The organism is Chromobacterium fluminis, from assembly GCF_011602385.1.
Classification (GTDB): Bacteria; Pseudomonadota; Gammaproteobacteria; order Burkholderiales; family Chromobacteriaceae; genus Chromobacterium; species Chromobacterium fluminis.
This window is the reverse complement of the sequence record NZ_JAAOMA010000018.1, coordinates 1-105,401: the sequence shown is the minus strand read 5'-3', so window position 1 is coordinate 105,401 and position 105,401 is coordinate 1. Positions and strand designations below refer to the sequence as shown.

95 protein-coding genes, 3 tRNA genes, 1 rRNA gene and 1 riboswitch are annotated in these 105,401 nt (G+C 62.1%); of the genes, 61 read left to right on the top strand and 38 right to left on the bottom strand.

Annotated elements, in window-relative coordinates:
* Positions 1-224: 224 nt before the first annotated feature.
* A complete protein-coding gene (locus HA052_RS14195) occupies positions 225-653 on the top strand; it encodes a DUF2147 domain-containing protein (protein WP_081545427.1) in 429 nt (142 codons plus the stop codon).
* A 92-nt stretch (positions 654-745) separates the two neighbouring features.
* Positions 746-2,794: an ATP-dependent DNA helicase RecG gene (gene recG / locus HA052_RS14190; RefSeq protein ID WP_166452379.1), complete on the top strand. Its 2,049-nt coding sequence runs from the start codon at positions 746-748 to the stop codon at positions 2,792-2,794.
* A 273-nt stretch (positions 2,795-3,067) separates the two neighbouring features.
* On the opposite strand, the gene HA052_RS14185 is transcribed toward recG, so the two are convergent.
* From HA052_RS14185 to pstS, 5 genes are all read right to left on the bottom strand, one after another.
* The gene (locus HA052_RS14185) at positions 3,068-4,522 is read right to left on the bottom strand and encodes an inorganic phosphate transporter (RefSeq protein WP_081545425.1); all 1,455 of its coding nucleotides are present in this window, start codon (positions 4,520-4,522) and stop codon (positions 3,068-3,070) included.
* Positions 4,523-4,777: 255 nt separating this feature from the next.
* Positions 4,778-5,542, bottom strand: coding sequence for a phosphate ABC transporter ATP-binding protein PstB (gene pstB / locus HA052_RS14180; protein WP_043590752.1), 765 nt, complete (start codon positions 5,540-5,542; stop codon positions 4,778-4,780).
* A 12-nt stretch (positions 5,543-5,554) separates the two neighbouring features.
* Positions 5,555-6,448 carry a phosphate ABC transporter permease PstA gene (gene pstA, locus HA052_RS14175; RefSeq protein WP_240937369.1) on the bottom strand — a complete coding sequence of 298 codons (894 nt, stop codon included), beginning with the start codon at positions 6,446-6,448 and terminating at the stop codon, positions 5,555-5,557.
* A gap of 35 nt (positions 6,449-6,483) precedes the next feature.
* Entirely contained in the window at positions 6,484-7,446 is a 963-nt protein-coding gene (gene pstC / locus HA052_RS14170; RefSeq protein WP_081545423.1) for a phosphate ABC transporter permease subunit PstC, read from the bottom strand.
* A 67-nt stretch (positions 7,447-7,513) separates the two neighbouring features.
* Positions 7,514-8,557 (bottom strand): phosphate ABC transporter substrate-binding protein PstS, encoded by a 1,044-nt coding sequence (gene pstS / locus HA052_RS14165; RefSeq protein ID WP_166452378.1) that lies wholly within the window; start codon positions 8,555-8,557, stop codon positions 7,514-7,516.
* Positions 8,558-8,745: 188 nt separating this feature from the next.
* Here pstS and tpiA point away from each other — a divergent pair, with 188 nt between their 5' ends.
* The 19 genes from tpiA to HA052_RS14070 all read left to right on the top strand — a co-directional run bounded on the left by tpiA (position 8,746) and on the right by HA052_RS14070 (position 25,215).
* Entirely contained in the window at positions 8,746-9,492 is a 747-nt protein-coding gene (gene tpiA / locus HA052_RS14160; RefSeq protein ID WP_166452377.1) for a triose-phosphate isomerase, read from the top strand.
* A 1-nt stretch (position 9,493) separates the two neighbouring features.
* Positions 9,494-9,844 (top strand): preprotein translocase subunit SecG, encoded by a 351-nt coding sequence (gene secG, locus HA052_RS14155; protein ID WP_081545420.1) that lies wholly within the window; start codon positions 9,494-9,496, stop codon positions 9,842-9,844.
* Between the two features lie 17 nt (positions 9,845-9,861).
* Positions 9,862-9,946, top strand: a tRNA-Leu gene (locus HA052_RS14150).
* Between the two features lie 94 nt (positions 9,947-10,040).
* Complete coding sequence (locus HA052_RS14145) at positions 10,041-10,397, top strand: NADH-quinone oxidoreductase subunit A (RefSeq protein WP_019103472.1); 357 nt, start codon at positions 10,041-10,043, stop codon at positions 10,395-10,397.
* Entirely contained in the window at positions 10,388-10,864 is a 477-nt protein-coding gene (locus HA052_RS14140; protein ID WP_019103471.1) for a NuoB/complex I 20 kDa subunit family protein, read from the top strand. The genes HA052_RS14145 and HA052_RS14140 overlap by 10 nt, the downstream gene beginning before the upstream one ends.
* An 11-nt stretch (positions 10,865-10,875) precedes the next feature.
* Entirely contained in the window at positions 10,876-11,472 is a 597-nt protein-coding gene (locus tag HA052_RS14135) for an NADH-quinone oxidoreductase subunit C (RefSeq protein ID WP_081545419.1), read from the top strand.
* Positions 11,465-12,718 carry an NADH-quinone oxidoreductase subunit D gene (locus HA052_RS14130; protein WP_081545418.1) on the top strand — a complete coding sequence of 418 codons (1,254 nt, stop codon included), beginning with the start codon at positions 11,465-11,467 and terminating at the stop codon, positions 12,716-12,718. Before HA052_RS14135 ends, HA052_RS14130 begins: the two co-directional genes overlap by 8 nt.
* Complete coding sequence (nuoE, locus tag HA052_RS14125; protein ID WP_019103468.1) at positions 12,718-13,218, top strand: NADH-quinone oxidoreductase subunit NuoE; 501 nt, start codon at positions 12,718-12,720, stop codon at positions 13,216-13,218. The genes HA052_RS14130 and nuoE overlap by 1 nt, the downstream gene beginning before the upstream one ends.
* Positions 13,218-14,513 carry an NADH-quinone oxidoreductase subunit NuoF gene (nuoF, locus tag HA052_RS14120; RefSeq protein ID WP_166452376.1) on the top strand — a complete coding sequence of 432 codons (1,296 nt, stop codon included), beginning with the start codon at positions 13,218-13,220 and terminating at the stop codon, positions 14,511-14,513. Before nuoE ends, nuoF begins: the two co-directional genes overlap by 1 nt.
* 3 nt (positions 14,514-14,516) lie before the next feature.
* Positions 14,517-16,847, top strand: coding sequence for an NADH-quinone oxidoreductase subunit NuoG (gene nuoG / locus HA052_RS14115; protein WP_166452375.1), 2,331 nt, complete (start codon positions 14,517-14,519; stop codon positions 16,845-16,847).
* 3 nt (positions 16,848-16,850) lie between these two features.
* Complete coding sequence (gene nuoH / locus HA052_RS14110; RefSeq protein WP_048413406.1) at positions 16,851-17,897, top strand: NADH-quinone oxidoreductase subunit NuoH; 1,047 nt, start codon at positions 16,851-16,853, stop codon at positions 17,895-17,897.
* Between the two features lie 28 nt (positions 17,898-17,925).
* Positions 17,926-18,405, top strand: coding sequence for an NADH-quinone oxidoreductase subunit NuoI (gene nuoI / locus HA052_RS14105; RefSeq protein ID WP_217806208.1), 480 nt, complete (start codon positions 17,926-17,928; stop codon positions 18,403-18,405).
* A gap of 9 nt (positions 18,406-18,414) precedes the next feature.
* Entirely contained in the window at positions 18,415-19,074 is a 660-nt protein-coding gene (locus HA052_RS14100) for an NADH-quinone oxidoreductase subunit J (RefSeq protein WP_081545414.1), read from the top strand.
* A 26-nt stretch (positions 19,075-19,100) separates the two neighbouring features.
* Positions 19,101-19,406, top strand: a complete 306-nt coding sequence (gene nuoK / locus HA052_RS14095; RefSeq protein WP_019102195.1) for an NADH-quinone oxidoreductase subunit NuoK — start codon at positions 19,101-19,103, stop codon at positions 19,404-19,406.
* A gap of 32 nt (positions 19,407-19,438) precedes the next feature.
* Positions 19,439-21,490, top strand: a complete 2,052-nt coding sequence (nuoL, locus tag HA052_RS14090; RefSeq protein ID WP_166452374.1) for an NADH-quinone oxidoreductase subunit L — start codon at positions 19,439-19,441, stop codon at positions 21,488-21,490.
* 40 nt (positions 21,491-21,530) lie between these two features.
* Positions 21,531-23,027, top strand: coding sequence for an NADH-quinone oxidoreductase subunit M (locus HA052_RS14085; protein ID WP_166452373.1), 1,497 nt, complete (start codon positions 21,531-21,533; stop codon positions 23,025-23,027).
* 20 nt (positions 23,028-23,047) lie between these two features.
* Positions 23,048-24,502: an NADH-quinone oxidoreductase subunit NuoN gene (gene nuoN, locus HA052_RS14080; RefSeq protein ID WP_081545411.1), complete on the top strand. Its 1,455-nt coding sequence runs from the start codon at positions 23,048-23,050 to the stop codon at positions 24,500-24,502.
* Positions 24,503-24,514: 12 nt separating this feature from the next.
* The gene (locus HA052_RS14075) at positions 24,515-24,808 is read left to right on the top strand and encodes a DUF2818 family protein (RefSeq protein WP_081545410.1); all 294 of its coding nucleotides are present in this window, start codon (positions 24,515-24,517) and stop codon (positions 24,806-24,808) included.
* A gap of 113 nt (positions 24,809-24,921) precedes the next feature.
* Positions 24,922-25,215 carry a putative quinol monooxygenase gene (locus tag HA052_RS14070; protein ID WP_166452372.1) on the top strand — a complete coding sequence of 98 codons (294 nt, stop codon included), beginning with the start codon at positions 24,922-24,924 and terminating at the stop codon, positions 25,213-25,215.
* Positions 25,216-25,271: 56 nt separating this feature from the next.
* Here the strand turns inward: HA052_RS14070 and HA052_RS14065 are convergent, their stop codons facing one another.
* A complete protein-coding gene (locus HA052_RS14065) occupies positions 25,272-26,138 on the bottom strand; it encodes a lipid A biosynthesis lauroyl acyltransferase (protein ID WP_081545408.1) in 867 nt (288 codons plus the stop codon).
* 64 nt (positions 26,139-26,202) lie between these two features.
* Positions 26,203-27,084 carry a lysophospholipid acyltransferase family protein gene (locus tag HA052_RS14060; protein WP_081545407.1) on the bottom strand — a complete coding sequence of 294 codons (882 nt, stop codon included), beginning with the start codon at positions 27,082-27,084 and terminating at the stop codon, positions 26,203-26,205.
* A 76-nt stretch (positions 27,085-27,160) separates the two neighbouring features.
* On the opposite strand from HA052_RS14060, the gene metK reads away from it, so the two are divergent.
* Positions 27,161-28,330, top strand: coding sequence for a methionine adenosyltransferase (metK, locus tag HA052_RS14055; protein WP_019101982.1), 1,170 nt, complete (start codon positions 27,161-27,163; stop codon positions 28,328-28,330).
* A 62-nt stretch (positions 28,331-28,392) separates the two neighbouring features.
* Here the strand turns inward: metK and HA052_RS14050 are convergent, their stop codons facing one another.
* On the bottom strand, positions 28,393-30,030 hold the full coding sequence (locus HA052_RS14050) for a histidine kinase N-terminal 7TM domain-containing diguanylate cyclase (protein ID WP_166452371.1): 1,638 nt from the start codon (positions 30,028-30,030) through the stop codon (positions 28,393-28,395).
* 79 nt (positions 30,031-30,109) lie between these two features.
* Positions 30,110-30,183: riboswitch (S-adenosyl-L-homocysteine riboswitch) on the top strand.
* A gap of 62 nt (positions 30,184-30,245) precedes the next feature.
* Between HA052_RS14050 and ahcY the strand changes: the two genes are divergently transcribed.
* Positions 30,246-31,655: an adenosylhomocysteinase gene (gene ahcY, locus HA052_RS14045; RefSeq protein WP_176219500.1), complete on the top strand. Its 1,410-nt coding sequence runs from the start codon at positions 30,246-30,248 to the stop codon at positions 31,653-31,655.
* 131 nt (positions 31,656-31,786) lie between these two features.
* The gene (metF, locus tag HA052_RS14040) at positions 31,787-32,623 is read left to right on the top strand and encodes a methylenetetrahydrofolate reductase [NAD(P)H] (protein ID WP_081545404.1); all 837 of its coding nucleotides are present in this window, start codon (positions 31,787-31,789) and stop codon (positions 32,621-32,623) included.
* Between the two features lie 84 nt (positions 32,624-32,707).
* Here metF and HA052_RS14035 read toward each other — a convergent pair whose 3' ends face one another.
* On the bottom strand, positions 32,708-33,193 hold the full coding sequence (locus HA052_RS14035) for an Lrp/AsnC family transcriptional regulator (protein WP_039756263.1): 486 nt from the start codon (positions 33,191-33,193) through the stop codon (positions 32,708-32,710).
* Between the two features lie 483 nt (positions 33,194-33,676).
* On the opposite strand from HA052_RS14035, the gene hppD reads away from it, so the two are divergent.
* From hppD to HA052_RS13975, 12 genes are all read left to right on the top strand, one after another.
* The gene (hppD, locus tag HA052_RS14030) at positions 33,677-34,750 is read left to right on the top strand and encodes a 4-hydroxyphenylpyruvate dioxygenase (protein WP_166452370.1); all 1,074 of its coding nucleotides are present in this window, start codon (positions 33,677-33,679) and stop codon (positions 34,748-34,750) included.
* A 58-nt stretch (positions 34,751-34,808) separates the two neighbouring features.
* The gene (locus tag HA052_RS14025; RefSeq protein WP_081545402.1) at positions 34,809-35,939 is read left to right on the top strand and encodes a homogentisate 1,2-dioxygenase; all 1,131 of its coding nucleotides are present in this window, start codon (positions 34,809-34,811) and stop codon (positions 35,937-35,939) included.
* 185 nt (positions 35,940-36,124) lie between these two features.
* The gene (locus HA052_RS14020; protein ID WP_166452369.1) at positions 36,125-37,108 is read left to right on the top strand and encodes a fumarylacetoacetate hydrolase family protein; all 984 of its coding nucleotides are present in this window, start codon (positions 36,125-36,127) and stop codon (positions 37,106-37,108) included.
* Positions 37,101-37,745, top strand: a complete 645-nt coding sequence (gene maiA, locus HA052_RS14015) for a maleylacetoacetate isomerase (protein ID WP_166452368.1) — start codon at positions 37,101-37,103, stop codon at positions 37,743-37,745. The genes HA052_RS14020 and maiA overlap by 8 nt, the downstream gene beginning before the upstream one ends.
* A gap of 152 nt (positions 37,746-37,897) precedes the next feature.
* Positions 37,898-37,973 (top strand) — tRNA-Phe (locus HA052_RS14010).
* Between the two features lie 26 nt (positions 37,974-37,999).
* Positions 38,000-38,075: transfer RNA gene (locus HA052_RS14005), tRNA-Phe, on the top strand.
* Between the two features lie 99 nt (positions 38,076-38,174).
* Positions 38,175-39,068: a LysR substrate-binding domain-containing protein gene (locus tag HA052_RS14000; protein WP_166452367.1), complete on the top strand. Its 894-nt coding sequence runs from the start codon at positions 38,175-38,177 to the stop codon at positions 39,066-39,068.
* A gap of 222 nt (positions 39,069-39,290) precedes the next feature.
* Entirely contained in the window at positions 39,291-40,856 is a 1,566-nt protein-coding gene (locus HA052_RS13995) for a BCCT family transporter (RefSeq protein WP_166452366.1), read from the top strand.
* The gene (locus HA052_RS13990) at positions 40,856-42,868 is read left to right on the top strand and encodes a CocE/NonD family hydrolase (protein ID WP_166452365.1); all 2,013 of its coding nucleotides are present in this window, start codon (positions 40,856-40,858) and stop codon (positions 42,866-42,868) included. The genes HA052_RS13995 and HA052_RS13990 overlap by 1 nt, the downstream gene beginning before the upstream one ends.
* Positions 42,869-42,894: 26 nt before the next feature.
* Positions 42,895-43,164 carry a CBU_0592 family membrane protein gene (locus tag HA052_RS13985; RefSeq protein ID WP_166452364.1) on the top strand — a complete coding sequence of 90 codons (270 nt, stop codon included), beginning with the start codon at positions 42,895-42,897 and terminating at the stop codon, positions 43,162-43,164.
* A gap of 162 nt (positions 43,165-43,326) precedes the next feature.
* Positions 43,327-43,683 carry a carboxymuconolactone decarboxylase family protein gene (locus HA052_RS13980; protein ID WP_166452363.1) on the top strand — a complete coding sequence of 119 codons (357 nt, stop codon included), beginning with the start codon at positions 43,327-43,329 and terminating at the stop codon, positions 43,681-43,683.
* A 92-nt stretch (positions 43,684-43,775) separates the two neighbouring features.
* Complete coding sequence (locus tag HA052_RS13975) at positions 43,776-44,573, top strand: Cof-type HAD-IIB family hydrolase (protein ID WP_206118904.1); 798 nt, start codon at positions 43,776-43,778, stop codon at positions 44,571-44,573.
* Positions 44,574-44,643: 70 nt separating this feature from the next.
* On the opposite strand, the gene ptsG is transcribed toward HA052_RS13975, so the two are convergent.
* From ptsG to HA052_RS13960, 3 genes are all read right to left on the bottom strand, one after another.
* Positions 44,644-46,407: a PTS glucose transporter subunit IIBC gene (ptsG, locus tag HA052_RS13970; RefSeq protein ID WP_166452362.1), complete on the bottom strand. Its 1,764-nt coding sequence runs from the start codon at positions 46,405-46,407 to the stop codon at positions 44,644-44,646.
* Between the two features lie 86 nt (positions 46,408-46,493).
* Positions 46,494-49,013 (bottom strand): phosphoenolpyruvate--protein phosphotransferase, encoded by a 2,520-nt coding sequence (gene ptsP, locus HA052_RS13965; protein ID WP_166452361.1) that lies wholly within the window; start codon positions 49,011-49,013, stop codon positions 46,494-46,496.
* A 469-nt stretch (positions 49,014-49,482) separates the two neighbouring features.
* The gene (locus HA052_RS13960; protein WP_019103721.1) at positions 49,483-49,869 is read right to left on the bottom strand and encodes a DoxX family protein; all 387 of its coding nucleotides are present in this window, start codon (positions 49,867-49,869) and stop codon (positions 49,483-49,485) included.
* A 103-nt stretch (positions 49,870-49,972) separates the two neighbouring features.
* On the opposite strand from HA052_RS13960, the gene HA052_RS13955 reads away from it, so the two are divergent.
* Entirely contained in the window at positions 49,973-50,857 is an 885-nt protein-coding gene (locus tag HA052_RS13955; protein WP_166452360.1) for a LysR family transcriptional regulator, read from the top strand.
* 29 nt (positions 50,858-50,886) lie between these two features.
* Here the strand turns inward: HA052_RS13955 and HA052_RS13950 are convergent, their stop codons facing one another.
* From HA052_RS13950 to flhB, 7 genes are all read right to left on the bottom strand, one after another.
* Entirely contained in the window at positions 50,887-52,101 is a 1,215-nt protein-coding gene (locus HA052_RS13950) for a cytotoxic necrotizing factor Rho-activating domain-containing protein (RefSeq protein ID WP_166452359.1), read from the bottom strand.
* A gap of 373 nt (positions 52,102-52,474) precedes the next feature.
* Positions 52,475-53,224 (bottom strand): flagellar motor protein, encoded by a 750-nt coding sequence (locus tag HA052_RS13945; RefSeq protein ID WP_081545394.1) that lies wholly within the window; start codon positions 53,222-53,224, stop codon positions 52,475-52,477.
* A 46-nt stretch (positions 53,225-53,270) separates the two neighbouring features.
* Positions 53,271-54,017: an RNA polymerase sigma factor FliA gene (locus HA052_RS13940; RefSeq protein WP_081545393.1), complete on the bottom strand. Its 747-nt coding sequence runs from the start codon at positions 54,015-54,017 to the stop codon at positions 53,271-53,273.
* Positions 54,014-54,898 (bottom strand): MinD/ParA family ATP-binding protein, encoded by an 885-nt coding sequence (locus HA052_RS13935; protein ID WP_240937367.1) that lies wholly within the window; start codon positions 54,896-54,898, stop codon positions 54,014-54,016. Before HA052_RS13935 ends, HA052_RS13940 begins: the two co-directional genes overlap by 4 nt.
* Positions 54,889-56,370 (bottom strand): flagellar biosynthesis GTPase FlhF, encoded by a 1,482-nt coding sequence (gene flhF, locus HA052_RS13930; protein WP_166452358.1) that lies wholly within the window; start codon positions 56,368-56,370, stop codon positions 54,889-54,891. The genes HA052_RS13935 and flhF overlap by 10 nt, the downstream gene beginning before the upstream one ends.
* A 6-nt stretch (positions 56,371-56,376) precedes the next feature.
* Positions 56,377-58,458, bottom strand: a complete 2,082-nt coding sequence (gene flhA, locus HA052_RS13925; protein ID WP_081545390.1) for a flagellar biosynthesis protein FlhA — start codon at positions 58,456-58,458, stop codon at positions 56,377-56,379.
* A 48-nt stretch (positions 58,459-58,506) separates the two neighbouring features.
* The gene (gene flhB / locus HA052_RS13920) at positions 58,507-59,664 is read right to left on the bottom strand and encodes a flagellar biosynthesis protein FlhB (protein ID WP_081545389.1); all 1,158 of its coding nucleotides are present in this window, start codon (positions 59,662-59,664) and stop codon (positions 58,507-58,509) included.
* Between the two features lie 128 nt (positions 59,665-59,792).
* Between flhB and HA052_RS13915 the strand changes: the two genes are divergently transcribed.
* Positions 59,793-60,587: a thymidylate synthase gene (locus tag HA052_RS13915; RefSeq protein ID WP_081545388.1), complete on the top strand. Its 795-nt coding sequence runs from the start codon at positions 59,793-59,795 to the stop codon at positions 60,585-60,587.
* A complete protein-coding gene (locus HA052_RS13910) occupies positions 60,584-61,081 on the top strand; it encodes a dihydrofolate reductase (RefSeq protein ID WP_166452357.1) in 498 nt (165 codons plus the stop codon). Before HA052_RS13915 ends, HA052_RS13910 begins: the two co-directional genes overlap by 4 nt.
* A gap of 63 nt (positions 61,082-61,144) precedes the next feature.
* Here the strand turns inward: HA052_RS13910 and icd are convergent, their stop codons facing one another.
* Positions 61,145-62,389 carry an NADP-dependent isocitrate dehydrogenase gene (icd, locus tag HA052_RS13905; RefSeq protein ID WP_166452356.1) on the bottom strand — a complete coding sequence of 415 codons (1,245 nt, stop codon included), beginning with the start codon at positions 62,387-62,389 and terminating at the stop codon, positions 61,145-61,147.
* Between the two features lie 183 nt (positions 62,390-62,572).
* Positions 62,573-64,810, bottom strand: coding sequence for an NADP-dependent isocitrate dehydrogenase (locus HA052_RS13900; RefSeq protein ID WP_081545385.1), 2,238 nt, complete (start codon positions 64,808-64,810; stop codon positions 62,573-62,575).
* Between the two features lie 330 nt (positions 64,811-65,140).
* Here HA052_RS13900 and HA052_RS13895 point away from each other — a divergent pair, with 330 nt between their 5' ends.
* Together HA052_RS13895 and aceK are read left to right on the top strand one after the other, a co-directional pair.
* Positions 65,141-65,785 carry a pseudouridine synthase gene (locus HA052_RS13895; RefSeq protein WP_166452355.1) on the top strand — a complete coding sequence of 215 codons (645 nt, stop codon included), beginning with the start codon at positions 65,141-65,143 and terminating at the stop codon, positions 65,783-65,785.
* Positions 65,786-65,823: 38 nt separating this feature from the next.
* Positions 65,824-67,614, top strand: a complete 1,791-nt coding sequence (gene aceK / locus HA052_RS13890) for a bifunctional isocitrate dehydrogenase kinase/phosphatase (RefSeq protein ID WP_166452354.1) — start codon at positions 65,824-65,826, stop codon at positions 67,612-67,614.
* Between the two features lie 73 nt (positions 67,615-67,687).
* On the opposite strand, the gene HA052_RS13885 is transcribed toward aceK, so the two are convergent.
* Both HA052_RS13885 and mutS read right to left on the bottom strand, forming a co-directional pair.
* Positions 67,688-68,113 (bottom strand): hypothetical protein, encoded by a 426-nt coding sequence (locus HA052_RS13885; protein ID WP_081545382.1) that lies wholly within the window; start codon positions 68,111-68,113, stop codon positions 67,688-67,690.
* A gap of 66 nt (positions 68,114-68,179) precedes the next feature.
* Complete coding sequence (gene mutS / locus HA052_RS13880; RefSeq protein WP_166452353.1) at positions 68,180-70,726, bottom strand: DNA mismatch repair protein MutS; 2,547 nt, start codon at positions 70,724-70,726, stop codon at positions 68,180-68,182.
* Positions 70,727-71,043: 317 nt separating this feature from the next.
* On the opposite strand from mutS, the gene HA052_RS13875 reads away from it, so the two are divergent.
* The 4 genes from HA052_RS13875 (at position 71,044) to ugpQ (ending at position 74,861) form a co-directional block, all read left to right on the top strand.
* Complete coding sequence (locus HA052_RS13875; protein WP_043590797.1) at positions 71,044-71,610, top strand: GbsR/MarR family transcriptional regulator; 567 nt, start codon at positions 71,044-71,046, stop codon at positions 71,608-71,610.
* Positions 71,611-71,612: 2 nt separating this feature from the next.
* The gene (locus HA052_RS13870) at positions 71,613-72,953 is read left to right on the top strand and encodes a cytochrome ubiquinol oxidase subunit I (protein ID WP_166452352.1); all 1,341 of its coding nucleotides are present in this window, start codon (positions 71,613-71,615) and stop codon (positions 72,951-72,953) included.
* Positions 72,950-73,963 carry a cytochrome d ubiquinol oxidase subunit II gene (locus tag HA052_RS13865; protein WP_166452351.1) on the top strand — a complete coding sequence of 338 codons (1,014 nt, stop codon included), beginning with the start codon at positions 72,950-72,952 and terminating at the stop codon, positions 73,961-73,963. Before HA052_RS13870 ends, HA052_RS13865 begins: the two co-directional genes overlap by 4 nt.
* A 139-nt stretch (positions 73,964-74,102) precedes the next feature.
* The gene (ugpQ, locus tag HA052_RS13860) at positions 74,103-74,861 is read left to right on the top strand and encodes a glycerophosphodiester phosphodiesterase (RefSeq protein ID WP_166452350.1); all 759 of its coding nucleotides are present in this window, start codon (positions 74,103-74,105) and stop codon (positions 74,859-74,861) included.
* Here ugpQ and HA052_RS13855 read toward each other — a convergent pair.
* Complete coding sequence (locus HA052_RS13855) at positions 74,848-75,552, bottom strand: substrate-binding periplasmic protein (RefSeq protein WP_166452349.1); 705 nt, start codon at positions 75,550-75,552, stop codon at positions 74,848-74,850. The two genes, ugpQ and HA052_RS13855, sit on opposite strands and share 14 nt — an antisense overlap.
* A gap of 6 nt (positions 75,553-75,558) precedes the next feature.
* A complete protein-coding gene (locus tag HA052_RS13850) occupies positions 75,559-77,571 on the bottom strand; it encodes a methyl-accepting chemotaxis protein (RefSeq protein ID WP_166452348.1) in 2,013 nt (670 codons plus the stop codon).
* Positions 77,572-78,135: 564 nt separating this feature from the next.
* On the opposite strand from HA052_RS13850, the gene HA052_RS13845 reads away from it, so the two are divergent.
* The gene (locus HA052_RS13845; RefSeq protein ID WP_166452347.1) at positions 78,136-79,551 is read left to right on the top strand and encodes an alanine/glycine:cation symporter family protein; all 1,416 of its coding nucleotides are present in this window, start codon (positions 78,136-78,138) and stop codon (positions 79,549-79,551) included.
* Between the two features lie 67 nt (positions 79,552-79,618).
* Here the strand turns inward: HA052_RS13845 and hemN are convergent, their stop codons facing one another.
* Entirely contained in the window at positions 79,619-81,025 is a 1,407-nt protein-coding gene (hemN, locus tag HA052_RS13840; protein WP_166452346.1) for an oxygen-independent coproporphyrinogen III oxidase, read from the bottom strand.
* 109 nt (positions 81,026-81,134) lie between these two features.
* Between hemN and fnr the strand changes: the two genes are divergently transcribed.
* Positions 81,135-81,881: a fumarate/nitrate reduction transcriptional regulator Fnr gene (fnr, locus tag HA052_RS13835; protein ID WP_043590811.1), complete on the top strand. Its 747-nt coding sequence runs from the start codon at positions 81,135-81,137 to the stop codon at positions 81,879-81,881.
* A 202-nt stretch (positions 81,882-82,083) separates the two neighbouring features.
* On the opposite strand, the gene HA052_RS13830 is transcribed toward fnr, so the two are convergent.
* A complete protein-coding gene (locus tag HA052_RS13830; RefSeq protein ID WP_166452345.1) occupies positions 82,084-83,007 on the bottom strand; it encodes a DUF1853 family protein in 924 nt (307 codons plus the stop codon).
* The gene (locus tag HA052_RS13825) at positions 82,997-83,776 is read right to left on the bottom strand and encodes an RNA methyltransferase (RefSeq protein WP_166452344.1); all 780 of its coding nucleotides are present in this window, start codon (positions 83,774-83,776) and stop codon (positions 82,997-82,999) included. The genes HA052_RS13830 and HA052_RS13825 overlap by 11 nt, the downstream gene beginning before the upstream one ends.
* Before the next feature lie 203 nt (positions 83,777-83,979).
* On the opposite strand from HA052_RS13825, the gene HA052_RS13820 reads away from it, so the two are divergent.
* Together HA052_RS13820 and HA052_RS13815 are read left to right on the top strand one after the other, a co-directional pair.
* Positions 83,980-84,771, top strand: coding sequence for an inositol monophosphatase family protein (locus tag HA052_RS13820; protein ID WP_081545371.1), 792 nt, complete (start codon positions 83,980-83,982; stop codon positions 84,769-84,771).
* A gap of 75 nt (positions 84,772-84,846) precedes the next feature.
* On the top strand, positions 84,847-85,245 hold the full coding sequence (locus HA052_RS13815) for a VOC family protein (RefSeq protein WP_166452343.1): 399 nt from the start codon (positions 84,847-84,849) through the stop codon (positions 85,243-85,245).
* A gap of 343 nt (positions 85,246-85,588) precedes the next feature.
* On the opposite strand, the gene udk is transcribed toward HA052_RS13815, so the two are convergent.
* The 10 genes from udk to iscR all read right to left on the bottom strand — a co-directional run bounded on the left by udk (position 85,589) and on the right by iscR (position 92,886).
* Positions 85,589-86,209: a uridine kinase gene (gene udk / locus HA052_RS13810; protein WP_166452342.1), complete on the bottom strand. Its 621-nt coding sequence runs from the start codon at positions 86,207-86,209 to the stop codon at positions 85,589-85,591.
* A 95-nt stretch (positions 86,210-86,304) separates the two neighbouring features.
* Positions 86,305-86,937 carry a glutathione S-transferase family protein gene (locus HA052_RS13805; RefSeq protein WP_081545367.1) on the bottom strand — a complete coding sequence of 211 codons (633 nt, stop codon included), beginning with the start codon at positions 86,935-86,937 and terminating at the stop codon, positions 86,305-86,307.
* Between the two features lie 173 nt (positions 86,938-87,110).
* A complete protein-coding gene (gene iscX, locus HA052_RS13800) occupies positions 87,111-87,305 on the bottom strand; it encodes a Fe-S cluster assembly protein IscX (protein ID WP_081545366.1) in 195 nt (64 codons plus the stop codon).
* Between the two features lie 132 nt (positions 87,306-87,437).
* The gene (fdx, locus tag HA052_RS13795) at positions 87,438-87,779 is read right to left on the bottom strand and encodes an ISC system 2Fe-2S type ferredoxin (protein ID WP_048413457.1); all 342 of its coding nucleotides are present in this window, start codon (positions 87,777-87,779) and stop codon (positions 87,438-87,440) included.
* A 9-nt stretch (positions 87,780-87,788) separates the two neighbouring features.
* Positions 87,789-89,651 carry a Fe-S protein assembly chaperone HscA gene (hscA, locus tag HA052_RS13790; protein WP_166452341.1) on the bottom strand — a complete coding sequence of 621 codons (1,863 nt, stop codon included), beginning with the start codon at positions 89,649-89,651 and terminating at the stop codon, positions 87,789-87,791.
* Between the two features lie 108 nt (positions 89,652-89,759).
* Positions 89,760-90,293: a Fe-S protein assembly co-chaperone HscB gene (hscB, locus tag HA052_RS13785; RefSeq protein ID WP_166452340.1), complete on the bottom strand. Its 534-nt coding sequence runs from the start codon at positions 90,291-90,293 to the stop codon at positions 89,760-89,762.
* A gap of 75 nt (positions 90,294-90,368) precedes the next feature.
* Positions 90,369-90,692, bottom strand: a complete 324-nt coding sequence (iscA, locus tag HA052_RS13780) for an iron-sulfur cluster assembly protein IscA (RefSeq protein WP_081545363.1) — start codon at positions 90,690-90,692, stop codon at positions 90,369-90,371.
* Between the two features lie 17 nt (positions 90,693-90,709).
* Positions 90,710-91,093, bottom strand: coding sequence for a Fe-S cluster assembly scaffold IscU (iscU, locus tag HA052_RS13775; protein ID WP_019102783.1), 384 nt, complete (start codon positions 91,091-91,093; stop codon positions 90,710-90,712).
* Between the two features lie 61 nt (positions 91,094-91,154).
* Complete coding sequence (locus tag HA052_RS13770) at positions 91,155-92,372, bottom strand: IscS subfamily cysteine desulfurase (protein WP_081545362.1); 1,218 nt, start codon at positions 92,370-92,372, stop codon at positions 91,155-91,157.
* Positions 92,373-92,406: 34 nt separating this feature from the next.
* Positions 92,407-92,886, bottom strand: a complete 480-nt coding sequence (iscR, locus tag HA052_RS13765) for a Fe-S cluster assembly transcriptional regulator IscR (protein WP_081545361.1) — start codon at positions 92,884-92,886, stop codon at positions 92,407-92,409.
* Between the two features lie 453 nt (positions 92,887-93,339).
* Here iscR and HA052_RS13760 point away from each other — a divergent pair, with 453 nt between their 5' ends.
* The 12 genes from HA052_RS13760 to HA052_RS13705 all read left to right on the top strand — a co-directional run.
* Positions 93,340-94,461, top strand: a complete 1,122-nt coding sequence (locus HA052_RS13760; protein WP_166452339.1) for a beta-ketoacyl-ACP synthase III — start codon at positions 93,340-93,342, stop codon at positions 94,459-94,461.
* 161 nt (positions 94,462-94,622) lie between these two features.
* A complete protein-coding gene (locus HA052_RS13755; protein WP_043641141.1) occupies positions 94,623-96,221 on the top strand; it encodes an ABC transporter substrate-binding protein in 1,599 nt (532 codons plus the stop codon).
* Between the two features lie 556 nt (positions 96,222-96,777).
* Positions 96,778-97,806 (top strand): ABC transporter permease subunit, encoded by a 1,029-nt coding sequence (locus tag HA052_RS13750; protein ID WP_166452338.1) that lies wholly within the window; start codon positions 96,778-96,780, stop codon positions 97,804-97,806.
* An 18-nt stretch (positions 97,807-97,824) separates the two neighbouring features.
* A complete protein-coding gene (locus HA052_RS13745) occupies positions 97,825-98,739 on the top strand; it encodes an ABC transporter permease subunit (RefSeq protein WP_081545357.1) in 915 nt (304 codons plus the stop codon).
* Between the two features lie 10 nt (positions 98,740-98,749).
* Complete coding sequence (locus HA052_RS13740; protein WP_081545488.1) at positions 98,750-99,724, top strand: ABC transporter ATP-binding protein; 975 nt, start codon at positions 98,750-98,752, stop codon at positions 99,722-99,724.
* Positions 99,721-100,692 (top strand): peptide ABC transporter ATP-binding protein, encoded by a 972-nt coding sequence (locus tag HA052_RS13735; protein ID WP_081545356.1) that lies wholly within the window; start codon positions 99,721-99,723, stop codon positions 100,690-100,692. Before HA052_RS13740 ends, HA052_RS13735 begins: the two co-directional genes overlap by 4 nt.
* A gap of 181 nt (positions 100,693-100,873) precedes the next feature.
* Positions 100,874-101,401 carry a pantetheine-phosphate adenylyltransferase gene (coaD, locus tag HA052_RS13730; RefSeq protein ID WP_081545355.1) on the top strand — a complete coding sequence of 176 codons (528 nt, stop codon included), beginning with the start codon at positions 100,874-100,876 and terminating at the stop codon, positions 101,399-101,401.
* Positions 101,402-101,497: 96 nt separating this feature from the next.
* Positions 101,498-102,442, top strand: coding sequence for a class I SAM-dependent methyltransferase (locus tag HA052_RS13725; protein WP_166452337.1), 945 nt, complete (start codon positions 101,498-101,500; stop codon positions 102,440-102,442).
* Between the two features lie 149 nt (positions 102,443-102,591).
* The gene (gltS, locus tag HA052_RS13720) at positions 102,592-103,794 is read left to right on the top strand and encodes a sodium/glutamate symporter (RefSeq protein WP_166452336.1); all 1,203 of its coding nucleotides are present in this window, start codon (positions 102,592-102,594) and stop codon (positions 103,792-103,794) included.
* Positions 103,795-103,931: 137 nt separating this feature from the next.
* On the top strand, positions 103,932-104,294 hold the full coding sequence (gene trxA, locus HA052_RS13715; RefSeq protein WP_081545352.1) for a thioredoxin: 363 nt from the start codon (positions 103,932-103,934) through the stop codon (positions 104,292-104,294).
* A 107-nt stretch (positions 104,295-104,401) separates the two neighbouring features.
* Positions 104,402-104,947: a glutathione peroxidase gene (locus HA052_RS13710; RefSeq protein ID WP_166452335.1), complete on the top strand. Its 546-nt coding sequence runs from the start codon at positions 104,402-104,404 to the stop codon at positions 104,945-104,947.
* A 377-nt stretch (positions 104,948-105,324) separates the two neighbouring features.
* Positions 105,325-105,401, top strand: a 16S ribosomal RNA gene (locus tag HA052_RS13705); the annotation flags it as partial.

Sequence of the window (105,401 nt, the reverse complement as noted above, 5' to 3'; positions counted from 1 at the left end):
GGTGCAGAGGGTAGGGCGCGGCGAGATATCTTTGTGAGTTTCATCGCTGTCCGTTTCCATTCTTGACGGCGGCATTGGCTGTTGGCATCCTAGAGCCGCTGCTCCAAACCAACGTTTCTTTTCGGCGTGCCGGCTGTTCCGGGGCGGCGTTCTGATAATTAAAAGGCCGCTGCGGCCGCCCGTTCGCGGCGCGGCCTCTCGGTTCGACTCGCGAGGAAATCAAGATGAGCAAATTCGCCAAAGCCGCCTGCCTGGCGTCCGTGTTGGGCCTGTTCAGCCATATGGCGCTGGCCGACAGCGCCGCCGGCGTCTGGAAGACGATAGACGACGAAACCAAGCAGGCCAAGGCCCTGGTGCAGATCACGGAAAGCGCCGGCGGGGAACTGAACGGCAAGATCATCAAGCTGTTCGCCAACCCGGAGGCGGTGTGCGACAAATGCGAAGGCGACCGCAAGGGCAAGCCGGTCAACGGCATGCAAATCCTGTGGGGTCTGAAGAAAGACGGCGCCGAGTGGGGCAGCGGCAAAATCCTGGATCCCAAGTCCGGCAAGATCTACACCTCCGGCGCCAAACTGATCGAAGACGGCAAGAAGCTGCGCGTGCGCGGCTACATCGGCCCCTTCTTCCGTTCCCAGGTGTGGGAGCGTCAGTAAGCGCAAGCGCCGCGGCGCGGCGCGGCGAGAATGAGCCAGGCGGGAGCGCGAACAGCTTCCGCCTTTTTCTTTATTGGGTACAATCGCTGCTGATGAGCTCCCTAATCGACCCCGCCAATCAGCCGCCGGCCGTAGCGCCGGCACTGGCCAAGAAGCTGGAAAAGCTGGGCATACGTCGCCGTTTCGATCTAGTCCTGCATCTGCCGCTGCGCTATGAGGACGAGACCCATCTGTACGCCATCGCCGACGCGCCGTACGGCCAGGCGGTGCTGGTGGAGGGCGAGGTGATCGCCCATGAAATCCAGTTCCGGCCGCGCCGCCAGCTAGTGGCGCGCATCGAGGACGCCAGCGGCAGCCTGGTGCTGCGCTTCATTCATTTCTACCCCAATCAGGTCAAGCAATTCACCACCGGCAACCGGGTGCGCGCGCTGGGCGAGATCCGTCGCGGCTTCGCCGGCGACGAGATGGTGCATCCCAAGATCCGCGAAGTGGGCAACGGCGCGCCGCTGGCGGACAGCCTGACTCCGATCTATCCCACGGTCAGCGGCCTGACCCAACCGGCGCTGCGCAAGCTGATTCACGCCGAGCTGGACAGCCAGCCCTTGGGCGAGACGCTGCCGGAGGAACTGGCCGCGCCGTTGCGGCTGACGCCGTTCGCCGAGGCGATCCGCCTGCTGCACCTGCCTACGCCGGACTATAGCGCCGGCCAATTGGCCGATCCGGGCCTGCCGGCCTGGCAGCGGCTCAAGTTCGACGAATTGCTGGCGCAGCAGCTGTCGATGCGGCTGGCCTATCGCGCGCGACGGCTGGGCCGCGCGCCGCCGCTGCGCGGCGACGGCACGTTGAGCCGAGCGCTGGTCGAGCGCTTGCCGTTCTCGTTGACCGGCGCGCAGCAACGCGCCTTGGCGGAAGTCCGCGCCGACCTGACTCAGCCGCACCCGATGCACCGGCTGTTGCAAGGCGACGTGGGCAGCGGCAAGACCATCGTTGCGGCCCTGGCGGCCTTGACCGCGATCGAATCCGGCTACCAGGTGGCGCTGATGGCGCCGACCGAGATTCTGGCCGAGCAGCACTTCCTCAAACTGTCCGCCTGGCTGGAGCCCTTGGGCATTCCCGTGCGCTGGCTGGCCGGCAGCCTGCGCAAGAAGCAGAAACAGGAGGCGATGGCGGCCATCGCCAGCGGCGAAACGAGGCTGGCGGTGGGTACTCACGCGCTGTTCCAGGACGAGGTGGCCTTTGAGCGCCTGGGCCTGGTCATCGTCGATGAACAGCATCGCTTCGGCGTGGGCCAGCGGCTGGCGCTGAAAGAGAAGGGCGGCGAGCCGCATCAGCTGATGATGTCGGCGACGCCGATTCCGCGCACGCTGGCGATGAGCTTCTACGCCGACCTCGACGTGTCGGTGATAGACGAACTGCCGCCGGGGCGCACGCCCATCGTCACCAAGCTGATCAATAGCGCGCGCCGCGAGGAAATCATCGCCCACGTGGCCAAGACCTGCGCCGACGGGCAACAGGCCTATTGGGTGTGTCCGCTGATCGAAGAGTCGGAAACCCTGCAATTGCAGACCGCGGTGGACACCCACCAGCAACTGACCGCCGATCTGCCGCATTTGGGCGTGGGCCTGGTGCACGGCCGGATGAAGGCGGACGAAAAGGCGGCGGTGATGGCGGCCTTCGCCCGCAACGAGCTGCAAGTGCTGGTGGCCACCACGGTGATCGAGGTGGGCGTGGATGTGCCCAACGCCAGCCTGATGGTGATAGAGCACGCCGAGCGCATGGGCCTGGCCCAGCTGCACCAGCTGCGCGGCCGGGTGGGGCGCGGCAGCGCGCGTAGCGTCTGCGTGTTGATGTTTGACAATCCGCTATCCGACTTGGCCAAGGCGCGCTTGAAAGTGATTTACGAGAATGTTGATGGTTTCGAGATCGCGCGGCAGGATTTGCTGATTCGCGGCCCCGGCGAACTGCTGGGCGCGCGCCAGAGCGGCCTGCCCATGCTGCGCTTCGCCAATCTGGAGGAAGATCTGGAGTTGCTGGAGGCGGCGCGCGAGCTGGCGCCCTTGCTGCTGGAGCGCCACCCGCAGGCGGTGGATGCGCATTTGGACCGTTGGCTGGCGGGACGGGAGCAGTTTCTCAAGGCTTGAACGCTTCATGGAGAGGGCAAAAAAAAGCGCCTCGGCTGGGGGGCTGAGGCGCAAAGGGATTGCTGCAAACAACAAAGGAGAAACCATGATGAAGCGAGCAAATATTAGCAATTTATAAAATATTGGCACAAGCAGTCCCGGCTTAAAGCTTGACCCAGGTCAATCGAAAACTTTTCGGGAGGAAATGCCAAAAGAAAAAGCCACCGTGATGCGGTGGCTTTGTTTTTTTCCGGCAGCCTTAAACAGAGGCTGAAAGACCGTGACCGGACTTGATTACAGCCAGAGCGAGGCCACGTAGTACAGCCCGCCCGCCAGCAACATCGACACCGGCAGCGTGAACAACCAGGCCAGCGCGATCGAGCGGATCGTGGACATCTGCAAGCCGGCCTTGTCCGCCACCATGGTGCCGGCCACGGCGCTGGACAGCACCTGGGTAGTGGACACCGGGAAGCCGAACTGGCTGGCGAGGCCGATGGAGATGGCGGCGGTCATTTGCGCGGATACGCCCTGAGCGTAAGTCATGTCCTTCTTGCCTATGCCTTCGCCCACGGTTTTCACCACGCGGCGCCAGCCGACCATGGTGCCGACGCCGAGGGACAGCGCCACGGCGACGATCACCCAGGTGGGAGCGTATTCGGTGGTGGTGGTCAGATCCTTGCGCAGGTTCTGCAGCATCTGCTTGTCGTCGGCGGACAGCTTGGGCAGCGCGGACGCTTTCTTGGCGGCGTCGTCCAGACACAGCAGTTCGGTGCGCACGTTCCAGCGCTGTTCGGAGCTCAGCGCATGGTAGTCGCCGCCGTCGCCCATGGTGCTCAGCAGGCGCTTGACGGTGTCGCTGGTTTCCAGCGGGTGGCATTCGTACTGGCTGGTGCCCTTGGACGGGACGATGATCTTGTTCAGCTCGATTTGATGACGCTCGTAGAACTTCTGCAAGTGAATGGCGGCGTCGCGGGTGCGGTCCAGCTGGTAAGGCGTGCTGTCCAGATCCAGAACGAACTTGGCCGGCACGATGCCGATCAGCACCAGCATGATCAGGCCCACGCCTTTCTGGCCGTCGTTGGAGCCGTGGGCGAAGCTGACGCCCATGGACGACACGATCAGCATGAAGCGGGTCCAGAACGGCGGATGTTTGCGGCCTTCCACCTGTTGGCGTTGGTAGGGGGTCTTGTGCACATTGCTGTGAGGCCGGTAGCGCCGCAGCAGGATGACAATCAGCGCGGCGAGCAGGGCGCCCACCACGGGCGAGGCCAGCAGAGAGGCGCCGACGTCGATGGCCTTGCTCCAGTTGATGCCGTGGGACAGCGAAGTACCGTGGATCAGACTGTTGGCCACGCCCACGCCCAGAATGGCGCCGATCAGCGTGTGGCTGCTGGAGGCGGGCAGACCGAAGTACCAAGTGCCCAGGTTCCAGGTGATGGCGGCGGTCAGCAGCGCGAACACCATGGCCATGCCGCGGGTGGTGTTGATCGAGATCAGCAGGTCCACAGGCAACAGGTGCACGATGGCGTAGGCGACAGCGAGGCCGCCGGTGATTACGCCGAGGAAGTTGAATATACCGGAGTAGAACACCGCGAGACGCGGTTTCATCGACTGGGTATAGATAACGGTAGCCACCGCGTTGGCAGTGTCATGGAAGCCGTTGATGAACTCAAAGGCGAGCACGAAGCCCAGGGAAAGCACCAGGGTGATGGCGACGTGGGTTTCAAGCCCGGAAAACAGGTCCAACATGGTGAAATGTGCACACAGTATCGTAAAGGCGGGATTGTTGTGTCCAAGGCCAATGCCGTCAAGTACTTATAAAAAAAAAATAAATGGTGTCGCATTTGCCGGCAAAGCGCGTGGAATCGCCTTGACAGACCGATCTGGGAGGCCGGCTGATTTAGGCGGTTTTTTGCCGCCGTCATGGCGGTTTACGTCCGAGCGAACGCCAAAAGCCGCCATGCCCGGAACGGTCATGACGGCGGTCTGCTAACCGAGGCGGAATCAGCCGAACTTGCCGGTGATGTAGTCTTCGGTGGCCTTCTTCTGCGGGGTGGTGAAGATGGAGTCGGTGTCGCCGAACTCGATCAACTCGCCCAGATACATATAGGCGGTGTAGTCCGACACCCGCGCCGCCTGCTGCATATTGTGGGTGACGATGGCGATGGTGTAGTCCTCTTTGAGCTCATGGATCAGCTCTTCGATGTGGGCGGTGGAAATCGGGTCCAGCGCCGAAGTGGGCTCGTCCAGCAGCAGCACTTCCGGCTTGGACGCCACCGCGCGCGCGATGCACAGCCGCTGCTGCTGGCCGCCGGACAGCGAGTTGCCGGACTGCTTGAGCTTGTCCTTGACCTCGTCCCACAGCGCGGCCTTGCGCAGCGCCCATTCCACCCGGTCCTCCATCTCGCCCTTGGACAGTTTTTCGTAGAGCTTCACGCCGAAGGTGATGTTGTCGTAGATGGACATCGGGAACGGGGTGGGCTTCTGGAACACCATGCCCACCTTGGCGCGCAGCAGGTTGACGTCCACGTCGCGGCCCAGGACGTTGTGGCCGTCCAGCAGGATGTCGCCCTCGGCACGCAGGCCGGGGTAGAGCTCGTACATGCGGTTGAAGGTGCGCAGCAGCGTGGACTTGCCGCAGCCGGACGGGCCGATGAAGGCGGTGACCTTGCGCGAGGCGATTTCCAGCTGGATGTTCTTCAGCGCGTGGAAATTACCGTAAAAGAAGTTCAGATTCTTGACCTGAAGCTTGGAGTGGATTTCAGCCATGGTCTGCAAGCCTTAATGCGATTGGTTTTTCTGGCTGCCCATCCAGCGGGCAACGATGTTCAGCGTCAGCACGCTGAAGGTGATCAAGAGGGAGCCGGCCCAGGCCAGTTTGTGCCAGTCTTCGTACGGGCTCATCGCGAACTGGAAGATCACGATGGGCAGGTTGGCCATCGGCTGGTTCATATTGCTGTTGAAGAACTGGTTGTTCAGCGCGGTGAACAGCAGCGGCGCGGTTTCGCCGGAAATGCGCGCCACCGCCAGCAGGATGCCGGTCAGCACGCCGGCCTTGGCCGAGCGCAGGGTGACGTGAAGCGTCACCTTCCACTGCGGCGCGCCCAGCGCCGACGCGGCTTCGCGCAGGCTGCCCGGCACCAGGCGCAGCATGTTCTCGGTGGTGCGCACCACCACCGGAATCACCAGGATGGCCAGCGCGAAGGAGCCGGCCCAGCCGGAGAAATGGCCGACCGACACCACGTAGACCTCGTAGATGAACAGGCCGATGACGATGGACGGCGCGGACAGCAGGATGTCGTTGATGAAGCGGGTGGCCGGCGCCAGCCAGCCGCGCTGGCCGAACTCGGCCAGGTAGATGCCGGCCAGGATGCCGATGGGCGTGCCGAACAAGGTGCCGAAGCCGGTCATCATCAGGCTGCCGTAAATGGCGTTGGCCAGGCCGCCGGTGCTGCCTGGCGGCGGGGTGCTGGACGTGAACACCTCCCAGTTGAGCCCGGACAGGCCATGCTGCAAGAGGGTGCTCAGAATCCAGAACAGCCAGAACAGACCGAAGGCCATGGTGAACATGGAGGCGCCCATATTGAAGCGGTTCACCAGCCGGCGGCGGCGATAGACGCTGCTGTCGGCTTTTGCGGCGATGGCGGACTGGGGCGGGCGCAGGGCGGAAGTCATAACGGTTTGGCTCATGCGGTTAGCGTCTCTCATGCTCAGGAAGGGCGGCCTTCCTGTTTCTTCAGGCGCAGCAACAGCAGTTTAGAACACGCCAGCACCACGAAGGTGATGAAGAACAGAATCAGGCCCAGTTGAATCAGGGAGGAGAGATACAGCTCGCCGTTGGCTTCGGCGAATTCATTGGCCAGCGAGGAGGCGATGGAGTTGCCCGGTTCGAACAGACCGGCGGCGAAGCGGGTGGAGTTGCCAATGACGAAGGTCACCGCCATGGTCTCGCCCAGCGCGCGGCCCAGGCCCAGCATGATGCCGCCGACCACGCCGGTCTTGGTGTAGGGCAGCACCACGTAGCGCACCACTTCCCAAGTAGTGGAGCCCAGGCCGTAGGCGGACTCCTTCAGCATCACCGGCACCACTTCGAACACATCTCGCATCACCGAGGCGATGAAGGGAATGATCATGATGGCCAGGATCAGGCCGGCGGTGAAAATGCCTATGCCCATCGGCGCGCCCTGGAACAAGGCGCCCAGCAGCGGGATGTTGCCCAGGGTATCGGTCAATAGCGGCTGCACGTGGTCGGCGAAGATCGGCGCGAACACGAACAGGCCCCACATGCCGTAGATGATGGACGGAATGCCGGCCAGCAGTTCCACCGCGATGCCCAGCGGCCGCTTCAGCCAGGTGGGACACAGCTCGGTCAGGAACAAGGCGATGCCGAAGCTGACCGGCACGCCGATCAGCAGGGCGATGAAAGAGGTGGCCAGGGTGCCGAAAATGGGCACCAGCGCGCCAAACTGCTCATTGACCGGGTCCCAGTCGCTGGTGACCAGAAACTTGAAGCCGAAGGCGTGAATGCTGGGCAGCGCGCCGATCAATAGCGAAATCAGGATGCCCACCAGCAAGGCCAGTACCAGAAAGGCGAAAAACCGGGTGACCCAGCGGAACAGATTGTCCAGCAGCAGCTGGGTTTTGATTTGCTGCGAGTGACTCAACTTTTGCATATGCATGCTCATTTATCAGACAAAAAGCCGGGGAAGCCTTCCCCGGCCTGCGTGCATTATATGCGGCTCAGTTCCACACCGATTTGCCGCCGTTGTCGGCAATCTGCTTCCAACTGGCGCGAATCACGCCCTTGATCGCGTCCGGCATCGGGATGTAGTCCAGATCCAGCGCGGTCTTGTCGCCGTGCTTGTAAGCCCAGTCGAAGAACTTCAACACCTCGCCGCCTTGCGCCGGCTTGTCCTGTTTCTTGTGCATCAGGATGAAGGTGGCGCCGGCGATAGGCCAGCTGTCCTTGCCCGGCTGGTTGGTCAGCAGCAGGTAGAAGCCCGGCGCTTTTTTCCAGTCGGCGTTGGCGGCGGCGGCCTTGAAGCTGGACTCGTCCGGCTTGACGAAGCTGCCTGCCTGGTTTTGCATCAGGCCAAAGGCCAGCTTGTTCTGTTTGGCGTAGGCGTATTCCACGTAGCCGATCGCGCCCTTGATGCGGGTCACGTAGTTGGCCACGCCCTCATTGCCCTTGCCGCCCACCGGGTTGCCTTTCCAGCTGACCGCGGTGTTGGAACCCACTTCCTTGGCCCAGTCCGGAGAGACCTTGGACAGGTAGTTGGTGAAGATGAAGGTGGTGCCGGAGCCGTCGGAGCGACGCACCACGGAGATGCGCAGGTCCGGCAGTTTGACGCCGGGGTTCAGTTTGGCGATGGCCGGGTCGTTCCACTTGGCGACTTTGCCCAAGTAGATGTCCGCCAGCAGCGGGCCGGTGAACTTCACCTGTCCCGGAGTGATGCCGGGCACGTTCAACACCGGCACCACGCCGCCGATCACGGTGGGAAATTGGGTCAGGCCGGATTTTTCCAGCTCTTCCGGCTTCAGCGGCATGTCGGACGCGCCGAAATCCACGGTCTTGGACTGGATTTGCTTGATGCCGCCGCCGGAGCCGATGGACTGGTAGTTCAGATTGTTGTTGGTGCCGGCTTTGTAGGCGGCGGCCCATTTGGCGTACAGCGGGTACGGGAAGGTGGCGCCCGCGCCGGTGATGTCGGCGGCCACGGCCGCGCCGGACAGGCAGACGGAACCGAGAACAAACGATGCGGCCAGACGAACAGACTGTTTCATGCCTACTCCTGAGAATGGATGAGGTGCGTGGTAATGGGCGCATGCTAAGACGGAAATTTTTCAGGAATATTACAAGTCGTGGAAACGGCTTCGTTTGCGGACAATCAATGTCAGCCGGATGTCGGTTTGAGCCAACAAGGCGGCTGCGGATATAATCGGCGGATATTCAAGAATCGCGGGAGGCGGACATGGCCGGCAAGCTGGTGATTGGCAACTGGAAGATGAATACCCGCGCCGATAGCGCGCAGACGCTGCTGCAGGCGCTGTTGGCGGATGAGACGAGCAACCGCGATTGGGTGGGCGTGGCCGCGCCGGCGGTCTACCTGGCCGGCCTGGCCGAGCGGCTGCGCGGCCAGCCGCTTCGTTTGTGCGCGCAGGACGTCAGCGCCTTCGATCAAGACGGCGCCTTCACCGGCGAAACCAGCGCCGCTATGCTGGCCGACATCGGCTGCGGCTACACTCTGGTGGGCCATTCAGAGCGCCGCCAGTATTTCGGCGAGAGCAACGCCGCTTTGTTGCGAAAGATGCGGAACGCCATCGCCGCCGGCCTGGTGCCGGTGCTGTGCGTGGGCGAAACGCTGGAAGAGCGGGAGGCCGGCCGTCAGCTGGAGGTGATTAGAGATCAGCTTGCGCTTCTGTCCGAGATAGACCATGGTGAATACGTTGTGGCTTATGAACCGGTCTGGGCGATCGGCACCGGCAAGGTGGCGACGCTGGCGCAAATCGCCGAAATCCACGGCGCGATCAAAAATTGGTGCTTGCAAAACGTCAAGGCCTCCGATAATATTCGCGTCCTCTACGGCGGCAGTGTCAAGGCAGAGAATGCCGAAGCGATTCTGGCGACTGAAAATGTCGACGGAGCCCTTGTTGGAGGGGCATCTCTGGACGCCGGTTCATTCAGGGCAATTTGCCAAGCCGCAGGAAAATTGATATAGTATGGAACTTATTAAGACGCTTATTTGGATCGTAAATCTCCTGTCTGCAGGGACTATTATCGTGCTGGTTTTGATGCAGCACGGCAAAGGCGCGGACATGGGGGCGGCTTTCGGCGGAGGCTCTTCCGGTAGCTTGTTCGGCGCGTCTGGTTCTGCGAATTTCTTGAGTAGAACAACCGCTGTTGCAGCGGCCGTGTTCTTCTCGACTTCCCTTGCTCTGGTTTTTCTGTCTGGGGGCGGAAAAAGCGATTTGGGCGTAATGGGGGCCAAGGTTGAACAGGTTGCACCGCAAATCCCGGCCGGTGTGCCTAGCGATAAAGCTTCGGGTACGGCATCGAAAATACCGGAGTAACAATTAAAGCTTGCTGTGCCGACATGGTGAAATTGGTAGACACGCTATCTTGAGGGGGTAGTGGCGAAAGCTGTGTGAGTTCGAGTCTCACTGTCGGCACCACCATTCAAAAACAGGCCACCGGGACTCCGGTGGCCTGTTTTATTTGGAGCCAAAAGGGGGGTAACCCCCTTTATTTCGTGGGGGTGTACGGGAAATGCTGCAAAATTACTTTCCCATTCTGCTGTTTGTCATGGTCGGACTGTTGGTCGGCGTAGGCCCTATTTTATTGGGCAAACTGCTGGCTCCCAATCGTCCCGATCCTGAGAAACTGTCTCCGTATGAGTGCGGCTTCGAGGCTTTCGAAGACGCTCGCATGAAGTTTGACGTCCGCTATTATCTGATAGCCATCCTCTTCATCCTGTTCGACCTTGAGGTCGCCTTCCTGCTGCCGTGGGCGGTGGTGTTGAAGGAGTTGGGGACCTATGGTCTGGGCGTCATGGTGGAGTTCCTGGGCGTGTTGACCCTGGGCTTCGTCTACATGTGGAAAAAAGGAGCTCTGGAATGGGAGTAGAAGGTATTCTGGAGAAGGGGTTTGTCACCACAACGGCTGACAAGCTCATCAATTACACCCGAACCGGTTCGCTGTGGCCGATGACCTTTGGTCTGGCCTGTTGCGCGGTGGAGATGATGCACGCCGGCGCGGCGCGTTACGACCTCGACCGTTTCGGCATCGTGTTCCGTCCCAGTCCGCGCCAGTCCGATCTGATGATCGTGGCCGGCACGCTGTGCAACAAGATGGCTCCGGCCTTGCGCAAGGTTTACGACCAGATGGCCGAACCGCGCTGGGTGATCTCGATGGGGTCCTGTGCCAACGGCGGCGGCTATTATCATTATTCCTATTCAGTCGTGCGAGGCTGCGACCGCATTGTGCCGGTCGACGTCTACGTGCCCGGCTGTCCGCCAACTGCAGAGGCCTTGCTGTACGGCATTATTCAGCTGCAGAACAAGATCAAACGCACCAACACCATCGCCCGCTAAGGTAGAAACTTATGGCCTCCAAGAAAATGGAAGCGTTAGGGTCGGCTGTGCAGCAGGCGCTGGGCGACAAGCTCGTGCAAAGCACGCTGGCTCTGGAAGAGCTGACCATTGTATGCAAGGCGGCGGATCTGATCGCCGTGGCGACAACGCTGCGCGATCACGCCGACCTGTCTTTTGAGCAATGCATCGATTTGTGCGGCGTGGACTACAGCGCCTACCGCGACGAGGTATGGGACGGTCCGCGCTTCGCCGTTGTCTACCATCTTCTGTCGATCAAGCACAATCAGCGCATCCGCCTGCGCGTGTTCGCCGAAGACGACGCCTTCCCGGTGGTCGCCTCGGTCGTCGGCGTCTGGAGCGGCGTCAACTGGTTCGAGCGCGAGGCGTTCGACCTGTTCGGCATCGTTTTCGACGGCCACCCGGACCTGCGCCGCATCCTGACCGACTACGGCTTCGTCGGCCATCCATTCCGCAAGGACTTCCCGCTGTCCGGTCACGTGGAAATGCGTTACGACCCGACACAACAGCGCGTGATCTATCAGCCGGTGACCATTGAGCCGCGCGAAATCACGCCGCGCATCATTCGCGAGGAGAACTACGGTGGCTGAAATCCGTAACTACACCCTCAACTTCGGCCCGCAACACCCGGCCGCTCACGGCGTGTTGCGTCTGGTGCTGGAGCTGGACGGCGAAGTGGTCCAGCGGGCGGACCCGCACATCGGCCTGCTGCATCGCGGCACCGAGAAGCTGGCCGAGAGCAAGACCTTCATTCAGTCGCTGCCTTACATGGATCGTCTCGACTACGTGTCCATGATGTGCAACGAGCACGCTTACTGCTTGTCCATCGAGAAGCTGCTGGGCATCGAAGTGCCTGAGCGCGCGCAATACATCCGCGTGATGTTCGCCGAGATCACCCGCCTGCTGAACCACTTGCTGTGGATTGGCGCGCACGGCCTCGACATCGGCGCGATGACCGTATTCCTGTACGCCTTCCGCGAACGCGAAGACCTGATGGATTGCTACGAAGCGGTGTCGGGCGCGCGTCTGCACGCGGCCTACTTCCGTCCCGGCGGCGTATATCGCGATCTGCCGGACAGCATGCCGCAGTACACCGTCTCCAAGATCAAGAACGCCCGCGAACTGGCCCGCCTGAACGAAGGCCGCCAGGGTTCGCTGCTGGACTTCATCGACGATTTCACCAAGCGTTTTCCGACCTATGTCGACGAATACGAAACCCTGCTGACCGACAACCGCATCTGGAAACAGCGCACCGTCGGCATCGGCGTGGTGTCGCCCGAGCGCGCGCTGAACCTGGGCCTGACCGGTCCGATGCTGCGCGGCTCCGGCATTGCCTGGGATTTGCGCAAGAAGCAGCCCTACGATGTGTATGCCAAGCTGGACTTCGATATTCCGGTGGGCGTCAACGGCGATTGCTACGACCGCTACCTGGTGCGCATCGAAGAGATGCGCCAGTCCAACCGCATCATCCGCCAGTGCGTGGAATGGCTGCGCAAGAATCCGGGCCCGGTGATCACCGACAACCATAAAGTGGCGCCGCCTTCGCGCGAAGGCATGAAGGCCAATATGGAAGACCTGATCCACCACTTCAAACTGTTTACCGAAGGCATGCACGTGCCGGAGGGCGAGGCCTATGTGGGCACCGAGCACCCGAAAGGCGAGTTCGGCGTCTATCTGGTGTCCGACGGCGCCAACAAGCCGTACCGCATGAAGATTCGCGCGCCCGGCTACGCCCACCTGGCGGCGCTGGACGAGATGGCCAAGGGCCATATGATCGCCGACGTGGTGGCCATCATCGGTACGCAGGATATCGTGTTTGGGGAGATTGACCGCTGATGCTGTCCGCTGAATCGCTAGCCAAAATCGATCGCGAAGTCGCCAAATATCCTGCCGACCAGAAACGGTCCGCGGTGATGGGCGCCTTGCGCATCGCGCTGACTGAACGTCGCGAAGCGGGCTCCGCTCCGGAGGAGCGTTGCCTGAATACCGAGGTGATCGAATTCGTCGCCAACTACCTGCAGATTCCGCCGGTAGCCGCGTACGAAGTCGCTACCTTCTACAATATGTACGACATGAAGCCGGTTGGGCAGTACAAGATCACGGTCTGCACCAACCTGCCCTGTGCCTTGTCTGGCGGCGTCAACGCTGCTGAGTACATCTCCAAAAAGTTGGGCATCGCCATCGGCGAGACCAGCGCGGACGGCAAGTACACCTTGCTGGAGGGGGAGTGCATGGGGGCCTGTGGCGACGCGCCGGTCTTGCTGGTCAACAACCACAAGATGTGCAGCTTCATGACGCCCGAAGCAATCGATAAGAAACTGGCGGAGCTGAAATAATGGCAATCTTCGTCAATGGCGTGATTTTCGATGGCGTCGACACTTCCGATCCCCATTGCTGGCAACTGAGCGCCTACGAGGCGCGCGGTGGCTACCAGGCGCTGCGCCGCATCCTGGACAGCAAGATGGCCCAGGAAGACGTGATCGCCGAAGTGAAGAACTCCGGCCTGCGCGGCCGCGGCGGCGCGGGTTTCCCCACCGGCCTGAAATGGAGCTTCATGCCGCGTTCGTTCCCGGGCGACAAATACGTCGTCTGCAATACCGACGAGGGCGAGCCGGGCACTTTCAAGGACCGCGACATCCTGCGCTTCAATCCGCATTCGCTGATTGAAGGCATGATCATCGCCGGTTACGCGATGGGCACCAAGGCCGGCTACAACTACATCCACGGTGAAATCTTCGCTGAATACGAGCGCTTCGAAGAAGCGCTGGATGAAGCGCGCAAGGCGGGTTTGCTGGGGCAGAATATTCTGGGCTCCGGTTTCAACTTCGACCTGTTCGCCCATCATGGCTACGGCGCCTACATCTGCGGCGAGGAAACCGCGTTGCTGGAATCGTTGGAAGGCAAGAAGGGCCAACCGCGCTTCAAGCCGCCGTTCCCGGCCAGCTTCGGCTTGTACGGCAAGCCGACCACCATTAACAACACCGAATCGTTCGCCTCGGTGCCCTTCATCATCCGCGACGGCGCGCAGCCGTTCCTGGAGAAGGGCAAGCCGAACAACGGCGGCACCAAATTGTTCTCGGTTTCCGGCCATGTGAATCGTCCGGGCAACTACGAGATCCCGCTGGGCACGCCGTTCTCCGAACTGCTGGAAATGGCCGGCGGCATGCGCGACGGCAAGAAGCTTAAAGCGGTGATCCCGGGCGGTTCGTCCGCGCCCATCTTGCCCGCCGACGTCATGATGCAATGCACGATGGACTACGACAGCATTGCCAAAGCCGGCTCGATGCTGGGTTCCGGCGCTGTCATCGTGATGAATGAAGAGGTGTGCATGATCAAGGCGCTGGAGCGTCTGGCCTACTTCTACCACGAAGAATCCTGCGGCCAGTGCACGCCGTGCCGAGAAGGCACCGGTTGGCTGTACCGCGTGATCCACCGCATCGCCAACGGTCAGGGCCGTCCGGGCGATCTGGAGCTTCTGGATTCCGTGGGCAATAACATGGCGGGCCGCACTATCTGTGCGCTGGCCGACGCCGCCGTGTTCCCGGTTCGCAGTTTCACCAAGCATTTCCGTCACGAGTTCGAGTACGCGATCGAACACGGAAAGACCTTGGTGGACCACAAATGGTGTTGAGCGATGCTTGAAATCGAAATCGACGGAAAAAAACTGACGGTCCCGCAAGGCAGCACCGTCATGGAAGCGGCCCACTCGGTGGGCACGTACATTCCGCACTTCTGCTACCACAAGAAGCTGTCCATCGCGGCCAACTGCCGCATGTGCCTGGTGGAAGTGGAAAAGGCGCCCAAGCCGCTGCCGGCTTGCGCTACCCCGGTGACCGACGGCATGAAGGTCCATACCCACTCCGACATGGCCAAGAAGGCTCAGGCCGGCGTGATGGAATTCCTGCTGATCAACCACCCGCTGGATTGCCCGATCTGCGACCAAGGCGGCGAATGCCAGCTGCAGGATCTGGCCGTGGGCTACGGCAACTCCTCCTCGCGCTACCAGGAAGAAAAGCGCGTGGTGGTGGGCAAGGACATGGGGCCGCTGGTCTCGGCGGAAGAAATGTCGCGTTGCATTCACTGCACACGCTGCGTGCGCTTTACCGAGGAAGTCGGCGGCTTCCAGGAAATCGGCATGGCCCATCGCGGCGAGTTTTCCGAGATTCTGCCCTTCCTCGGCAAGACCGTGGATTCGGAAATCTCCGGCAACGTCATTGATCTGTGCCCGGTGGGCGCGCTGACCTCCAAGCCATTCCGCTACAGCACCCGCGCTTGGGAGCTGTCGCGCCGCAAATCGGTCAGCCCGCACGACGGCCTGGGCTCCAACCTGATCGTTCAGGTCAAGAGCAATGAAGTGATGCGCGTGCTGCCGCTGGAAAACGAAGCCATCAACGAGTGCTGGATCGCCGACCGCGACCGCTTCTCCTACGAGGGCTTGAACTCGGCCGAGCGTCTGAAGCAGCCGATGATCAAGTTCGACGGCAAGTGGCACGAAACGGATTGGGAAACCGCGCTCAACTACGTGGTCAAGGGCCTGAACGGCGTGTCCGCCGATCACGGCAAGGACGCCATCGGTTTCCTGAGCAGCCCGCACTCCACCACTGAAGAATTGCATCTGGCGCAGAAGCTGGCGCGCGCCTTCGGCGTGGAAAGCATTGATTACCGCCTGCGCCGCAGCGACTTCGCTGCCGACGCGGCCAAACAGGGCGCGGAATGGCTGGGCTCCAGCATTTCCGATCTGGCCGCTGCCAAATCGGTGTTGGTGGTGGGCTCCACGCTGCGCAAGGAACAGCCGCTGCTGACCTCGCGTCTGCGCTCCGCGGCCAAGAAAGGCAGCGAGCTTAACATTATCCACGTCGCCGACGACGACCTGCTGATCAAGATCAACGCCAAGCTGATCGTGTCGCCGCTGGCGCTGGTCAACGGCTTCGCCCAGGTGCTGAAGGCCGTGGCGGAGATCAAGGGCGGCGAAACCGCCATTGATCTGTCCTCGGTGGAAGTCTCCGCCGAGGCGCGCCGCATCGCCGAAAGCCTGAGCGGCGCGGAAACCGCCGCCGTGGCGCTGGGCAATGTGGCTCAGCATCATCCGGCGTTCAGCCAACTGCTGTCCGTGGCGCAGGAGATTGCGCGCCTGAGCGGCGCCAGCTTCGGCGTGCTGTCCGAGGCCGCCAACAGCGTGGGCGCGGAACTGGTGGGCGCGCTGCCGCAAGGCGCGGGCGCCAACGCCGCCGCGATGATCGCGCAGCCGAAGAAGGCTTACGTGCTGCTGAACACCGAAGTCGAGTTCGACAGCTACAACCCGCAGGCCGCCGTCGCCGCGATGAAGCAGGCCTCCACCGTGATCGCGTTGACCGCGTTCAAGGGCCAGGGCTTGCTGGATTACGCCGATGTGCTGCTGCCGATCGCGCCGTTCTCCGAAACCGCTGGCTCCTTCGTCAATATGGAAGGCAAGCTGCAGCCGTTCAACGGCGTGGTGCGTCCGCTGGGCGAAGCCCGCCCGGCCTGGAAAGTGCTGCGCGTACTGGGCAATATGCTGAATCTGCCCGGCTTCGACTTCAACAGCGCCGAGGAAGTGCGCGCCGAGCTGCTGGCCAAGGGCGACATCGCCGCGCGTCTGAACAACGCGCTGAGCCAGCTGAACGTCGCGGCCGCCGCGGCCGCCGGTCTGAGCCGCATCGGCGAAGTGCCGTTGTATCAGGCCGACGCGGTCTGCCGTCGCGCCGAGTCGCTGCAACAGACCCGCGACGCGGCGGAGCCGGTGGCTTCCGCCCACAGCGGCCTGCTGCAGAAGCTGGGCATCGCCGTCGACAGCACCGCATTGCTGAGCCAGGGTTCCGGCCAGGCGCGCGTGCGCATCGTCGCCGACGACAGCCTGCCGCAGGATACGGTCCGCATCGCCACCGCTCACGCGGCCACGCTGGCGCTGGGCGGCATGTTCGACGCTATCGAGATCACCCAGGGGTAAAGCATGGAGTTCTTGCAAGGTATTCTTGGCACTGACGCGGGGCTCGTGGTTTGGACCCTGTTGAAGATCATCGCCATCGTATTGCCGATGCTGCTGTGCGTCGCCTACCTGACCTATGCCGAGCGCAAGGTCATCGGCTTCATGCAGATCCGCATCGGCCCCAACCGGGTAGGCCCGCTGGGCCTGCTGCAGCCGATCGCCGACGCGGTCAAGCTGCTGATGAAGGAAATCATCCTGCCCACCAACTCCAGCAAGGGCCTGTTCTTGCTGGCGCCGGTGCTGTCCATCGCTCCGGCGCTGGCGGCCTGGGCGGTGATTCCGTTCACCGACAAGCTGGTGCTGGCCAACGTCAACGCCTCGCTGCTCTACATCCTGGCGCTGACCTCGATGGGCGTGTACGGCGTGATCATCGCCGGCTGGGCGGGCAACTCCAAGTACTCCTTCCTCGGCGCCATGCGTTCCGCCGCCCAGATCGTGTCCTACGAACTGGCGATGGGCTTCGCGCTGATCGGCGTGCTGATGGTGTCCAGCAGCCTGAACCTGGTGGAGATCGTCCAGCAGCAAGGGCAGGGCATGGCCGGCGGTTCCGTGTTGTCGTGGAACTGGCTGCCGCTGTTCCCGCTGTTCGTGGTCTACCTGATTTCCGGCGTGGCCGAAACCAACCGCGCGCCGTTCGACGTGGCAGAGGGCGAATCCGAGATCGTGGCTGGTTTCCACGTGGAGTACTCGGGCATGGCCTTCGCCATCTTCTTCCTGGCCGAATACGCCAACATGATCCTGGTCGCCGCGCTGACCGCGCTGCTGTTCCTAGGCGGCTGGCTGTCGCCGTTCCCGGCGTCCTGGGGCATTCTGGGCGCGGGCGGTTTCTTCTGGCTGGCGCTTAAAGTGGCCATGGTGCTGTTCTGCTTCCTGTGGTTCCGCGCCACCTTCCCGCGTTATCGCTATGACCAGATCATGCGTCTGGGCTGGAAGGTGTTCATCCCGGTGACCCTGGTGTGGATCCTGGTGGTGGGCGTCTGGATGATGACCCCGCTGTCCTTGTGGCACTGAGACGGGGATAGGTGAAAAGATGAATTCGATCCGAAACTTTTTCAAGACCTTCCTGCTGGTGGAGCTGGTCAAGGGCCTGATGGTCACTGGCCGCTATTTCTTCGCCCGCAAGATCACGGTTCAGTTCCCCGAAGAGAAGACGCCGATTTCGCCGCGCTTCCGCGGCCTGCACGCTCAGCGCCGCTACGCCAACGGCGAAGAGCGCTGCATCGCCTGCAAACTGTGCGAGGCGGTGTGCCCGGCGATGGCGATCAGCATCGAGTCCGAACAGCGCGACGACGGCACCCGCCGCACCTCGCGCTACGACATTGATCTGACCAAGTGCATCTTCTGCGGCTTCTGCGAGGAAGCCTGTCCGGTGGACGCCATCGTGGAAACCCACATCTTCGAATACCACGGCGAAAAACGTGGCGATCTGTACTACACCAAGCCGATGCTGCTGGCGATCGGCGACAAGTACGAAGCCGAGATCGCCGCCAGCAAGGCGGCCGATGCCAAGTATCGCTAAGGGGGGGTCATGAACTTCACAATGTTTGTCTTCTATGTTCTGTCCGCCATCCTGGTGTTCGCGGGCATCCGCGTGGTGACGGCCAAGAACCCGATTCACGCCGCTCTGTTCCTGGTGCTGGCCTTCTTCAACAGCGCCGGTCTCTGGCTGCTGATGGAGGCCGAGTTCCTGGCCATCACCCTGGTGGTGGTGTATGTGGGCGCGGTGATGGTGCTGTTCCTGTTTGTGGTGATGATGCTGGACATCAACATCGAGAAACTGCGCGAGGGTTTCTGGAAGAATCTTCCAGTCGCCGCCGCCGTCGGCATCATCATGGTGTTTGAAATGGCGATGATTCTGGCCAGCCCCAGCGCCAGGCTTGACGCCTACCAGGCCGCCGCGCCGCTGGCAGCCGACTTCAGCAACGTCAAAGTGCTGGGTCGCCAGCTGTACACCACGTATCTGCTGCCCTTCGAAGTGGCGGCGGTGGTGCTGCTGCTGGCCATGGTGGCCGCCATCGGCCTGACCATGCGCAGCCGCAAGGACACCAAGGCGATCGATCCGGCCCTGCAGGTCAAGGTCAAACGCAAGGACCGCGTGCGACTGGTGAAAATGCAGGCTGAACAGCCTGCTGAAGAATCCACGGTGGAGGAGGCCTCCGAGGCCGAATCCGGTAAGCAACAGGCCTGACGGCCAATCAACATAAGGGAGGAAATGTGCTGACACTGACTCACTTCCTGGTGCTGGCCGCAATCCTGTTTGCCATCGGCGTGCTAGGCGTTTTCCTGAACCGGAAAAATCTGATCGTGCTGCTGATGGCCATCGAGCTGATGCTGCTCGCGGTGAACTTCAATTTCATCGCGTTCTCGCATTACCTGTCGGATACGGCAGGCCAGATCTTCGTATTCTTCATCCTGACGGTGGCTGCGGCCGAAGCCGCGATCGGTCTCGCCATTCTGGTGGTGCTGTTCCGCAATCTGCGCACCATCAACGTTGAAGACTTGGGCAGCCTCAAAGGCTAAGGCAAACCGGAACCTACACAAAGCACACAAGCATGGATATGAAGAGCTTATACCTGCTGATTGCACTCGCCCCGTTGGCGGGTTCCATCATTGCAGGCCTATTTGGATGGGCCATCGGCCGACGCGCTTCGCACGTCGTGACGATAGCCGGCGTGGCGTTGTCCGCCGCGCTGTCGCTCAAGGTGCTTCACGCCTTCCTGACCGGGCAGGCTGAAGTGTTCAACGGTCCGGTTTACACCTGGCTGACGGTGGGAGGCTACGAGTTCTCGGTGGGCTTCCTGGTGGACTCGCTGACCGCGATGATGCTGGTGGTGGTCACCTGCGTGTCGCTGATGGTGCACATTTACACCATCGGCTACATGCAGGAAGATCCGGGCTATCAGCGTTTCTTCAGCTATATCTCGCTGTTTACCTTCTCGATGCTGATGCTGGTGATGAGCAACAACTTCATCCAGCTGTTCTTCGGTTGGGAAGCGGTGGGCTTGGTGTCCTACCTGCTGATCGGCTTCTGGTTCAAGCGTCCGACCGCGATCTACGCCAACCTGAAAGCCTTTCTGGTCAACCGCGTCGGCGACTTCGGCTTTTTGCTGGGCATCGGCCTGGTGCTGGCCTACTTCGGCGGTTCGCTGAACTACAGCGATGTGTTCGCCGCCGCTCCGGCGCTGGCTAACAAGACCATCAGCCTGATTCCGGGCACAGAATGGTCGCTGCTGAGCGTGACCTGCATCCTGCTGTTCATCGGCGCGATGGGCAAATCGGCGCAGTTCCCGCTGCACGTCTGGCTGCCGGACTCGATGGAAGGTCCGACCCCGATTTCGGCGCTGATCCACGCGGCCACGATGGTGACCGCCGGCATCTTCATGGTGTCGCGCATGAGCCCGCTGTTTGAACTGTCCGACACCGCGTTGAACGTGATCATGGTCGCCGGTTCCATCACCGCGCTGTTCATGGGTTTCCTCGGCATCGTCCAGAACGACATCAAGCGCGTGGTGGCTTACTCCACGCTGTCGCAACTGGGTTACATGACCGTGGCGCTGGGCGCCTCGGCTTACTCGGTGGCGATGTTCCATGTGATGACCCACGCCTTCTTCAAGGCGCTGCTGTTCCTGGCGGCGGGCTCGGTGATCATCGGCATGCACCATGATCAGGACATGCGCAATATGGGCGGCCTGCGCAAGTACATGCCCATCACCTGGCTGACTTCGCTCTTGGGGTCGCTGGCCTTGATCGGCACGCCGTTCTTCTCCGGCTTCTACTCCAAGGACTCCATCATCGAGGCGGTGCACGCGTCCAATCTGTCCGCGTCCGGTTTCGCCTACTTCGCGGTGATCGCCGGCGTGTTCGTGACCGCTTTCTACTCCTTCCGCATGTATTTCCTGGTCTTCCACGGCAAGGAGCGCTGGATGCAGAACCATGGTTCGCATCACGAGCACCACGGCGACAGCGATGAGGAAGAAGTGTCCCACGACCATCATCACGGCCTGGGTCCGAACGACAAGCCGCACGAGTCCCCGTGGGTGGTGACTCTGCCGCTGGTGCTGCTGGCGATTCCATCTGTGCTGGTGGGTTACTTCGCGATCGAGCCGCTGCTGTACGGCGACTTCTTCAAGGGCGTGATCACCGTCAACCACGAACTGCATCCGGCGATGGAAGAGATCGCTCGCGAGTTCCACGGCGCCGCCGCCATGGGCGTGCATTCGCTGAGCACGCTGCCGTTCTGGCTGGCGCTGGCCGGCGTGGCCACCGCCTGGTTCTTCTACATGAAGGCGCCGCAGATTCCGGCCGCCATCAAGCAGAAGTTCAGCCTGGTGAACAAGGTCCTGGAAAACAAGTACTACCTGGACGAGATCTATTTCGCCGTGTTCGCCAAGGGCTCTCGCGCTCTGGGCACCTTCTTCTGGAAGGTGGGCGACATGTTGCTGATCGATGGTCTGTTAGTGAACGGCACCGCCAAGCTGGTGGCGACGTTCTCCGGCTTCATCCGCCGCGCGCAAACCGGCTTCATCTACAGCTACGCCACCGCGATGATTATCGGGGTGCTGGCGCTGATGACGATGTGGTTCTGGCCGCTGATCTGGCGTTGAGCCCGGACTCCGGGATTGGAATAACAACTTGGGTTTGACTATGTTCACAAATCTATTGACTCTGGTGATCTGGGCCCCGATAGCGGCCGGGTTGCTGGTGCTGGCAACCGGGGGCGATCAGCGGGCCACGCTGGCGCGCTGGCTGGCCGCGGCGGGAGCCCTGGCGGGCTTCCTGCTGTCGCTGCCGCTGTTCACTGAATTCAACAATCTCAGCGGCGGCATGCAGTTCGTCGAGATGAAGCCGTGGATTGAGTCCCTCGGCATCAACTACCACCTGGGCGTGGACGGCATCTCGATGCTGTTCATCGTGCTCAACAGCTTCACCACCTTGCTGGTGGTGGTGGCCGGCTGGCAGGTGATCCAGAAGCGCGTGTCGCAGTACATGGCCGCCTTCCTGATCATGTCCGGTCTGATCAACGGCGCTTTCGCCGCGCTGGACGCCATCTTGTTCTATGTCTTCTTCGAAGGCATGCTGATTCCGATGTATCTGATCATCGGCGTTTGGGGCGGCCCGCGTCGCGTGTACGCGTCGATCAAGTTCTTCCTTTACACCCTGCTGGGCTCGCTGCTGATGCTGGTGGCCTTGATCTACCTGTACTTCCAGGCTGGCAAGTCCTTCGACATTCAGGCTTTCCACGATATCGCCAAGATCCCGCTGACGGTGCAGATCCTGCTGTTCGTCGCCTTCTTCCTGTCCTTCGCGGTGAAGGTGCCGATGTGGCCGGTGCACACCTGGCTGCCGGACGCCCACGTGGAAGCGCCGACCGGCGGCTCCATGGTGCTGGCCGCGATCACGCTGAAGATCGGCGCCTACGGCTTCCTGCGGTTCGTGCTGCCCATCCTGCCCGACGCCGCGCGCGAGCTGTCCGGCGTGATGGTGGCGCTGTCGCTGGTGGCGGTGGTCTACATCGGCCTGGTGGCGCTGGTGCAGTCCGACATGAAGAAGCTGGTGGCGTATTCCTCCATCTCGCACATGGGTTTCGTCACCCTGGGTCTGTTTCTGTTCACCGGTTCCGAACTGAATCAGTGGGCGGTTGAAGGCGCGCTGGTGCAGATGGTGTCCCACGGCTTCGTATCCGCCGCGATGTTCTTCTGCATCGGCGTGATGTACGACCGCGTGCACAGCCGCAACATCGCCGATTACGGCGGCGTGGCCAACAAGATGCCGATTTTCGCCGCCTTCATGATGTTGTTCGCGATGGCCAACTCCGGCCTGCCGGCCACTTCCGGCTTCGTCGGTGAGTTCATGGTGATCATGGGCGCGGTGCAGGTGAACTTCTGGTACGCGGCGCTGGCCGCCACCACGCTGATCTTCGGCGCGGCCTATACCTTGTGGATGTACAAGCGCGTGATCTTCGGCGATGTGGGCAACAGCCATGTGGCCGAGCTGTCCGACGTCAACAAGCGCGAGTTCCTGGTACTGGCCATCCTGGCCATCGCGGTGCTGGGCATGGGCCTGTACCCGCAAGCCTTTGTCGAGAAAATGCACCTGTCGGTCAATGACCTGATTCTGCATGTCTCGCAGAGCAAGCTGTAAGCGCGGAAGGAATGGAAACAATGAATTGGGCTGATCTCAACCTGATACCCGCGATTCCCGAGATGTTCCTCGCCGGCGCGATCCTGTTCGTGCTGATGGCGGACCTGTTCGTTTCGGACGAAAAGCGCGGCATCACCCTGGGCCTGACCCTGCTGACCCTGTTGGGCGCGGCGGTGGCGCAGGTGATGACTTTCACCTCGCAGCCGGTAGTGACCTTCTCCGGCATGTTCGTCGCGGACCCGATGGGCGGCGTGGTCAAGCTGGCCATGTACGCGGTCACCGCCATCGTGCTGATCTACAGCCGGCAGTACACCGCTGATCGTCAGTTGTTCAAGGGCGAGTATTTCTCGCTGGCGCTGTTTGCCTTGCTGGGCATGAACCTGATGGTGTCGGCTTCGCACTTCCTGACCCTGTACATGGGCCTGGAACTGCTGTCGCTGGCGCTGTACTCGCTGATCGCCCTGCAGCGCGACTCCGTGCAGGCCACCGAAGCGGCGATGAAGTACTTCGTGCTGGGCGCGCTGGCCTCCGGCCTGCTGCTCTACGGCATTTCCATGATTTACGGCGCCACTGGTTCGCTGGAACTGGCGACGGTCGCCAAATCCATCGCCGCGCATAAGGCTAACGACGTGCTGTTGGTCTTCGGCCTGGTGTTCATCGTGGCCGGCCTGTCCTTCAAGCTGGGCGCGGTGCCGTTCCACATGTGGGTGCCGGACGTTTACCACGGCGCGCCGACTTCGGTGACGCTGATGGTGGGCGCGGCCCCCAAGCTGGCCGCCTTCGTCTTCACGCTGCGCATCCTGGCCCAGGGCCTGGACGCGTTGGTGGCGGACTGGCAACTGATGCTGGTGATCGTGTCCGCTCTCTCCATGGCGATCGGCAACATCACCGCCATCGTGCAGACCAACATCAAACGGATGCTGGCTTACTCGACGATCTCGCACATGGGCTTCCTGCTCTTGGGCGTGCTGGCGGGCACCAAGGTGGGCTACTCGGCCGCGCTGTTCTACGCGCTGAGCTATGTGCTGATGTCTCTGGTCAGCTTCGGCATGTTGCTGGCGCTGTCTCGCGCCGGTTTCGAGTGCGAGAAGGTTGACGATTTGAAGGGCCTGAACAGCCGCAACAGCTGGTATGCGCTGCTGATGCTGCTGACCATGTTCTCCATGGCCGGCATTCCGCCGCTGGTAGGCTTCTACGCCAAGTTCGCGGTGATCAAGGCCATCGTGGATATCGGCATGATCAAGCTGGCCATCTTCGCGGTGCTGATGTCGGTGATCGGGGCGTTCTACTACCTGCGCGTGGTGAAGACCATGTACTTCGACGACGCCGAAGACCGCAGCGATATCGTGGTACGCGGCGATATGAAGCTGGTGCTGTCGCTGAACGCGCTGGCCTTGCTCTTCATCGGCCTGCTGCCGGAACGCGCGCTGGAGTTGTGCCTGCAAGTCGTGCGTCAATCGCTCACCGTGATTTAAGGCCGCCATATCATGCAATCCAGCGTCATCGCTTTGCTGATCATCGCCCTGGCGGCGGCCAATCTGCCGTTCTTGACCCAGAAAGTGGGCGGGGTGTGGAAGGTGGCCAACAAGCATTTTGGCTGGCGCTTTCTGGAACTGATGGCGCTGTATCTGCTGGTGGGCGGGTTCGCCTACCTGCTGGAAAGCCGGTTGATGCCGGTGCAGCCGCAAAACTGGCAGTTCTATGTGACGACCTTGTCGTTATTCCTTGTCTTCGCGTTTCCGGGTTACGTCTATTGCTACTTCTGGCGACGACGCGCTTAGCCGCGGGTAGGGATGAGCGGTACCGGCGCGGATGGGGGAAACCCCGTCCGCGCTGTTTTTTTTGAGGAGCAGGGGCGGTGTGTGCCAGAGCGCGCAATGAGGGGAGGAAGAGAATGTTGAAAGTGATCGCTCAGGACTTCATCCAGCCGGACCGCGTGGCGGAGGTGATGCCGCTGTATCGCGAATTGGTGGAGAAGACGCGGCAAGAGCCGGACTGCATCCGCTATGAGTTGTTCATCGATCAGAAAGACCCAGGCCATTTCGTCTTCATCGAAACCTGGCCGGACCGGGCGGCCTTGGACCGGCATTGCCGCACCGAGCATTTCCAGAGGCTGGTGCCGCAGATCGACAGCCGGCAGCGGCAGGCGGGCACCTTCTTGCTGATGGATGCGTTCGTGGACGCCTGAGCGAGAAGGGCGCCGCGCAGCGGCGCCCTTTGAACCGGCTCTTGGAGGGGGGAAGCTTAGTAGAAGCGCGCCTCGCCTTGCGGCCGGCTCTTGAAGCGCTTGTGTAGCCAGAAGTACTGGTCCGGGATTTCGCGGACGCGTTGTTCCAGGAAGGCGTTCATGCGCCGGGTGTCGGCTTCGACATCCTCGCTGGGGTAGTTGTCCCAAGGAGGGTAGAACTCCAGCTCAAAGCGGTTGCCCACGCGGCGGGCGATGGCCGGAACGACTTTGGCGCGCGCCAGCTTGCTGATGCGGGACAGGCCGGTGATGGTGGCGGCCTTGACGCCGAAGAAGTCGACGAAGACCGAGTCGCGCACGCCGAAGTCTTGATCAGGCAAGTAGAGGAAGGGCGCGTGGTCCTTGCGCATTGCCTTGATGATGGGGCGCAGGCCTTCCTGACGAGACACGATGTAGGCGTTGTCGTAGCGCTGGCGGCCTTGATAGATCTGGCGGTCCAGCGCTTCGTTCTTCTGATGGGAATAGACGCTGACCAAGGGGATGTGCTGGTTTAGCGAATACACGCACATTTCGAAACCGATGAAGTGCGGGTAGAACAGAATCACGTCTTCGCCGCGTTCGCGCAGTTCGGTGACGTAGTGCAGGTTCTTGATCTCGACCAGCTTGTCGATGCGCGCGGCCGAACTCCACCAGACCACGCCGTACTCCAGCACCATGCGTATCATGTGCTGGAAATTGCGGCGGATCAGCCGGCGGCGTTCCGCCACCGGCATCTCGGGAAAGCACAGGCGCAGATTGATCATGCCGACGCGGCGGCGGCCGTGGGCCAGACAGTAGGCGATATTGCCCAGGCCGCGGGCCAGCAGGCCGATCGCCCACATCGGCAGCAGGCGAATCAACCAAAGCAGGGCAAAAGCGAATTTCATAGGTTTCCTTGCTGGGACACTCGAAAACCTCGCTGCGTTGGCGAGGGGTTTCCGAGCGTTCCTGTTATTGCGCGTCCGGCCGGCTGACGCCGGGCGGACATTTATAGCGGTTATAGCTCCACAGGTATTGGCTGGGGAAGCGGCGGATCAGCGCTTCCACCTGGGCGTTGAGCTGAGCGGCATCTTGCTCCTTATCACCGCTGAACGCTTGCGCCGGCGGCTCGATGTGGACGCGGAAGCCCTGGCCGCCAGGGAGGCGCTCGCCGACGAAGAACAAGGTCTCCACGCCGCTGATCTGCGCCAGTCGCGGCACCAGCGTCATGGTGTAGGCCGGGCGTTCGAAGAACGGCGCCCACACGCCCTCGCCGTTGCCGGGCACCTGGTCCGGCAGGATGATGGTGGCTTCGCCGGATTTCAGCGCCTTCATCAGCACGCGCACGCCGGCGCCGGTGGCCGGCGCGGTCTTGCCCTTGCCGCGAGCGCGGCCGGCCTGCATCACCGGTTCCAGCCAGGCCATCTTGGGCGGGCGGTACATCGCGGTCAGCGGAAACGGCAACCGCGAGCTGATGTAGCGGCCTGCGATGTCGTAGCTGCCCAGGTGCGGGGTGACGAAGACAATGCCGTGGCCCTTGGCCAGCGCCGCCTCGACGTGCTCCCAGCCGGCGCACGACTTGACCATGGCGGCGATGTCGTCCGGCTCGCGGCACCAGGCAATGGCCAGTTCCAGCGCGCCCTTGCCGGTTTCCGCGGCGCTTTGTTTGACTAAACGCGGTAAAAGCTGATAATTTCCACAGATTTTACTAGAACTTAGGTTCTCCCGGAGCCGTGCTCTATAGCGGGGGGACGCATGATAAGTCAGTCGTCCAAGAACGGCACCTAGGCCTTGTAGCCAGGATAAAGGCAGGTGCGCCAGGAAAGACAGCAATAAATGGACTAGCTTAGACATATGAAGCTCAGTCTTGGTCTTAAAGCGACCTATTTTATCATCACAAGGTTTTGCATTTTTCGGGAACGAATAATAAATGAGCGAATATCTGTTTACATCTGAGTCGGTGTCGGAAGGGCACCCGGACAAAGTCGCCGATCAGATCTCCGACGCCATCCTCGACGCCATTTTGCGCGAGGACAAGCACGCGCGCGTCGCCGCCGAGACCCTGGTGAACACTGGCCTGGTCGTGTTGGCCGGCGAAATCACCACCAGCGCCAATATCGATTACATCAAGATCGCCCGCGAGACCATCAAGCGCATCGGTTACGACGATTCCGCGCTGGGCTTTGATTTCCGCGGCTGCGCGGTGATGGCTTGCTACGACAAGCAGTCGCAGGACATCGCCCAAGGCGTCAACGAAGGCGAAGGCCTGGATCTGAACCAGGGCGCCGGCGACCAGGGCCTGATGTTCGGCTACGCCTGCGATGAAACCCCGACGCTGATGCCGTTCCCGATCTACTATGCGCACCGCTTGGTGCAGCGTCAGGCCGAGTTGCGCAAGGACGGCCGCCTGCCGTGGCTGCGTCCGGACGCCAAGAGCCAGATCACTTGCGTATACGACGGCGCCACCGGCCTGCCCAAGCGCATCGACACCGTGGTGCTGTCCACCCAGCACACCCCGGAAATCGATCACAAGACGCTGACCGAGGCGGTGATCGAGGACATCATCAAGCCGGTGCTGCCGCCGGAGATGATTACGCCGGAAACCAAATTCCTGATCAACCCGACCGGCCGTTTTGTGATTGGCGGCCCGATGGGCGATTGCGGCCTGACCGGCCGCAAGATCATCGTCGACACCTACGGCGGCGCGGCGCCGCACGGCGGCGGCGCTTTCTCCGGCAAGGATCCGTCCAAAGTGGACCGCTCCGCCGCCTACGCCGGCCGCTACGTAGCGAAGAACATCGTCGCCGCCGGCCTGGCGCGCCAGTGCCAGATCCAGGTTTCCTACGCCATCGGCGTGGCCGAGCCGACCTCCATCGCGGTGGACACTTTCGGCACCAACTCGATTCCGAACGAGAAGATCGTCGAACTGGTGAAAAAGCATTTCGACTTGCGCCCCAAAGGCATTATCCAGATGCTGGACCTGCTGCGTCCGATTTACAGCAAGACCGCCGCTTACGGCCACTTTGGCCGCGAAGAGCCGGAATTCAGCTGGGAGCGCACCGACAAGGTGGAGGCGCTGCGCGCCGACGCCGGTCTGTAAACCGCGCTCGGCTTCGCGCCAAGAAACGCCTGTCCACGGACAGGCGTTTTTTTGTGTCTTGCTTAGAGGGCCGCGCTCAGGCGACAGGCGTTCTTGCCGCCGGCCTTGACCGCGTACAAGGCGCGGTCCGCGGCCTGGTACAGCGTGGCTGGGCTGTCGGCGTGCAGGGGGAAGGCGGCCAGTCCGCAGGAGAAGGTGGCGCAGAAACTGTCGTCGCCGGCGCCGTGCGGCAGTCGCTGGAAGGCGGCGCGCCAGGTTTCGGCGCGGCGCAGGGCCTGCTCGCCGTCGGCGCCGGGCATCAGCACCAGGAACTCCTCCCCGCCCAGGCGGCAGAGGATGTCGCCGCCGCGGCCGTCTTCGGCCAGCAGCGCGGACAGGCGGCGCAAGACCTCGTCGCCGAAGTAATGACCGAAGCTGTCGTTGATGCGCTTGAAATCGTCCAGATCGATCAGCGCGATGCTGAGCGGCGCGCCCTCGCTTCGCGCGCGGCTCAGTTCGCGGGCGAAGGTGTCGTCCAGATAGCGGCGGTTGTATAAACCGGTCAGCGGGTCGCGCAAGGCCTGTTCGCGCAGCGCCGCCTGCAGCGCTTCGATTTCGGCGATGCGCAAGGCCAGGGTCTGATTGGCGCCGCGCAGCGCCTCCTCGGCCCGGCGCCGCTCGGTGATGTCGCGGGCCACCAGCATGCGGCTGGAGTGAGGCTGAGGCTGCTGAGCGATCGGATACACGCGCAGGTCCAGAATGCGCGCGCCGTCTTGCAAGGATAGCTCCAGTGATGGTTCTCGGCCGCTCAGGATCTGTTCCCGCGGCCAGTCCGCCGGCAAGGCCTGCCCCAGCAGCAAGCGGCCCGGCCGGCCCAGCAGCCGGGCGGCGGCCGGGTTGAGGTCCAGGATGCGGAACTTGTCGTCTATCACCAGTACCCCGTCTCCCATGGCCTCGAAGGAACGCGCGCGCGCCACCGGCACCAGGTAGAGCAGACGCAGGTAGAGCAGGTCCAGCGCGAACACCAGGCCGGTGACGGTGAAGGCGAGGGGCGTAGGGTCCAGGCCCTGCAAGGGCATGGCGCCGCTCAGGTAGAGAATGTTGCCCAGCCAGGGCGCGCAGGCGCTGGCCATCAGCACGATGGACTGGCCGCGGAAGTGGGCCGGGTAGTAATGCAGAGCGCGGATCAGCATCAGCGAGCCGATCAGCATCATCAGGTAGGAATAGCCGGCGACGCCGATCCAGAACGCCGGGCCGTGCCCGTAGATCAGCAGATTGTAGCCGGAGGGGCTGGGCCGGTAGCCGGTCCACACCAGATGGTGGCTTTCGTTGCTGAGCGCCAGCAGCAGGCAGAGCAAGGGCAGGGCGAACAGCGCCGCCAGCCAGCGCCGGCTCAGCTGGATGCGGTTGTAGTCCAGCGCCAGCAGCAGGAAGAGCACCGGGGTGCTCAGCGTGCCGAGGTATTCCAGCTTGGACCAGGCGATCTTCGCGGACAGGCTGGCGGCGGACAGCTCGCACATGGCGCCGGCGGCCCAGAACGCCACCGAACTCATCAGCAGCGCCAGCCAGCGCACCCCGGGAAACTGGCGGCGATACCAGGCGATGGCGGCGATGGCGGTGGAAATCAGCGCGGCGATCCCGGACAGGGCGGCCAGCGGGGTGAAGTCGAAAGTCATGGGGCGAGGATGAATCGGCAAGCGGCTAGTGTATCTTCTTGGCATGCAGACTCCTACCTTTTCCGAGCGGCATAGGTATAATCGAAACGTCGCCGTCCGCGTGTCCACGCCGCCGGCGGCCGGTCGGCCCGAGGGGCGCTGCGAGGATGATCCATCCCCAGGCTCGGGCCGCTCCCGTTTCAACGGCGCTCACCTGATCAAAACCGTGCCGGGCACGGGAGCGGGTGAGCCGCATCCTGGCCGGCTGCGTGAACTAAGGAATGCTCGCGATGGCTGATTTCACCGATTTTCATGTTGCCGATATCAATCTGTCCGCCTGGGGCCGCAAGGAACTGGCGATTGCCGAAACAGAAATGCCCGGCCTGATGGCCTTGCGCGACGAGCACCGGCACAGCCAGCCGCTGCGCGGCGCGCGCATCGCCGGCAGTCTGCACATGACGATCCAGACCGGGGTCTTGATCGAGACCCTGGTGGCGCTGGGCGCGGAAGTGCGCTGGGCGTCTTGCAATATCTTCTCCACTCAAGACCACGCCGCCGCCGCCATCGCCGCGGCCGGCATCCCGGTGTTCGCTTTCAAGGGCGAGAGCCTGGACGAGTACTGGGAGTTCAGCCACAAAATCTTCGAATGGCCGGAGCATGAGCCCGCCAATATGATTTTGGACGACGGCGGCGATGCCACCTTGCTGCTGATGTTGGGCAGCAAGGCGGAAACCGATCGCGGCGTGATCAGTCATCCGTCCAACGAGGAAGAGACCGCGTTGTTCGCCGCCATCGCACGCTATCTGCAGAAAGACCCGCAGTGGTACTCCAAGCGGCTCAAGCACATCAAGGGCGTGACCGAGGAAACCACCACCGGCGTGCACCGCCTGTACCAGCTGGAGAAGGAAGGCCGCTTGCCGTTTCCTGCCTTCAACGTCAATGATTCGGTAACCAAGTCCAAGTTCGACAACCTCTACGGCTGCCGCGAATCGCTGGTGGACGGCATCAAGCGGGCCACCGACGTGATGGTGGCCGGCAAGGTGGCGGTGGTGCTGGGCTACGGCGACGTGGGCAAGGGCTGCGCGCAGAGCTTGCGCGGCCTGGGCGCCACGGTGTGGGTGACCGAGGTGGACCCGATCTGCGCATTGCAGGCGGCGATGGAAGGCTATCGCGTGGTGCGCATGGACGAGGTGGCCGACCAGGCCGACATCTTCGTCACCGCCACCGGCAATGTCGGCGTGATCACCCACGAACATATGAAGAAGATGCGCAACAACGCCATCGTCTGCAATATCGGCCATTTCGACAGCGAGATCGAAGTCGCCAGCCTGCGCCAGTACCAGTGGGACAATATCAAGCCGCAGGTGGACCACATCATTTTCCCTGACGGCAAGCGAGTGATCCTGTTGGCCGAGGGCCGGCTGGTCAACCTGGGTTGCGCCACCGGCCACCCCAGCTTCGTGATGTCCAACTCCTTCACCAACCAGGTGCTGGCTCAGGTGGAAATCTTCGCCAACGGCCAGCAATACGGCAAACAGGTGTATGTGTTGCCCAAGCATCTGGACGAGAAGGTGGCGCGCTTGCACTTGGGCCGCATCGGCGCCCGGTTGACCGAGCTGTCCGACGAGCAGGCCGCCTACATCAGCGTGCCCAAGCAAGGCCCTTATAAGCCGGATCACTATCGTTATTGATTTTTATAACGATAGAAAAACGGACAGGGCTATTAGAATGGTGCTGTCCGTTTTTTCTTGTCCGCCGCCGCGGACCGCGGTCATCCTATATAAAAACAAAGGAGTCTCCCGCAGGGAGATACAGAGAGATCATGACAGCACAGAGCCGAACCTTCAGTTTCGAATTCTTTCCGCCCAAGACCCCGGAAGGCATTGCCAAGCTGCGCACCACGCGCCAGCAATTGGCCCAATTCAAGCCGCAGTTTTTCTCAGTCACCTTCGGCGCCGGCGGCACCACCCGCGACGGCACGCTGGCGACAGTGCTGGAAATCCGCAGTGAAGGCCACGCCGCCGCGCCGCACCTGTCCTGCATTGGTTCCACCCGCGAGAATATCGGCGCCATTCTCAACGAATACCGCAACAACGGCATCCGCCACATCGTCGCCTTGCGCGGCGACATCCCGTCCGGCATGGTGGCGGCCGGAGAGTTTCGTTACGCCAACGAGCTGGTGGAGTTCATCCGCGCCGAGCACGGCGATCATTTCCACATCGAAGTGGCCGCCTATCCGGAATTCCATCCGCAGGCGCGTTCGGCCGAGGACGACCTCAACAACTTTGTGCGCAAGGTCCATGCCGGCGCCAACTCGGCGATGACCCAGTATTTCTTCAATGCCGACGCCTATTTCCGCTTCGTCGACGAAGTTCAGGGCCGGGGCGTGAATATTCCCATCGTTCCGGGCATCATGCCGATCTCCAACTTTGGGCAACTGTGTCGTTTTTCCGACATGTGTGGCGCGGAAGTGCCGCGCTGGCTGCGCCAGCGCATGCAAGCCTATTACGACGACAGCGCGTCCATCCGCGCGCTGGGCCTGGACGTGGTGACCGAGTTGTGCGACCGCCTGCTGCAGCACGGCGCGCCGGGTCTGCACTTCTACACGCTGAATCAGGCCGGGCTGGTGTCCACCATCTGGCAGCGATTGGGCTTGTGAGTCTGGACGCTTTCTCATGCAAAACGGCCCGGTATACCGGGCCGTTTTGTTTCGAATCCGCATGCGGTGCAAGGCCGCCCCGCCTTAAAGACCACGCAACTGGCCGAGCGGCAGTGAAGTCGTCCGCTTGATCTCCTTGAGCACGAAGCTGGACTTCACATCGGCGACGCCGGGGTGTTGCAACAGCTCGTCCATCACGAAGCGCGAAAAGTGCTCCATGTCCTCGAAATACACTTGCAGCAGATAGTCCATCTCGCCGGTCATCGCAAAGCAGTTGATGACCTCCTGCCAGCTTTGCACCGCCTCGATAAAGCTTTGCAAATGCGCGTTGCCGCGTTTTTCCAGCGTAACCCGCACCCAGGCTTGCAGACCCAAGCCGATGCGGGCGGGGTCCAGCAGCGCCACGTACTGGCGAATCACGCCGGATTCCTCCAGCTGTTTCAGGCGACGCAGGCAAGGGGATGGAGACAGGGCCACCCGTTCTGCTAATTCCACATTGGTTAAGCGGCCGTCATGCTGCAGTTCGGCCAGAATACGCAAGTCTGTCTTATCTAATGTAAGACTTGGCATGTTTTCTCCTAAAAGAGGCAAAATATTAGTGTTTTATACTTAGTTATTAATGGTTTCTTGGTATTTAGCAAGAAAATTGCCCCGTAGTTTCCATAGAATAAAAAGCCTAAAAACGCATTCTACACACGGCGCTAAAAAAGCACCGGGGTTTGTCGAGCGAATAAGACGGCGGAGATAAGATTCACATTTTGAGGAGAAGCTTGCCGCGCGTCACGGCAAGCCAAATCAGCGCGCGGCAAGCGCCTTTCTCCTCATTCAGTCTTTTCCCTCCCGACTTTTCCACGCGAAACCAAATGCGTTGCGCAGGGCTTTTTACAACATGTCATGACAAGACTATCACAAGACATGTCATCAAAAGCTACTGTTATTTGTTTATAAACAAGCTTGTTGCGCGGAATGCAAGATCAAGTCGCCGGTTCAGAGCGGCGTCATGCTCCGCTCGCCGCCAACCGGCCGCACACTCATCTACAACAGGAGAAACAGATGAAAATGGAAACCATGCTGCAGAACCCTCTAGCTACCGACGGTTTTGAATTTGTCGAATACACCTCTCCCACAGCGGAAGGCCTCGCCAAGCTGAAGGCCCTGTTCCTGTCCTTGGGCTTCAGCGAAGTGGCGCGCCACCGCAGCAAGAACGTCAGCCTTTTCCGTCAGGGCGATATCAATTTCATCTTGAACGGCGAATCGTCGCAGCCGGCCAACGCTTTTGGCCATGAACACGGTCCGTCGGCTTGTGCGATGGCGTGGCGTGTCAAGGACGCGGCCAAGGCCTATGAATACGCGCTGGCCCACGGCGCCAAAAAGTACGAGCGCCCAATCGGCTTCATGGAGTTGAATATTCCTGCCGTGGAGGGGATTGGCGGCTCGGCGCTGTATTTCGTCGACCGCTACGGCCCGGATCACAGCATCTACGACGTGGATTTCGTGCCGCTGGAGGGCGTGGATCAGCATCCGGAAGGCGTGGGCCTGTATGAGATCGATCACCTGACCCACAACGTGTTTCGCGGCAATATGGTCAAGTGGGCGGGCTTCTACACCGATATCGCCAACTTCCGCGAAATCCGCTACTTCGATATCGAGGGCAAGCTCACCGGCCTGGTGTCCCAGGCGATGACCAGCCCCTGCGGAAAAATCCGCATCCCGATCAACGAGTCTTCCGACGACAAGAGCCAGATCGAGGAATTCCTGCGCGAATACCACGGCGAAGGCATCCAGCACATCGCGTTGACCACTCGCGACATTTACAAGACCGTGGAAACGCTGAAAGCCGCCGGCACTCGTTTCCTCGATACTCCCGACACCTATTATGAAAAAGTGGACGAGCGCGTGCCGGGGCACGGCGAGGATCTGGCGCGTCTGCACAAGAACCACATCCTGGTGGACGGCGCGCCGGTGGACGGCGCCGGCATCCTGCTGCAGATCTTCACCGAGACCGTGATCGGCCCGATCTTCTTCGAGATCATCCAGCGCAAGGGCAACGAGGGCTTTGGCGAGGGCAACTTCCGCGCCCTGTTCGAGTCGATCGAAGAGGACCAGATCCGCCGCGGCGTCATCTAAAGCCCGCAGTTCATCGATGCCATCCCGCCGCCCAGGCGGCGGGATTGAAGGACACACCATGCGTAAATGGATTCAGTACCCCCACCGCGAAGGCACCGTCTCGCGCCAGGCGCACGCCGACTTTCCGGACACGGCCATCTATGAGCGGGAAGTGGGCCGCAGCGGTTTTTTCGGCCCCGCCACTCATCTGCATCACAAGCACCCGCCCACCGGCTGGAGCGCCTGGGAAGGCCCGCTGCGCCCGCGCGCCTTTGACCTGAACGAACTGCCCAAGAACGTCGCCGCGCCCTGGGCCGCGCCGCTGGTGTTGCACAATGCGCAGTGCAAGCTGCGCATCTGGAGCGTGGATCAGGCGATGACCCAGCTGTTCCGCAACGGCGACGGCGACGACATGTTGTTCATCCACGCCGGCAGCGGCGAGCTGTTCTGCGATTACGGCCATTTGAGCTATCGCGACGGCGACTACATCCTGATGCCGCGTTCCACCAGTTGGCGCATCGAACCGGCCGCGCCCACCACCATGTTGCTGATCGAGGCCAGCAACGGCGCCTACCAATTGCCGGACAAAGGCCTGGTGGGCCCGCACGCCATTTTCGACGAGGCGATGCTGGACGTGCCGGCGATCGACGACGCCTTCCGCGCCCAGCAGACCGAGGACGAGTGGCAAGTGGTGATCAAGCGCCGCGGCGCGCTGTCCACCGTGACCTATCCGTTCAACCCGCTGGACGCGGTAGGCTGGCACGGCAACCATTCCGTCGCTCGCATCAACTGGCGCGATATCCGGCCGCTGATGAGCCATCGCTACCATTTGCCGCCGTCTGCGCACACCACTTTCGTCGCCGACGGCTTCGTGATCTGCACCTTTGTGCCGCGGCCGATCGAATCCGATCCCGGCGCTTTGAAGGTTCCGTTCTATCACAACAACGACGATTACGACGAAGTGATCTTCTATCACGCCGGCGATTTCTTCAGCCGCGACAACATCAAGCCGGGCATGCTGACTTTCCATCCGGCCGGCTTCACCCACGGGCCGCATCCCAAGGCCTTCGCCAAGGCGATGACGGACCCCAAGACCTTCACCGACGAAGTGGCGGTGATGATAGACACGCGCGACGCCTTGGAGCAGGGGCCGCAGATGCCGGAGGTGGAGTGGACCCAGTATGTGGACAGCTGGAAACCCAAGCCCTGATTGTTTGAGTTCATTTCTACTGCGCAGGCTGATCTCGAAACTGTGATGCTCGCGGTACCATTTGTACCGCTGCGCTTCTCGTTTCGACCTCAGCCCGCTCGCGACGAAATGCTCCTCAAACGAAGCTTTCATGTCATACCCGTATCACTGGAATTTCAGCTGCCCAGCTGCAGAAAGAATAGAAGATGAAACTCGCCACATATCAGAATCAAACCCGCGACGGTCAGCTGTTGGTCGTCAGCCGCGACCTGTCCCGCGCGGTGGCGGTGCCGCAGATCGCCGCCAGCCTGCAACAGGCGCTGGACGGCTGGGACGCGCTGGCGCCGCGTTTGCAGGAGGTTTACGCCGCGCTTAACGAAGGCGAGGTGCCGGGCGCTTTCCCGTTTGAGCCGCAGCGTTGTCACAGCCCGCTGCCGCGCGCCTATCAATGGGCGGACGGCAGCGCTTATCTGAACCATGTCGAGCTGGTGCGCAAGGCGCGCGGCGCCGAGGTGCCGGCCAGCTTCTACCACGATCCGCTGATGTACCAGGGCGGCTCCGACGCCTTCCTGCCGCCGCTGGCGCCCATCCCGCTGCGCGACGAAGCCTGGGGGCTGGACTTCGAGGGCGAGGTGGCGGTGATCACCGGCGACGTGCCGCTGGGCGCGGACGCCGACGCCTGCGCGGGCCAGATCCGCCTGCTGATGCTGGTCAACGATGTCAGCCTGCGCAATCTGATCCCGAATGAGCTGGCCAAGGGCTTCGGCTTCTTCCAGAGCAAGCCGGCCACCGCCTTCGCGCCGGTGGCGGTGACCCCGGACGAGCTGGGCGCGGCCTGGCGCGACGGCAAGGCGCATTTGCCGCTGCTGGTGGAATACAACGGCGCGCCTTACGGCCATCCCAATGCCGGCGTGGAGATGCAGTTCAGCTTCCCGCAATTGGTGGCTCACGTGGCCAAGACCCGCGAACTGGCGGCCGGCTCCATCATCGGTTCCGGCACCGTGTCCAATCACGACCGCAGCGTAGGCTCCTGCTGTCTGGCGGAACAGCGGATGATAGAAACCATAGAGAGCGGCGCGCCGACGACTCCGTTCATGAAAGTGGGCGACCGTGTTCGCATCGAGATGAAGGACGCCGCCGGTGCCAGCGTCTTCGGCGCTATTGAACAGATTGTGGTGAAGCATGACTGAGCGCGTGCTGTACGGTTATTTCCGCTCCAGCGCCGCCTACCGGGTGCGCATCGCGTTGAATCTCAAGGGGCTGGATTACCGTTATCAAGCGGTCAATCTGCTTAAGGACGAGCAGCGCAGCCCCGAGTATCTGGCGATCAACCCGCAGGGCTTGGTGCCGTTGCTGGACGACGGCGGAGTCAAGATCGCGCAGTCCCTGGCCATCTGCGAATACCTGGACGAAGCTTATCCGGATACGCCGCGGCTGCTGCCGGCCGGCGCGGCGGCGAGGGCGCGGGTGCGCGCGTTGGCGCTGGCCATCGCCGCCGACATCCACCCATTGCAAAACGTCCGGGTTGGCAAGTATCTGCAGACCGAGTACGGCAAGGACGAGGAAGGCAAGGCGGAATGGATACGGCACTGGATTCAGACCGGCTTCGACGCACTGGAGCCGTTGCTGGCCGCAACGCCTGGCCGCTACGCGGCGGGCGAGCAGCCGACGCTGGCCGATGTTTGCCTGTTGCCGCAGGTATTCAGCGCCCGGCGTTTTGGCTTGGATCTGGCGGCTTATCCAAACATCGTTCGCATAGCCGACGCACTGGAGCGGTTGTCGGCTTTCGCCGACGCGCATCCATCCCGTCAGCCGGACGCGATCTAAGTCTTTGATCCGGCGGGCAGGTCTTCTCGGAGGACCGGCCCGTCTGTTTTTCCTGTCTGACGACAGCTCGTTTTTTTGCAATTATTCCTTGACGCGAATAGCGTCCTCTGATTAAATGCGTGGCTCTGACGGCGCGACAGCGCAGCAGTGATGGCCAGTTAGCTCAGTTGGTAGAGCAGCGGATTGAAAATCCGCGTGTCCGTGGTTCGATTCCGCGACTGGCCACCATCACCGCCTTAGCTTCAGCACCCGTCGGCCAGTTAGCTCAGTTGGTAGAGCAGCGGATTGAAAATCCGCGTGTCCGTGGTTCGATTCCGCGACTGGCCACCAGATATCTGAAAAGCCGAACTCATCGAGTTCGGCTTTTTGCATTGTGGCGCCGGACGCCTGTCCTGTCACCGGTTTTGGGGGGCGTGCCATAATGAGGCCATGAAACCGCTGCCGCCTCTTTATACCCTGATCGCTTTTGAAGCTGTGGCCCGGCTCTCCAGTTTTACCCAGGCCGCCGGTGAACTGAATCTGTCGCAAGGCGCGGTCAGCCGTCAGCTGCAGTTACTGGAAGACTATCTGGGGTGCAAGTTGCTGCAGCGGGGCACCCGCAAGGTGGAGTTGACTCCGGCCGGCGAACAATACCTGAGCGAAGTCCGCTCCGCTCTGGAGCAATTGGCCGGCGCCACGGCCAGTTTGACGCATTGGCAGCAAGACAAGCAGGTGACGGTGGCCTGTTCCACCGCGCTCGCCTCCTTGTGGCTCATGCCCAATCTCTCCGCCTTCCGCCAAACTCAGCCCGACCTCTCAATCCGCATTCTGGCCAACGATAATATTCAAGAGCTGCAGGCATTCGAATTCGACCTCGGCGTTTACTATTTCCGTCAGCCTCCCAAGGACGCCGATGCGGTGGCCTTGTTCGATGAGCACATGTACGCGGTTTGCAGCCCAGGCTACTTGCCGGCCGGTCCGGCCCAGCCCGCGGCTTTGTTGGACGAGACGCTGATCACCATGGATGGCGGTCAGCGCGACTGGTTCAACTGGCCGCAGTGGTTTGCCGCCCAAAACATTGCCTGGAGGCCGGCCGCCAGACAATTGAGCGTGACCAACCACCATTTGGCAGTGCAGGCGGCGCTGGCCGGGCAGGGGGTGGCGCTGGCCTGGGGGCATCTGATCGACAGCTATCTGGCCAGCGGAGCGCTGGTGATGGCGTCGGACGCCAAGGTGACGATGAGCGGCGCTTTTTACTTGTTGCTGCCGGAACGGAGGCGACCCAAGCAGGCCACCAGATTGTTCGCGGATTGGCTGGCCTCGCTGGCGGTGATGCGGCGGTGACATCGGATGATGGCCTCACGCCTGCAAGATGGCGATCACACGGCTTGATTGATGATCTGAAAACATAAATCTATCTAAAACTATCGTTTGTCCCGGCTTGGGCTTATCGCCGACACTGGTTTGGCCTGGGTAATAGCTCGGGCTTGCCTGCAAGCCGCGCCGGCATCAGAACCGCCGCCCCAGGGGCGACAGCGGCGGCAGGCTCCATCAAGGAGACAATCTATGCATAGCCATCATCGCATCAGGCCCCTGGTGTTCTGGCCCACTTTTCTACTATTGTTGGTGGCGCTGCTGCTCAGTTATCTCGACTTGTCCGCTTTTCTCAGTCTGGCCGGCGCCGCCAACAAATGGATACTCGGCCACTTTTCCTGGTTGTTCAGCCTGGCCAGTTTCAGCCTGCTGCTGACTTGCGTCTGGGTCTATTGCTCGCCGATAGGCAAGCTGCGCATCGGCGGCGCGGATGCCAGACCGTTGTTGGGCCGCAAGCGCTGGTTCGCGGTGACCTTGATGACCACCATGGCGGTTGGGGTGCTGTTCTGGACCACGGCCGAGCCGATTTACCATCTGTACTATCCGCCGGCGGCCTATCATTTGAGCGCTGGCAGCCCTGACGCCGCCAGCTTCGCCATGTCGGCCATGTTTCTACACTGGACTTTCACGCCTTATGCCATTTACACCGTGCCGGCGCTGTTGTTCGGTCTGGTGTTTTACAACCTCAAGTTGCCGTTCTCGGTGGGCAGCATGCTGCAGCCCTTGTTGGGGCGCTGGGTGGGCGGTTGTCGTGGACAATTGATCGATGCGCTGGCGCTGTACGCTCTGGTGGCCGGCATGGCTTCCAGCCTGGGCACCGGCGCGCTGGCGCTGGTGGGCGGCATCAACCAGTATCTGCCACTGCCGGCCAGTCCGTTCAGCATCGGTCTGGTGATCGCCGCCATCGTGGTGACTTTTGTCTGTTCGGCGCTCAGTGGCTTGCAACGCGGGCTGACCTGGTTGTCCAGCATCAACACTTGGATATTGCTGGGGCTGGCCGGCTTTTTGCTGCTCTTTGGGCCAACCACGTTCATCCTGGCGTTTGGTCTGGAATCGTTTGGCAACTATCTGAACCAGTTCTTCCGTCTGAGCCTGTCCACCGGCGCGGCCAGCCAGGATGGCTGGGCGGGTTCCTGGACCATCTTCTACTGGGCGGTCTGGTTTGCCTGGGCGCCGATCAGCGCCATGTTTCTGGGCAAGATCTCCCGCGGCTACACCGTGCGCGAGGTGATTGTGATGAATTTGCTGCTGCCGGCCGGTTTTACCGCGCTGTGGATCATGATTTTCAGCGGCACGGCCCTCTCCATTGATCTGGGCCAGGCCGGTCTGCTCAAAGGCGTGCTGGAGAGTCAAGGCGTGGAGAATGTGCTGTACACCATCATCCGTCAGTTGCCCCTGAGCGGGGTGATGGTGGCCATGGTGGTGTTCATCGCCTTCCTCAACTATGTGACTGCGGCGGACAGCAATACCGATGCCATCAGCAATCTGTGCACCGCCGGCTTTTCCGCGGACAGCGCGGAAAAAGCCGGCATGGGCATGAAAGTGGTGTGGGGCGTGGTGATTGGCGTGGTGTCCTGGGTGATGACCAGCTACGCCGGCGGCGTCGATGGGGTCAAAATGATGTCCAACCTGGGCGGCCTGCCAGCCTTGCTCATCATCATGGGCTGCATGCTGTCGCTGATCGTTCTGGTCCGTTCCGGCAAGCTGGAAACCCCGCCTGTTGCCGCCGCGGCCGCTGCCGCCAAGGAGAATCAATAATGAAAACCGTTACTCAGCTGCCGCAGGCCATTCGCGTAGTGGAGCACTTCACTATCACGCTGGCCGACGGCTGTGAATTGGCGGCGAGGATGTGGCTGCCGCGGGATGCCGAAACCAGGCCGGTTCCGGCGATTCTGGAATATCTGCCTTATCGCAAGCGCGACGGCACCGCGGTGCGCGACCAACTGACTCACCCGTATTTCGCCGGCCACGGCTATGCCTGTCTCCGGGTGGACATGAGGGGCTGCGGTGAATCCGATGGCGACTTCGTCGATGAATACTTGCAACAGGAACAAGAGGATGCGCTGGAGGTGATTGCCTGGATCGCCGCGCAGCCGTGGTGTAGCGGCAAGGTGGGCATGATGGGCATTTCCTGGGGCGGCTTTAACAGTTTGCAAGTGGCGTCCCGTCAGCCGGAAGCGTTGAAGGCCATCATCACCTTGTGCTCCACCGACCATCGTTACGCTGATGACATCCACTATAAGGGCGGCGCGCTATTGCTGGAAAACCTGGGCTGGGCCGGCACCATGCTCAGCTATTGCGCCGCCGCGCCCGATCCGCTGCTGGTGGGCGAGGCCTGGCGTGAGCGCTGGTTGCAGCGGCTGGAGCGGATGCCCTTGTTGCTCAAGACCTGGCTGAGCCACCAGACCGACGATGACTATTGGCGGCATGGCTCCATCTGTACCGATTACAGCGCCATCAAGGCCGCGGTTTACGCGGTGGGCGGTTGGGGCGATGCCTATCACAACGCCATTGGCCGGATGATGCAGCAACTGAGCTGCCCTAAAAAAGCGTTGATCGGTCCCTGGGCTCATAAGTACCCGCACTTTGCGGTGCCGGACCCGGCGATCGGTTTTTTGCAAGAAGCGCTGCGGTGGTGGGATTACTGGTTGAAGGATATCGATACCGGCATCATGGCCGAAGCCCCGGTCACACTGTATCTGCAAGAGGCGGTGCCGCCGCAGGCCAGCTATGCCAAGCGTCCTGGCGTCTGGCTGCGCGACCCGGCCTGGTCCAGCCCGCATGTCGAGCGGCGGCAGTGGGGGGTGAGCACCGCGGGCGAGCTGCGGCCGGGCGTTTCCGGAACGGGCGAGGTCAGCATCCGCTCGCCGCTGAGCACGGGCGCCGCCTGCGGCGAATACTGCGTGATCTGGCTGGGCCCGGAGTTTCCGCTGGATCAGCGCCGGGACGACGCCGGCTCGCTGGTGTTCGACAGCCAGGTGTTGGAGCGGGAGCTGCCGCTGTTAGGCGCGCCGACGCTGCGGCTGAGGCTGAAGTGCGATAGCCCCAGCGGTCAACTGGCGGTTCGGCTCAACGATGTGGCGCCGGATGGCGCGGTCACCCGCATCAGTTACGGGGTGCTGAACCTGGCGCTGCGCGATGGTTATGAACAGCTTCAGGCGGTAAGGCCGGGCGAGTGGATGGAGGTTCGGTTGCAACTGGACGATTGCGGCTACCGTCTGCCGGCGGGTCATCGGCTGCGGCTGAGCGTGTCCAGCGCTTACTTCCCGCTGATCTGGCCGGCGGCCGATCATGCCCGGCTGACGCTGGACCTGGCCAGCGCCACGCTCAGCCTGCCGGTGCATGATCTGAGCACCGTGGTGGCACAGCCCTTTGCCGAGCCGGAAGCCGCGCCGCCGCTGGCCCTGAGTTATTTGCGCTCTCCCGCCAGCAGCCGCGAAATCATTGAGGATGCGATGAGCAGCGAGGTGCGCACCGTGATTCGCGACGATTTCGGCCACTATCGTTTTGACGACCACGGTTTGGAGGTGGCGCAAAGCTGCGAGGAAATTTACCGTATCCGGCCTGATCAGCCTTTGTCGGCCAGCGGCGTGGTGAAGTGGAGTTATAGTGCCGGCCGCGGCGATTGGCGGGTCAGGGTGGAGAGCGAGTTGGCGCTGACAGCGGATGCCGGCCATTTCCACATCCTGGCGCGGCAAAGCGCCTGGGAGGGAGAGCAACTGCTGCTGCAGCGGGAATGGGACGAATATGTGCCGCGCCGCGCCCAATAGGGTAGGGCTCCCCAAGGAGGGGCGTCATGATGTGGTATGACTGGATAGGGCTGATCGGGGTATTTTTCTATCTATTGGCTTATAGCCTGTTGCAATGGAGGCTGGTAGATTTTAGCGATTACAGCTATAGCGGTTTCAATCTGATTGGCGCGGTGTTGCTGCTGATATCGTTGTGTTATGCCTTCAATTTGGCTTCATTGCTGGCGCAAGTGTTGTGGATAGTCATCAGCTTGGTGGGCATGCGTAAAACCCGCAAGGAGCGATTACTGGCCTTGCCGGGAAGGGAGGGGGTGTAGGCGGAGTGGGTGGCGATGAGATTGGCATTGAGCCCATGGTGACTGGCCGCCAGGATGGTTGAACAGCCGAACTCCTTGAGTTCGGCTTTTTGCATGGGGGAGGTACTTGCAAGTTAATATACAATTAAATATAATATATATTGTTATGTTAAGGAGGTGGACATGAGTCAGCATTACCCCGATTTGACCGCGGAACTGGGCGCGGAACTGAGCAAGCTGCGCAAGGAAATTCCGGAAACCATGAAAGGCTTCGGCCAGATGAGCCGCGCCGCTCACGCGGACGGTGCTCTGTCGAACAAGACCAAGGAGCTGATCGCGCTGGCCATAGGCATCGCCAACCGTTGTCAGGGCTGCCTGGCTTTCCACGCCAAGGCGCTGGTGGAACTGGGTTGCAGCCGCGCCGAATTCATGGAGATGCTGCAGGTGGCCGTCTATATGGGCGGCGGCCCGTCCTTGATGACGGCGGCGGAGGCGCTGCAGGCCTATGAGCAGTTTGGCGGCGAGGCCGCGCCCAACTGATACCAGTTCGGAGCAGAAAGCGTCCGCTCGCATTGATGGGCAGCATCGCCGGGCGGGCGTATAATGTGCGCTTCTGTTGTCGCGGGAGTTTGATGGTGTATCACTTCATCGCATCCGATCTGGATGGCACCTTGCTGGACCCCAATCACGCGGTGGACGACTTCACCGCCAGCACCTTGCAAGCTTTGCAGGCTCGAGGCGTGCGATTCGCCATCGCCACCGGCCGCCATTATCTGGACGTGCAGGGCATTCGTCAGGCGCTGGGCATCCGCGCCCACCTGATTACTTCCAACGGCGCGCGGGTGCATGATCCCGACGACAAGCTGGTGCATCGCCAGGATATCGATCCCGCCTTGGTACGCAGGCTGGCGCAAGCGGAATTCGCCGCCGGCACCGTGCTGAACTTTTATCTGGACGACGCTTGGCTGATTGATCAGCCTTGCCAGTATCTGCTCAACTTCCACGCCGATTCCGGCTTGCGTTATCAACTGGCGGATCTGGCCGGACACAGCGGCGCGGGCGTCGGCAAAGTGCTCTACATCGGAGAGCACGCGCATTTGCTGGAGGTGGAGCGCAAGCTGCACCAAGCCTTTGGCGACGAGCTGTATATTACTTTCTCGGCTGACGACTGCCTGGAAGTGATGGCGCCCGGCGTATCCAAAGGCCATGCGCTGGAGCTGGTGCTGGCGGATCTGGGCCTGGACAAGGCGCATTGCCTGGCTTTCGGCGACGGTCAGAACGATATCGAACTGCTGCGCACCGCCGGCCATCCGCGAATGATGGGCAACGCCCAGGCTCGTCTGGCAGAGCAACTGCCGGATGTGCCGCGCATAGGCAGCAACCGCGAAGCCGGCGTGGCGCGCCATCTGCGCGACTTGTTCGCCTTGTAGTCGGGAACGGAGTTCCAATAAAAAAACGCCAGCGCTTGCGCTGGCGTTTTGCATGTCGGGGCGGGACGGTTCAGTCTTGCAGCGCCTGGGCCAGGCCGGCGGCCCGGTCGCCGACGATCAAATGCCAGACGCCGGGGGCGACTTCCAGCATCGCCGCCACGCCGGCCGCGCGGGCGGCGTCTTGATTGAACTGAGACCCCTGTTTCAGCTCCACGCGCAAACGGGTATGGGCGATGGCTTCCACCTTGGCCAGGTTGGCCGCGCCGCCCAGCGCCTGGCGCAGCGCCGCGGCTTGGTTCTGATCGGCGGCGGGCGTCGGCGTTGCGGCATGAACCACTGGAGCCGGCGCCTTGGCGGGAGCGTCTAGTTCGGCGTCCGCGCCGGCGCCGCGCAGATAGATTTCCATATCGGTTTTCAGGTTTTCCGACTGCGGGCCGAAGATGGCCTGAATGCCGGTGCCCACCACCACCACGCCGGACGCGCCCATGCTCTTGAGCCTGGCCTGATTCACCTTGGCCGGCTCGCGCACCGCGATGCGCAGCCGGGTGATGCAGGCGTCCAGGCTGCTGATGTTGGAACGGCCGCCAAAGGCCAGCACCAGTTCGCGCGCGCGCGCGTCTTCGCTCAGCTCCACGCCGGCTTCGGCGCTCTCATCCTCGCGGCCCGGGGTTTTCAGGTTGAACTTGGCGATGACGAAGCGGAACACGCTGTAGTAGATGACGGCGTAGATTGGGCCGAGGATGAACACGTACCAGGCGTGCTTGGCCTTGTCGCCGATCAGGTTGAACATCAGGAAATCGATGCCGCCCTGGGAGAAGGTGAAGCCCATATGCATGTCCAGGGTGTTGGCGATGAATTGCGCCGACGCCGCCAGGCAAGCGTGGAGGAAATACAGCACCGGCGCCACGAACAGGAAGGAGAATTCGATGGGTTCGGTGATGCCGGTCAAAAAGGACGTCAGCGCGGCGGAAATCATGATGCCGCCCACCTTGACGCGGTTCTCCGGCTTGGCCGAATGCCAGATGGCGATGGCCGCCGCCGGCAGACCGAACATCTTGAACAGGAAGGCCCCGGACAGGATGCCTGCGGTGGGATCGCCGGCGAAGAAGCGGTTGATGTCGCCGTGTATCATCTTGCCGCTCACCGCGTCGGGGAAGGCGCCGATTTCAAAGAAGAAGGGCACGTTCCAGATATGGTGCAGGCCGAAGGGCAGCAGCAGGCGTTCGACAAAGCCGTAGACGGTGGCGGCGGTGCGCGGATCGCTGACCGCGGCCCACTGCGAGAAGCTCTTGATGGCGTTGCCTATCGGCGGCCAGATGAAGGACAGGGCCACGCCCAGCGCGATGGCGCTGATGGCGGTGACGATGGGCACAAAGCGCTTGCCGGCGAAGAAGCCTAGATATTCGGGCAGCTTGATCCGGTAATAGCGGTTGAACATATACGCCGCCAGGCCGCCGGCGAGAATGCCGCCGAACACCCCGGTCTGTATCGACGGCAGACCCATGATGGTGTCGGGTTTGACGCCCATCAGGCCGGCCATCACCCCTAGGGTGACGGTGGTGACCAGATGGCCGATCACCGCGGCGATCGCGGCCACGCCGTCGTTCTCGGTAAAGCCCAGTGCCACGCCGACGGCGAAGATCAGCGGCAGATTGCCGAAGATCACGTCGCCGGCGTTTTTCATCAGCGACAGGATGGCCAGCGCCACAGTGCTCTGGGTGTGGAAATCGGTGGCGCCTATGCCCAGCAGCAGGCCGGCCACCGGCAGCACGGCCACCGGCAGCATCAGCGCTTTGCCGATCTTTTGCAGAAATGCGAATGATTGACTAAACATGGTGGTTCATTCCTTGCTCAACAGCGTAGGAAATAGCGGGCGGCGTTCGCCGCCCCACATCGCTCCGGATGGCCGGAGCGCTTTGTTTATCGGGCTTGCGAGTTCAGATGCTTGCGGACTTCGCTCGCCGTGGACAGGGCCAGCGCCTGCTGCGCCAGGGTCAAGCACTCCGCCGCGCTCCAGCGCGACAGCGTGGCTTTGACCGCGGCCAGCGCCGGGGTGCTGACCGACAGCTCGGTGACGCCCATGCCCACCAGCAGCGGCGCGGCGCGTTCGTCGGAGGCCAGGCCGCCGCAGATGCCCACCCATTTGCCGTGGGCGCGGGCGCCGTCGCAAGTCATCGCGATCATCGCCAGCACCGCCGGGTGCAGCGCGTCGGCTTGCTTGGCCAACTGCGGGTGGCCGCGGTCCATCGCCAGCACGTACTGAGTCAGGTCGTTGGTGCCTATGGAGAAGAAGTCCACTTCCGGCGCGAAGCGCGCGGCCATGACGGCGGCGGACGGCACTTCCACCATGATGCCCACCTTGACGTCTTGCCTGCCGCTTGCGGCCTGTTCTTCGGCCAGCATGGCCTTGGCGGCGCGCAGCTCGTCCAGCGAGGCCACCATGGGGAACATGATGTGCAAGCGGGTCAGCGGCGCGGCCTGCAAGATGGCGCGCAACTGGGTGCGCAACAGGTCCGGGCGTTCCAGGCTGACGCGAATGCCGCGCAAGCCCAGGAAGGGGTTGTCCTCCTTGGGCAGGGGCAGGTAAGACAAGGGTTTGTCGCCGCCCACGTCCAGGGTGCGCACCACCAGCGGACGCTCCGTGCCCAGCGCGCGGGCCACCGCGCAGTATTCATCCGCCTGTTCCTGCTCGCTGGGCGGGGTGTCGCGGTTGTCGAACAGGAACTCCGAACGCAGCAGACCCACGCCCTCGGCGCCCTTGGCCACCGCTTCGCGCGCGTCGGCGGCGTTGCGGATATTGGCCACCACTTCGATGCGGACGCCGTCGCTGGTGCGGGCCTCCCGCTGCGACATCGCCGCCTCGGCCGCGCGGCGTTCCGCGATCTGCGCGATCTCCGCCTCGGCAGTGGCCAACTGCTCGGCGTTCGGCGCGATGCGCAGCGTGCCGCGGCCGCCGTCGATGATGACCTGTTCGCTGTCGGGCAGGGCCAGCGCGGCTTGGGAGATGCCGCAGATCGCCGGGATGCCCAGCGAACGGGCCAGGATGGCCACGTGGCTGGTGGCGCCGCCGGTGCGGGTACAGAAGCCCAGCACTTTTTTGGGGTCCAGCGCGGCGGTGTCGGACGGAGTCAGGTCTTCCGCGATCAGAATGGAGCCGGCAGGCACATCCAGGCTGGCCTGTTTGACGCCGGCCAGCAGGGCCAGCACGCGGCGGCCCACGTCGCGGATGTCGTTGGCGCGTTCGCGCAGCAGCGCGTTGTCTTGCGCTTCCAGGCGCGCGGAGTAGGAACTGAAAGCGGCGCGCCAGGACCAGGCGGCGGATTTGCCGTCCGCCAGGCCGGCGTAGGTTTGCGCCAGCAGGTCCGGGTCTTGCAACAGTTCCTGGTGCATGGACAGGATGGCCTGTTTGGCTTTGTCGGTCAGTTGGCTCTTGACCGCGTCGATCTGCTGGGCGGCTTCTTCAGTGGCGCGGGCGAAGTGTTGCTGCTCCAGGCTGGCGCCCTGGCCGAATTCCGGCACGTCGAATTCCTGCAGCCGGTGATGGTAGACGCGGCCGATGGCCAGGCCGGGCGAGGCGCCGACGCCGACCAGCAGCTCCGCGCTTTCCTGTTGTTGGGCTACGGCGGCGATGGGCGCGGGTGCTGCCGGCGCTTCGTCTTCGGCCTCGCCGCAGCGGTCCAGCAGTAGTTGGGTCAGTTCTGCCAGCGCCTGTTCAGCGTCCGCGCCGGCCGCTTCGATGCGTACCTTGTCGCCGTTGCGGGTGGACAGGCCCATTACGCCGACCACGGACTTGGCGTTGGCGGACTGCTCGTCCAACAGCAAGTGAATGTCGGACTGGAAGCTTTTCGCCTTGCTGGCGAACACGGCGGCCGGGCGAGCGTGCAGGCCGGCGGGATTGGTGATTTCGATTTCCGGCGACAGCAGTTTGGCGCCGCCGACCGCCGGCGCCGCGGCAGCGGCCGCGCCGGCCAGTTCCAACTCCAGCACCGCGGTCTTGCCGGCCTCGACCAAGCCGCTGGCGCGATGCATGGCGCTGACGGTTTCGTCCCCGTTGGTAATGATGATCTGGGTCAGCAGGCTTTGCGCGTTGCGCGCCACCAAATCCAGATTGAAGTCGATCAGCGCCTGACCGGCGCTGACGCGCTGCCCTTGCTCCACCAGCGGCTGGAAGCCCTGGCCTTTGAGCATGACGGTGTCGATGCCGATGTGCACCATGACTTCGACGCCTTCGGGCGAAGTGATGGTGAGCGCGTGATGCGCGGAATGGAGGTTGCTGACGACGCCGGAGACCGGCGCGAGCAGACTGCAGGAGGTGGGGTCCAGCGAGATGCCGTCTCCCACCATCTTGCCGGCGAACACCGGATCCGGGACGGTGTCCAGGGCGACCAGCCACCCGGAGAGGGGGGCGAGGATCTTCAGTCTTGGCAAGGTTGTGCTCATATGTAACTCCTCAGATCGGGAATTTATCAGTTGTTTTATTACGAGCGTCGGCCTGCTTCTTCATGAGCGGTTCCGCATTGGCGTGCCGGATAGGGTACACCGTAGGGAAAGGCCTGTCTTGATTCGATGGAGCTGTGACATTCATGGCGCGGCAACAGTACAGACGCTTACTGTCCAACTGGCGATATGATGCCAATATTGTAGTTTAACTACATCGAAATAACGGTGCAGCTTGATGGCAATCAAGAAATTGCGCAAGTAGGAATTCACGTATTTGCACTAGTTCGCGCGGAGACGATGGCGGAGGGACGAGGCTGGCTGCGACGGGGATTGATTTTGCGTGGAAATGCGAGTGTCTTGGCGGCGGGGCCCGAGGTCGGACGGCTGTTGCATTTTTGTTATGCGCGAAATGAAAAACGGCGGCCTTTTGGAGGGCCGCCGTCTTGGACACGCGTCAGGCGCCGTCGTTTCAGGCCTGGCGCTTGTTGTCGCCTAGAAAGAACAGGGCCAGCGAGCCGGCGATCAGGAAAGCCGGGTATTCCCAGCCGCCGCCTTCGTTGGCGAACATCCAGCCGTGGGCGCCGTGCACCAGCACGATGGTGCCGAGTAACAGCGGGGTCAGCGCCAGGGCCACCCAGCGGGCGAAGAAGCCGGACAGCAGCAGCAGGCCGCCGCCGACTTCGGCCAGGATGGCCAGGTAGCCGACGAAGCCGGGCAGGCCCAGGCTGGCGAAGTAGCCGGCGGTGCCGGCCGGGGTGAACACCAACAGTTTGAGCAGACCGTGGGACAGATACATCAGACCCAGCGACAGGCGCAGGATCAGGGTGCCGAGGGCGGGGTTTTGGAAGCGGTTCATGGTGGGTTCCAATCAAGTTTGCGATGGAGTGCATTTGACCATGTAGAGAAAACTCAATAAATCCGCTATTAATAAAAATATTGTTTACCAATAGGAAATGATCATGGACCGCTTTTCGGAAATCCGCGCCTTCGTTTGCGTGGCGGAGTTGGGCAGTTTCGTCGCCGCCGCCGAGCGGCTGGAGCTGTCGCGGGCGATGGTGACCAAGCTGGTGTCCAGTCTGGAAGGGCGTTTGGGCGTGCGGCTCATGCATCGCACCACGCGACGTTTGTCGCTGACCGAGGCGGGAGAGACCTATCTGGGGCAAGCCGGCGGCCTGTTGGCCGAGCTTGACGATCTGGACGCCCGTTTATCGCAGGGCGCCAGCAGTCCGGTGGGGCGCTTGCGGGTGTCGGCGCCGGTTTCCTTCGGCATGCGTTACCTAGGGCGCGCGGTGGCCGGTTTTCACCAGCAGTATCCACAGATCGAAGTGGAGCTCAACTTGAACGACAGACGGGTGGACTTGGTGGAAGAAGGCTTCGACCTGGGTCTGAGGGTGTCGAATCTGTCGGACTCCTCCTTGGTGGCGCGCCGGCTGGCGCGGATAAAAGATCTGGTCGTCGCCGCGCCCAGCTATCTGCAACGCTGCGGCACGCCGGCTACGCCGGCGGATCTGACCGGGCATCAGTGTCTGTTGTACGCGCTGACCGCGCAGCCCAATCTATGGGACTTCACCGCGCCGGACGGCAGCAGCGGCCGGGTCAAGGTCAAGGGCATGCTGCGAGCCAACAACGGCGACATCCTGACGGACGCCGCCGTCCACGGCATGGGGGTGATCCTGCAGCCGCGCTTTCTGGTGGAGCAGGGCCTGGCGGACGGCACGCTGGTCCCGTTGCTCAGCGATTACGACTGGCACTGCCTGGATTTGTCGGCGGTGTACCCGGCGCGGCGGCATGTGCCGGGCAAGGTCCGGGCTTTCGTCGATTACCTACAGCAGTTTTTCCAGTAGCGGCGGCTTGTCGCTGATTGGGCGTGGGCTCAAAGCTGACTCATGTCGACCGCGTAAATTTCGGCGTCCTGTGAATGAACGCCGCAGTTGTGATTGATCCGCATGCTGTCGCCCAGAAACTCGATGCTCAGACGGTCTCCCGTTTTCTTGAGCAGCGCCAGCGCGTTGCCGACGCTGGCCAGCTCCTGCGGCGAGGTTTTGCTGTAGTCAAAATGGCCAAGGCGGCTATGTTTGCCTAGGTCCAGGTTTTCGCCTTTGCCGCTGTACACCATCATCGCGTGCTCGAAATGTTCGTGAAGAAAGGCGGCCAGTTCGCGGTTATTGCCGACCGGATGGTCTGGCGGAGCTTGGTCGCCGCATAGCCGTCTATGGGCGTCGACAATGGAGCGTGCCCCATCGGTTGCCGTCTCCCATTGATCGTCGCCGTTTTTCACGGTTCCGGCGTGGTAGGCGTAGAGCATTCCCTCCTTCAGCGCGTAGACCATGGTGCAGCCGGAGAGCGCGCCGGCGCTGAACAAGCAGCAATCGCCGTCCTGCATCTTGCCGGTGTCGAACTTCATGCCCACCGTGCCCTGTAGGCCGTTGCCGATTTCAATCAGCCGCAGCGCGTCGCCAAACTGGAATTTATTGTAATGGTTGCCGATTGGGGTGCCGGGGATCAGTTCCTCCGCCTTGGTCTGGCCGCCGTGGTAGAACTTGATGAAGTCGGCGGAGATGGCGTCCTTGCCTTTTCGCTCTCCATCGCTGTCGTAGCGGATGCAGTCGACGACGCCGGCTGGGGCGGCTGTCTGGGAGCCTCCTTCGACGGAAAGCACTCCCTTGCCGATCAGTGGAGCCGCGCTGCCGGACAGCACTTGCGATTTATCCCGCTCGAACAAGAGCTTTTCTTGCGGCGAGGAGGTGGTGACGATTTTGTTCTGCCTGGCGTCCTGCCTGAAGTTCGCCGTGGGATCGCCGTATTTGGCGTGGTCGTGCACCACGCGGCTTTGGCTGATCAAGGCCTTTTTGGCGTGGTAAAGATTGGCTTGCGCGTTTGGGTCCTGGCAGAGCTGCCGGACGAAGGCCTTGGCGCGTTTGGTCTGGTCCGGGTGGAGCAGGCTGTGCAGCCGGCTGTTGTACACCACCAGGGCGCCGCTTTTGCTCAGGCCGAATCTCAGGTCTTGGGCTTTGCCCTGCTTGGCCGCCGGCTGTTGAAGCAATTGTTCGTAGATTGTTTTGATGGATATCGGGCTCGATATTTTCATCTGCTGTTCCAGGCGGAATAGGGGGTGGAGAGGGGCTTTCCCTCGCTGTGGCGCTGGGCCGGTGCGCGGGCGCTGCTTTGGTTTCGGGCCAGGGGGTCTGGCCGCGCCGACCATTGCAGCGAAAAAGGCGGGGCCTGTCTTTCAAAAAACGACGATGGGGAGGGGGCGGAGAGGAGGAAGGCGGCTGCTTAGAACCTGTTTACGATCCGCTACGCGTCGGCGATACGGCGTTGAAAGCGGCATTCAAAATGCTCATGTACCGTGTGTACACTCCGCTTTTTCAGCCGTTTTCGCCTTGTCTCGCCCTTGCTCGCGAGATCGTAAACAGGTTCTTAGGCCGCCGGCGGGAAAGCGCGCGCCGGGCGCGCGCTTTTTACTCGTGCATCGCCAGGAAGCCCTTGAGACGGCTTTCGATGATGCGCGGGTTTTCGCCGTTGGCGATGGAGACCAGGCCTTCCACCACCAGCTCTTTCAAGGCGACTTCCGAGGCGATCAGGTGCTTGAGCTTGTTGGCGATGGGCAGGAACAGCAAGTTGGCGGAGCCGACGCCGTAGACGGTGGCGACGAAGGCAACGGCGATGCCTGCGCCCAGTTTGGACGGGTCGGACAGGTTTTCCATCACGTGGATCAGGCCCAGCACCGCGCCCAGAATGCCCATGGTCGGCGCGTAGCCGCCGGCGGATTCCCAGATGCGCGCCGCTTGTTTGCGCGCGTGTTCGAACATGGAGATCTCCACGTCCATCACCGAGCGCAAGGTGTCAGGCTCCGCGCCGTCCACCAGCATTTGCAGCGCTTTCTTGATGAAGGGGTCTTTTTGCAGATTGATGTAGCCTTCCAGCGCCAGCAGGCCGCCCTTGCGCGCGGTCTGGCTCCAGTTAATGACTTCGCGGATCATCTTGTCGTGATCCAGCACCGGCGGCTGGAAAATCCATTTGAGCATGCGCACGCCGGCGGCGAATTGCTTGGGCGTGCTTTGCAGCATCACCGCGCTGACGGTGCCGCCAATGACGATCATGAAGGCGGTCAGCTGCATCAGGGAGCCGATGTTGCCGCCCTCCAGCGCCTGCCCCGCGATAATGGCGGTCAGGCCCATCAGAATGGCTACAATGCTTATCTTATCCACGCGAAGTTCCGGTTTTTAATGTTATGCCGCGTCAGGGCGCGGAGGGTCAGAGCCAGTCCTTGATGCGCGCGCGCAGCCGGGCGATGGCCTGGCTGTGCAGTTGGCTGACTCGCGATTCGGAGACGCCGAGCACCGCGCCGATTTCCTTCAAGTTCAATTCCTGCTCGTAATACAGGGACATCACCAACTGGTCGCGCTCCGGCAGCAGCTTGATGCCGTCTATCAGCGCCTGGCGGAAGCCGCCGTCGGCCAGCGCGGCGAACGGGTCCGGCGAGTCGTCGTCGGCGACATTGGCCACCGCGTCGGGCAGCGCGTCGCCGTCGTCGTTGGAAAAGTCTTCGAAATGCAGCAAGGTCATGCCGCGGCAATCGCCCAGCATGTCCTGGTACTGTTCCAGCTCCAGTCCCATTTGCGCGGCGATTTCCGATTCCAGCGGCGAGCGGCCCAGTTGGTGTTCCAGCTGGCGGACGGCATCCTCGATCTGGCGCGAGTGGCGGCGCGCCTGGCGCGGCATCCAGTCTTCGCGGCGCAGTTCGTCCAGCATGGCGCCGCGCACCCGCTGGCTGGCGAAGGTTTCGAACATCACGCCCTGGGCCGGGTCGAATTGGCGCGCGGCTTCGATCAGGCCGATGACGCCGACCTGGATCAGGTCGTCGATGTCGACCGAGGCCGGCAGGCGGGCGATCATCATGCCGGCCAGCTTCTTGACCAGCGGCGCGTAGGCCTCCACGTCGATCTCGGCGGGAGGCGAGGCGGCGGCGTAGCCGGTTCGGCGTAAGGACGGCAAGCTCATAGCGGTTTGACTCCATCCGCCTCGGCCCAGTCGCGCGAGGCGGCAATCAACAAATCCATGAATCCGGTGCCGCTGCGCGGCGTTTCCTGGGTGTCCCACTGCGGCAGCACCGCGGCCAGCTGAGAGAAGGCCATCGCGGCCTCGCTGTCCGGAAACGCCTCCATCAGCGGCCGGCGCAGCGTCTGGCTGCGGCGCACCGCGTTGTCCATCGGCACGAAGCCCACCCAGCGCAGCGACACCGACAAGAATTCGCCGGTGGCGGCGGATAGCCGGGTGAATAGTTCGCGTGCTTCCTCCAGATGGCGCGCGCGGTTGATCAGCACATTGAAGCGCTGGCGGCCGTAGCTGCCGGACAACCTCTTGATATTAGCGTAGGCCGTTGTCAGCGACTCCGCCGCCGGCGTGAGCACTAATACCAAATTGTCGGCCACGCTGGCCGGCACAGGATCGTGAGCGGGGCTGGGGGCGTCAACCAATAACACCGAGGCGTCGCGCTCCAGCGCGGCGAACTCGCTGCCCAAGCGCAGCCACAATTGGGCGGAGAACAGCGCGCGCTCTTCCGGGCGGGCGTAGAGATTGATCAACTGAATGCCTTGGCGCGAGCCCACCATCATCTCATCCAGCCCGCCCAGGGTCAGCACCTGGCTTTCCAGGGTGGCGGTGGTGGGCACGCCGAGCCGGCGCGCCTGCACCTGACCCAGCGTACAGTCCACCAGCAGCGGCCGCTGGCCGGCGTAGGCCAGACCCAGCGCCAGTTCAGTGGCCACAGTGCTGGCGCCGGCGCTGGCGGAACCGATGAAGGCGAAGCTGGGGGCGCGCGCGGATCGGGCGCTGAGCAGGCGGAGGCTGGCGGCTTGATCCTGCATCGCGCTTACAGCCATCCGGCTTGGGCCGCGTTCATGATGGGCAGTTCGTCGGCCTGAAGGGTGAAGGGGGAGTGCTGCTGCAGCGAACGCATCGCGCGGTCCACCAGGAAGCCGGCGTGGGCGGCGTGCAGGTCTTCCGGCACGCGCTGTCCGTTGGTGATGTAGAACAGACGCAGCCGGTTGCGGATGATCACGTCCAGGCTGGGGCCCATCGCCACGGATTCGTCAATTTTGGACAAGACGCAGCCGGTGAGGCCGTCGCCGCGATAGCGGCGCACCACGTCTTCCAGCGTCTGGCCGTCGGCGTTGGAGGCCAGCAGCAGCAGGCGTTCTATCGGCCGGCCGGCGGTGCGGAACATTTCAATCTGCGCCAGCACGCGGGCGTCGCGCTGGCCCATGCCCACAGTATCGATGAAGACGATGTGGCGGTTGGAAAGATCGGCCAAGGTCAGTTGCAGATCGCCTTCGTTCTGGATGGAAAACACCGGGATGCCGAGAATCTTGCCGTAGATGCGCAATTGATCCTGAGCGCCGATCCGGTAGCTGTCGGTGGTGATCAAGGCCACATGCTGGGCGCCGAAGCGCATGGTGGCGCGGGCCGCCAGCTTGGCCACGGTGGTGGTCTTGCCGACGCCGGTGGGGCCGACCAGCGCGAAGATGCCGCCGCGGTCCATGATTTCCTTGTCGGAGTCCGCGCACTTCAGGTTGTGCATCAGCGCCGAGCGCGCCCACTTGACCGCGACCTCGGCTTCGTACTGGGCCGGCATCTTTTCGATCAGCTGGCGGATCAGGTGGGCGGAAAAACCCATGGCCAGCAGGTGTTTGAACAACTCGAGGCGATTGGGCGCTTTGCCTTCCATATCGGACCAGGCGAAGCTGGCCAGCTGGCTTTGCAGCAGGCTGCGCAGCAGCTTGATCTCGTCGCCGATCTGCTTGAGTTCCTGAGCCATCACCTCCGGCTCCTCGCCGTTGTTCGCGACGGGAGGCGCGGCGGGGCGCGGCGGCGGGGCGCTTGGAGCCGGCGCTTGCGCGCGCGGCGCGGCGGCGGCTTGCGGCGAGGCTTGCGCGTACTGCGGCGGCGGATAGGACGGCCGGGGCGCGGCCTGGGGTTCCGGCGCGAAGGCCGGTTCGATGCGTTGGCGCGGTTGCTGCGCCTCGATGCGCGGCGGCGGCGGGCTGTCCAGCGGCTCCACCGGCATCGCGTAAGTGCGGGCGATGGCGCGGTTGACCGCCGCTCCTCCCGGGGTGGGCAGCGGCGAGGGCGCGCGGTTGACCACCGGCGGCGCGTTGCGCGGCGGGTGCTTGCTGGAGGAGGTGGCCAGGTTGGTGGCGAGGTTGGCGACGTCGGCGTCCGCCACCGCCATGATTTCCACCCCTCCGCCCATGGTGGGGCGGTTGGACAAAATCAGGGCGTCCGCGCCCAGTTCTTCTCGAACTTGTCTGAGCGCGTCACGCGTGGTTTTGCCGAAAAACTTTTTCACCACCATGTTCGATTAGCCCTTGCTTCCCCCAATTACAGCAATTATACGAATTGATTTATTGTCCGGTATCTCATTATGAGAAATAACACGCAGCTGCGGCAGCGCGCGGCGCAGGAAGCGCGCCAGCAAGGGCCGCAGCCCCGGCGCGGTCAAGAGTACCGGATTGTACCCTTGAATTTCCACTTGTTCGGTTTCCTGGGCGGCGCTGGCCAGCAGATTTTCCGCCAGGCCGGGTTCCAGGCCTCCTCCGGTCTTGGATTGCACCGCCTGCATCAGCACATTTTCCAATGTCGGCTCCAGGGTCATCAAGGGTAATTCTTGCTCGCCGGGGAATAATTGCTGAACGATGACGCGGGACAAGGCGGTGCGAACGATATTGGTCAGCTCGTCGATGTCCTGAGTGGTGGCCACGTGATCGGCCAGTGTTTCCAGTATGGTGCGGAAATCGCGGATATGGATGCCTTCGGTCAGCAGCTGTTGCAGCACTTTCTGCAGCGTGCCTACCGGCACCACCTTGGGCACCAAGTCTTCGATCAGCTTGGGCGACTCCTTGGCCTGGTGATCGATCAAGGCCTGCACTTCCTCGCGCCCCAGCAATTCCGCCGCGTGGGTCTGCAGCAAGTTGGAGATATGGGTGGCCACCACGGTGCTGGCGTCCACCACGGTGTAGCCCAAGCTCTGCGCCTCTTCGCGCTTGCCGGCGTCTATCCAGATCGCGGGCAGGCCGAAGGCCGGATCGGTGGTGGGGGTGCCGGCCAGTTCGCCGTTGACCCGGCCCGGATTGATGGCCAGATATTGGCCGATGAAGGCTTCGCCTATGCCCAGTTCCACGCCCTTAAGCAGGATGCGGTAGGCGTTGGGCTTGATTTCCAGGTTGTCGCGGATATGGACGGGCGGCACCAGGAAGCCCAGCTCCTGAGCGATCTTCTTGCGGATGCCGCGGATGCGGCGCAGCAGTTCCCCGTCTTGGCTGCGGTCCACCAGCGGAATCAGTCGATAGCCCACTTCCATGCCCAGTTGGTCCACATGCTGCACATCGTTCCAGCTGACTTCCGTCGTGGTGTGTTCCGGCGGCGGCGCGGCCTGTTGTTGCTGCTCGGCCTGCAGCGCCTCGGCTTTCTGGCGCTTCTCCATCACTCGGCCCAGCAGGCCCAGGCTGCCGGCGATCAGCAGGAAGGAGAAGTGCGGCATATTGGGAATCAGGCCGACCATGCCTATCACCGCGGCGGTGATGTACAGCACTTGCGGCTTGGTGAACATCTGGCCGAGGAATTGCTCGGACATGTCCTTGTCGGTGCCCACGCGAGACACCACGATGCCGGCGGCGGTGGAGATGATCAGAGCGGGGATTTGCGCCACCAGACCGTCGCCGATGGTCAGCAGAGTGTAGGTCTTGGCGGCGACGCCGGCGTCCAGATCATGCTGGACCATGCCGACGATCAGGCCGCCTACGATATTGATGACGATGATCAGGATGCCGGCCATGGCGTCGCCGCGCACGAATTTGGAGGCACCGTCCATCGCGCCGAAGAAGTTGGCTTCCTCCGCGATGGTGGAGCGACGCGTGCGCGCCTCGTCCTCGCCGATCAAGCCGGCGTTGAGGTCGGCGTCGATGGCCATCTGTTTGCCGGGCATCGCGTCCAGCGTGAAGCGGGCGCTCACTTCGGCGATGCGACCGGCGCCCTTGGTGATCACCACGAAGTTGATGATGGTGATGATGACGAACACCACGATGCCGATGGCGACGTTGTCGCCGATCAGGAAGTGGGCGAAGGACTCGATCACCTTGCCGGCGGCGTCCGGCCCGGAGTGCCCCTCTAGCAGGATCACCCGGCTGGAGGCTACGTTCAGCGACAGCCTCAGCAGGGTGGTGACCAACAGCACGGTGGGGAAGGCGGAAAAGTCCAGCGGTTTGCGCACGTTGATCCCCACCAACAACACGATCACCGAGACGGCGATGTTGAAAGTGAAGAAAATGTCCAGCAGCACCGGCGGCAGCGGCAGCACCATCATCGCCAGAATCAGGATGATGAGTACGGGGCCGGCCAACTGGGTGACTTTGAAGCGCTTCAGTATGTCTAGTATGGAGTCCATGCTGGATTTATGGCTCAAGCCGGTCGAATCGGTTCGTCGACCTTATCATTATGGTGGCGTCGCATCTTGCTGGCGTTTGCTTTGCGGGTCAAGTTCGGCGGGCACGTCCAACTGGTCCGGGAACACCGGGGCCAGGCCGCCGTTGTCCTGGTAGCTCTTGAGCTGGAACACATAGGCTAGCACTTGGGCGGCGGCGGCGTAGAGCTTGGCGGGGATGTCGTCGCCCAGCTCTGCGTGGAAGTACAGCGCGCGGGCGAAGCTGGGTGAGCGCATGACAATGACGTGGTGCTCTTTGCCGGTGTCTATGATTTTTTCCGCTAGCTTGAGCGAGCCCTTGGCCACCACTTGCGGCGCGCGCATGCCGTCGTCGTACTTGATCGCCACCGCGTAGTGGGTAGGGTTGGTGACGATGACGTTGGCGCTGGGGATCTCCTGCATCATGCGTTTGCGGGCGGCTTCGCGCTGCATCTGGCGGATGCGGCCTTTGACCTCGGGCGAGCCTTCGGCTTCCTTGTATTCCTGCTTGATCTCTTCCTTGGTCATGCGCAGTTTCTTGTGATAGCTCCACAACTGAAACGGCACGTCGATGGCCACCAGCAGAATCATCGCCGAAGTCACCACGAAGAAGGTGGTGATGATCATATCGGTCATCTTGGCGATGCCGGTGGGCAGGGGCATGGAAATCAGGCCGATGATCTCGGCGCGCTCGCGCCAGATGAACCAGGTGGCGATGCCGCCGATCAGCACGCTCTTGAGAATGGCCTTGAGCGCCTCGGTGGCGGCGTTGACGGAGAACATGCGCTTGATGCCGGGCAGCGGGTTGAGTTTGCTGAATTTGGGTTCGATCGCTTTGAAGGTGAGGTTCCAGCCGCCTACCAGCATGGGCACGAACAGTGCCACCAGCGCCAGGCCGGTCAGCAACGGAGCCAGGCTCCACAGCGCGCTGAAAATGGTTTCCTTGAAGCGAGTCAGCGCCGGCTCCACATTGTGCACCGTGGTCTGGTCGAAGGTGAGCAGGGCGCGCATGGTCTGCGCCAGATTGGCGGCGATATGGCCGCCCTGAGCCATCAGCAGCGCCACGCCGGCCATGGTGATGGCGAAGGTGGTCAGTTCGCGGGAGCGGGGGATATTGCCGTCTTCGCGGGCGAGGCCCAGCCGTTTCGCGGTGGCGGGTTCGGTGCGTTCGAGGTCGGAATCTTCAGCCATGTCCGGTGTTTCATGCTTCTGTCTTGATTTTAAAGAGAATGGTAGCCGAAGCGGCGAGGCCGGGCCAGCTTTTCCGAGGCGGCTTCAAGTCGGGTACAATGGCCGGCATCAAAGATGGAATGAACACAATGCGACAGTATCTCGACCTGATGCGCCATGTGCTGGAACATGGCCACGACAAGTCCGACCGCACCGGCACCGGCACCCGTTCGGTATTCGGCCACCAGATGCGCTTCGATCTGCAACAGGGCTTTCCGCTGATCACCACCAAGAAATGCCATCTGCGTTCCATCATCCACGAACTGCTGTGGTTCCTGTCCGGCGACACGAATATCCGCTATCTGAAGGAAAACGGCGTATCGATCTGGGATGAGTGGGCCGACGAAAACGGCGACCTGGGGCCGGTCTACGGCTACCAGTGGCGCAGCTGGCCGGCGCCGGACGGCCGCCACATCGACCAGATCGCCAATGTGGTGGCGATGATCAAGAGCAATCCGGATTCGCGCCGCTTGATCGTGTCGGCCTGGAACCCGGCGCTGGTGGATGAGATGGCGCTGCCGCCCTGCCACAGCCTGTTTCAGTTCTACGTGGCCGACGGCAAGCTGTCCTGCCAGCTCTATCAGCGCTCCGCCGACATCTTTCTGGGCGTGCCCTTCAATATCGCCAGTTACGCCTTGCTGACCATGATGATGGCGCAAGTGTGCGGGCTGAAGGCGGGCGATTTCGTCCACACGCTGGGCGACGCGCATCTGTACAGCAACCATCTGGAGCAGGCCGCGCTGCAGCTGTCGCGCGAGCCGCGCGCCTTGCCGACGCTGAAACTCAATCCGCAGGTCAAGGACATCTTCGGCTTCCAGTTCGAGGATTTCGAACTGGAAGGCTATGACCCGCACCCGCACATCAAAGCGACGGTGGCGGTATGACGGCGGCGGGGAAGCCGCGCTTGACCCTGGTGGCGGCGATGGCGGCCAAGCGGGTGATAGGCATAGACAACCGCTTGCCTTGGCATCTGCCGGAGGATCTCAAGCACTTCAAGGCGGTGACGCTGGGCAAGCCGGTGATCATGGGCCGCAAGACCTGGGATTCGATCGGCCGGCCCTTACCGGGCCGCCGCAACATCGTGGTGACGCGCCAAGCGGACTGGCGCGCCGACGGCGCGGAAGCCGCGCATTCGTTGGAGCAGGCGCTGGCTCTGGCCGGCGAGGTGGAGGAAGTGTGTTTGATCGGCGGCGCCGAGTTGTACCGCCAGGCGATCGCCAGCGCGGACTGCCTGCGGCTGACCGAGATCGCCGGAGAGTATTCGGGCGACGCCCATTTCCCCGAGGTGTCCGCCGAACTCTGGCGCGAGGACAGCCGCGAGGCGCACGTCAGCGCCGACGGCCTGGCTTACGCCTTCGTCGATTACCTGCGGCGTTGAGGCCGGGTCCCCAAATCAAAAAGCCCGCGGTGACGCGGGCTTTCTCATGGCCGTGGCCGATGGCTACATGCGCGCGATCATCGCGTCGCCAAAGGCGGAGCAGCTGACTTCTACGGCGCCGTCCATCAGGCGGGCGAAGTCATAGGTCACCTGCTTGTCGGCGATGGCGGCTTCCATCGCCTTGATCACCAGATCGGCGGCCTCCTTCCAGCCTAGGTGACGCAACATCATCTCCGCGGACAGGATCAGCGAGCCGGGATTGACTTTGTCCTGGCCCGCGTATTTGGGCGCTGTGCCGTGGGTGGCTTCAAACACCGCGTATTGATCCGAGATGTTGGCGCCGGGCGCAATGCCGATGCCGCCCACCTGCGCGGCCAGGGCGTCGGAGATGTAGTCGCCGTTCAGGTTCAGCGTGGCGACCACGTCGTATTCGGCCGGACGCAGCAGGATTTGCTGCAAGAAGGCGTCGGCGATGGTGTCCTTGATCACGATGTCGCGGCCGGTCTTCGGGTTTTTGAACGCGCACCACGGGCCGCCGTCGATCGGCGTCGCGCCGAACTCGTCCTTGGCCAGGGCATAGGCCCAGTCGCGGAAGCCGCCCTCGGTGTGCTTCATGATGTTGCCCTTGTGCACGATGGTCACGCTCTTGCGGTCGTTGTCTATCGCGTAGCGGATGGCGGCGCGCACCAGGCGCTCGGTGCCGTCCTTGGACACCGGCTTGATGCCGATGCCGGAGGATTCTGGAAAGCGGATCTTTTTCACGCCCATTTCATCCTGCAGGAAGGCGATCACCTTCTTGGCGGCGTCGCTGCCCGCTTGCCACTCTATGCCGGCGTAGATGTCTTCGGTGTTCTCTCGGAAGATCACCATATCGGTCAGCTCCGGCTGTTTCAGCGGCGAGGGCACGCCCTTGAAGTAACGCACCGGCCGCACGCACTGGTACAGGTCCAGCTCCTGGCGCAGCGCCACGTTCAGCGAACGGATGCCGCCGCCCACCGGGGTGGTCATCGGGCCTTTGATGGACACCGAATACGTTTTCAACGCGTCGAAGGTTTCTTTTGGCAGCCATTCATCCGGGCCGTAGAGCCGGGTAGATTTTTCGCCGGCGTACACTTCCATCCAATGAATCTTCTTCCGGCCGCCATAGGCTTTGGCCACCGCGGCGTCTATCACCTTGATCATCACTGGGGTGATGTCCACGCCTATGCCGTCGCCTTCGATGAAAGGAATGATCGGATGATCGGGCGCCGGCCGGCCGGGGGTAATCTTCTCGCCGTCTGCCGGAACCTTGATATGGGTGACGCTCATGCTTTTTCTCCTGAGGGTGGTGTGCGCGACGGCACGCCGCTGGGCAAGCCCGTATTTTGATTATCCATGAAAAAATCGTGAAAAGCTTGCCGCCGGCGCCGCTGGCACGGCGCAAAAAAAACGCCAAGACATCTGTCTTGGCGCTTTGTCGGGCGGGAAGTTCCCGCCGGGACAGGGAGGGACTTAGCCGAGCACGGCGGCCAGCGCGGCGTTGAAGCTGGCGCTCGGGCGCATCACCGCGCCGCACTTGGCCGCGTCGGGATGGTAGTAGCCGCCGATGTCGGCCGCTTTGCCTTGCACTGCCTTCAGCTCGTCCAGAATCTTCTGCTCCTTGTCGGCCAGATTCTGGGCGAGCGGGGCGAAGCGGGCCTGCAGCTCTTTGTCGTCGGACTGTTCAGCCAGCGCCTGGGCCCAGTACAGGGTCAGATAGAACTGGCTGCCGCGGTTGTCCAGCTCGCCGGTGCGGCGCGACGGGGACTTGTTCTCGTCCAGCAGCTTGCCGGTGGCGAGGTCCAGCGTTTTGGCCAAGACCTTGGCCTTGCCGTTGCCGGTCTTGATGCCCAGCTCTTCCAAGGACACCGCCAGCGCCAGGAACTCGCCCAGGCTGTCCCAACGCAGATGGTTTTCTTCCAGCAATTGCTGCACGTGCTTGGGCGCGGAGCCGCCCGCGCCAGTCTCGTACATGCCGCCGCCGGCCATCAGCGGCACGATGGACAGCATCTTGGCCGAGGTGCCCAGTTCCATGATGGGGAACAGGTCGGTCAGGTAGTCACGCAGAATGTTGCCGGTCACCGAGATGGTGTCCAAGCCGCGCGCCACGCGCTCCAGGGTGTAACGCATCGCGCGCACCTGGGACATGATGTGGATTTCCAGGCCGCTGGTGTCGTAATCCTTCAGGTAGGCGTGCACCTTCTTGATCAGCTCGTTTTCGTGCGGGCGGTACGGGTCCAGCCAGAACACCGCCGGCATGCCGGAGTTGCGGGCGCGGGTGACGGCCAGCTTGACCCAGTCGCGGATAGGCGCGTCCTTCACCTGGCACATGCGCCAGATATCGCCTTGCTCGACGTTCTGCGACAGCAGCACTTCGCCGGTGGCGAGGTCGACGATGTTGGCGACGCCGGCTTCCTGGATTTCGAAAGTCTTGTCGTGGGAGCCGTACTCCTCGGCCTTCTGCGCCATCAGGCCGACGTTGGGCACGGTGCCCATGGTCTTGGGATCAAAATTGCCGTGCCATTTGCAGAAGTTGATCATCTCCTGGTAAATGCGGGCGAAGGTGGATTCCGGCATCACAGCCTTGGCGTCGTAAGGTTTGCCGTCGGCGCCCCACATCTTGCCGCCGGTGCGGATCATCGCCGGCATCGAGGCGTCCACGATCACGTCGTTGGGCGAGTGGAAGTTGGTGATGCCCTTGGCCGAATCCACCATGGCCAGGCGCGGACGGTGCTCCTGGCAGGCGTGCAGATCGCGGATGATTTCTTCGCGCTTGGAAGCCGGCAGGGTTTCGATCTTCTCGTACAGGGTGGCCATGCCGTTGTTGACGTTGACGCCCAGCTCCTCGAACAGCTTGCCGTGCTTTTCGAAGGCTTCCTTGTAGTAGATCTTGACGCAGTGGCCGAACACGATGGGGTGGGACACCTTCATCATGGTGGCTTTGACGTGCAGGGAGAACAGGATGCCGGATTCGCGGCAGTCTTCCATTTCACGCTCGTAGAAGTCGCACAGCGCCTTCTTGCTCATGAACATGGAATCGATGATCTCGCCGGCCTGCAGCGCGACTTTGGGTTTGAGCACGATGGTCTGGCCGTTCTTGGTGGTCAGTTCCATCTTCACGTCGCGCGCCTTGTCCAGCGTCATCGACTTTTCGCCGTGGTAGAAGTCGCCGTGGTGCATGTGGGAGACGTGAGTCTGCGACCATTGCTTCCATTCGCCCATTGAGTGCGGATGCTTCTTGGCGTAGTTCTTCACCGCCAGCGGCGCGCGGCGGTCGGAGTTGCCTTCGCGCAGCACCGGGTTCACCGCGGAACCCAGGCATTTGGCGTAGCGGTCCTTGATCGCTTTGTCGGCGTCGGAGGCCGGGTTTTCCGGATAGTCCGGCAGCGGGTAGCCCTTGGCCTGCAGTTCTTTGACGCAGGCGATCAATTGGGCCACGGAGGCGCTGATATTGGGCAGCTTGATGATGTTGGTGTCGGGGTGCTGGGTCAGCTTGCCCAGTTCGGCCAGCGTGTTCGGCACTTTCTGTTCGTCGGCCAGATAGTCGGGGAATTCGGCCAGGACGCGCGCGGCCAGCGAAATGTCCGCGGTGGCGATTTCAATGCCGGCGGAGCCGGCGAAGGCTTGCACGACCGGCAGAAAGGCGCTGGTTGCCAGCGCCGGCGCTTCGTCGGTCAGTGTGTAGATGATTTTGGGCTGTTCCGAAGGCATTACTCTATCTCCTTTTATCTTGTGACGACAGAACGATTGCGCAGGGCGCTGCCGGCGCATGGAAAGACCTTGGAAAGGCGGATGGCGGCCCAGACGACGCGGCCTGAACACGATCCGGAGACTCTCTGGCAATTTTCAAAAGCGAATTATACCTCTCCGCGCGCGCTTGGCTCGCTGCGCATTTGAACTTTTATGCTTGATAACTGCGCGGCGGCGGTTCGAATGCGAATTATAGGCCGCGCGCGGAGCGCCTTCGCCGGCAAACTTGCGGCGCGCGGCGGCCGGCTCTTGTATCATTCGCCTCATTCTTTTCTCGCCGTTCTTCATGCCATGTCCCGACTCATTCTGCTCAATAAGCCCTACGGCGTCATCTGCCAGTTTTCCGAGCATCCCAAGCATCCGACGCTCAAGTCCTGCGTGCCCTTGCCTGACGTGTATCCGGCGGGCAGGCTGGACACCGACAGCGAAGGCTTGCTGCTCTTGACCGGCGACGGCGAATTGCAACACCGCATCGCCAATCCGCGCTGGAAGCTGCCCAAGACCTATTGGGTGCAGGTGGAGGGGCTGATCCGCGAGGAACAGCTGGAGCAATTGCGCCGCGGCGTCGACCTGGGCGATTTCACTACCCAGCCGGCGCAGGCGCGGCGCATGGACGCGCCCGCGCTATGGGAGCGCACGCCGCCGGTGCGTTTTCGCAAAACGGTGCCGGACGGCTGGCTGGAGATCGTTATCAGCGAGGGCAAGAACCGCCAGGTGCGGCGCATGACCGCCAAAGTGGGGTTGCCGACGCTGCGCCTGGTGCGGGCGGCGATAGGGCCGTGGACGCTGGACGGCCTGCTGCCGGGGGAGATGCGCGAGCTGGAGGTGGATCTTGCGGATTTGCCGCGGGTGTCGCATGCTCAGCGCATCGTCAAGCCCGGCGCGCAGCCGCGCGGCGCCGGCGGTTTCCGGCGCGGAGGCCCGCGCAAGCCCTGAGCGAGGGCGCGGCCGTTGGCGACCCAGAGGGCGAGCGCATGCAGATTCCCGAGTACTACAACCCGGTGGCGCGCGATATCGCGCAGGCGCTGGTGGACGGCTTCGACAAGCATTATCGCCTGTTCCGCGAGTGCAATCGCGGCGCCAAGGATTTGTTCGAGTCCGGGGACTGGCAAGGGGTGCAAAAGGCGGTGCGCGACCGCATCCAGTTCTACGACGAACGGGTGGCGGAAACGGTGGCGCGGCTGCATGGCGAGTTCCACGCCGATCTGCTGGACGACGAGATCTGGCAGCAGGCCAAGCTTTACTTCATCGGCCTGTTGGCCAATCACAAACAGCCGGAGTGCGCGGAAACCTTCTTCAACTCCGTGTTCACCCGCATCTTGCACCGCGATTACTTCAACAACGACTTCATCTTCATCCGCCCGGCGATCTCCACCGAGTACATCGAATCCGATCCGCCGTCCTACCGTAGTTACTACCCGGCGCGCGACGGCCTGCGGCAGGCCTTGAGGCGCATCGTCGAGGACTTTGGCTGGCGGCGGCCGTTCACCCGGCTGCGCCGGGACGTCGCGCTGCTGTTGCGGCAGGCGGAGTCCTTTCTGGAGGGGCGCTGGCCGCAGCCGGAGGCCAATTGTCAGATCCAGGTGTTGTCGTCGCCGTTCTACCGCAACAAGACCGCTTATGTGTTCGGCAAGGTGATCAACGGCGGCGCGCACTATCCGTTCGCCGTCCCGGTGTTGCACGATGAGCTGGGCGGGCTGTACCTGGACACTATGCTGTTGGAACCCTGGCGCATCGGCATACTGTTCTCCTTCAGCCGTGCTTACTTCCTGGTGGATATGGAGGTGCCGTCCGCTTATGTGCAGTTCCTGCGAGGCATGCTGCCGGGCAAGACCAAGGCCGAGCTCTACACCATGCTGGGGCTGCAGAAACAGGGCAAGAACACCTTCTACCGCGACTTCATCCAGCATTTGAAACATTCCAACGACAGCTTCGTTATCGCGCCCGGCATCCGCGGCTTGGTGATGCTGGTGTTCACGCTGCCGTCCTATCCCTATGTGTTCAAGCTGATCAAGGACGTGTTCGGCGGACCCAAGGAGGCGGACCGGGCCACGGTGAAGGCCAAGTATCAGTTGGTGAAGCGCCATGACCGAGTGGGGCGGCTGGCGGATACGCTGGAGTTTTCGAATGTGGCGTTTCCCAAGGCGCGCTTCACCGAAGAATTACTACGGGAGCTGCGTGAGCAGGCGCCGTCGATGATGGAGGAAGGCGCGGAGCAAGTGGTGATCAAGCATCTGTACATTGAGCGGCGGCTGAAGCCGTTGAATCTTTACCTGATGAGCTGCGAACCGGCGGAGAAGGCCCGGGCGGTGCGCGATTACGGCTTGGCGATCAAGGAGCTGGCGGCGGCCAATATTTTCCCAGGCGACATGCTGTTCAAGAACTTTGGCGTGACGCGTTACGGGCGGGTGATTTTCTACGATTACGACGAGATCGAATACTTGAGCGACTGCCATTTCCGGCGAATTCCAGAGGCGCCTAACCCGGAAATGGAGATGTCCGGCGAGGTCTGGTACCCGGTGGCGCGCAACGATGTGTTTCCCGAGGAGTTCGGCGTTTTTCTGTTGGGCGACGCCGAGGTCAGGCAGGTCTTTTTGCGCCATCACCGGGATTTGCTGAGTCCCGAGTTTTGGCAGCTGCGCCAGCGCCGCGTCCGCGCCGGCCACATCGAGGATTTTTACCCCTATCCGGAGGAGATGCGTTTCATCAACACTTATCCGCGTTTTTACCGGCGGGAGCGGGCGGTCTTGCCGCGGGAAGATTAAAGCAAGAAAAACGGGGAAGCTTTCGCTTCCCCGTCTTGGGTGTTGAACGCGGGCGACATGGCCGTGCCAGCGTTTAAGCGCGGTGGCTGTCCTCGAAGTAGGCGATAGGCCCGGCGCTGGTTAAGCCGATGTGGAAGGTTGAGCTTTCCGGGAAGGTTTCGCCTATGCTTTCCGCGGCGCGCACGATCTCGTACAGCACTTCCACTTCCTTGAATTTTCGGGTGATGTTGTCATTGCCCTGCAACCAGACCCGAATTTCCTCGGCATGCGGGTGGTTGTTTTCCAAGTCCAACTGGCAGGCCGGCGTGCTGATCAAGCTGATCGCAGGCGGCATGCTGATGTCCAGTTGTTGCAATTGTTGGCTCGCCAGTTCGGCGAAGCTGGACAATTCGAGGTTGGCCCGCTCGCGGATGGAGGAAAGGGCAATGCTTCCATCGTCCGTGACCTGACTGAACAGTGTGACCAGGCCCGGGGCGGTGGCAGTGTTTTCAAGCGACATTGTTGTTGCTCCTGTCTCGGATGTTACCTTCTAGTAATATAGGAAACGTCCCCGGGTCTGGCCTGGTCATTTGGCCAGTTTCTTTAATTCGTAGAGCAGAGCCTGGGCTTCCCGTGGCGAGAGATCGTCTAGATCGACCTCCAGAAGGCGTTCGACTGCCGGATTCGGTTCGGGTTCCACAGTTGCCGCCGCGGGTAAACTGATAAATAGGTCTGGCTGCACGCGGCTGGCGGAGTGGTTCTCCAATTCAGTCAGATAACGGCGCGCCTCGCGGATCACTTTGCCGGGCACGCCGGCCAACTGGGCCACTGCCAGGCCGTAGCTCTGGCTGGCCGGGCCTTCCTCCACATGGTGCAGGAACACGATGCGGTCCTTGTGCTCCACGGCGGACAGATGAACGTTGGCGACGCTAGGGTACTCGCTTTCCAGGCTGGTCAGCTCAAAATAATGGGTGGCGAACAACGTATAGGCGCGGCTCTTCTCTATCAGCGCCTTGGCGATGGCCCAGGCCAGCGCCAGGCCGTCGAAAGTGGAGGTGCCGCGGCCCACCTCATCCATCAGCACCAGCGAGTGTTCGGAGGCGTTGTTGAGGATGTTGGCGGTTTCGGTCATTTCCACCATGAAGGTGGAGCGGCCGCCGGCTAGGTCGTCGGAGGCGCCGATGCGGGTGAAGATGCGGTCTATCGGCCCGATCACCGCGCGTTGGGCCGGCACGAAGCTGCCGACGTGCGCCATCAGCGTGATCAGCGCGTTCTGGCGCATATAGGTGGATTTACCGCCCATGTTCGGGCCGGTAATCAGCAGCAGCTTGCGGGTATCGGACAGCCGGGTGTCGTTGGCGATGAAGCGCTCCACCTCCGCCTCCACCACCGGGTGGCGGCCTTCTATGATTTCCAGCCGTGGTTCGGCGACGAATTCCGGCTCCACGTAGTTGTTGACGCTGGCGCGCTCGGCGAAGGCGGACAGCACGTCCAGTCCCGCCACCGCCTGGGCGATCAGCTTCAGGTCCGGGATGTGAGGCGCCAGCTGGTCCAGCAGGTCTTCGTACAACTGCTTTTCCAGCGCCAGCGCGCGGTCCTGCGCCGACAAGGCCTTGTCTTCGAATTCCTTCAGTTCCGGCGTGATGTAGCGCTCGGCGTTCTTCAGCGTCTGGCGGCGGCGGTAGTCGTCCGGCACCTTGTCGCCCTGGGCCTTGGTGACTTCGATGTAGAAGCCGTGCACGCGGTTGAATTCGACTTTCAGCGTGGGAATGCCGGTGCGTTCTTTTTCGCGGGCTTCCAGCGCCAGCAGGAAGGCGCCGCAGTCGGTCTGGATCGCGCGCAACTCGTCCAGCGTGGCGTTGAGGCCGTGATTGATCACGCCGCCGTCGCGCAGGAAGGTGGAGGGTTCGGGCAGGATGGCCTGGCTGAGCATGGTTTCCACTGGGGAATCGTCGGGCAGCAGGCGCGCCAGTTCGCCCAGCAGTTCTGCGTCCAGATCGGCGGCCAGCCGTTTGACGCCGGTCAACGCCTTCAGCGAATCGCGCAGCGCGGCCAGGTCGCGCGGACGGGCGCTGCGCAGCGCGATGCGGGCGGTAATGCGTTCGATGTCCGCCACTTCGCGCAACTGGGCGTGGGCGTCGTCGTAGGCCGGCAGCAGGGCGCGCACTGCTTCCAGCCGGCGCGCCAGCTTGCCGTGGCTGCGAATGGGGTGATGCAGCCAATGGCGCAGCAGACGGCTGCCCATGCTGGTGGCGCAACCGTCCAGCAATGAGGCCAGCGTCGGAGACGGTTCGCCGCGTATGGTTTCGGTCAGCTCCAGATTGCGGCGGGTGGCGCCGTCCATGCGGATCAGCTCGCCGGCGTCTTCCACCGCCAGGTTGGCGATGTGGGCAGGGTTCACGCTCTGGGTGGTCTTGACGTATTCCAGCAGCGCGCCGGCGGCGCCCACCGCCACCGGCAGGGTGTCGGCGCCGAAGCCGGCGAGGTCGCGGGTGCCGAAGTGCCGGGTCAGCGTCATCTGCGCCGACTCGATGTCGAACTGCCACGGCGGCAGCTTTTTCTTGGGCGTGGCCACGGTTTCGAACACATTGAGGCCGGTGTCGTCCGGGATCACCAGTTCGGCGGGCTTTAAGCGCTCCAGCTCGCTGTGCAGGTCGTCCACCCGGGTCTGCAATACCTTGAACTCGCCGCTGGCGAGCGATAGCCAGGCCAGGCCCAGCACGCCCTTGACCATGTTCACCGCCATCACCAGGTTGTCGCGTTTGTCGTCCAGCAGCGCGGCGTCGGTCAGGGTGCCGGGGGTGACGATGCGAACCACCTTGCGTTCCACCGGGCCCTTGGACAAGGCCGGGTCGCCGATCTGCTCGGCGATGGCGACGGATTCGCCCATCTTGACCAGGCGCGCCAGATAACCTTCGGCGGCGTGATAGGGCACGCCGGCCATCTTGATCGGGTTGCCGCCGCTGGCGCCGCGGGTGGTCAGGGTGATGTCGAGCAAGCGCGCCGCCTTCTCCGCGTCCTCATAGAACAGTTCGTAGAAGTCCCCCATGCGGTAGAACACCAGCTTGTCGGTGTGTTCGCGTTTGATGGCTAGGTATTGCTGCATCATCGGGGTGTGCTGTGGCGTGCTCATCGGCTATGGGCTCTTATGTTTTCAATGGACAACAGGATGCCGTGGCCGTTGCCCGCGAATCAAGGCCGCGCGGGCGCCAGGGCATCCCTGATTAATGTTCCGACCCCGCGCGAGGCGGGGCTTTTGGAGAGTCGGCGCTATTTTAGCGCAGCCCGCCAGCGGCGTCAGCCGCACCGGCTCAGACTGTAAAGATGCGATGTGCATGGATTTGGTTTCTGTCAAGCGGGCGGCTCAACGATGGTTGTGATTGACTTGGTTTCGTTGCGAATTTATGATTTATATCAAAGTTTCAGAAATTCCTGAAAATTGAGAACGTCATGAATTTATCGCCACTCGTCCAGTCTTTCGTGCTGCATTTTGGTGAAATGGGCAGCCGCTGGGGCATCAATCGCACCGTCGGGCAGATCTACGCGCTGCTCTATGTATCGGAGAAGCCGCTGAACGCGGATGAAATCGCAGAGAGCCTGAGCTTTTCGCGCTCCAACGTCAGCATGGGACTGAAGGAGCTGGAGTCCTGGCGCCTGGTCCGGCTGCAGCACTTTCCCGGCGACCGCCGCGAATATTTCTCCACGCCCGACGATGTCTGGGCCATTTTCAAAACCCTGGCCGAGGAGCGCAAAAAGCGCGAGGTGGAGCCTACGCTGACCATGTTGCGCGGCGCCATCATGGAGACGCCGGCCAGCGACGCTGAACGCCACGCCCAAGCGCGGATGAAGGAGATGCACCAGTTGATCGAACTGGTGACAACCTGGTTCTCCGACATCCAGCACATGGACGTGGAGACCTTGCAGCGCTTGATGAAATTGGGTTCGCAGGTGCAGAAGATCCTGCAGTTCACCCACTCGCTTTCGAAACTGACCAGTCGCGACGGCGACAGGGAGTAGCTATGGACTTTGACCCGCTGGTATTGGCGCGCATTCAGTTTGGCGCCAATATTTCCTTTCACATCTTGTTTCCCACCATCAATATCGCGATGGGCTGGGTGCTGCTGTTCTTCAAGCTGCGTTACCTGAAAACCAGTCAGCAAGGCTGGATGGACGCCTATGGCTTCTGGGTGAAGATATTCGCCCTGTCCTTCGCGTTGGGCGTGGTCAGCGGCGTGACCATGAGCTTCCAGTTCGGCACCAACTGGCCGGGCTATATGCAGACGGTGGGCAATATCGCCGGCCCGCTGCTGGCGTACGAGATCCTGACCGCCTTCTTCCTGGAGGCCACCTTCCTGGGCGTGATGCTGTTCGGCCGCTCGCGGGTGTCGGAGCGAGTGCATACCTGGGCCACTTTCCTGGTCGCCTTCGGCAATACGGTATCGGCGTTCTGGATTCTGGCCTTGAATTCCTGGATGCAGACTCCGACCGGCTTCAAGATGGTGGACGGCAAGGCGGTGGTGACCAGTTGGCTGGAGGTGATCTTTAATCCCTCCTTGCCCTATCGTTTGACTCATATGCTGATTGCTTCCGGCCTGACCACTGCTTTCCTGGTGGCCGGCTTGTCGGCCTACCGCCGCTTGAAGGGCGATGGCAGCGACGGCGCGAAAATGGCGCTGAAAACCGGCGTGGTGACCGCTGCCTTGCTGATTCCGCTGCAGATCTTCGTGGGCGATATGCACGGTCTCAACACCTTTAAGCATCAACCGGCCAAGTTGGCGGCGATCGAGGGCATCTGGCACACAGAGAAGGGCGCACCGCTGTTGCTGTTCGCGCTGCCCAACGCGGAAACCCGCCAGAACGATATGGCGGTGGGTATTCCCAAGCTGGCCAGTTTGATCATTACCCATGATCTCAACGGCGAGATCCGCGGCCTCAACGAGTTTGCTCAGCATGCGCCGGTGGGCAAGGTGTTCTGGAGCTTCCGCGTGATGGCCGGCGTGGGCGCGCTGATGCTGCTGGTGTCCTGGCTGGCCTGTTGGCAACTGCGTCGCCGCGGCCAGTTGGCGCCGTTGATGCTGCGGGCGCTGGTGGGCATGACTTTCGCCGGCTGGGTAGCGACCCTGGCCGGCTGGTACGTGACCGAGATCGGCCGTCAACCGTGGCTGGTGGAGGGCGTGCTGACCACCGCGCAGGCGGCGGGGTCGGCGACCGGCGGTATGGTGGCGTCGACGCTGGCGATGTATCTGGGCCTGTACCTAGTGTTGCTGACCGCCTATGTGTCGGTCTTGTTCTATATGGCGGGCAAGGCGGCCGGCCAGTCCGGCGGCGAGGCCGCGCATCTTGAGGAGAAACTGGCATGAGTGGCGCTGTGTACTGGTTGCCGGTGGTGTTCGCCGGCCTGATGGCCCTGGCCATGCTGATTTACGTGGTGCTGGACGGTTACGATCTGGGCGTGGGCTTGTTGCTGCCCTTCGCCGAGGACGACGAGAAGGACATGATGATCGCGTCGATCGGCCCGTTCTGGGACGCCAACGAAACCTGGCTGGTGCTGGGCGTGGGCCTGTTGCTGGTGGGCTTCCCGCTGGCGCACGGCATCATTCTGGGCGAACTCTATCTGCCGGTGGCGCTGATGCTGGCCGGCCTGATCGTGCGCGGCGTGGCCTTCGACTTCCGCGTCAAGGCGCGCGAGCCGCATAAGCCGTGGTGGAACGTCGCTTTCGCCTGTGGCTCGCTGTTGGCGGCGCTGACCCAGGGCGTGATGCTGGGCCGCTATCTGACTGGCTTCGCCGAAGGCTGGCTGGCCTGGGGCTTCGCCTTGCTGGCCGGTATCGGTCTGGCCGCGGCCTACACCTTGTTGGGCGCCGGCTGGCTGATCATGAAGACCAGCGGGGCTTTGCAAGCCAAGGCGGTGGCCTGGGCGCGGCGCAGTCTGGCAGGCGCGGGTTTGTCGGTGCTGCTGGTGTCGGCGGCCACGCCGCTGGCCAGCAGCCATATCGCGGCCAAGTGGTTCGCCTTGCCGGAGTTTTTGTTGCTGCTGCCGCTGCCCTTGGGTTGCATCGTGCTGTTCGCCACCTTGTGGGTGATCCTGCCGAGGCTGGCGGTGCGCCAGGCCGCCGGCAACGATAATTGGTGCTGGGCGCCGTTCGCCTGCACCGTCGGCGTCGTGCTGCTGTCGTTCTGGGGCCTGACCTATAGCGTGTTCCCCGAGGTGGTGATTGGCCGGCTGAACATCTGGCAGGCGGCCAGCGACACCGCGGCCTTGTGGGTGATCTTCTGGGGCGCGGCGGTGGTGCTGCCGGTGATTCTGGTGTATACCGCCTTTGTCTATCGGGTGTTCCATGGCAAGGCCAATGCGCTGACTTACCAATAAGCCGGTATTTGGCGCCGCCTTGACCAAGCCGTCTTTGCTCTGCAAAGGCGGCTTTTGCCATACTGGGAGGGCGTCATCTGTCTGCAATCCGCGTCGGCGAGAATGACGCCTTTTGTCCGAGGTTTGCAAGGAAGCGCCCATGTCTCATTCCACATCCGGCCGGCAATGGCCTTATCCCCGCTTCATCGCCCATCGCGGCGGCGGCGCGTTGGCTCCGGAAAATACCCTGGCCGGTTTTCGCGAAGGCCTGCGCTACGGCTACCGCGGCGCCGAATGCGATGTGAAGCTGTCGGCCGACAATGTCTGCTTTTTGCTGCACGACGACACGGTGGAGCGCACCAGCAACGGCCGCGGCGCGGCGGCGGCGCTGAGCATGGCGCAATTGGCGCGCCTGGACGCCGGCGGCTGGAAGGGCGCGGCTTTTGCCGGCGAGCCCATGCCGACGCTGGAGACGGTCGCCGCCTGCTGCCTAGCGCACGGCATCGCCTTGAACATCGAGATCAAACCCTGCCCGGGACGGGAGGCGGAGACCGGCGCGACGGTGGCGGCGGAAGCCGCTCGGCTGTGGTCCGGAGCCGCGTTTCCGCCCTTGCTGTCGTCTTTTTCCGCCGAGGCGCTGAGCGCAGCGCGGGAAGCCGCGCCGAATCTGCCCCGAGCCTGGCTAGTTGAGCAGGTGCCGGCGGACTGGCAGGCGCGTTTGCGCGATCTGGACTGTGTTGCGTTGCACTGTGATTATCAGAGCTTGAGCGCTGAGCTGGCCGCCGCGATCAAACAGGCCGGCTTTCAATTGCTCTGCTACACGGTGAACCAGCCGGCCGACGCTGAACGTTTGCTGGCCTGGGGCGTGGATAGCGTCTGCACCGACCGTTTGGATTTGCTGCGGCTTATTTCAGATTGAAGGCTTTGAAGCTGCCGTCCGCCTTCATCGCCAGGATGGCGTGGTTCAGCCGCTGTATGGCGTCGTCGCTCAACTGCGGATGGCAGGCGAAATAGATGTCCGTTTCATTCACCACCAGGGCGACGCGCGGCGTCGCCATTTTCATTTTGTCGGCCAGGCCTTGTATGCCCACGTCCAGCGTGGCCAGCAAGTCGATGCGGCCCAATTGCAGCTTGCGCAGATTGGTTTCCGCGTCCGCGCTCTCGTCCAGCGTCCAGCCCTGCTGCTTTAGCCGGCTGGCCACGGCGGTGCCGCGTACGGCGCCGATGTGGAAGTGCCGGGCCTGTTCCACGCCGCCGAAGTCGCGGGTTTCGTCATTGCGCGCCAGCAGCACCAGCCGCAGGCGGATGACCGGCTCGCTCCAGCGGAACAGCATTTCGCGTTCCGGAAAGCGGGCGGCGGTCAAGCAGGTGTCCGGGGTCTGCTGGACCAACAGCACCGCGCGGGCGGTGGGGTAGGGCGTAAACTTGAACGGCAGGCCGGCGCGCAGGGACAGCGCGCGCATCAGGTCGATGGCGGTGCCGGAGACGTGCTGCTGATCGGCTGAGACTTCGATGATGGGAGGCTGCGGGCTGACCAATATGGTCAGTCCGGCCGCGGCGGCGGGGGCCGAAGCCAGCGCCGCGATCAGCTGTCTCAGCAGGCGCGGCATGAGGGCCTAGACGCTGAAGCGGCCGGCAAGCTGGCCCAGCCGCTGTGATACCGATTGCAGTTCGCCGGCGGTCTGCGCGCTGGCTTCGACGGCGCTGGCGTTGGTTTCCGACATCCGCGCCACGCTCTCCACGTTTTGCGCCAGCGACTGGCTGGCGCTGCTCTGTTCCTTCAGTCCCTGAGTGATTTGATGGATGCTGTCCAGCACCTGGTCCACGCATTGGCGGATGGAGGCGATGCTGGCGCCGGCGTTGCGGGTGTTTTCCTGGCCTTGCATGATGGCGCTCATGCCGGTTTGCATATTGGCGATGGCCTGCTGCGAGGTGCGCTGGATGTCGGAGACGATGGTGCTGATCTCGGTGGTGGATTGCGCGGTGCGTTCCGCCAGTTTGCGCACCTCGTCGGCCACCACGGCGAAGCCGCGGCCTTGTTCGCCGGCGCGCGCGGCTTCAATGGCGGCGTTCAGCGCCAGCAGATTGGTTTGGTCTGCGACATCGCGGATCACATCGACAATGCTGGCGATGGACTCCGATTGCTGGCCCAGAGCGCCTATGGTTTCCGAGGCAGAGGACACGTCGCGCACGATGCTGTCCATGCTGGCGCTGGCGTCGTGGATGATGGCGTTGCCCTCGCTGGATTGGCTGACTGCGGCGCGCGAGAGTTGATTGGCTTGTTCCGATTGCTCGGCGCTGACCATCAGGCTGGTGCTCAGTTGCTCGATCGCCGCCGCCATGCTGGCCGCCGCCTGAGTTTGCTTGGTGCTGCTGTGGGAGACGTTCTGGGCGCTTTGCGCCATCTGGTCCGCGGCCGAATTGACTTCGTGCGAGGTGTCCAGCAGCTGGGTCACGGTGTCGCGCAATTGATCGCGCATCTGGCCGATGGAGGCGAGTAAGCTGCTACGGTCCTGTTCGCGCAACTGGATGCGGGTGCCCAGCTGGCCGGCGGCCAATTGCTCGACCACGCTTTGCACGTAGAAAGGCTCACCGCCCAGTTGCAAGGTGATGGACAGGTAGAGCTGGTGGAACAGGAAGCTGGCCAGCAGCATCGCGGCCAGGCCAATGCCGATGTAAAGATTGCGCTGAGCCTGCATGCGGTCGATGCGGGCTTGCAGCAGGGCTTCCAGGTTTTTCAGCGTCACATCGCTGAAGCGGGAGCCTATCTCTGCGTTTTTCGCCGCCATCCCGCTTAGGGCCAAGGCTGCGCCGGTCTGTCCTGTGATGGCTTTGTCAATGGCGGCGGCCTGGCCTTGATGGAAGGCCGCCAGTGCCTGGGACTCTGCGTTCAGCGCGTTTTTCAGCGCCGGATTGTAGGCCAGCGCCTTGGCCAGGTCGCTGTTCAATCCGTCCAGCGTGCCATTGATCAGCGGGCGCAACTCCACCAAGCGGTCGCGCTCGGCTGGCGTCAGCGCTTGACCGGCCTCCGATTTGGCGGCCCAGGCCAGCGCTTCGCCGACGTAGTTGCTGAGCGCGGGCAGCTTGGCGGTGGCGGCGTCCATCAGATAGTAGCTGTCGATGTCCGGGTCCAGCGTCAGATTGGAGTTGTCGCTGGCGGCGCCGAGCAAGGCGTTGAGTTTGTCCGCCGTACTGTCGAAGCTGGAGATCACTTGGGGCGGCGGGGCCGCGCCGATCCGCGACAGCGTGCCTCGCGCGGCGCCGGCGGCTTTCCAGGCGTCGTCGGTTTGCAAGATGGCGCCGTATTGTTCCTGAGCGCTTTGCAGTTGGTTCCAGCCTTGTTCCAGTTGCGCCTGCGCCGCCGGCAACGCGGCTTTGGCGGCGGCCTCGCCCTGCGCCGCGCGCACGGCCAGGTCCTGCGCCTGCTCCAGCGCGCCCAGCAAATGCTGTAGCGGCTGGATATAGGACACCCCGACTCTTTCCTTTTGCGAAAAGTCGATATTGTCCTGATTGGTTCGATACAGACCGTACACCATATAGAGTAAGGCGACGGCAAAGACCGTGCCGATCAGCGCAAAGCGGCTGGGGTAGCTCAAGCGCTGCATCAGCCTTACCACGGGTGTTGTCATGATTTCGCTCCTGACTGTGGCGGCGACGTCCGCAATGTGGACGTCTGCTTCGCCAGTTCCAGAATAGGCAATTTTCACGGGCTGCGATTGCCGCATGAAATGCGATGGCGTGTCGGATGGTCCGCGCATCAGTTCGTCTCGGGAAAGCGCGTGAGCTTTGTCTTGTCAGGATAGGGTGGATAAGCGGCAATAATGCCTGAGTCATCAAAAATGACTTTGGATTGTTTGGACATTGGGTAAATGTTCGGCTATCCGGAATAGTTAAATGACAAAGGCGTGCTTCGAGGCGGGGGAATGGACGTTTGCGCGGCTTTGGCCGAGATCGCCCGGCATTGCCAGCAATCACTCTATTTTGTTAAATTCGCCGGGTTTTGCATTGAAACAGTCTGACGAAGCCGTGTCCTGAACCCGGCGACCCGACGGTCGCGGGGAACGGTTTCGTCAAGGCCGCAATCTTCAAGCCCGGCGACAAGACCGCGGCGAGGACAACCTTCCAGTCTGCAATCCTTCCGGCGCGCGTCGCCTATTTTCCAGATTGCCACGCTCAGAGCTTTAAGAGGATCCATGGACTTGCTTCATTCGTTTATCAATGCCGCCAATGATGTGATTTGGGGCAAAATGCTGATTGGCCTGTTATTGGCCGTCGGCTTGTATTTCTCGCTGCGCTCCGGTCTGCTGCAGCTGCGGCTTTTTGCGCGCGGCTGGCGCGAGATGATGGGCGGCCGCGGCGGCCACCGCAGCAAGGACGACATCTCGCCGTTCCAGGCCTTCGCCACCGGCCTGGCTAGCCGGGTGGGCACCGGCAACATCGCCGGCGTGGCCATCGCCATCGCTGCCGGCGGACCCGGCGCGGTGTTCTGGATGTGGCTGACCGCCATGCTGGGCATGGCCAGCGCTTTCGCCGAATCAACCTTGGCGCAGCTGTTCAAGACCAATCACCATGACGCCACCTTCCGCGGCGGTCCGGCTTATTACATCCAGAAAGGCCTGGGGCAACGCTGGCTGGGCGTGATCTTCGCCTTATGCCTGATTCTGGCTTTCGGCCTGGTGTTCAACGCGGTGCAGGCCAACTCCATCGTGGCGGCCACCGAGGGCGCCTGGGGCTGGAACCGCTATATGGTGGGCATCGCCCTGGTAGTGATGAGCGCGCCCATCATCTTTGGCGGCGTGCGCTCGGTGGCGCGTGTGGCTGAATGGCTGGTGCCGGTGATGGCGGCCATCTATTTGCTGATGACCTTCTATGTGCTGGCGGTGCATGCCGCCGAGCTGCCCGGTCTGATTGTGTTGATCGTCAAGAGCGCTTTCGGCCTGGAGCAGGCGGCGGGCGGTTTCGCAGGCTACGCCGTGAGTCAGGCGATGATGCTGGGCATCAAGCGCGGTCTGTTTTCCAATGAGGCGGGCATGGGTTCCGCTCCCAACGCGGCCGCGACGGCGACCTCGCGCCATCCGGCAAGCCAGGGCGCGATTCAGATGTTCGGCGTCTTCATCGACACCATGGTGATCTGTACCGCCACGGCTGCCATCATTCTGCTGTCCGGGGTGCATGATCAGGGTTTGAGCGGGGTGGCGCTGACGCAGAAGGCCATCGAGGCCCAGTTTGGTCCGATCGGGGCGTCCTTCCTGGCGGTGGCGATGTTCTTGTTCGCCTTTTCCACCATCATCGGCAATTACGCTTACGCCGAGGGCAATGTCGAATTCATTCGCAGCAATAAGTGGATTTTGTTGGTGTTCCGGCTGATCGTGCTGGCGATGGTAATGTTCGGCGCTGTGGCCAGCTTGCCGCTGGTGTGGGACATGGCCGACTTCGCCATGGGTTTGATGGCCTTGATCAACCTGGTGGCCATTGTATTGTTGTCGCGTTACTTCTTCATCGTGTTGAAGGACTACGAGCGTCAGTTGAAGCAAGGCGAGTCCACTCCTGTGTTCAAGGTGGCGGATTACCCGGAACTGGCGGCCAAGGTGGAAAAAGACATCTGGTAAGCCTATGCCAGGCCCCAACGATAAACAGCCCGCGTCCAGACGCGGGCTGTTTTGTCATGGGGCTGGCTCAAATGGTTTTGGAGTAGCGAGCTTGAGTACGGCGCTCCCGCAGGTGCCGGTCGAAGATCATCGCGATATTGCGGATCAGGAAGCGGCCCTTGGGTTCCACCATGATGAAGTCGCCGTCGAAGGACAGCAGGCCCAGTTGCTGGTATTCGCGGATCTGCGGCAGCTCTTCGGCGAAGTACTCGGCGAAGTTGATGCCGTGAATTTCTTCCAGCGCTTCCACCGACAGCGAGAAACGGCACATCAGGCCCTGGATGATGCTGCGGCGCAGGATATCGTCATTGTCCAGCGTCAGTCCGCGCAGCACCGGCAGATGGCCGCTGTCCAGCGCCGCGTAGTAGCTGTCCAGGTCTTTGGCGCTCTGGCTGTAGCAGGGGCCGACCTTGCCGATGGAGGACACGCCAAGGCCAATCATGTCGCAGTCCGCATGCGTGGAGTAACCCTGGAAATTGCGTTGCAGCCGGCCCTGGCGCAGGGCGGAGGCCAATTCGTCGTCCGGCTTGGCAAAGTGATCCATGCCGATGAACACATAACCGGCATCGGATAGACGTTGCACCGAGTCCTGCAGGATGTCCAGCTTGGTTTCCGGCGACGGCAGATCGGCCTCGTTGATGCGGCGCTGCGGCATGAACACGGTGGGCAGATGGGCGTAGTTGTACAGCGCCAGCCGGTCCGGACCGATGGCGATCACCTTGTCCAGCGTGCGGCGCACCGATTCCCGGCTCTGCAAGGGCAGGCCGTAGATCAGATCGACGCTGACGGACTTGAAGCCGGCGTCGCGCGCCGCCTGGATCACCTCCAGCGTTTCCTCCTCGGATTGCACGCGGTTCACCGCCTGCTGCACCGCGGGCTCGAAGTCCTGGATGCCGACGCTGATGCGGTTGAAGCCGAATTCAGCCAGCTTGAAAATTGTAGCCGCGCTGACTTTGCGCGGGTCTATTTCTATGGAATACTCCCCCTCCTTCAAGAACTCGAAATGAGTCTTGAGCAAGGTCATCAATCGTTCCAGTTGCGCGTCGGACAGGAACGTTGGGGTGCCGCCGCCGAAATGCAGCTGTATCACCTGCTCTCGACGGCCCAGACAGGAGGCGACCATCCGGACTTCCTTTTCCAGGTAGTCCAGATACAAGTCGGCTTTGCCGCTGTCCTTGGTGATGATCTTGTTGCAACCGCAGTAGTAGCAGATAGTGTTGCAAAAAGGTATATGAGCGTACAATGATAAAGGTTTCCGGTTGGCGCCGATGCTGCGCTGCCGTAGCCAGTGGATGTAGTCTCTTTCGGCAAAACCCGGCGTAAAGCGATCCGCTGTCGGGTATGACGTATATCTAGGACCTGTCCCGTCGAGGCGTTCAATCAGAGCGCGGTCGAATTCAAAATGGGCAGGAGAAAATGGGTGGGTGGTCTTCATGTCGTATTTGGATAGCAAAACCTCTGGTGGACTGGTAAATTTGCGGAAATCCTGCGAATTTCGCTTTGATAAGGGTCAAGCTTCATCGCAAGCTTGTACTAAACATGCCATGTCCGATCAGAATCATATCTCTTTGCATAACCTGAAGGTCTCCTGCTCCAACTGCAGCCTGAAGGAACTCTGTCTGCCTGTGGGGCTCAACCGCGAGGAGCTGACCCAGCTTGACGCGGTGATCCGCCAGAGCCGTCGTTTGAAGCGCGGCGAATACCTGTTCCGAAGCGGCGAGGGCTTCCGCTCTCTGTTCGCGGTGCGTACCGGCTTCTTCAAGACCAGCGTGGCCAGCCAGGACGGCCGCGAACAGGTGACCGGCTTCCACATGTCCGGCGAACTGATGGGTTTGGACGGCATTTCCGCCAATGTTCACGGTTGCGACGCCATCGCGCTGGAGGACAGCGAGGTGTGCGAGTTGCCGTTCAGCCGCATGGAGAGCCTGGGTCGCGAAATTCCCACCTTGCAGCACCACTTCTACCGACTGATGAGCCGCGAGATCGTTCGCGATCAAAATGTAATGTTGCTATTGGGCAACATGAAGGCGGAAGAACGTCTAGCCGCTTTCTTGCTCAATTTGTCCCAGCGTCTGTCCACCCGGGGCTTCGCCGCCAATGATTTCATCCTGCGCATGAGCCGCGAGGAAATCGGCAGCTTCCTGGGGTTGAAACTGGAAACCGTCAGCCGCACGCTGTCCAAGTTCCAGCAGCAAGGCTGGATCACGGTAGACCATAAGCATATCCAGCTAGTGATGGTGGATGAGTTGAAGGCGCTGATTTCCGGCTGCGCCCACGCCAACGGCCATTGATTCCGCCGCTTAGGCAGAGTCGTGAAAGACGCAAGAGCGTGTTTACGATCTTGCGAGCTAAGGCGAGACAAGGCGAAAGCGGCTGAGAAAGCGGAATGTACACGTGGTACATGAGCATTTCGAAGCTGGTTTCAACGCCGTATCGCCGACGCGCAGCGGATTGTAAACAGGTTCTTAGGCAAGCCATCGGGCTTGCCTTTTTTCATGGGGACGGCGCGCAGTCGGCGATTTGCCGCAGCAGCCGCGACAAGGGCGCTTCTTGAGGCCATCCGGGCGGCACGGCGAAGCCGCGCGCCACTTCGTGCCAGTCGCCGTCGGGGCCGGGTTGCAGTTCGGCCAGCAGCTGCGGCGCCTCGGCCTGTTCCAGCCGCGCGCGCAGTTCCGCCGCGTCGGCGGTGTGTTCCCGCGAGAGGCGCGCCGGCGCCAGCCAGCTGAGCCTGGGCAGCCAGGCCCAGCGGGAGTCCGCGTTCAACGCAGGCCAGTCGCCGCGCAGCGGCCAGTATTGCCCGTAGAGGGGCAGAGCGCCGGGCGGAGGTTCCGGCGAGGTGTCCAGGGCGTGGAACAGCCAACCGCTGAGCCGGGCGCCGACAGCGCAGCCGTCGAAGCCCGCCGGCAGCGCAGCTTGCGCCGCGGGATGGCGGGACAGGCGCAGCTGGGTCTGCAGCTTATGGGCTTTCAGCGCCCAGGCGTCGCGCAGGCTGGGGCCGGTCAGCGTATCGGCGCTGCGGCCTAGTTGCAGGTAGAACTTGCTGGCGGCTTCCAGATGCAGCGGTTGGCCGTCGAGGCGCAAAAGGAAGTCGAATTCGCCGACGGTGCGGCCGTCCGGACCGCGCACCGGCAGATTGCTGGCGACCAGTTCGATGTGCGGCGCCAAGCGGAACCAGAAGGACAGCAAGCGCTCGGCGTAATGGCCCAGACGGCGGGTGGGCTGGCGCGCCAGCCAGTGCTGCAGCTCGGCCGGATCGGCGTCCAGCGCTTGCAGCAAGGCCGGGCCGTCTGCCCCCAGCAGCCGTTGTGGCGGGATGTCCGCGCCGCTGCGCCAGGGGGAGGGCGCGGAGAGCAGAAAAGCCAGATCGCGCACCGCCGGATGCGCGTAGGGCAGGGTGAACGGCGGCTTATTCGCCATCCGGTCCGGGCGCGTCGCGGCGGACTTCGCCGTCGGCGGCGCGCTGCACCTGTTTGAGGAAGCCGCGCAGGATGTCGATCTCCTCGCGCAGCAGGCCGGCGCGGTTGAACAGAGTGCGCATCCGGCGCATCATCCGCTCGCTGTTGCGGCGGCGGAAATAGCCTATCTTGTCCATGGTCTGTTCCAGATGGCCGCAGAAGCCCTCCACCTCGCCCAGCGCCGCCGCGTCGCTGTCGGCGCGCAGATAATCGACGTCCACGCCGGTGTGGCTGAACAGCTCGTAGGTCATCACCTGCACTGCCATCGCCAGATTCAGCGAGAAATAGTCCGGGTTGCCGGGGATGGTGACCAGACGGTTGCATTGCTCGACTTCTTCGATCGACAGGCCGAAGGTTTCATTGCCGAACACCAGGGCCACTTGTTCGCCGGCGCGCGCGCGCGCCACCAATTCCGGCGTAGTCTGACGCGGTGTGGACAGAGGGGTGGTCAGCTCGCGGCGGCGGCTGGTCAACGCGCAGGCGATGGTGACGTCTTGCAGCGCCTCGGCGAGGCTGGGCACCACGGTGGCCTGTTCGAGAAGATCCACCGCGCCGGAGGCCAGCGTATTGGCTTCGTCGCTGGGAAATACTTTGGGTTCAACCAGATAGAGCCGGCTCAGGCCCATGGTCTTCATCGCTCGGGCGGCGGAGCCGATATTGCCCGGATGGTTGGGGCGAGCCAACACCACGCGAATGTTTTTCAGAAAATCAGGTACTTGGGGTTTATTCATCAGCAGTTTCACATTAAAATAGCCGGCTTATCGAAAAGCCCGCGCGCCGTTATTGCGCGCAAGGCCAGCGCTTGCCGGATGGGCAGGCATGCCGCCTTGCCCGATTGCGCCGGGTTTTTCTTGTTCCTTAACCCAGATTGTTACTAGCAGACGTCGCGTCATGTGGCGGACGTCTGTCATGGTTGAAAGTGTAGAGGCCGTCAATGCATCCGATGCTCAATGTCGCGGTGAAAGCCGCTCGCCGCGCCGGCAGTGTCATTCAGCGCGCGTCGCTGAATCTCGACGCGGTGCGCGTAGAGCGCAAGAAACACAATGACTTCGTGACCGAAGTCGACCGCGCCGCGGAAGAGTCCATCATCGCTTCCATTCTGGAAGCTTATCCCAAGCACGCGATTCTAGCAGAAGAGTCCGGCGCGAAAGGCATCGGTTCGTCGGAATACGAGTGGATCATCGATCCGATCGACGGCACTACCAACTTCCTGCACGGCCACCCGCAGTACGCGATTTCCATCGCGCTGGCGCACAAGGGCCAGGTGCAGCAAGCCGTGGTTTTCGACCCCAACCGCAACGATCTGTTCACCGCCTCGCGCGGCGTCGGCGCCTTCCTCAATGATCGCCGCATCCGCGTGTCCAAGCGCTTCATGATGAATGAATGCGTGATCGCCACCGGCTTCCCGGTGTCCGACCAAAGCTATATCGACCAATACCTGGGCATGCTCAAGGATGTGCTGGCCAAGACCGCCGGCGTGCGTCGCGAAGGCGCGGCCTCGCTGGACCTGTGCAATGTGGCCTGCGGCCGCGTGGAAGGCTTCTGGGAGCTGAACCTCAAGCCTTGGGACATCGCTGCGGGCAGCCTGATCGTGCAGGAAGCGGGCGGCATCGTCACCGACTTGTCCGGCGAGCAGGGCTGGCTGGAGTCCGGCGACATCGTCGCCGCCAACCCGAAGGTGCTGGCGCAGCTGCTGCACATGCTGGCGCCGCATATCGGCAAATAAGCGTTGTCGGCTTGGCCTGAGCGGCTAAGCGCGTCACGGCGTCCTCGGGGACGCCGTTTTTGTTTGGAGCGTGAGATGAAACAGTTTTTGGGTTCGGTTGCCCTGGTGGTGGCGGATTACGACGAGGCCATCGCCTGGTATGTGGACAAGCTGGGCTTTGTCTTGCTGGAGGATGAGCGTCAGGGCGAGGACAAGCGCTGGGTGCGCGTGGCGCCGCCGGGGGCGAGCGAGTGCGCGTTGCTGCTGGCCAAGGCAAGCAATGCGAGGCAGCAGGCCGTGGTGGGTGTACAAACTGGTGGTCGCGTCGGCTTCTTCCTGCATACCGACGACTTCTGGCGCGATTACCGCCGCATGGCCGCGGCGGGCGTGAGCTTCAGCGAGCAGCCGCGCGAGGAGGAATACGGCACCGTGGTGGTGTTCGAGGATTTGTACGGCAATCGCTGGGATTTGCTGCAGTTGAAGTCCGACGTTTAAACGCTGGCAGGGCCCCGTGAATAACAAAGAGCCGCGCATTGCGCGGCTCTTTGTTATTCACGTCGCCAAAAACCGCCGGCTCGTCGTCGGCAGCGGCTTGCGGCTGCGGCGGGTAGGCGTCCGCTTCGTTCCAGTCCAGATCAAGATCCAGTTCGACCAGCATGGCCTGGCGTCCGGCCTGGCGCTGGCCGGAGCGGCTCCGCCCGTGGGCGCCGCCTTTTTTCATGATGGGCGCGCAAGCGTGCGGATTGCGCGGTTTGATTGTGTGCATGGAGTGCTCCTGTGCTTGGATCCCGCTGCGAAGAGCGGGCGGAAGACGGCGGCGCGGACGCCGCCGCATGAATCAGTTGCGTACCATCAGGCTGGCCACCTTGGTGGTGATAATATCCACCGCCGGATCATTGGCGCCGTGAGGCAGGATCACGTCGGCGAAGCGCTTGGTGGGCTCGATGAACTGGTTGTGCATCGGGCGCACCGTGGTCAGGTATTGCTCGATTACGCTATCGGTGGTGCGGCCGCGCTCGGTGATGTCGCGCTTGAGGCGGCGGATGAAGCGCACGTCGGAATCGGTGTCGACGAAGATCTTTAAGGACATCATGTCGCGCAGCGCGGCGTCGTACAGCGGGAATAAGCCCTCGATGACAATGACCGGCGCCGGCTGCAGGGTGATGGTTTCTTCGGCGCGGGTGTGGTTGGCGAAGTCGTAGACCGGCATTTCGATCGCGCGGCCGTTGCGCAGGTCATCGATGTGTTCGATCAGCAGCGGCCAGTCAAAGGCCTGCGGGTGGTCGTAGTTGGTGGCCAAGCGTTGTTCGAAGGTCAGATGGCTCTGATCACGGTAGTAAAAGTCTTGAATGATCACAGCCGCCATCTCGGAGCCAATGGTTTCCAGCACTTGATTGGTCACCGTGGTTTTACCGCTGCCGCTGCCGCCTGCAACGCCGATGATGAACGGGGTGGTCATGAAACTATCCTTCTACGCGTAAAAATGATAAAAAAACGCGCCATTCTAATGAGTTATGGCGCGTCCTTCCACTCTAATTGCGACATCGGACGCTATTAAGCGCGCTGACCTTCCGCCTGGGCCGCGCCATACCATTCCCGCATAGCCGGCAAAGCCAGTAGATGGTCGACATAGGCTTGCGATTGTTCCGGCAATTTGACGTTGTAAGTGTGGAAGCGGGTGGCGATGGGGGCGAAGAAGGCGTCGGCGATGCTGAAGCCGCCAAAAATGAATTCGCCGTCGGCCTGATGGCGCGGCAGATGCTCTTCCCATAGCGAGATGATGCGGGCGATGTCGAACTCCACCGCCGGCGTGCTTTGGTAATTGATGTGGCGCAAGGTCAGATTCATCGCCAGGTGTTCGCGCAGGGCGGAGAAGCCGGAGTGGATCTCGGCGACGATGGAGCGGGCGACTGCGCGCAGTCCGGCGTCGTCCGGCCACAGCGTGGCGGCGGGAAAGCATTCGGCTAGGTATTCGCAGATTGCCAGCGAATCCCAGATCCGCAATTTGCGATCTATCAGCACCGGCACCTTGCCGGCCGGATTGGCGGCGAGGATGCGGGCCTTGGTGTCGGACAGGTAGAGATCGATCTGCTGCTCTTCAAACGGCTCGTCCAGCATTTTTAGCACCAGCCAGGGGCGTAGGGACCAAGAAGAGTAGTTTTTATTGCCGATGATGAGGGTAAACATCAGGGAGCTCCGTTTCGAAAGAGGAGGCTGCCGGCGGGCTGTCGCAGCCTTTGTCCGATGATACCGCCATCGGTACGGCTTTTCCTATGCGGCGGCTGCGGGTTTTTGGCGCTAGACGGCAAAAAGGCCGCGTCAGGGAACGCGGCCTTGCCGAAACAGGGGGGCGGAGAGACTTATTCCACCTCGTCGATCCAAGCTTGTTGAATCGCCTCCAGCACGCGTTCGCCGCCGCGGCTGTGGTCGTCGTCAAAATCCGGCAGCTCGACGACCCAGTTGTGCAGATCGACGAAGCGCACGGTCTTGGGGTCGATTTCCGGATGGGCTTCCGCCAGTTCGATGGCGATGTCCAGCACGTCGGTCCATTTCATCTTCTTGTCTCCAGAGCGGGGAACCGTTCATAAAATCCAGCGCAGCGGCTGTAGCAAGGCGCGCCGCCGCAGACAGTACATGAGGTAGGGCAAGGCGGCGCAACGCGGCTACAGGGATTTTAGGGCGTGTTCCTAGTGGTGTTCGCGGGCGTGGTTGATGGTGTACCGTGGGATGTCTATCACCAAGTCCTCATCGGCGACAATCGCCTGGCAGGACAGGCGGGACTGGGCTTCCAGTCCCCAGGCCTTGTCCAGCAGGTCTTCTTCCAGCTCGTCGGCTTCGTTCAGGGAGTCGCCGCCTTCGCGGACGATGCAATGGCAGGTAGTGCAGGCACAGGACATCTCGCAGGCGTGCTCGATCTCGATGTCGTGGTCCAGCAACACCTGGCAGATGTTCTGGCCGGGTTCGGCGTTGTCGATGACCACGCCTTCCGGGCAAAGGTCGGCGTGGGGCAGTACGATGATTCGCGGCATGGCGGATCCTTACAAATCGGAAATGTTGTGGCCTTTGAGCGCGCGCCGGATATTGCGGTCCATGCGGCGCGAGGCGAATTCTTCGGTAGCGCGGTTGAGACGGCCGGAGGCCTCGTTGACCTGGCGGGCGGCCTGGGCCGCGGCGATGGCCGCGTCCACGGCGGCCAGCGCCTGTTCCACCGCGTTGCGCTCATCGGCGTCCAGCAGATCGCCGTCGCTGGCTAGCGCGACGCGACAGGCTTCGCTGAGACTGGTGGCGTCGACGACGGCTTCGCGCAGCTTGCGCGCCTCGATGTCCTCATGCACATGGGCCATGGACTCGGTCAGCATGCGGCTGATTTCCTCGTCGCTGAGGCCGTAGGAGGGCTTGACCTCGATGCGGGCTTCCACGCCGCTGGTCTGTTCGCGGGCGGACACTTCCAGCAGGCCGTCGGCGTCCACCTGAAAGGTGATGCGGATGCGGGCCGCGCCGGCCACCATCGGCGGGATGCCGCTCAAGGTGAACTTGGCCAGCGAGCGGCAATCGGCCACCAGTTCGCGCTCGCCCTGCAGCACGTGGATGGACATCGCGGTCTGGCCGTCCTTGAAGGTGGTGAAGTCCTGCGCGCGGGCCACCGGGATGGTGCTGTTGCGCGGGATGATCTTCTCGGTCAGGCCGCCCATGGTCTCGATGCCCAGCGACAGCGGGATCACGTCCAGCAGCAGCCACTCGTCGTCGCCCTTGTTGCCGGCCAGCACATTGGCCTGGATCGCCGCGCCCAAGGCGACGACCTTGTCCGGGTCCAGATTGGTCAGCGGTTCTTGGCGGAAGAAGTCGCCGACGGCTTTTTGCACCTGCGGCATGCGGGTGGCGCCGCCCACCATTACCACGCCATGGACCTCGTCCGCGGCGACGCCGGCGTCGCGCAGCGCCTTGCGCACGGGCAGCAGGGTCTTGTCCACCAGGTTCTTGGTGATGCCGCGTAAGGTGTCCTGGTCCAGCGTCAGGTTCAGGGCCTGGCCGTCGGACAGCAGGGCGGTGATCTGGGTCTCCGCGTGCTCGGTCAGCGCTTCCTTGGCTTCGCGGGCGCGGGTCAACAGCAGCCGGGTGTCCTGAGCGCCCAGCCCGGACAGGCCGGCCTGCTCAAGCATCCAGCAGTAGACGCGGTGGTCGAAGTCGTCGCCGCCCAGCGCGGAGTCGCCGCTGGTGGCCAGCACTTCGAACACGCCGCGGCTGAGTTTGAGAATGGAGACGTCGAAGGTGCCTCCCCCTAGATCGTAGACGACGTAGATGCCTTCGCTGCCGTTGTCCAGCCCGTAGGCGATGGCGGCGGCGGTAGGCTCGTTCAGCAGGCGCAGCACGTTCAAGCCGGCCAGGCGCGCGGCGTCCTTGGTGGCCTGGCGCTGGGCGTCGTCGAAATAGGCCGGCACCGTGATCACGGCGCCGGTCAGCTCGCCGCCCAGGCTGGCTTCGGCTCGTTGTTTCAGGGTGCGCAGGATGTCGGAGGAAATTTCAACCGGACTTTTGATGCCGCCGCGGGTCACCAGTTGCAGCATGCCTGGCGCGTCGACGAAGCGGTAGGGCAGGTTGCGGACGTCCGGCAGGTCGGCCAGGCCGCGGCCCATGAAGCGTTTCACCGAGACGATGGTGTTGTGCGGATCCTTGTTCTGTTCTTTCTGGGCTTCGTAGCCGACGCTGACGGCGCCTTCGTCGGCGTAGCGCACCACCGAGGGCAGCAGGCTGCGGCCGTGCTCGTCCTTGAGTACGGCGGCGGATCCGCTGCGCACCGAGGCCACCAGCGAGTTGGTGGTGCCCAGATCGATGCCGATCGCCAATCGGTGTTGGTGAGGGGCGGCGGAGAGGCCGGGTTCAGCGATTTGCAGTAAGGCCATATTCAGTTCAAATCAGTTCGAGGTAAGCCGCCTGCTGCGGCGGAGGCGGATAGGGAGGACAGGCCGGAGCGCGATCCCCACGACGGGGAAGGGCCGGCGGCCGGGAGCTCAGTCGAGCAGTGCCTCGATGGCATCGCCGATTTCCTGGTCCAGTTTTTCCAAAAACCGCAATTTTCGCACTAGAAGCGCGGCGGCGTCCAAGTCGGCGCGCTGGTCCAGCGCCTGTTCCAGCTCGGCCTGATGCGCGCGGCTCTCGTCCCGCAGTTGGCGCGACAGCATCTCCAAGCGTTCGAGTTCGCCGCCGGCGCGGGCATCTTCGATGTTCTCGCGCCATTCCATCTGCGCCATCAGGAAGGCGGCCGGCATCTGGGTGTTGGTGTCTTCCTGAGTGTCGACTCCGGAGAGCGTCAGCAGGTAGCGGGCGCGGTTCAGCGGCGACTTCAGCGTTTGGTAGGCTTCGTTGACCCGGGTGGCCTGCATCAGCGCGCTGCGCTTTTCGGCGTCGGAACTGCTGGCGTAGCGGTCGGGATGGACCTGGGCCGCGGCGGTGCGCCAGGCGTGTTCCAGGGCCGGGCCATCTATGGCGAAGCGGCGCGGCAGATTGAACAGGGAGAAGAAGTCTTGGCTGAAATCGGTGCTCATAGGGACGGGGCCGGGAAACCTAGCTTACAGTTGGACGACGGGCGGGCGGCGCCGAAGCGCGCCCGCCTGCCGGGGTCAGACGTTGAAGCTTTCGCCGCAGCCGCACTCGTTTTTGACGTTGGGGTTGTTGAATTGAAACCCCTCGTTCAAGCCTTCCTTGGCGTAATCCAGCTCGGTACCGTCGATGTAGGCCAGGCTCTTGGCATCGGTGAACACGGTGACGCCATGGCTTTCAAAGGTCACGTCGTCGTCGCTGGACGTGTCGACGAATTCCAGCTTGTAGGCCATGCCGGAGCAGCCGGAGGTCTTAACGCCCAGACGAATGCCCAAGCCCTTGCCGCGCTTGGCGATGAAGGCGCTGACGTGAGCGGCGGCGCGTTCGGAAAGGGTGATAGCCATGATGATGTCCCCGCTGATTATTTGCCGTGCTTTTGCTTGTAGTCGTTGACCGCGGCCTTGATCGCGTCTTCGGCCAGGATGGAGCAGTGAATCTTCACCGGCGGCAAGGCCAGTTCTTCGGCGATGGCGGTGTTCTTGATCTCCAGCGCTTCGTCCAGCGATTTGCCCTTGACCCATTCGGTCACCAGGGAGGAGGAGGCGATGGCGGAGCCGCAGCCGTAAGTCTTGAACTTGGCGTCCTGAATCACGCCGTCCTCGCTCACCTTGATTTGCAGCTTCATCACATCGCCACAGGCCGGCGCGCCCACCATGCCGGTACCCACGCTGTCGTCGCCTTTTTCGAAAGAGCCCACGTTGCGCGGGTTTTCGTAGTGATCCATTACCTTGTCGCTGTATGCCATGATTATCTCCTTCAGCGCCGCTCCGGTCTTGCCGGCTCGGCGCTGGATATTGCTGTCGCCCTTAGTGGGCGGCCCATTGAACCGAATTCAGATCCACGCCGTCTTTGAACATTTCCCACAAGGGGGACAGTTCGCGCAGCTTGCCGATCTTTTGGTTTAGCAGATTCACCGCGAAGTCGATTTCTTCCTCGGTGGTGAAGCGGCCCAGCGTGAAGCGGATCGAGCTGTGGGCCATTTCGTCGTTGCGGCCCAGCGCGCGCAGCACGTAGGACGGTTCCAGCGAGGCCGAGGTACAAGCCGAACCGCTGGACACGGCAAGCTCCTTGATTGCCATGATCAGGCTTTCGCCTTCGACGAAGTTGAAGCTGACGTTGAGGTTGTGCGGCACGCGTTGGTCTATGTCGCCGTTGATGTAGACCTCTTCCATGTTCTTGATGCCGTTCCACAGACGGTCGCGCAGCATGCGGATGCGTTCGCGCTCGCTGTCCATCTCTTCGCGGGCGATGCGGAAGGCTTCGCCCATGCCGACGATCTGATGGCTGGCCAGGGTGCCGGAGCGGAAGCCGCGCTCATGGCCGCCGCCGTGCATCTGCGCTTCCAGGCGCACGCGCGGCTTGCGGCGCACGTACAGAGCGCCGATGCCCTTGGGGCCGTACACTTTGTGCGCGGACAGGCTGAGTAGGTCGACTTTCTGCTTTTCCATGTCGATGACCACTTTGCCCGGGGCCTGGGTGGCATCGACGTGGAAGATCACGCCCTTGGCGCGGCAGATCTCGCCCAGCTGTTCGATATCCTGAATCACGCCGATTTCGTTGTTGACGAACATCACGGAGGCGACGATGGTGTCCGGCCGGATGGCGGCCTTGAATTCTTCAATGTCCAGCAGGCCGTTGTCTTGCACGCCCAAGTAAGTGACTTCGAAGCCCTGACGTTCCAGCTCGCGCATGGTGTCCAGCACCGCCTTGTGCTCGGTCTTGACGGTAATCAGGTGCTTGCCCTTGCTCTTGTAGAAGTGGGCGGCGCCCTTGATCGCCAGGTTGTCGGACTCGGTGGCACCGGAGGTCCAGACGATTTCCTTCGAGTCGGCGTTGATCAGCTTGGCCACTTCAGCGCGCGCATTCTCCACTGCTTCCTCCGCGTCCCAGCCGAAGCTGTGGCTGCGCGAAGCCGGGTTGCCGAACTTTTCGTAAAGATAGGGAATCATCTTGTCGGCAACGCGCGGGTCTACCGGCGTGGTGGCCGAGTAGTCGAGGTAGATCGGAAGCTTGAGCTGGCTCATTTATATTCTCTCCACATGAAGATGGGTCCGCGCCTTACAGGGCGCCGGAGGCGGCAGAAGCGTGAACCACGCTGCATTCGCGCTTATCCTGCAATACGGTATTTTCCTTGGTCTTTTGCTGCTCAACCAGGCTGGCGAGGCTGACCTTGGACAGGTAGTCGAAAATGGTGACGTTCAGATTGGTCCACAAATCGTGGGTCATGCAGCGCTGATTGCCGCGACAGTTCTCGCGGCCGCCACACTGGGTGGCGTCCACTGGTTCGTCCACGGCGGTGATGATATCCGCCACGGAGATGTCGATCGTCGCCTTGGCCAAGGTATAGCCGCCGCCGGGGCCGCGCACGCTGTCCACCAGTTCGGCGCGCCGCAGCTTGCCGAAGAGTTGTTCCAGGTAGGAGAGCGAGATGCCTTGGCGCTCGCTGATGCCGGCTAGCGTGACCGGGCCGCCGCTCTCGCGCAATGCCAGATCCAGCATCGCGGTGACGGCAAAACGGCCTTTGGTGGTTAAACGCATGTCTCTGGTCTCCAAGAGTGGGTATTTGGAGGTGGATGAATTCCTGATGCAGACGATTATACCTAATATCCGACTGTTTTAGTCAACTATTATCGGAGGGGCCAATGAGGATGCGGCCGCGCAAAGCCGATCATTTTACTCGGTTTTTAGGTGGAGGGGTAGTTTTGCCGACGGGGTCCGCGGGGCGCGGCCGGCTGGGCGCGGGGGTCGATTAAAGCCGTTCGCGCATGCTGTAGCGAGGCGGGAAGGGCCGCAGGCCGCGCCGCGCCGACGTTTGCGGTTTTATTACTTTCAGATGAAGGGCTTGGTGTAGAATCCGGCGACGGAAAGGATCGTCCGAGGACGGGCCGAGACGAGGCGGGCTGTTTCCGTTTTGGCGGGGCAGCGAGGACTGTCGTCGCCGCAACAAAAATCTACACTCACCCGGGTTACGGGGGGCTAAAAGGACAATTCATGCACAAGGTCGTCATTAGCGGAACCGGCTTGTTCACGCCGCCGCACGCGGTCAGCAATCAGGAACTGGTCGCGGCTTTCAATGCCTTTGTACACGCTCACAATCAGCAACACGCGGATCGGATCGCCGCCGGAGAGATGGAGCCGTTGGCCGAGTCCAGCTCCGAGTTCATCGAAAAGGCCTCCGGCATCAAGCAACGTTTCCTGATGGACAAGAGCGGGGTGTTAGACCCGGCCAGAATGGCGCCCCGCTTGCCGGAGCGCGGAAACGACGAACTGTCGGTCCAGGCGGAAATGGCGGTGGCCGCCGCGCGGCAGGCTCTGGAACGCGCAGGCCGAAGCGCGGCGGACATCGATATGGTTATCGTCGCTTGCTCCAATATGCAACGCCCGTATCCGGCGGTGTCCATTGAGGTGCAGCAGGCCTTGGGCATTCAGGGCTACGCCTTCGACATGAACGTGGCTTGCTCGTCCGCCACCTTCGGCATTCAAACCGCAGTCAACGCCATTGCCAGCGGCCAGGCGCGCGCGGTGTTGATGGTGAATCCGGAAATCTGTTCCGCACACCTGAATTTCCGCGACCGCGACAGCCACTTCATCTTTGGCGACGCCTGCACCGCGGTGGTGTTGGAGCGAGCCGAGGCGGCGAACTCGGCGCAGCGCTACGAGGTGTTGGGCAGTAAGCTGGCCACGGTGTTTTCCAATAATATCCGCAACAACTTCGGCTTCCTCAATCGTTGCGACGAGGCGGGTATTGGCCAGCCGGACAAGCTTTTCGTGCAGCAGGGCCGCAAGGTGTTCAAGGAAGTCTGCCCTATGGTGGGAGATCATATCGCCGCGCACTTGGAGAGCCTGGGCATCGCGCCGGCCGAGGTGGCGCGTTTCTGGCTGCACCAAGCCAACCTGGCGATGAACCAGCTGATTTCCCGGCGCGTGTTGGGCCGCGAGGCCGGGGACCATGAGGCGCCGGTGATTCTGGACCGTTACGCCAATACCAGTTCCGCCGGTTCCATCATTGCATTCCATCTGCATGCTGATGACCTGAATGGTGGCGATGTTGGCGTCATTTCGTCTTTTGGCGCGGGCTATTCGGTGGGCAGCGTTGTGCTGAGGAAGATCTGATAAGCCGGAAAAAATAGTCCTAGCGCGGAGGGCCCTTGGCAGAAAAAAGCAGAGGACGCTTGTCAAAAGCGTCCTCTCTGCATAATGTATCCCCCCATGGCGGGCTTGGATCCCGTTGACAAGAAAGACCGATGAGTCTGTACAAGGGAAAGGAAATAAAGATGCAAACTGTCAAGAAAGCGCTGCTGGCAGCCGGCCTGATCGCCGGGACCGCGATGGCCGCCCAGGCCGCAGGCACCCTGGTGTACTGCTCCGAAGGCAGCCCGGCCGGCTTCGACCCCGGCCAATACACTACCGGCACCGATTTCGACGCGTCCGCCGAAACCGTGTTCAACCGCCTGGTGCAATTCCAGCGCGGCGGCACCAAGGTTGTGCCGGCGCTGGCGGAAAAATGGGACGTGGCCGCAGACGGCCTGAGCTATACCTTTCATCTGCGCAAGGGCGTGAAGTTCCAGACCACCGACTACTTCAAGCCGACCCGCGAATTCAACGCCGACGATGTGGTGTTCACCTTCAGCCGCATGGTCGACAAGAACCATCCGTTCCGCAAAGCCTATCCGACCGAATTCCCGTATTTCACCGATATGGGTCTGGACACCAATATCGTTAAGGTCGAGAAAGTCGACGCCAACACCGTCAAGTTCACGCTGAAGAGCCTGGACGCCGCATTCTTGCAGAACCTGGCGATGAGCTTCGCTTCGGTGCAGTCCGCCGAGTATGCCGACAAACTGCTCAAGGCCGGCAAGCCGCAGCTGATCAATCAGCAGCCGGTAGGCACGGGCCCGTTCATCTTCAAGCGCTATCAAAAAGACGCGCAGATCCGCTTCGCTGCCAACAAAGAATACTGGAACAAGGCTGACGGCCCGAAAGTGGACAACCTGGTGTTCGCCATCACCACCGACGCTTCGGTTCGTTATCAGAAGCTGAAGGCCGGCGAGTGCCAGATTACCGTCAACCCGCGCCCGACCGACCTGGCCGCGATGAAGGCCGATCCCAAACTGTCGGTGACCGCGCAGCCGGGCTTCAACCTGGGCTACCTGGCCTACAACGTCAAGCACAAGCCGCTGGAGAAGTTGGAAGTGCGCCAGGCGCTGGACATGGCGATCAACAAGAAGGCCATTATCGACGCGGTGTACCAGGGCGCCGGCCAGCCGGCCACCAACCCGATGCCGCCGACCCAGTGGTCCTACAACAAGAGCCTGAAAGACGCGCCTTACGATGTGGCAAAAGCCAAGGCGCTGTTGGCCAAGGCCGGCTATCCCAACGGCTTCGAACTGAGCCTGTGGGCAATGCCGGTGCAACGTCCGTACAACCCCAACGCCAAGCTGATGGCGGAAATGGTGCAGTCCGACTGGGCCAAGATCGGCGTCAAGGCCAAGATCACTTCCTACGAGTGGGGCGAGTACATCAAGCGCGCCAAGGCCGGCGAGCATGATTCCATGCTGATTGGCTGGACCGGCGACAACGGCGATCCGGACAACTGGCTGGGCGTGTTGTTCGGTTGCGACGCGATGAACGGCAACAACTTCTCCAAGTGGTGCTACAAGCCGTTTGAAGACTTGATCCAGAAGGGCAAGCGCACCGCCAACGTGGCAGAGCGCACCAAGCTGTACATGAAGGCTCAGGAGATCGTCAAACAGCAAGTGCCGATGACCACCATTGCCCACTCCACCGTTAATCAGCCGATGTTGAAATCGGTGCAGGGTTTCAAGGTCAGCCCCTTCGGCCTGAACTCCTTCTACGGCGTTAGCGTCAAGTAAGGCGGAATCCAATAAAAAACAGCGACATCGGGGGCTGCTTCCCCCGATGTTTAGCCTAAAAAGAACGGTTGACGAAGTCCCTGATGCGAACTGGCATTCCTTGCCGCGCGGCTGCCGCCGCCGGCGCGCCTAGGACGCGGCGCGGGGTTTTGTCGGCTACTCTAAGCCTTGGGTTTCCAGCCGCACGAAGAGGCGGCGGACCCGATGGCGGCGGAACGTCTACTGGGTGGTGTTAGAGGGTAGTCAGTCACAGCGTGGAGAGGCTGTGCGTCAGGCTTGACCTGGGTCAAGCTCGTTTGCGGCGAGGGGTGCTATCTTGCACTTGCCGTAGCGGTGGCGCAGCTGATGTGGGTGGGTGGTTCAGTTGCATGCCATCGCTCCGGCGCTCTTCATTGTTGTTTTCCTTGCTTCTTCTCCGTTCTATTCCGGTAACGTCTCCCCAAAACGCAATAGAGCTGTCGCGCGCCGTTTGCCATGCAAGGCGTCGTCGCTCTGGGTCTCAAGTTGAGTATTGCGCCCAGTCGCCCAGCGGGGCCGGCGCAAGGGAGAAGTCCTCATGTTTTCCTTTATTCTGCGAAGGTTGGGCTTATTGGTGCCAACCTTCTTCGGCATCACGCTGCTGACCTTCGGTCTGATCCGCATGATTCCGGGCGATCCGGTGGAGGTGATGGTGGGCGAGCGCGCGCTCGATCCGCAAATGCACGCCGAAGCCTTGCATCGCCTGGGTCTGGACAAGCCGCTGTACGCTCAGTACTTCGACTATGTGGTCCATTTGCTGCACGGCGACCTGGGCGAGTCCCTGGTCACCAAGACCGGGGTCTGGACCGAGTTCAAAACCCTGTTCCCCGCCACGCTGGAATTGGCGATCTCCGCCTTGATCTTCGCCACCGTGCTGGGTCTGCTGGCCGGCGTCATCGCCGCCATCAAGCGCGGCTCGCTGTTCGACCACGGCGTGATGGGCATCTCGTTGACCGGCTTTTCCATGCCCATCTTCTGGTGGGGCCTGATCCTGATCATGTTCTTCTCGGTCAAGCTGGGCTGGACCCCGGTGTCCGGCCGCGTCGACCTGACTTTCGACATCGCGCCGCATACCGGTTTCATGCTGATCGATTCCTGGATGGCGGAAGCCGCGGATCCGGAAGTGAACGCCGGCGCCTTCAAGAACGCTTTGATGCATCTGATTCTGCCGGCCATTGTGCTGGGCACCATTCCGCTGGCGGTCATCGCGCGGATGACGCGCTCGTCGATGCTGGAAGTGCTGCGCGAGGACTATGTGCGCACCGCGCGGGCCAAGGGCTTGTCGCCGGTTCGGGTGATCTTCATCCACACCCTGCGCAATGCGCTGATTCCGGTGCTGACCGTGATCGGCCTGCAAGTGGGCACGCTGATGGGCGGGGCGGTGTTGACTGAAACCATCTTCTCCTGGCCGGGCATAGGCAAATGGCTGATCGACGCCATCAGTCGCCGCGACTATCCGGTGGTGCAGAACGGCATCCTGATGGTGGCGACGCTGGTGATCGTCACCAACTTCATCGTCGACATCTTGTACGGCATCGCCAATCCGCGCATCCGTCACGCCAAGTAACAGCCAGTAGGTGGACTTATGACACAGACTACGCAAGTCAACGCCGGCCCGGACCTGGCGCTGGCCTATCCCTCGCCGTTCAAGGAGTTCTGGCAGGGTTTTTCCCACAACAAGGGCGCGGTGGCCGGCCTGATCTTCATGCTGATCGTCACCTCCTGTGCGCTGCTGGCGCCGCTGGTGGCGCCGTATAGCCCAATCGAGCAATATCGCGACCATTTGCTGACTCCGCCTGTCTGGGTGGATGGAGGCTCGACGCAATTTCTGTTCGGCACCGATGAACTGGGGCGCGACATCCTGTCGAGGTTGATCCACGGCGCGCGCTTGTCCTTGTTCATCGGCCTGTGTTCGGTGCTGATGGCCTTGCTGCCGGGCGTGGTGCTCGGCCTCTTGGCCGCCTTCTTTCCCAAGGTTCTCGGCGGCGTGATCATGCGGCTGATGGACATCATGATGGCCTTGCCCTCGCTGCTGCTGGCGGTGGCCATTATGGCCATTCTCGGGCCCGGCCTGATGAACGCGATGATAGCCATCGCTACCGTGGCCTTGCCTGCATACGTGCGGCTGACTCGCGCGTCGGCGATGACCGAACTGAACCGCGACTACGTCACGGCCTCCCGAGTGGCCGGCGCCGGCCTGCCGCGGCTGATGTTCGTCACCGTATTGCCCAACTGCATGGCGCCTTTGATCGTGCACGCGACGATGAGCTTTTCCTCGGCCATCCTGGAAATCGCCGCGCTGGGCTTTCTCGGCCTGGGCGTGCAGCCGCCCACCCCGGAGTGGGGCACCATGCTGGCCTCGGCCCGCGATTACATTGAAAGCGCCTGGTGGGTGGTGACCTTGCCCGGCCTGACCATTTTGCTGTCGGTGCTCGCCATCAATTTGATGGGCGACGGCCTGCGCGACGCGCTGGACCCGAAACTGAAGCGCGCGGCTTGAGGGGATGGACATGAGTTTGTTGCAAATCAAGAACCTCTCGGTGGAGTTCGGTTCGGAAAAGAACCCCTTCCGCGCGGTGGAAGGGCTGGACCTGGCGGTGAATCAGGGCGAGATCGTCGGCATCGTCGGCGAATCCGGTTCCGGCAAGTCGGTGACCATGATGGCGATGATGGGGCTGCTGGAAGGCCAGGGCCGCATCGTGGCCGATGAGTTGAGCTTCGACGGCAAGAACCTGCTGACCATCTCCGCGCGCGAACGCCGCAAGATCGTCGGCAAGGACATCGCCATGATTTTCCAGGACCCGATGACCTCGCTGAATCCCAGCTACACCGTCGGCTACCAGATCATGGAAGTGCTGAAGCTGCACCAGGGCCTGCGCGGCGCAGCCTTGAAGCGGCGCGCGTTGGAACTGATGGAACTGGTGGAAATTCCGGCGCCGGCCTCGCGGCTCAACGCCTATCCGCATCAGTTGTCCGGCGGTATGAGCCAGCGCGTGGTGATTGCGATGGCCATCGCCTGTAGCCCCAAGCTCTTGATCGCCGACGAGCCGACCACGGCCTTGGACGTGACCATCCAGGCGCAGATCATGGAGCTGCTGGTCAGCCTGCAAAAGAGCCAGAACATGGCCTTGATCATGATCACCCACGATCTGGCGGTGGTGGCTGAAGTGGCGCACCGGCTGGCGGTGATGTACGCCGGCCAGGTGGCGGAAATGGGTGCGGTGCCGGGCGTGTTCAATCATCCCTCCCATCCGTACACCGAAGCGCTGCTGTCGTCGATCCCCGAACACAGCAAAGGCGCGCACCGCCTGAACACCTTGCCCGGCATCGTGCCAGGGCAGTACGACCGCCCCAGCGGTTGCCTGTTGTCGCCGCGTTGTCCCTACGTCAAGGACAACTGCCGGACCCAGCGTCCGGGTTTGACCCCCGTGGAAGGCGGCGTTGTGCGCTGCCACTACCCATTGCCGGATCAGGAGGCGAAATGAGCACCGTACTGCAAGCGCGGGATCTGACCCGTTATTACGAGGTGTCGCAGGGCTTCTTCAAGCCCTCGGCGCAAGTCAAGGCGCTCAATGGCGTTTCCTTTGAACTGCGAGCGGGCAAGACCTTGGCGGTGGTGGGCGAGTCCGGTTGCGGCAAGAGCACGTTGGCGCGGCAGCTGACGCTGATCGAGGCGCCGACCTCCGGCTCCCTGCTGTTGGACGGCCAGGACGCGGCCCAGGCCGGCAAGGCCGAATTGAAAGCAATGCGCACCAAGGTGCAGATGGTGTTCCAGAACCCCTATGCCTCGCTGAACCCGCGTCAGAAAATCGGCAGCCAGCTGGCCGAACCCTTGCAGATCAACACCTCGCTGAGCGCCAAGGAGCGCGAAGACAAGGTGCGCGGCATGATGCAGCGCGTCGGCTTGCGGCCGGAGCACTTCTTCCGTTATCCGCATATGTTCTCCGGCGGCCAGCGTCAGCGTATCGCCATCGCCCGCGCGATGATGCTGAACCCCAAGATCGTGGTGGCGGACGAGCCTACCTCGGCGCTGGACGTGTCGATCCAGGCGCAGGTGCTCAATCTGTTCATGGATCTGCAGGACGAGTTCAAAACCGCCTATGTGTTCATCTCCCACAACCTGTCGGTAGTAGAACATGTGGCAGACGACTTGATGGTGATGTATCTGGGGCGTGCGGTGGAAGTGGGAGAGAAGGACCGTGTCTACGAGCGCCCGCTGCATCCTTATACCCAGGCCTTGTTGTCGGCGACGCCGTCCATTCACCCGGAGCAGCGCCGCATCAAGATCAAGATCGAAGGCGAGTTACCCAGCCCCTTGAAGCCGCCGTCGGGCTGCGCTTTCCACAAGCGCTGCCCGCACGCGAATCAGCGTTGCGCGGAGGAGGTGCCGGAGTTGCGCGAACTGGATCAGCGCATGATCGCCTGTCATCGCGCCGAGGATATCAACGTCTGAATGCGTAGGGTTTGATCGTTAAGCGGGCCGCCATGCGCGGCCTGCTTTTTTTTGGCGGCGCTTTGCCGATAATGAGTGAAATGGACAGATTCTGCCGCGGATAGTCCAGGTGGAAGCGAAACATTTTGCGCAATGCACAAAAATTGCTTTACCCGCCCCCAACGACCACGATACATTCGCCATGGCACATCATACAGTCAAAGGAAAACGAGAATTGAAGCGAGCCGTGTACGCGGGCAGCTTCGACCCGGTGACTAATGGTCACCTCTGGATGATTCGTGAAGCGGTGGAGCTGTTTGACGAATTGATCGTAGCGGTCGGAGTGAACCCGGAAAAACACTGTACCTTCAGTGTCGAGGAACGAGTGACTTTGCTGCGCGCCGTCACCGGCGGCTTTAGCAAGCTGCGGGTGGATGTGTTCGAGAACCAGTTCCTGGTCAATTACGCGCAAAGCATAGGCGCCAACTACATCATCCGCGGCATCCGCACTGCCAGTGATTATGAATACGAGCGTACCATGCGCTATATCAATTCCGATCTGCACCCGGACATCACCACTATTTTCCTGCTGCCGCCGCGCGAGTACGCTGAAGTGTCGTCCACGATGGTCAAGGGCCTGGTGGGCCCGCGGGGCTGGGAAAGCGTGATTCGCCAATACTTGCCGGAGCCGGTTTACAGCAAGCTGATCGAGATGTATTCGTCCGAATAGCCTCGGCTGTAATAGAATTGGATATCCGTTCACGCGCCGCCTGCAGTCAGCGGCGCGTTTGTTTTGTGTTTTGCCCATCGCCCATATCGAGGACTCATGCTGGACGTCAGCCCATTCGCCAATCGCCTGGCCAAGAATTTCAAGCACCACGCCAAATGGGCGCGTCGCCAGGGGCTGGACGCCTGGCGCGTCTACGACAAGGATGTGCCGCAGTTCCCGTTCGCGGTGGATGTGTACGGCGAGCGCATCCATCTGCAGGAGTACGACACCGGTTGGGAGATGGAGGACGACGCCTACCGCGAATGGATCAACGCGGTGGTGGACAGCCTGTGCGCGGTAACCGGTCTTGCGCATGAGGCGGTGACGCTAAAGAATCGTCGCCGTCAGAAGGGCGTTAGCCAGTACGAGAAAGCGGGGCAGCAGGGCAGCGACTTTATCGTCAACGAGTTCGGCCAGCGCTTTATCGTTAATCTCGACGCCTACTTGGACACCGGTCTGTTTCTGGACCATCGCAACACCCGCAAACGAGTGAGGGAAGAGGCCGCCGGCAAGCGTTTCCTCAATCTGTTCGCCTATACCGGCAGCTTCACCGTCTACGCAGCCTGCGGTGGCGCGATCAGTTCCGAAACCGTGGACATGTCCAATACCTATCAGGACTGGTCGCGCCGTAATTTCGAGCTCAACGGCCTGGACCTTGCCCGGCATCAGCTGGTGAGGGCCGACGTGTTCCAGTATCTGGAAGAGGCGGTGGACGGCGGCAAGCAGTTCGATCTGATCGTTATGGACCCGCCCACCTTCTCCAATTCCAAGAAGATGCGCGACATCCTGGACGTACAGCGCGACCATGTCTGGCTGATCGATTACGCAATGGCGCTGCTGGCGCCGGGCGGCACCCTGTACTTTTCCAATAATCTACGCAGCTTCAAGCTGGACGAGAGGCTAGCCGACGATTACGTCATCAGCGACATCAGCGCGCAGTCGGTGCCGGAAGACTTCCGCAACCGAGCCATTCATCAGTGTTGGCGGGTTCGTCGCGACTAGCGGTTGGTCTTCACTATATAAGGCTTCAATTAATTGTAGGCCGAACTTTCTACCCGGGTTTCCTATCGTATTGCATGGCGCGACAACATTCCGACAGCTGCTAGTCTGAATCAAGCGCGCCTTCGCTCATCAAACAATAGGGAGACTCGATGATTCAACTGGATTTCTACGGCACCTTGGTGGCCGCGTCGCTGGTTCTGCTGCTCGGGCGCAAACTAGTGGCGCATGTCGGCGCGCTGCGCACCTACAACATCCCCGAGCCGGTAGTTGGCGGCTTGTTGATTGCCGCCCTGCTGCTGCTGTTCCGTCAACTGACCGGCAGCGAAGTTCGTTTCGACGCTTCGTTGCAAACCCCGCTGATGCTGGCCTTCTTCGCTTCCATCGGCCTCAACGCCAATTTGAAAAGTCTGAAACAGGGCGGCAAGACTGTTGGTGTTTTCCTGGCGGTGGTGGTCGGCCTGCTGCTGGTGCAGAACACCTTAGGCATCGCCTTGGCGAGCCTGCTGGGCCTGGATCCGCTGATGGGCTTGCTGGCCGGCTCCATCACCTTGTCCGGCGGTCACGGCACCGGCGCCGCCTGGGGCGGCACCTTCGCCTCCAAATACGGTTTGGCCTCCGCGTCGGAGCTGGCGCTGGCTTGCGCTACCTTCGGTCTGGTGCTGGGGGGCCTGATAGGCGGTCCGGTGGCGCGTTTTCTAGTCAAAAAAGTCAAAGCTCCGGGCGCCGAGCATAATGCTGACGATCCGCCGCTGGCTTTCGAACAGCCGGACGCCCAGCGTCTGATCACGCCGCATTCCTTCATCGAGACGCTGGCGCTGATCGCCGTCTGTTTGCTGGGCGGCACCTTTCTCGGCGGCCTGCTCAAAGGCACGCCGCTGGAACTGCCTACTTTCGTCTGCGTGTTGTTCGTTGGCGTACTGATCAGCAACGGGTTGGCGGCCTTGGGCTGGTATCAAATCTTCGAACGCGAAGTGTCGGTGCTGGGCAATGTCAGCCTGTCGATGTTCCTGGCGCTGGCGTTGATGTCCCTGCGTTTGTGGGATCTGGCGGCCTTGGCGCTGCCCATCTTCGTGTTGCTGCTGGCGCAAACCGCGGCGATGGCGATGTACGCGATTTTCGTCACCTTCCGGGTGATGGGGCGCAATTACGACGCGGCGGTGCTGGCCGCCGGCCACTGCGGCTTCGGCTTGGGCGCCACGCCCACCGCCATCGCCAATATGCAGGCGGTGACCGAACGCTTCGGCCCTTCGCACCTGGCCTTCCTGGTCGTGCCCATGGTCGGCGCCTTCTTCATCGACATCGTCAACGCCATCGTGATCAAGCTCTACCTAGCACTGCCCTTCATAGGCTAAGCGTCGCGGCGACGGCGGCTATCGCCTGGATTGATAAATTCAACTGGGCGACAGTCTTGCAATGCCGTGGGCGCGTACCTATCTTTGCTGCAACAGCCCGCTGCTGGCGGGCGCTTCAGACAGCGAAAGACACTCTCATGGCTTATATCAATCTCAACGCCGACAACTTCAACGCCCATATGAAAGAGGAAGGCTTGGTCATTCTCGATTTTTGGGCGCCGTGGTGCGGTCCGTGCAAAATGTTCGGCCCTACTTTCGAGGCCGCGTCGGAAAAGCACGCGGACATCGTGTTCGGCAAGATCAATACCGAAGACGAACGCGACTTGGCCGCCCACTTCAATATCCGCTCCATTCCGACTCTGATCGCCATTAAAGATGGCATCATGGTGTTCAACCAGGCCGGCGCGATGATGGCCGCCCAGTTTGAGCAACTGATCCAGGGCTTGCGCGAACTGGATATGGACAAGGTACGGGCCGATATAGCCAGCCAGCAGGAATGACAGCAGACGCCCACAGGCGGGGCTCAGGACAATAGATAAGGCAATGCTTCAAGCATTGCCTTATTATTTTGTCTGCCATCCATATATGGCGAAGCGAGGAGACGCGAATGAAACGATGGGGCGCAATGCTGATTTTTTGCAGTCAGGCGGTGATGGCGGCTTGCCCGGCTTTGTTGAACTACACGGTGCCGGGTTTGATGGGCGGCCAGATCAATCTATGCCAATATGCGGACCGGCCGCTGCTGGTGGTCAATACCGCGAGCCACTGCGGCTTCACGCCGCAGTTCAAGCAACTGCAATCGTTGTATCAGACCTATGGGCAGCGCGGTCTGATGGTGGTCGGCTTTCCCAGCAACGACTTCTTTCAGGAACTGGGGAGCGATAAGGAGATTGGCGCGTTCTGCGAAGCCAATTACGGCGTGACCTTCCCGATGGCCGGAAAAGGGCATGTGCGCGGCGCCGATGCACAGCCGTTCTTCAAAGCCTTGATCAAGGCTACCGACGACGCACCGGTATGGAACTTCCACAAGTATTTGATACTGCCCGGCGCAAGCAAGGTTGTCAGCATAGGCACGCGGACCAAGCCGGATGATCCTGAAGTCGTCAACGCCTTCCTGCCTTATCTGAAGCCGGCGGAGAGCGTGAAAAACTAGAAGATTTGCGCACATCCCGCAACGGGCCGGCGTTTCGCCGGCCCGTTTTTCATGGTTCGGCGGGGTGGTTGAGGTGTGTCGGTAAATACCCCTTTCGGATATTGCTTGCCGCATCAAGGGTTTGCCCGGCGAGGCCCGCTTTTGTTGAGGTTTTTGTCGCAAAAGGTGTTGACGGGTTAGGGGTCGTGACGTATAGTTCGCCTCCTCAGCAGACAACGCAGCGGCGGAAACGAAACGCAGCGATCTGCACCGCTCTTTAACAAAACGAATAACCGATAGGTGTAAGTGCTCGGTCGATAACCAAACACTTGCACTGCAAGACGAGAGATATCTTGATGTTTCTTTGATCTTGCGTGCCAGAAAATTTGCTTGGAATTGAACTGAAGAGTTTGATCCTGGCTCAGATTGAACGCTGGCGGCATGCTTTACACATGCAAGTCGAACGGTAACAGGG

Coding starts and splice junctions, on each gene's coding strand:
- hscA (WP_166452341.1), bottom strand. CDS start 89,651: ATGGCCTTACTGCAAATCGCTGAACCCGGCCTCTCCGCCGCCCCTCAC.
- hppD (WP_166452370.1), top strand. CDS start 33,677: ATGAAAATGGAAACCATGCTGCAGAACCCTCTAGCTACCGACGGTTTT.
- recG (WP_166452379.1), top strand. CDS start 746: ATGAGCTCCCTAATCGACCCCGCCAATCAGCCGCCGGCCGTAGCGCCG.
- HA052_RS13745 (WP_081545357.1), top strand. CDS start 97,825: ATGACACAGACTACGCAAGTCAACGCCGGCCCGGACCTGGCGCTGGCC.
- HA052_RS13855 (WP_166452349.1), bottom strand. CDS start 75,552: ATGCCGCGCCTGCTGAGACAGCTGATCGCGGCGCTGGCTTCGGCCCCC.
- iscX (WP_081545366.1), bottom strand. CDS start 87,305: ATGAAATGGACCGACGTGCTGGACATCGCCATCGAACTGGCGGAAGCC.
- HA052_RS13870 (WP_166452352.1), top strand. CDS start 71,613: ATGGACTTTGACCCGCTGGTATTGGCGCGCATTCAGTTTGGCGCCAAT.
- HA052_RS13740 (WP_081545488.1), top strand. CDS start 98,750: ATGAGTTTGTTGCAAATCAAGAACCTCTCGGTGGAGTTCGGTTCGGAA.
- flhB (WP_081545389.1), bottom strand. CDS start 59,664: ATGGCTGAAGATTCCGACCTCGAACGCACCGAACCCGCCACCGCGAAA.
- nuoE (WP_019103468.1), top strand. CDS start 12,718: ATGCTGTCCGCTGAATCGCTAGCCAAAATCGATCGCGAAGTCGCCAAA.
- HA052_RS13735 (WP_081545356.1), top strand. CDS start 99,721: ATGAGCACCGTACTGCAAGCGCGGGATCTGACCCGTTATTACGAGGTG.
- pstC (WP_081545423.1), bottom strand. CDS start 7,446: ATGCAAAAGTTGAGTCACTCGCAGCAAATCAAAACCCAGCTGCTGCTG.
- HA052_RS14020 (WP_166452369.1), top strand. CDS start 36,125: ATGAAACTCGCCACATATCAGAATCAAACCCGCGACGGTCAGCTGTTG.
- nuoF (WP_166452376.1), top strand. CDS start 13,218: ATGGCAATCTTCGTCAATGGCGTGATTTTCGATGGCGTCGACACTTCC.
- HA052_RS14140 (WP_019103471.1), top strand. CDS start 10,388: ATGGGAGTAGAAGGTATTCTGGAGAAGGGGTTTGTCACCACAACGGCT.
- iscA (WP_081545363.1), bottom strand. CDS start 90,692: ATGGCTATCACCCTTTCCGAACGCGCCGCCGCTCACGTCAGCGCCTTC.
- nuoN (WP_081545411.1), top strand. CDS start 23,048: ATGAATTGGGCTGATCTCAACCTGATACCCGCGATTCCCGAGATGTTC.
- mutS (WP_166452353.1), bottom strand. CDS start 70,726: ATGAGCACGCCACAGCACACCCCGATGATGCAGCAATACCTAGCCATC.
- HA052_RS13755 (WP_043641141.1), top strand. CDS start 94,623: ATGCAAACTGTCAAGAAAGCGCTGCTGGCAGCCGGCCTGATCGCCGGG.
- HA052_RS13985 (WP_166452364.1), top strand. CDS start 42,895: ATGATGTGGTATGACTGGATAGGGCTGATCGGGGTATTTTTCTATCTA.
- HA052_RS13850 (WP_166452348.1), bottom strand. CDS start 77,571: ATGACAACACCCGTGGTAAGGCTGATGCAGCGCTTGAGCTACCCCAGC.
- nuoG (WP_166452375.1), top strand. CDS start 14,517: ATGCTTGAAATCGAAATCGACGGAAAAAAACTGACGGTCCCGCAAGGC.
- maiA (WP_166452368.1), top strand. CDS start 37,101: ATGACTGAGCGCGTGCTGTACGGTTATTTCCGCTCCAGCGCCGCCTAC.
- HA052_RS13900 (WP_081545385.1), bottom strand. CDS start 64,810: ATGCCTTCGGAACAGCCCAAAATCATCTACACACTGACCGACGAAGCG.
- HA052_RS14135 (WP_081545419.1), top strand. CDS start 10,876: ATGGCCTCCAAGAAAATGGAAGCGTTAGGGTCGGCTGTGCAGCAGGCG.
- HA052_RS14075 (WP_081545410.1), top strand. CDS start 24,515: ATGCAATCCAGCGTCATCGCTTTGCTGATCATCGCCCTGGCGGCGGCC.
- HA052_RS13935 (WP_240937367.1), bottom strand. CDS start 54,898: ATGGCTGTAAGCGCGATGCAGGATCAAGCCGCCAGCCTCCGCCTGCTC.
- HA052_RS14000 (WP_166452367.1), top strand. CDS start 38,175: ATGAAACCGCTGCCGCCTCTTTATACCCTGATCGCTTTTGAAGCTGTG.
- HA052_RS13940 (WP_081545393.1), bottom strand. CDS start 54,017: ATGAGCTTGCCGTCCTTACGCCGAACCGGCTACGCCGCCGCCTCGCCT.
- HA052_RS13820 (WP_081545371.1), top strand. CDS start 83,980: ATGCATCCGATGCTCAATGTCGCGGTGAAAGCCGCTCGCCGCGCCGGC.
- HA052_RS13710 (WP_166452335.1), top strand. CDS start 104,402: ATGAAACGATGGGGCGCAATGCTGATTTTTTGCAGTCAGGCGGTGATG.
- hemN (WP_166452346.1), bottom strand. CDS start 81,025: ATGAAGACCACCCACCCATTTTCTCCTGCCCATTTTGAATTCGACCGC.
- HA052_RS14195 (WP_081545427.1), top strand. CDS start 225: ATGAGCAAATTCGCCAAAGCCGCCTGCCTGGCGTCCGTGTTGGGCCTG.
- HA052_RS13915 (WP_081545388.1), top strand. CDS start 59,793: ATGCGACAGTATCTCGACCTGATGCGCCATGTGCTGGAACATGGCCAC.
- iscU (WP_019102783.1), bottom strand. CDS start 91,093: ATGGCATACAGCGACAAGGTAATGGATCACTACGAAAACCCGCGCAAC.
- nuoL (WP_166452374.1), top strand. CDS start 19,439: ATGGATATGAAGAGCTTATACCTGCTGATTGCACTCGCCCCGTTGGCG.
- HA052_RS13995 (WP_166452366.1), top strand. CDS start 39,291: ATGCATAGCCATCATCGCATCAGGCCCCTGGTGTTCTGGCCCACTTTT.
- fnr (WP_043590811.1), top strand. CDS start 81,135: ATGTCCGATCAGAATCATATCTCTTTGCATAACCTGAAGGTCTCCTGC.
- HA052_RS13830 (WP_166452345.1), bottom strand. CDS start 83,007: ATGGCGAATAAGCCGCCGTTCACCCTGCCCTACGCGCATCCGGCGGTG.
- HA052_RS14100 (WP_081545414.1), top strand. CDS start 18,415: ATGAACTTCACAATGTTTGTCTTCTATGTTCTGTCCGCCATCCTGGTG.
- HA052_RS13825 (WP_166452344.1), bottom strand. CDS start 83,776: ATGAATAAACCCCAAGTACCTGATTTTCTGAAAAACATTCGCGTGGTG.
- HA052_RS14035 (WP_039756263.1), bottom strand. CDS start 33,193: ATGCCAAGTCTTACATTAGATAAGACAGACTTGCGTATTCTGGCCGAA.
- HA052_RS14070 (WP_166452372.1), top strand. CDS start 24,922: ATGTTGAAAGTGATCGCTCAGGACTTCATCCAGCCGGACCGCGTGGCG.
- HA052_RS13975 (WP_206118904.1), top strand. CDS start 43,776: ATGGTGTATCACTTCATCGCATCCGATCTGGATGGCACCTTGCTGGAC.
- pstS (WP_166452378.1), bottom strand. CDS start 8,557: ATGAAACAGTCTGTTCGTCTGGCCGCATCGTTTGTTCTCGGTTCCGTC.
- HA052_RS13845 (WP_166452347.1), top strand. CDS start 78,136: ATGGACTTGCTTCATTCGTTTATCAATGCCGCCAATGATGTGATTTGG.
- HA052_RS13885 (WP_081545382.1), bottom strand. CDS start 68,113: ATGTCGCTTGAAAACACTGCCACCGCCCCGGGCCTGGTCACACTGTTC.
- ahcY (WP_176219500.1), top strand. CDS start 30,246: ATGCTCGCGATGGCTGATTTCACCGATTTTCATGTTGCCGATATCAAT.
- ptsG (WP_166452362.1), bottom strand. CDS start 46,407: ATGTTTAGTCAATCATTCGCATTTCTGCAAAAGATCGGCAAAGCGCTG.
- HA052_RS13815 (WP_166452343.1), top strand. CDS start 84,847: ATGAAACAGTTTTTGGGTTCGGTTGCCCTGGTGGTGGCGGATTACGAC.
- flhF (WP_166452358.1), bottom strand. CDS start 56,370: ATGGTGGTGAAAAAGTTTTTCGGCAAAACCACGCGTGACGCGCTCAGA.
- HA052_RS13910 (WP_166452357.1), top strand. CDS start 60,584: ATGACGGCGGCGGGGAAGCCGCGCTTGACCCTGGTGGCGGCGATGGCG.
- HA052_RS13950 (WP_166452359.1), bottom strand. CDS start 52,101: ATGAAAATATCGAGCCCGATATCCATCAAAACAATCTACGAACAATTG.
- ptsP (WP_166452361.1), bottom strand. CDS start 49,013: ATGAGCACAACCTTGCCAAGACTGAAGATCCTCGCCCCCCTCTCCGGG.
- HA052_RS13895 (WP_166452355.1), top strand. CDS start 65,141: ATGTCCCGACTCATTCTGCTCAATAAGCCCTACGGCGTCATCTGCCAG.
- gltS (WP_166452336.1), top strand. CDS start 102,592: ATGATTCAACTGGATTTCTACGGCACCTTGGTGGCCGCGTCGCTGGTT.
- secG (WP_081545420.1), top strand. CDS start 9,494: ATGGAACTTATTAAGACGCTTATTTGGATCGTAAATCTCCTGTCTGCA.
- icd (WP_166452356.1), bottom strand. CDS start 62,389: ATGAGCGTCACCCATATCAAGGTTCCGGCAGACGGCGAGAAGATTACC.
- HA052_RS13875 (WP_043590797.1), top strand. CDS start 71,044: ATGAATTTATCGCCACTCGTCCAGTCTTTCGTGCTGCATTTTGGTGAA.
- HA052_RS14025 (WP_081545402.1), top strand. CDS start 34,809: ATGCGTAAATGGATTCAGTACCCCCACCGCGAAGGCACCGTCTCGCGC.
- pstB (WP_043590752.1), bottom strand. CDS start 5,542: ATGGCTGAAATCCACTCCAAGCTTCAGGTCAAGAATCTGAACTTCTTT.
- HA052_RS14085 (WP_166452373.1), top strand. CDS start 21,531: ATGTTCACAAATCTATTGACTCTGGTGATCTGGGCCCCGATAGCGGCC.
- HA052_RS14065 (WP_081545408.1), bottom strand. CDS start 26,138: ATGAAATTCGCTTTTGCCCTGCTTTGGTTGATTCGCCTGCTGCCGATG.
- flhA (WP_081545390.1), bottom strand. CDS start 58,458: ATGGACTCCATACTAGACATACTGAAGCGCTTCAAAGTCACCCAGTTG.
- pstA (WP_240937369.1), bottom strand. CDS start 6,448: ATGACTTCCGCCCTGCGCCCGCCCCAGTCCGCCATCGCCGCAAAAGCC.
- HA052_RS13760 (WP_166452339.1), top strand. CDS start 93,340: ATGCACAAGGTCGTCATTAGCGGAACCGGCTTGTTCACGCCGCCGCAC.
- HA052_RS13805 (WP_081545367.1), bottom strand. CDS start 86,937: ATGTTTACCCTCATCATCGGCAATAAAAACTACTCTTCTTGGTCCCTA.
- HA052_RS13770 (WP_081545362.1), bottom strand. CDS start 92,372: ATGAGCCAGCTCAAGCTTCCGATCTACCTCGACTACTCGGCCACCACG.
- HA052_RS13725 (WP_166452337.1), top strand. CDS start 101,498: ATGCTGGACGTCAGCCCATTCGCCAATCGCCTGGCCAAGAATTTCAAG.
- HA052_RS14050 (WP_166452371.1), bottom strand. CDS start 30,030: ATGCCAAGAAGATACACTAGCCGCTTGCCGATTCATCCTCGCCCCATG.
- aceK (WP_166452354.1), top strand. CDS start 65,824: ATGCAGATTCCCGAGTACTACAACCCGGTGGCGCGCGATATCGCGCAG.
- HA052_RS13990 (WP_166452365.1), top strand. CDS start 40,856: ATGAAAACCGTTACTCAGCTGCCGCAGGCCATTCGCGTAGTGGAGCAC.
- udk (WP_166452342.1), bottom strand. CDS start 86,209: ATGACCACCCCGTTCATCATCGGCGTTGCAGGCGGCAGCGGCAGCGGT.
- metK (WP_019101982.1), top strand. CDS start 27,161: ATGAGCGAATATCTGTTTACATCTGAGTCGGTGTCGGAAGGGCACCCG.
- iscR (WP_081545361.1), bottom strand. CDS start 92,886: ATGCGTTTAACCACCAAAGGCCGTTTTGCCGTCACCGCGATGCTGGAT.
- fdx (WP_048413457.1), bottom strand. CDS start 87,779: ATGCCGCGAATCATCGTACTGCCCCACGCCGACCTTTGCCCGGAAGGC.
- ugpQ (WP_166452350.1), top strand. CDS start 74,103: ATGTCTCATTCCACATCCGGCCGGCAATGGCCTTATCCCCGCTTCATC.
- metF (WP_081545404.1), top strand. CDS start 31,787: ATGACAGCACAGAGCCGAACCTTCAGTTTCGAATTCTTTCCGCCCAAG.
- tpiA (WP_166452377.1), top strand. CDS start 8,746: ATGGCCGGCAAGCTGGTGATTGGCAACTGGAAGATGAATACCCGCGCC.
- HA052_RS13980 (WP_166452363.1), top strand. CDS start 43,327: ATGAGTCAGCATTACCCCGATTTGACCGCGGAACTGGGCGCGGAACTG.
- HA052_RS13960 (WP_019103721.1), bottom strand. CDS start 49,869: ATGAACCGCTTCCAAAACCCCGCCCTCGGCACCCTGATCCTGCGCCTG.
- HA052_RS14185 (WP_081545425.1), bottom strand. CDS start 4,522: ATGTTGGACCTGTTTTCCGGGCTTGAAACCCACGTCGCCATCACCCTG.
- HA052_RS13955 (WP_166452360.1), top strand. CDS start 49,973: ATGGACCGCTTTTCGGAAATCCGCGCCTTCGTTTGCGTGGCGGAGTTG.
- trxA (WP_081545352.1), top strand. CDS start 103,932: ATGGCTTATATCAATCTCAACGCCGACAACTTCAACGCCCATATGAAA.
- HA052_RS14145 (WP_019103472.1), top strand. CDS start 10,041: ATGCTGCAAAATTACTTTCCCATTCTGCTGTTTGTCATGGTCGGACTG.
- hscB (WP_166452340.1), bottom strand. CDS start 90,293: ATGAGCACCGATTTCAGCCAAGACTTCTTCTCCCTGTTCAATCTGCCG.
- HA052_RS13865 (WP_166452351.1), top strand. CDS start 72,950: ATGAGTGGCGCTGTGTACTGGTTGCCGGTGGTGTTCGCCGGCCTGATG.
- HA052_RS13750 (WP_166452338.1), top strand. CDS start 96,778: ATGTTTTCCTTTATTCTGCGAAGGTTGGGCTTATTGGTGCCAACCTTC.
- coaD (WP_081545355.1), top strand. CDS start 100,874: ATGGCACATCATACAGTCAAAGGAAAACGAGAATTGAAGCGAGCCGTG.
- nuoH (WP_048413406.1), top strand. CDS start 16,851: ATGGAGTTCTTGCAAGGTATTCTTGGCACTGACGCGGGGCTCGTGGTT.
- HA052_RS14060 (WP_081545407.1), bottom strand. CDS start 27,084: ATGTCTAAGCTAGTCCATTTATTGCTGTCTTTCCTGGCGCACCTGCCT.